Source organism: Alkalihalophilus marmarensis DSM 21297 (assembly GCF_000474275.2).
GTDB lineage: Bacteria > Bacillota > Bacilli > Bacillales > Bacillaceae_D > Alkalihalophilus > Alkalihalophilus marmarensis.
In genome coordinates, this window is record NZ_ATAE01000041.1 from 1 (window position 1) to 115,343 (window position 115,343).

Here is a 115,343-nt window from a genome sequence, read left to right on the forward strand (position 1 = left end):
ATGACAAGTACTGTTTGCTAAAGATGGTTATTTTTTATCGATGCTATACATAGTTAATTACTCTACAGTAGTAAACAGCACCTTAAACTTGTAATCTATCGACAAAATCTAACAATCTTCGGGTGGTGACAGGCACTATTCACCCAGGAGATCGTCTGACTAATCTAACAATCAAACGCTTAATCAATTTAGTTGAGTGGGGACTGGCACCAATATCTATTTCACTTATTAATTCTGCTTCATCAAACATTTTTTAGCTTTAGTTATTACAGAATTTGCAAAATTTAAAACTTCATCTTCTGTCCATGCTAGATTTTCCGTTCTAACTTTCACATACAGTAAACCGTTCTTCATTTCATATTTATTATGAACTACTTTATTTCTTGCAAGGCGAAGTGTTTCAAAGTCGTAACTACCTTTGAACCAGTCAATCATTTCTTCTTTTGAGTTAAATGGGTATAGTTTAGTTAATTTATCCATTCTATTTTTTATACATTTCTCAATGTATTCTTGTTTAGACTTCTTCTTGTTTTTATTGTTAATTAATACTAGATGAAAAAGCTCCCCATATACTTTTTGAGCAAAAACAAATATTGCAGGGATAACACTAGAACGATACTTAATAACTGCTTCCTGTTGGTCCTTCAATGAAAAAGTATCATACACCTCTACTTTAATTAAACCTTCATCAATTACCACACTAGGATTTTCATCTCTTGGTAGCGCTAACATTTTTTCTAAGAGCCATATATCAGTAGAGCACAACTCACAAAACTGCTTAAAATTTTTATTCATACACACACTCCTAATACCTAATTAAAAAGGAGACCCCAGCCTAAGCTAGAGCCTCCCTCATTCTAAGGTTTAGTGGTTTGCCTAACCAACGTTCTGCAAACCAACTAACCAACTTTATTATTATCCAAGTAACTGTAAAACAGCTTGTGGAGCTTGGTTTGCTTGTGCAAGCATTGCTTGAGAAGCTTGAGAAAGAATGTTATTCTTAGTCATTTCCATTACCTCACGAGCCATGTCAACGTCACGGATACGAGATTCAGCTGCTTGTAGGTTCTCAGCAGAATTATCTAAGTTTGAGATAGTGTGCTCTAATCGATTTTGGAATGCACCAAGATTAGATCTTTGAGCTGAAACTTGCTCAATAGCGTTATTAATAGTAGTAATTGCAGCACTTGCAGATTCTGCTGTAGTTAGGTCTAATGCATCTCCATCAGAGTTACGAACACCTAAAGCTTCAGCACGCATATCATCAATACCTACTAAAATATTTTGACCGCTATTAGCTCCAATTTGGAATGAAAGAGAATTAGAGGATACAGTTTGTGCCTCTTTAGCTGCTACAAAACTAATAGTTACACTCTCCCCAACCGCCATATCTGTAAGACCTGTAATCCCTACATCCTCACCTGAGACACCTGTTATATTAGCTGCTGCTTGAGTCAGATCATCTAAACCTGCACCAATATTAGCTGGATCATCTACTTTAAATTGTGGTTCCCCATCTTCATTATTAATTCGAGTAATTGTGATAGTTCCAGTTTTTGTATAATCTTCATCTGTAGCTAAGGTAACTGCTATATCACCTTTACTGTTGTTTTGAATAGTAACAGATCCTGCTTCCGCTGCTTTTAGACCTTCTTTATCGCCATTAAGTAGCTTTTGTGTATTGAATTCCGTAGTATTACCAATACGGTCAATTTCATTAGTTAATTGTTCTACTTCTTTCTGAATTTCATTACGATCTGCTTCAGTATTAGTATCGTTAGAAGCTTGAACAGCTAATTCACGCATACGTTGTAAGATAGAGTGTGTTTCTTGAAGTGCACCCTCTGCTGTTTGAATTAATGAAATACCATCTTGTGCGTTACGAGAAGCTTGATCTAAACCACGGATTTGTCCACGCATTTTCTCAGAGATCGCTAGACCGGCTGCGTCATCACCTGCACGGTTGATACGAAGACCAGAAGCTAGTTTCTCCATTGAGTTTTGTGCGCCTGATTGGTTTACACCCATCTGACGGTACGTGTTTAATGCTGGGATATTATTATTAATAATCATGTAAAATTCCTCCTTGAATGTATGTCCGCCCACGTCCTTGTGGTTGGATCGTAATTTTGAGCCGTAGGACTTTGTTATCGGCCGCTAACTAGGTCCTCGTGCTTACATCTTATATATCGGATAGATTACATGTAAGTTAAATAGTTTTTGCATTTATTTTTGCTTCTTTTTGACGGAGTTGTGTCTCTTGGTTGGTCTTGATGATGTGCTTGATAATGTCTACTTTCGTTTTGACATTAAACTTTTTCTTAATCAAGGCAATATTGTTATTCACAGTATGATAGGAAATGCATACACTTTCGGCAATCTGAGTTGTTGTTTTCCCCTTATATAAGTGAAAAATGATTGCTTTTTCTGTTGCGTTTAATTGATGGTAAGAGGTTAAATCCAGTGGCATTGAGTAATCTCGTTTATAGGTTTGATTGACCTGCATTAACAGCATTGATTGAAGAGGTAAGGCTACATACGGGTAATAATTTAATGAATTCATAAAATCTGTTTCTAAACTCATCTTATTTGTCGTGATCACACTTGCTTCATGAAAGCTTAAGATGTCTCTAACTAACTCTTTTTCTTCCTCTCTCAACACCCAGACAAATTGCTGATTATTATCTTCAAGGATCTCGATCCGCCTCAAATTTTTTAATACTTCACGTATTCGTTCTCTGTCGGCAAAAAAGTGAGCATGGATTTGATATTTTTCTGACTCTTGTGTCAATTTAACTTTTAAAATAGGAAAGACTGCGGGATCCGTCGTTAGGATCGTCACAGCCTTCCTTTTCGTGTTTTTTCTCACTTTCTTGCCCCCCTCCACTCACCTTTTTCTGTTAAATCTATTTCCTTTGGATCTGTAAATTTATTTATAAAAAGATTTGAGGTAGCCGTCGTTACAATATCTCCTTCTACTTCAATGTAAGGAAAAATCGGTGTTTCAATTGGAATAAACTTTATGACCCCTTGTCTTCCGTCACTTAACTCTACAAAGCTGCCTATAGATGATTGCATAATATGGTAGATAAACGTCATCGTCTTTTTAGGATCCAGTTTTCCAAAGGCATCGGTCTGCAGCTGGATTAATGCTTCGTAAAAAGATAACGCATGTCGATACGAACGATCGGAAGTCATCGCATGGAAACAATCAACAATGGCAATGATCTTGGCATACGGATGAATCTCCTCTGACTTTTTACCAGCTGGATATCCAGAACCGTCCTCTCTCTCATGGTGTTCTAATGCCACCCGCAGTGCATCTTCTTCAAACCCCTGTTCTCGCAACATCGTGTAACCGAACGTCGTATGGTGCTTCATAATGGCAAATTCATTTTGTGTAAGCTTATCTGTCTTATTTAATATCTCACTTGGTATTCGTGTTTTCCCTATATCGTGCAGTAAGCCGCAAAAAGCGATACGGTTCACTTTACTGTCACTATAACCCAGCCATGTCGCGAGCTTTGCAGCGAGCATGGAAACAGCAATGTTATGGCGGTACGTGTAGTCATCATGACTTTTCATACTAAGCATCAAGACTTGAATATCGATGTCATTCGCAAGCTTTGTTAAAGTCGGGATCACATCACTCTCTACAATCTTCAGCCTGCTCTGATCTTCTCCAAACCGGTCAAAATCACTTTTGAATTGATTGACCTGCTTATTCACATGATCATAGAAAGCTTGTCTCGGCTCTTGTAAAACGTCCATATAGGAAGAAATGGAGATATTAAAGCGAGACAAACGCCTTACTTCCTTATGAGTAAGCACGGATCCCTTCTTTAACAGTAATCCATGGTTGGGTGAATGAATGTCTTCTATTAATTTATAACCAATATATAAGTCGTTTCTCTCAAGCATCCCCATGCATCTCCTTGTCTAGTGAATAACACCATTAGAAAATCATGCTTGTATAGAACAGCGGTATGTATAGCCTATTATTTTTCCAAATATATACTCACAAAATAATAGTACATTATTACTATTTTGTCTATTATTTTTTATAAAAAAACGTTTGATCTATAATAGACCAAACGCTTTTCTAATCTCTTATTTTTTATTTTGCTTAACAAAGTGGGTAATAATTTCTACTTTCGACTTTACATTAAGCTTTCTCTTAATCTTTACGATATTATTATTAATTGTATGAACTGAGTTATACGTCTGTTCTGCGATCTGCTCGGCTGTTTTTCCTTGCAGCAGATAATAGATAATGTCTTTTTCGGTTTGGTTAAATTCTTTATAGGATGCTAGACTCAGGGTTAAATCTTCTATTTTTCTTGGCTTATTGTTTCGGTAAACAGTTTCTAGAATATCCTTTTGAAATGGCAGGTCCAAGCATGGGTAGTGCTTTATCGCTTGATTCATAGATTTTATGAGGCAGCTGCTTTCTTTTGCAATAATACTTGCTTGTCCGTATGACAAAATATCTTTTGCGAGCCTTTGGTCTTCCTCACCAATGATCCATATGTATTTACTTTGCTGACTGCTGTACTTCTTTGTTTCTTTTTGCTGAAGCTCTAAACACGCTCGGATCTCTTCATGATTATTCATTACATGAAAGGTTAGCTCGGCTTCTTGATACTTAATCAGACCTTTTATTATTTTCGATTGTAAGGAAGCATCAGTCATGATGAAGGTGATGGACTCTTTCTGTGTTGTGGTATGCATGTAAATCCTCCCTCTTTTGCTGACTTAATCTATATATTCGACAAATTAATTCGACATACCTGTCAGATTTTCGCATTATAAAGAATATATCATAAAAGAATCTTTAGCACCAGTAATAATTACCTACAAACAAAAACCTTCTCCATTTTTTGGAGAAAGTTGTTTGTCTAATTAAGCTTCATTTTTAATAAAGCCCTTCAGTCCTTCTAAGGAAACAGTTCGCACAGCTTCATTATTTTCTTTCTGAATCTCTAAATAAACTTCTTTGCGGTGAATCTCAATATTCCTCGGTGCTTCAATTCCAAGCTTAATTTGATCTCCGTCAACAGCAAGGATCTTAACTTCAATTTCATCTCCAATTTGAATCGCTTCTTTTAACTTCCGTGTCAGGACGAGCATTTACGCTTCTCCTTTCACTGGCTGCTTAAAGATTTGAGCTTTCGTGAGGTAGTCTGTGTTGCTTAGTAAAAGCTGCTTTCCTTTTTGTTTGGCAGCATTAATAATAACAGGCGCTTGCAAATTAGCCGTTGTCTCTTCAAACGGTTCTTTCACTGTCAGCATTACGAATGTCGCCACTTCTTCCTCTGATTGAATATCTAGCTGCTCAATTGTTGAGTCCGGGAGCTTCACCTGATAGCCCGGCACAAATTGAAATGGATTAATGACAATAAAGGCTACCTCTCGCGTCGTTGTTGATTGCAGCACATAAAATGGGGTCCCTTCTTCAAATGGAAGCAGAATAAAAGACTTTTCTTCTTCAAATGCCGGAATTCCCTTTTCAAAGCGGATCACTCGGCTCTCTTCTATTTCAATGGTCCCTGTATATTTAGTTTCAATCTTCAAATCTATCACACCTTTTGTCGATTTCTTCCTTTATGATAGCATGTCTTCTACCTATCTCGACTTTGTTTAACAAGATTCTTAAAAATAATTAAAAACTTTTTAGAAACTTGAAGGAATTTACAAAGTTATGTAGAAAATTACATTATACCTAGGTAAATAGTCCGTCATTTACCTAGGTACCTACCCCATACGACTGGTTGAACCGTTTGGGTAACCAAGCGGCAGCCTGCCTCACTTTCTTCAATATGCCTTCTCAAACGTTACGTATTTCCAATTTAAATGACTTATTAAGGATTCTTTATGAATAGGTGTAGTGTGTTCATTCCTTTATTTTGGTGTGTTTAAATGGAGGTATGTAAGGTTTGGCGGAGACATGCTGCGGAGCGCGAGGCAAGTCGTTCGTTACAGGTGTGGAGTTCTGTTCAAAAGCAGTGCCCCGAACAGCATTGACAGACCTGGCGAGAGACTGCAATCCTCTGCAGCTCTCTTGCGAACTGTCGTCCTATAAGCTTGAATCAATGGCAGCTCCAACGGCTTGAAAGGAGATGCTATTTTTTTGTTTTATATACGTTTCGGTCTGCCATTTCGGCATGTGGATGTCAGGCTCTCTACGGTTCACTTTAATATCAGTTTGATGATTAGGCACGCGGAAGCTAACCTGCGCTGGCTCAAAATGAATCTTCGTACTCGAGACAGATCTAGGCATATTCACTAATTGAAGCTGCCCTTGCGACTTTTCACTGTTCGCTTTAGCCAATCTAGACAATGCCCCATATCCATTCTCTATTTTCATCATTTGATCGCCTTGCTGACGCTTTTTAGCTATATGTTCCGCAACTTGATTAGTAGCACTCTGATAGAACTCATTAGCAAGCCTTAATGGCGTCTTTAAATTTGCCTCAGCAAAAGCTTGTGTTTGATCAATATGTAACTCAGAAGCCTTGGTGCTGATCTCAATGATTCCTGTATGAGTCTGTCTAATTTGCAGGTCAGCGTTGTGCTGCTTTATTTGAGGGTGCGGCCTGTTAGATTTCATACCGATATAAACATCGGTCGATTGAATCGCTATATGAGGAACTCTCAAAAAGTACACACCCTCTCTATCTTAACGCAAGAAGTCTATAAGCGACGGTTGAATAACACGTGCCCCTACTGCAAGTGCAGCACGGTGGACGCTTTCTTGAGTGGTCAGATCAATAATAACTCTCTCAAGGTCGACATCCTCGTTATCAGACATGATTCGTTTGGCAAACACATTTTGTTCCATGAGACGGTTTTCGATCATTTCGACGCGATTAATTCTAGCACCAAGCTCTGCACGTTCAGAGACAATATTATCGATATGACCAAACATATCGTCAATATATCCAGTAAGCTCAGTTCCATCAATGCTCGGATTTTCTAACGCTTTCTCAAGCCTGATAATGTCCCCGAATAACCCTGTACTAAACACACTAGACGCATTAATATTCACTGGGATCGTGACACCTTTCATCAGCTCAATTTCCACTGATTGAGTGTTAGCTGACACAGACGTTTTATGAGAAATGATCACATCTTCTTCACGCAGTGTTTTAGTTAACGGGCCAGGTTGTACATTATCTTCTGAACCCGGTGCAGGCTTTGGAGCAGGTTCTGAGAATACAGCATTGCCGTCTTTAGGGATAATTAATTGAAACGCCTTTTCGTTAAAGTCATCTTTATCAAACTCGTCCTCACCCGGCTTGGTAAGCTTATCCATCTGCCTTGTATCTAAGAAAATCAGCTCGTCATTGTCAGAAGTTCCTACATATTGAAAGGTTCGCCCCCCATATGTGAGGTTGAAATCATTAATATTATTTGCCGGTTCAATTTCACTTGGGTCGTTACTAAACAAAAGAGAACGCTCAAGATCCATTCCGTCCATATTAACAATCGGTGCCTTCGTTGTATTTGTTCCATTAAATATAAATTTAGTGCTATTTTTCGTATTGGCTAATGATTGAATATGTTCGCGAAGCTGTTTAATTTCTTTTGTAATATTCGCCCGTTGAGTTCCCTCGTACGTATCATTAGCAGCTTGTGTTGCAAGCTCTCGAATACGCTGTACGGCTTGCGTCGCCTCATCTAATGCGGAATCAGCCGCATCCATCCAGCTGTATACCTCTCTTAGATTACGCTGAAATTGCTCAACCTCGTTTACCTGCGACCGATAGCGCATACCTTTCATCGCAATAACCGGGTCTTGAGAGGCTTTTGTGATACGTTTTCCTGTAGATAATTGATCTTGCAGAGTCGCTAAACGATTATATCCTTGATTAATATGCTTCAACGAATTGGTTGAGAGCATCATTTGAGTTACGCGCATGAACGTCTACCTCCTATCGTCCGACGACGCCCATGCCGTTGATAATGCGGTCGAGCATCTCGTCTACCATTGTAATATTACGTGCCGCTGCATTGTAGGCATGCTGGAATTGAATCATCATCGTCATTTCTTCATCAAGAGAAACATTACTAACAGCCTGACGGTTAAATTCGACATTACTTCTCAAACCTTCAGAGCTTCCAAGCATTCGACCCGCTTCTTGAGTCTTCACGGCCATACCACCAATTACCCCTTGATAAAAGCTCATGATATTCGCTGTTTGTGACTTGCCATCTTCAAAGAAAGTAAGCAGCGTATTTTTCATGTTAGAAAGACGAAGCGCATTAGAGCCATCCCCTGCGAAGGCTTTGTCCATGCCGGAGATGAAACTAGCATCATCACCCAATATCTCTCTAAGTTCCTCATAGTTCGCTTCGCTTTTCGGATTCTTATTTATTAACTCTAGGTATCTAACACGCACATCATCTTTTAATGCTGCTGTATTCACACTTGCTGCCGCAATATTATCTGTACTTTCCTTAATATTATTTGCAACAGCTAGGGAGGCTGCTGGATTATTTGCGTTGAACTCAAAGAACTTTTCACCAAGCTTAACTTCACCATTTAAAGCAGGCAGCGTAAAACCAATGCTATGAATCTCGTTGACTTCCTTAGCAAACTGCTTCGCAAGCTCGTTCAGATTAGCAAGCATCTCTGGGTACAGGCCTTTATTCTCGTCGTAACCAAAGGCTTCTACTAATGCTTTTAGTTCACCTCGCGGGAGAACACTATAACCTATCTGAGCGGTTTTATCTTCATCACCGAGAGTCTCTTTTTCGACGTCATCAGGATGAACTAAATTAAACGTTGAGAACACTCCATTATCCATTTCCGCTTTCTCATGGAACAACAAAAGCGCATTTCCATCTGTTCCGTCTACAAGCTTAATAGGTTCACCATCATCATCAGTCACACCTTTTATAATGACTGTTACAGCCCCTTCTGCTACAGGGTTTGGTTTTCCTCCGCTTGGTTCACGCTTCACTTCAATGTCAATGATTTGCGATAACTGATCAAGAATCCGATCTTGCTCATCATAGAGATCATTCGGGACATATCCGTGAGGCTCTGCTGAACGAATTTGCTGATTGACGTCATTTAATTGACTCAATAAAGAGTTCATCCCTTTAATTGTAACGTCAATTTCCGCTTTGTAATCATCTTGAACAGTAGACAGAGAACTATGGAGATAGTTAAATGTGTTCGCGATCTCTTCTGCACGGCTTCTAGCCACAACTCTTGCTCCTGTATCTTCAGGATCCCCGCTCAAATCCTGCATCGCACCCCAAAACTGATCAATCAATGACGCCAACCCTTGCTCTGATGGCTCATTTAATATATCTTCCATTCGTGTAAGTGCCTCATACTTTGTTCCATAATAGCCAACCTTATTATTCTCATTTCTAAATTGCACATCAAGAAAATGCTCACGTACACGTTGAATAGACCCTGCTTTTACTCCGGTACCTAAATGCCCTGGCAGCATCGGACGATTCATTCCCACGTTTGGATAAGGCTCTGTCTGTGTGAAATTAACACGCTGGCGCGTATAGCCAGGTGTGTTCGCGTTGGCAATATTATGACCGGTTGTATGCAAAGCGTACTGCTGGGTCATCATCGCACGTCTTGCTGTTTCTAATCCGTGAAAAGTTGATTTCATTTCTGCTCCTCCACTTACTTAAGCTTTCGAATCAAAGGCAGAGCGGCTGTAAAGCTCTGTTTGTTCTTGTTTATCTGTTGGGTGTTGATAATGCACATCCTCTGATTGCGGCACCATGAGATCAAGGGAAAGGTTAACAAAACGCAAGGATTCTTCGATCAGCTCTTTGTTTTGCTCGTTCTGCTCCGAAAGCCTGCTTACTTCCTTTAGCAATGCTTGCTGCAGTCTCTCGATCATGAGACGGTCTTCACCCTCTGTATAGGTGAGCAATGTTTGAACCGTCGCGTCTTCTCTGCCCTCTCCCTTATGCCTCATTAACTCCCCGGCTGCCCTTGCCCGCTTGGCATCTGCCGCTTGTACAGCACGAATCAGCTTAGTTTCCTCACGAACAACCTGGCTGAGAGCATTCATGTCATTGGCTTTAATCGCACCCGGCTTCTGCAGTGCTTTCTTATTTAGTTCTTGATGAAGCTTTAACAGCTCCGCTAATGCTTGGATCACCAATTGTGCTGACATGATACTCACCTGTCCTCTTATTTATCGTTCCAGAACTCATACATTTTCTTCGCTACAGCTTCTGGATTCACTTTGTATTCCCCAGCTTCGATCTGCTTTTTAAGTGCCTCTACTTTTTCTTCGCGCGCTTTTTCAATCGGGTTCCCTTTTTGCATCTCTAATGCTTCTGTCGAAATTTCAAGCTTATCTAATTTCTTTTTTGCAGCTTGAAGTTTTTCCGATGCATCTACTTGTTTTCTATACGGATTTTGCTGGATGGATTGGTATGGATTAATCTTCATCGTTTTCCCTCCTTTTTTTAGCATCACTGACATAAAAACGTACCGATTCGCTCTTACAGCTTATATCGGCACGTGTCTTGTCTCTGTTAAGGATTATTTATCAAACCGGTCATCTAAAGAGTGGTATGTTTTATTTTTCGCATTTTCTTCAGCTTTTAAGTTTCCTTCTATCCGCTCTTTAAACTCTTTCTCTTTTGCAAGCTGATCTAAACCACCTGTGATGTTCCCTTTGCAACTTTCACAGATCCGGCCTTGTTGAATAAGCGTACCGCATGATTCACATGGGTAGCCCATGTTCGGAAAATGAGTGACGAGAATCCGGCCTTCTTTCACAAATTGATGAATCTGCTCAAGCGGCACCTCAGTCTTCTCATGTACCTCGCGGATGGAGGCCATGCGGTTTTGTTTCCGACGCATAAAGCGTGACACTTTATCGTAATTCTCCTCTTGTTCTTTATAGCATGTGTTGCAAATAGGACGGAGCGCCTTCACAAAGATTGTCCCGCACTTCGGGCAATTGGCTACATTTTTCATATCCGCCTCTCCTCTCTTACCGTTTCATTATAACGTATGCGGCGCATTCTTACCTAGCAAGCGTTAACGATTCAATATGCTCTGCACCGTGCTTCTTTAATACAAAGGCTGCCTGCCGCACTGTTGTTCCTGTAGTATATACATCGTCAAGTAACACGACTTTTTTTAGTGTTTTCAGTGAATCTATTCCACTCTGTATATAAAAAGGAGATTGGTTGACTTGAGAGATTCTCGCGTAGCGTTTTTTCTTGCTTTGCTGTTCACTTTCCCTCCTGCCGAGCATCACAATAGGAGCAAGCCACTCCTTTGTTATCAGCTCCACTTGATTAAAACCGCGAGCATGAAGGCGTTCGTTGCTCAAAGGCATGAGAACAGGCGAATAGTCTCTAAAGTTTTTAGCATAAAAGCTTTTTAGTTTCGTTGAAAAATAGCGGCTAACCTCAGCATCCCCTTGGAATTTATATTGAGCGAGCCACTCTTTCATCGTCTCATTATATGCGTAAAGTGAGGTGTTTTTCACAAGCAGATCTTTTGCTGTTTCGTGCTGCGTCCATTTTTCACAATCAAGACATATTGGCCTTGTGGAGGATCGCCACGTATCTCCTAGAACACGGCTGCACAGCTCGCATCGCTCTCCATTTAATAGTTCTAGCCCCTCTTCACATCTCTCACAAACCAACTCTTCCTCACTTCCTAAAAAGATCGCACCCCAACTCAACTTAGCCTGCGTTTTCTCGTGACAAATTAAACACCTCACCACCTAAACCTCCCTCTTGTTCATCCAGTTAATCTGCGCTCTTGCCCGCACCATTGCATCAGTCTTTCCGTAATGAAAAAAGGTGACATCACCCGTTGGCATCTTGGCACTCCTCCCCACACGGCCTGCAATTTGAACAAGCGCCGATTCTGTAAACACATGATCTTCCGCCCCAAGCACAGCCACATCCAAGTTGGCAATCGTAATCCCACGCTCAAGAATTGTTGTCGTTAGCAAAAGAGTATATTCTTCATTTCGAAATCTTTTTACTTTCTCATGCCGCTCTTTGTCCGCTGCATAGACCGCTTCATGTGTAATAGATTGTAAGACTAACACTCGAGAGATTTCCTTTAACACTTCAACTGAGGGGAGAAATAAGAGGGTAGGCTTTTTCGCTTCAAGCCGTTCTTGAAGCCACTTCATCACAACAGGAGGGAGTTTCTTTTTCTTAAGGCGTGTCCGCCAATTGCCGCACCAGGTGAAAGAAGGGACAGGCAGTGAAAAGCCATGGTAGCGCCTCGGTACATAAACGATTTCTAGGTTGGGTATATTTCTAATTTGACTGGCAGGGGTGGCTGTTAAATAGATAAGACTTGATTGAGGTTTTCTTACTTGTTGAATCGCATATTGGAGGCTCTTGTCGTAACTGAACGGAAATGCATCGACTTCATCTACAACGACCACATCAAAGCATTGGTAGTAACGCATTACTTGATGAGTGGTGGCGATCACAAGCTGGGCGTTTATGTGCTGGTCTTTACTGCCGCCGTAAAGACTTGCTATCGGTATAGAAGGAAAGACAGCACGAAACCGTGGGGATAGCTCTTTGACCACATCCACACGCGGCGTCGCAATCAATACTCTTTCACCTTTATTGATAGCTACTTCAATTCCTTTAAAAAGCATCTCTGTTTTACCTGCCCCGCACACGGCCCATAACAGCAAGGAACTCTTCTCTTCTACTGCTTTGATCACAGAATTTGAAGCCTTCTCTTGAGCCAGCGATAGTTCCCCTTTCCATTTTAAAGAGGATGAGTGATTGAGAAATGGAGTTTTATCAGAAGTTGCGAGGTGGATTAGAGGCTTACATTCTTGAACTTTACCAAGTTTAATGCAATGGCGGCAGTACAAGCAGTCCTTCTGACACGTGTAGCAAAAATGAGTGGCGAATAAACTGTGGTCACGGTTTCCGCACCGTACACAGCTGGGGATAGACTGTTGATAGAGGATGCTGGGAGATTCTATTAATGCACCAGTTTGGATAAGTAAATCTAGTTCATGTTTCGGAAAAGGAATTTCTGTTCTCAGCAGGCGCTTGCCTGTGATAAATGTGAGTAAGTCGGTGGACAAGTGGGATCACCTCGGGGGATTAGTTAACAATGGGGATAATTTAAAGAAGAAAAGCATGAAACAACGGGTGCTGCTTCATGCCAAGAACATGTTAGCGGGATAATTTAAACCAAGATACACCTAGACTGCCTTCGCCTAAATGCGTGCCGATCACCGGACCGAAATGGCTGATGTCTACATCGACATTTTCAAATTTCACTTGGATTTCTTTTGCAAGAGTTTCAGCTGACTCTAAGCGGTTGGCTTGGATCACTGTCACTTTGTACGCCCCGCCTTGTGTCACATCTTCTTCTAGCAGCTGACAAATACGTGCCACAGCTTTCTTCTCCGTACGGACTTTTTCAAACGGTACAATGCTTCCTTCTTCAAAATGAAGAATCGGCTTGATCTTTAATAGATTACCGACTACAAGCTGCGCTGCGTTCAAACGGCCGCCGCGGTGTAAGTGCTGGAGGCTGTCTACCATGAAATAGGCTTTAAGTGTTGTTTTAATTTCCTTTAGATGCGCTAGAATCGTTTTAGCATCCGCACCCTCAGCTGCCATCTTCGCTGCTTCAAGGACAAAATAGCCTTGAGGGGCACAGCTGATTTCAGAGTCAAATCCCTCTATCGAGATATCTTCAACCATACTAGCAGCACTCATCGCAGACTGGTATGTGCCACTAATTTTGCTAGATAAATGAATTGTGATAATTTCTTCATAGCCTTGATCTTTCAGTTTCTCAAATGTCTCGACAAAATGGCCGATTGCCGGCTGGGAAGTCGTAGGCAGTTTTTCTGTATTCTTTAACAGCTTATAAAATTCGCTCGTCGTAAGGTCGATTTCTTCTTGATAAGAATCTTCACCAATAACAACATTTAACGGTACCATCTCTATTGCATACTGATCTCGTATATCTGGCGCGAGATACGCGGTACTATCTGTTACAATCGCGACTTTATTCATATCTAATAGATCCTCACTTTACTTTCCCATCTTGGGAAGATTCAATTTTAAATAATTCATTTTGAATAATTCATATCAATTAAACTCGTATTCTCTTTTATTAAATGTACCGTTAATTCTACTAAGATACAAGAGGAGAGATAGTCGATTTATGTAGGGATATGGAATTGCGTCTGTTAAGGTGCTGATTGCGTTTGTTGAGCTGTGAATTGCGCCGGTGTCTGGCTTTATTGCGTCGCTTCAGCATATTATTGCGCGGGTTGTTCGTGATTGCGTCAGTTGAGAGCTGAATAGCGCCTATGTGCCGGGGGATTGCGTCCTTCCCAGCTGTTATTGCGTCAACTGAGCACTCAGTCCCATTGTTAGCAGTTCTTAAAGTCTTTCTCTCCCAACCAAAAACAAGAGATACCAATAAACGGTACCTCTTGTCCACCGTACGAATTAACGAACAATGACATATCCTTTTTTAATTGCTTCAACTACCGCTTGAGTACGGTCGTTTACGCTCATTTTTTGCAGGATGTTACTTACGTGGTTTTTAACCGTTTTTTCACTAATGTACAATGACTCACCGATCGCACGGTTGCTTTGGCCGTCTGTCATCAGTTGAAGTACTTCACACTCACGACGAGTTAAAATGTGAAGAGGCTTTCTGTATTCAACTTCACGGAAGCCGATTGACTCTTCGTATTTATCGTCCTCTGTAGCCAGACGACGGTATTCTTTAATTAAGTTATGTGTTACTTTCGGATGAATGTAAGATCCGCCTGAAGCAACAACTTTAACAGCTTCAATTAGTGCGCCTGCATCCATTTCTTTTAATAAGTAGCCTGATGCACCTGTTTTAAGCACATGAGTGACATACGTCTCGTCATCATGGATCGATAGGATTAACACTCTTACATTTGGATATGCTGCAACAAGCTCGCGCGTTGCCTCTACACCATTTACTTTCGGCATGTTGATATCCATTAAAATCACATCAGGACGATGCTCATCTACAAGCGCTCTTGCTTCAGAACCATCTTCTCCATCTGCTACAATTTCAAATTCCGGCTCCATTGCTAGGATTCGCTTTACACCTTCACGAAATAGCTGATGGTCATCAATTAGTACTATACGGATCTTTTTATTTTCGTTCATCCTTATCACCTCTCCGTTTACACGGTATTATCTTTGCCAATTAGTAGTTCAATTAATCCATTAAAATCTTGATTTTGTACATTATTAATCGTTATGTTAATGGTACTGCAATGGAAATGAGGGTGCCGATATCAATTTTCGATTGGATCTGCAGCTCTCCTTTGAGCATGTTGACCCTCTCCCTCATACCCATGAGGCCAAATGATCCCTCTTTTAATTTTGATGTATCAAATCCTACTCCATCGTCTTTAATGATCATTATAACCTTTGTAGGCTTAATTTCAATTTTAACTTGGATTTCAGTAGGGTTCGCATGCTTATAGGCATTTTGTACCCCTTCTTGAATTAATCGAAACAATGCTACTTCATATTCTTCTGGAATTCGTTGATCACGGCCCAAATGCTGAAACCTGACAGCAATGCCATTGTGTTCTTCAAAATTTGCTAAATACTTCTTTAATGTAGGAATTAATCCCAAATCATCTAACGCCATCGGTCTCAAATCGTAAATAATCCTTCTCACTTCCGCAAGTGAACTTTTTACCATTTTTCTAAGGTCACGAATCTCATTTAGCGCTTCTTCAATGCCGCGATCATGATAAATTCGTTCTATTAGCTCAGACCTAAGCAGAACATTCGCCATCATTTGAGCTGGTCCGTCATGAATTTCCCGGGAAAGCTTTTTCCGTTCTTCTTCTTGGGCCTCGATAATTTTAAGACCAAACTTCTGCTTTTCCCTCGCGTCTTCAATAACTTCGCCTACTTGCTTCAAATCACTGGATAAGAAGTTGTAGACAACAGCCATTTGACTGGCTAATTGCTCCGCTCTCTCAATCGTTTCATTTAAATTAATCAGCCTTCGTTCGATATGGTCACGACGCTCTCGAAGTTTAATTTCTTCTTGTTGCAGTACGGCTACCTGCACTTGAAAGTCATTTGCCTGTTCGTATGCCGATTTCACCTCTTCATGACTATAACGATCGAACGCTTTACTTACTTCCACTAAGCGATTTCTCGCAAATTTCGCATGTAAATGAGTACGATCTGTTCTTTCAATAACGCCGGCCACTTTCATCCTGACATCCTGAAGCTCTCTTTGAAGCGATTGATACTCCTGCCTTGATTTTTCACCAATGTCAAAGATCTGTTCCCGGCTTTGACCCACCGTATCTAATGTTTGATCAATTATCTTGTCTAACATATTTTTGTCAGTCAAGGCTCTCACCAACCCCCACCGCCTTATACTGGCGCTAACTGGTGCAGAAATTTAAAGCTTGTCCATTTGCTTCATGATAAAGTTTCCGCTATCCTTATCTTACAACAATAGGACGAAAAAATCGTTACTTATTCCTAACGTCCTTTTACTCATCTCGACTGCTTTACCGGATGACTACACTATAGTACCAAACCTTTATTACATAGCGATAACGCTGATTTGTAAAACTATGAAAAAAAGAGGAGGATTGGTGGTCTTGCTACCTATTTATTACACGATAAAAGACCGGGGAGAACATGAAATTGTCATTCAAAAGTCGCGCTTTATCTCCTACTTTTCTCGCGCGACGACCGAAGAAGAGGCTCAAACATTCATAGAAGAAATAAAGAAATTAAATCGAGATGCTACACATAATTGCTCCGCTTATTTAATTGGAGAAACTGACAATATCCAAAAAGCAAATGATGACGGCGAACCGAGCGGGACAGCCGGTGTTCCAATGCTTGAAGTGTTAAAAAAGCGCAAATTAAAAGATGTGGTTGTTGTCGTCACGCGTTATTTCGGCGGAATTAAACTTGGTGCAGGCGGCCTAATCCGTGCATACGGCGGTGCTGTCAGCGAGGGCTTGAACGAAGTTGGAGTGGTCGAGCGTAAGCTTATGTGTGTTATGCATACACAAGTTGATTACCACTGGCTCGGCAAGGTTGAAAATGAATTAAGACAATCAATCTATCAACTAAAGCAAATAGATTACCTTGATCAAGTCGATGTGCAGACCTATGTAGCAACTGATGAGATTGAGGCATTTGAAGAGTGGATGACTAATTTAACGAATGGCCAGGCGGAGATTAAGCGCGGTGAAGAAGTGTATTTGGAGACGGATGTTTGATTTGGTTCTGCCCCTCATTTTGCGCGAAGAGAGGGGCGCAATTAACCAAATAGTTGATACAATAATACGCTGAACCTGGTACAATTCCGGTGTGAACCGGCGCATAAAGAGGTAACTGACGCAATTTTGCCTTTCTTAGACGCATATCCAGTGTAGAGTGACGCGATTCCGCCTGAGAAGGGCGCAATAACTCCTTCTATCGACGCAATCGCGTTCAACTCACTCTCTGCACCTCACCTGAGTACCCTTCACATTGCTTCAATCATCAACCGCACTGCCCGCAGCATCTCCTCTTCACTCATACTCGCTAATCCATGCTTCTGAAGAGCCATCTGGTGGCTTGCTGGCACGTGGATAAATCCAGCAGGAATACTTAGATCGCGCTCTTTCAGATAGTGCAGCGTTTGATACATAATATTGTTGCAGACATAGGTCCCTGCTGTATTTGAAATGGCTGCCGGGATCCCTGCTTCTGTTAATCTATCGACAAATGTTCGAATCGGCAGCGTCGAGAAATACGCTGCTGGACCGCCTTCGATAATTTCCTCATCTTGTTTTTTCACTCCATTGTTATCCACTTCACCATCGTTGCAATTGATCGCCACACGCTCTGGCGTAATGCGGTTGCGACCTGCTGCTAGACCGAGCATCATCACCGCATCCGGATTGGTTTCTTCTATCTTTTCTTTTACTTTACCTGCTGCCTCACTAAACGTCACCGGCAGTACCGCAGCTTTTACTACATATTCTCCGATGACTTCCCCATCAATAGCTGCTGCGATTTTGCGGGTTGGATTGTCTTCATGATTTAAAAAGGGTTCAAATCCGGTTACTAGAATGGTTTTCATTTATCTTCTCTCCTAATTAAACAGATAAAAGAGGCAGAAACGAATGTCTCTCCCTCGCATAATTATTTTGTAATATAAGAAAATGAATCTTTGTATTGCTTCAGCTCAATATTCACATCAGCTGAAATAATGCCTTCTATTTTTGCTAGTTCCTTATTTACAAAGTGAACGAGATCATCATTATTTTTAAAGTAAGCTTGCATAATCAGGTCATGCTGTCCGGAGAACGCACCGACAAAGCGGACTTCCGAGAAGCGGTTCAGCTCACGGGCTATGCTCTCTTGGTAGCCGAGTTTGGTTGAGATGCCGATAATGACTTGAACGTTTAAGCCAATTTTATTTGGGTTCATATGGATAATGAATTCAAAAACATTATCTTTTAGCATCCGGTTAATTCTTGTGCGGACAGTTCCTTCACTTACATTTAATTCTTTTGCTATTTCGGTATAAGATTTTTTCCCGTCTTCTTGCAGAAAGCTTAAAATGGTGTAATCCATTTCATCGATCTTAGACATGTTCATCACTCATTTCATTTAAGTCTTACTCACGTTAATAAATGAGCAACAGGTTTAATAAAAGGACAGAGAATTGCTCTCTCTGTCCTTTTCGTTTTTATTTTTCAATTACTCGTGGGTCAAGCGCATCACGAAGGCCGTCCCCAATGAAGTTAAAGCATAATACGGTAATTAAGATTAACAGACCTGGGAATGTCGGGTACCACCAAGCGTTACGGAAAATCGTAATACTTTGAGAGTCCGTTAACATATTCCCCCACGATGCATTTGGCGGCTGAACTCCTAGGCCGAAGAAACTTAGTGCTGATTCGGCAAGGATGAAACTACCTACAGCAAGAGTCGCTGCAACAATAACCGGACCAAGTGCATTCGGTAAAATTTGCGTAAAGATAATACGTGCATTTGACATCCCGATTGTACGAGATGCGAGAACGAACTCACGCTTCTTCAACGTTAAGAACTCTCCTCGCACCACACGCGCCGTTGACGTCCAGCTTAGTAGCGCAAACACAAGAATAAGAATATTGATGCTTGGCTGCAGGATTGCAACAAGCGTAATTAATAAGAAAATATTCGGGAATGCAAGGATGACGTCTACTAAACGCATTAAGAACGCATCAATCAATCCGCCGAAATATCCAGCTACGGCACCAATAACCGAGCCAATCGCAACAGCACCAAGCATCGATGCAAAACCAACATATAATGAAACTTGTCCACCGTAAAGCATACGGCTGAATAAGTCACGCCCTAAATGATCAGTACCAAGCCAGAAATCAGAGCTAGGCGGAGCCAGACGATTTCTTAAGTCTTGAAAAGCCGGATCATGCGGTGCAATATAAGGTGCTAACAGACAGGCCAGCGTAATAATTGTAAGCGTAATTAAGCCAAATACAGCGAGCTTATTTTGAAAAAATTTCGCGATAATAATAGATAGGAGTGAGCGACGTTCTCCAATTAACTGCTTGTCCTCAACCGGAGGCTTCCCTTCAGGTGTGTTCGGTTGAAATACTTGTTGTGCATTAGATTCCATGAAGTCTCCCCTCCTTAATACTCAATCCGCGGATCAAGGACTGCATATAAAATATCCGCAATTAAGTTACCAATTACTGTTAGTAGTGCACCAAACATTGTGATCGCCATAATGACAGGATAATCACGCTGGAATGTCGCATCGATAAATAATTTACCGATTCCAGGCCAGCCAAATACTGATTCAACGATCGCAGAACCGCCGATCATAGTCGGAAGCATTAAACCAAACATTGTGATAACAGGAATTAATCCGTTACGAAGTCCGTGCTTATAAATAACGCGGCGCTCTCTGAAACCTTTTGCACGAGCGGTACGTATATAATCTTGATTAACGACTTCAAGCATACTTGAACGTGTATAACGAGTTAGGCCCGCCATATCAGCTGTTGCAAGAACGAGTGCCGGAAGCAGCAAGTGTTTAAGACGGTCGATAATACTGAAATCTGCTCCGATGGTGGCAACACCGCCAACCGGTGTCCAGCCGAGCTGAACAGAGAATACCATGATTAACATAATTCCTAGCCAAAAGTTCGGGGTGGCAAGCCCAATAAACGACCCAAAGGTCACTCCATAATCCGTTAAAGAATACTGCCTAGTAGCTGAAATAACCCCAAATGGTATCGCTATTATGGCTGCTAAAAACAGCGAGGACGCCATTAGTAGCAACGTATTTGGAAGACGCTCCAAAATCATTTCCGTTACAGGCATCTTACGTGAATAGGACGTTCCAAAATCACCTTGAGCAACGTTACCTAACCAACGTACATATTGCACAGGAATCGGATCATTTAACCCTAGTCGTTCAATTTGAGCCTCACGAACTTCTGGTGAAATTTCTGGATCAAGATTCATGATTGCAGGTTTACCTGGTGCAGCATACATAATTGCAAATGATATGATGGAAATACCAATTAGAATTGGGATCATCATGATCAGCCGTCTAATGATGTAACTAGTCATAATTTCATTCCTCACAATCCCTCAAGATAGTTTAATAGAGTAGGAAGGGGAGGGAAAATCCCCTTCCCCCACTACTTGAAGGCTTATTCTGTAACGTACCACTCGTTAACTTTGTACATGTTAACACGTGGGTGATGTGTGAAGCCTTCCACACGGTTGCTTAGAAGAACATGTTGCTCTGGGTAGTATAAGAACGTGTAAGGCTGGTCATTTGCGATCTCTTCATAGATTTCAGCGATGACAGCAGCACGCTCATCTTGGTCGATGATCTTTTTGTTTTGATCAGCAAGCTCATCAACACGGTCATTGCGGTAAGAAATGTTGTTTAATCCAGCTTCGATTTCACGAGAATGCCAGATTGCAGTTGGATCTGGATCTGTTGCAAGACCCCAAGCAAGTACTACAGCGTCAAAGTCGTAGTTAGGAGGGTTGATTTGATCTAAGAATGCGCCCCACTCCATTTGACGAGCTTCAACTTCAATACCGATTTCACCAAGCATTTGTTGAACAATTACACCAATGTCACGACGAACAACGTTACCATCGTTAGAAAGGATTTCAAAAGAGAAACGCTCTCCATCTTTTTCAAGAACGCCGTCAGCACCAGGCTCCCAGCCAGCTTCAGCTAAAAGCTCTTTTGCACCTTCAGGATCATAGTTGAACTCAGGAGCAGACTCAGGGTAAGCCCAGCTAAGCGGTGATGCAGGAACGTGTGCTACTTCACCTTTACCATCCATGATTTCATCAACGATAAGTTGACGATCAATTGCCATTGTTAAAGCTTGACGCACTTTAGGATCTTGGAATAACGGACGATCGTTGTTCCAGCCAATGTAGTCATAACGTAATGCTAGAGTTGAAGAAATACGACCGTGGTCATATGTTTCAGCTGTTGCATACTCAGTTGCAGGAAGAATCATGTAATCTGTGTCACCAGTTTCAAACATTAATAGCTCAGCATTAGAGTCAGAAGCTACACGGAACGTTAATTTATCAAGGTTTGGACGACCTTCAAAATAATCTTCGTGAGCAACTAGCTCAATGTATTGTCCATCTACATACTCAACGAATTCAAATGGACCTGCACCAATTGGAGCGTTACGGTTGTACTCCATGTACTCTTCAAGATCTGCTACAGGAACATCTTCTAAGATGTGCTTTGGAAGAATTCCGTAACCAGAACGAGTGTCAAAACTTGCATCTACTTCAGAAAGAATGAATTTAACAGTGTACTCATCTACTACTTCAACACTCTCAAGAGTATCAAAGTCACCAGCACGAGGGCCTGTGTAATCAGGGTTGATGAAGATGTCATGAGTGAACTTTACATCTTCAGCAGTAAGCTCTTCACCATCGTGGAAAAGAACGCCTTCGTTTAGAGTGTAAGTGTACTCTAATCCATCTTCAGAAATTTCAGGAAGATCAGCTGCTACATAAGGAATAAGATTTAACTCTTCATCTGTTTGAAGAAGGCTTGCATGTACTAAATCAATAACATCAGCACTTGCTGAATCTTGTGAGTAAAGCGGGTTGAATGTTACCGGCTCACCCGATGTGCTTAAAACGATACTTCCACCTTGTTGAGGCTCGCCGCTAGCAGCTTCCTCACCATCACCATCTTCGCCTTCACCTTCTGCTGGATCTTCAACATCTGGATCTTCATCTGTTGATGCAGGCTCATCTGAACCGCCGCATGCTGCAAGTACAAGCATAAGCGCCATGACCATGCCTAACAGCACTAACAAACTTTTCTTTGTCATCGTCTTTCCCCCTAAACCTTTTAGTAAGTATTTTTTCTTGCAGTCTTGCTAACATCCTACTGCCTTATTTTTAGCCTTAGTATGTAGGCAACACCTCCCTTAAAGATCAACTATTGTGAATATTCAAGAGAGAATCATCTCTCGTCTTACTTATTTAAATCTTACTTATATAAGTGGCAGGCTACGAAATGATCTTTTTTCACTTCTCTATAAGCCGGCGTCACTTGCTTACACTCATCCATTGCCATTGGGCAGCGTGTATGGAACACACATCCTGTCGGCGGGTTAGATGGACTTGGGATCTCCCCTGTTAAAATGATGCGTTCACGTTTTACCTCTGTCGGATGCGAACGCGGTACCGCTGATAAGAGCGCCTGTGTGTAAGGATGAAGCGGATCAGCATATAAATCCTTCTTACTCGCTACTTCCATCATTTTCCCAAGGTACATTACACCAATTCGATCAGAAATATGTTTAACAACCCCTAGATCGTGGGCAATAAATAAGTAAGTGAGTCCAAACTCATCTTGAAGATCTTTAAATAGATTCAAAACTTGAGATTGAACGGATACATCAAGTGCTGATACCGGCTCATCACCAATAATCAATTTAGGATTTAATGTTAATGCTCGTGCAATCCCGATACGCTGACGCTGACCGCCTGAAAATTCATGCGGGTAACGGTTTGCATAAGCCGGGTTAAGCCCAACTTTTTCCATCAATTCTTCTACATATTCTTGGCGCGCTTTTCCTTTATACATCCCGTGAACATTTAATGGTTCACGCAGGATCGTTTGCACCGTTTTACGCGGGTTAAGAGAGGAGAATGGATCCTGGAATACCATTTGGATATCCTTACGAAACGGATGCAGCTCTCTTTCTTTCATGTTGGAAATGTCTTTGCCGTCAAAAATGATCTGACCAGCTGTCGGCTCATATAAACGCATTAACGTTCTGCCCGTTGTGGACTTTCCGCAGCCAGACTCTCCTACAAGACCGAACGTTTCTCCTTTTCGAACGAAGAAGCTGATGTCATCTACTGCTTTGACATGACCGACGGTTCTTTGAAACATTCCTTTTTTGATTGGGAAATGTTTTTTCAGGCCATTTACTTCAAGCAATATGTCTTTCTCTTTAGCTGCGCCTGTATTTGGGCGATCAGTTAGTTGTGTGCTCATTGTTGCTCGCTCCTTCCTCAAACAAGAAACATCTCACCTTACGTCCCGGCTCTACTTCACGAAGCTCAGGCTGCTCACCTACACAGCGCGCCATCGCATGCGGACATCGTGTGACAAAGCGGCATCCAGTTGGGAAGTTGTCCGGTGTAGGTACGTTTCCGGCAATTGATGTAAGACGATCTTTTTCATCATCCACATGTGGTACAGATTCCATTAATCCTTTCGTGTAAGGATGAAGCGGCTTATCAAATAGCGGAACGACATTCGCTTCTTCAACCACCTGACCTGCATACATTACGACAACTCGGTCGGCAAGCTCAGCTACCACACCCAAATCATGAGTAATAAGAATAATAGATGAGTTGAACTTATCACTTAGTCCGCGCATTAAATCAAGAATCTGCGCTTGAACCGTTACATCAAGTGCTGTCGTTGGCTCATCGGCAATTAATAGTTTCGGATCACAGCTCATCGCCATCGCAATCATGACACGCTGCCTCATCCCGCCAGATAAACGGTGCGGATAATCACGAAGAATTTCATCTACGCGAGAGAATCCAACGAGCTGCAGCATTTCACGCGCACGCTCATAGGCTTGTTTCTTTGAGAGCTTCTTGTGGTAGATGAGCGTTTCCATCAACTGATCTCCAACTGTAAATACAGGGTTTAATGAGGTCATCGGCTCTTGGAATATCATTCCGATATCATTCCCGCGAACCTTGTACATTTTGTCTTCCCCTTGTTTGAGAAGATCCTCACCATTAAATACAATTTCCCCGCCAACGGTTTTCCCGCCCGGAGAAGGCACAAGCCGCATAAGAGATAAAGTGGTCATACTCTTACCGGACCCTGATTCTCCCACTATCGCTAATGTTTCCCCTTGGTTCACTTCAAAGGACACATCATCTACAACAGGAAGCTCTTTTCCTTTTTTAAAGAAATAGGTTTTTAGATTTCTAACCTCTAGCAATGGCTTGTTTTCCACCATAACATCTACACCTCTTTATCCTAGAAGACTACATTCCAATTATGAATTAACGAGAAAGAGCTTGAATCTATTTCCCAGGTAAGTAAGAACAAGAAAATTCAGAATTATCAAGAGAAATGAACACTCATTCATACCTGGCGTTAACTAAAACAATCGCTTGTCTGCCATTGTCTCAGCTGTCATTATCAATTTTTCTCATAGTTTTCTGCAAATTTAGTAAATTGGACTAACGTCATTATATGTCAATGTCACAAAGAAAGCAATATTCAATCTTTTTAAAATAATTTTTCTTTGTGATAAATTCTTACAGACTTCGTAATCAAAATGTAATGAAACATTGTCCTTATGCGTTTTATCAGGCTTCCAATTCGAATTGTGTAAATAAAAAAGCCATTCCTTACGAATTTATAAATAAGCTTATAGACCCATAATTGGGAGAATCAAGCATAATATTATATCAATATAATAGTAAGCGTTTACATTTAATGGATGTAGTTGTGTGATGTCGGACGAGTGTATACCTCATTAACATGTTTTGGATGCTGGGCAGGAGTGAGGCAATTGGTGATGGCGTCTGTGTTCTGGCCAAGGGCTTCTGCTGAGGCTAAAGCTGATTGCGTCGGTTGCAGCCTTTATTGCGTCCCTCCTCTCCCCTTATGCGCCGCTCTCTTCCATAATTGCGTCACTCCCACCCACTATTGCGCCTCTCTCCTCTTATTGCGTCAGTCTTCGCCGCTATTTGATCGATTTCCTGCTTATATGTAATATTTCCCCGCATGATTGCGCCGGTTGCTCCACACGCAATGGCTTTTGCACCCAAAATCTTCCGCAACCCGAAACAAAAATACCGAGTTTCTTCTATATTATAACGCGTTACATAAGTAAAGCTCCTCCGGCCTCATCGCCTAAAGGAGCTTTACTCTCTAATCTAGCTTTTCATTTTCGGATCGAGCGCATCACGCAGTCCGTCTCCGATCATATTAAATCCTAATACAACAAGCATGATCGAGAACCCTGGGAACAGCACCGTCCATGGGGCGGATTGGATGAACTGTCTTGAATCTGATAGCATCTTGCCCCACTCTGGCATCGGAGCTTGAGCTCCTAAGCCGAGGAATCCAAGTGCTGCGGCTTCAAGTATCGCTGTACCGAAGCCAAGTGTTGCTTGAACGATAATCGGCGCGAGACTATTTGGCAGGATATGATGGAAAATGATCCGGCCATTTTTCATCCCCTGCGCCTTGGCTGCCATAATAAATTCTTCTTCCCGTAAGCTGATGACCTTTGACCGGACGAGCCGTCCAAAAATAGGCACGTTGACAATCGCAATCGCAATCAACGCATTTTGAAGTGACGGCCCTAAGATCGCAACAATGGCAATCGCTAATAGAATGCTTGGGAAAGCGAGCATAATATCGAAAATACGCGAGATCAGCATGTCAATCCAGCGGCCGTAGTAGCCAGCGATTAAGCCAAGCGTCGTCCCGAAAATCAGAGCCCCTGTTACTGCAAAGAAACCAACTTGGAGTGAAAGCCTTGCACCGTACACAATCCTTGTAAAAATATCCCGTCCGAAGTCATCCGTTCCAAACCAATGCTCCATAGATGGCCCTTGCAGACGGTTAGCTGGATTTGTTTCTGAATAGGAACTGCTCGTCAAAAGCGGAGCAAAAATAGCGATTAATATAAAGCTTGTAATAATGATCAACCCGACAATCGCAAGCTTATTTTTCTTCAATTGCTTAAATGCTTCCCTCCAAGGAGAAACCACTGTATATTGATCCTCTGGAGGGGGCGAATTAGGCTCTGGTGTCATCAATGGCTTAGCATGTTCTGTTTTCATCCGAGTCCCTCCTTAATATTTAATCCGTGGATCAATGTAGGAATACAGCAGATCGACAAATAAATTAATTAAAACGAATATGGTCGCAACAACGAGAATTCCAGATTGAATGACCGGATAGTCACGGTAATTGATCGCCTCAAAAATATAACGCCCGATTCCCGGCCAGCTGAAAATGGTCTCTGTTAAGATCGCCCCGCCTAACAGGTTACCTGTTTGCAGACCAACGACCGTCAGTACAGGAATTAATGCATTTTTAAGCGCATGCTTGTAAATAACTACACCTTGTCCTGAACCTTTTGCATTGACTGTTCGAATATAATCCGAGCGAAGCACTTCAAGCATACTCGAACGGGTCATTCTTGCAATAATTGCCATCGGAATCGTGCCAAGTGCAATTCCCGGAAGAATTAAATGTTTGATCGACTCCCATGTCTTATCAAATTGCCCGCTAATGATCGTATCGAATACGTAGAGTCCGGTCGTTGAAATAATCGGATCACGCGGATTATCTCGTCCGAAAGCCGGGAGCCACCCAAGCTCTTGAGCAAATATCCACTGCTCCATCAACGCGAGCCAAAAGATCGGCATCGATACCCCGACGAGCGCAATGAACATACTCAAATAGTCAAACCAAGAATTTTGCTTCCACGCACTGACAATACCAGCGTTGACACCAATAATAATGGCAAAAATCATTGCAAAAATCGTCAACTCAATAGTGGCTGCTAAATATGGCCAAATTTCTTCTATAATCGGTTTATTCGTTCTAAGAGATGTTCCTAAATCACCTGTTGCCAAGTCTTTCATGTATAACCCGTATTGCACCCAGTACGGCTCATTTAATCCAAGACGCTCTTCAAGATCTGCAATCGCTTGAGGAGAGGCTTGTTCACCAAGAATCGTTTGTGCGGGGTTTCCAGGTATTAAGTGAATGATTGAAAACGTCACGATTGTCATCCCGATTAAAACAGGAATCAACAATAATAAACGTCGCATCGCATAAGCCAGCATGATGTCACCTCGCTACTATTTAATCCTAAAAAAAGGAGGAGTAGAGACGTCTCTACTCCCCTCTTGTGCTTAGTTCTCTAGTTCAACTTCATCTAATGTTTCACTTGTAGATGGGTGTGGTACATAGTTCTTCACGTTCGAGCTGCCCGCTAGTGTCGGGATTGAGTGAACAAGCGGAACCATTGGAGCATCTTCATGAATCAGCTCTTGTACTTGCTCGTAAAGCTCAGCACGCACATCAAAGTCCACTTCTGTTTTTGCTTGAACAAGCAGGTCATTCACTTCTTCATTGCTGTAGAATGAACGGTTACCACCAGGGATCGCATCACCGTGTAATAGGTTTGAGAAGAAGTAATCCGGGTCACCGTTTACACCAGACCAGCCAAGCATGAACACGTCATGTTTACCTTGCTCTGTTTCTTCAAGATACGTTGCCCACTCTTTTGTTACGATGTTTGCCGTAATGCCGACATCAGCTAAGTTAGCTTGGATCGCTTCAGCTGCACGCTGCGGATCTGGCATGTACGGACGAGCAACAGGCATTGTCCATAGATCAAATGTGAAGCCATCTTCAATTCCAGCTTCAGCTAAAAGCTCTTTTGCAAGCTCAGGATCATAGCTGTACTCATCAATTCCATCGTTGTAGCCAAGGTATCCTGGCGGGATTGTATTTTTCGCTGTTTCTGCTAGACCGCCGTAAAGAATCGCAATTAAGCCTTCTTTATCAATCGCGTGGTTAAAGGCACGACGAACAACCGGATCATTAAACGGTTCTTTTTCTACATGGAAACCTAAGTATCCGATATTATTTGTTGCACGTTCGAATACTTGCAGGCTGTCATCGCCCTCAATTTGAGCGACATCATCAGGGTTTAGACCATCCATAATATCAATTTGACCAGAACGTAACGCTGTCAGACGAGCCGAGTTATCAGGAATCACCTGGAAGATAACGCGGTCAAGCTTCGGCAGTCCTTCTTTCCAGTAGTCTTCGTTTTTTTCTAAAATAATTGAGTCATCACGAGACCAGCTGACAAATTTAAATGGACCTGTTCCTACAGGGTTTTCATTGATTGCACTTCCATGCTCTTCAAATGCTTGAGGAGACGTAATCGCAAAGTAGCTCATCCCCATGTTTTGCAGGAATGATCCTAACGGTTGGTTTAAAACAAACTCAATTTCATAATCACCAAGCACGTTGATTTCTTCAATCACGTGGCCCTCGTCACCTTTATAGCCGCCAAACTGCGTACCATACACGCTGTATGTGTAGCCTTCATCAAGGAATGCATACTCATGCTCTGGGTCAGCCCAGCGCTCAAAGTTCAGTTTTACAGCTTCTGCATTAAAGTCTGTTCCATCGTGGAATGTCACGCCTTCTTCAAGGTGGAACACAAAACGCAGACCAGAATCATCTACTTCCCAGTCATGAGCAAGACCAGGTCCGATTTCAAATGAATCGCGGTCAAACTCGATCAATGTCTCGTAAATGTTCTTTGTAACACGAGACGATTCACCATCTGTTACACTTGCATAATCTAAGCTGACAGAATCTCCACCACGGGCAAATACTAATGTTTGATCTCCCGAAGACTCACCATCTGTACCTTCTACTTCCTCTTCTGCCTCACCATCACCAGATTCTGGCGCCGACGTATCATCACTGCTGCATGCAGCAAGGAATAATACGAACGCAAGCAAGAGCACCATCAAAAACGACAATCGATGTTTCATGCATCATTTCCCCCTGTCTCTTCTTTGTTTTCTCTATCATTCATGCAGCACTGCTAGTTATAAAGGTGGCAGGCTACAAAATGATCATCTCCTACATCCTGCAGTGCAGGGCGTTCAGTTTTGCAAATGTCCATGCATTCCGGACACCGCGTGTGAAACGTGCAGCCGCTTGGCGGATTCGACGGGCTTGGTACATCGCCCTCTAAAATCATCCGGTCCGCCTTCGCATCAGGGTCCGGCACAGGAACGGCTGAGAGCAATGCCTTTGTATAAGGATGCTTCGGTTCCTCATAGAGTGCATCCTTCCCTGCCAGCTCCACCATCCGGCCAAGATACATCACCCCGACACGGTCACTTATATGCTTAACGACACTAAGGTCATGAGCAATAAACACATACGTTAACTTAAACTCATCCTTCAAATCTTCCATCAAATTAAGAATCTGCGACTGCACCGAAACATCAAGTGCTGATACCGGCTCATCACATATGACAAGCTTCGGGTTCACCGCCAGCGCTCTTGCAATCCCGATCCGCTGCCGCTGCCCTCCGCTGAATTGATGCGGATAGCGGTTCGCGTGATAGGAACTGAGTCCGACAACCTCAAGAAGCTCGGCAACTTTTTTACGCCGCTCTTCCTTTGTCCCAATCCCATGCACAAGAAGCGGCTCACTGATAATCCGCTCAATGTTATGACGTGGATTAAGCGATGCGTACGGGTCTTGGAAAATAATCTGCATGTCTCGTCGGAGCTTTCTCATCTCTTCATCCGAGAGCTTTGTGACATCACGCCCTTCAAATTTCACTTCACCTTCCGTCGGCTCAATCAATCGTAAAATCGATTTACCAGTAGTCGATTTGCCGCAGCCAGACTCGCCAACAATTCCTAAGATTTCGCCTTCATAGACAGTGAAGCTGACATCATCAACCGCTTTGACCTCGCCTACCTTTTTGCTAAGGAAGCCTCCGCGCACTTCAAAATATTTTTTCAATCCTTTTACTTCTAAAAGTGGTTTAGCCAACGTTCTCGCTCCCTTCTGTGTCGTAAAGAAAGCAGCGCACCTGATGCCCGGCAGAATCAGTTAATAGCTCAGGATCTTCTGAGATGCAGCGGCCGAATGCTGATTCACAACGAGCAGCAAAACGACAGCCTTGCCTGATGCTCCCAGGCTTTGGCACACTCCCCGGAATTGAGTACAGCCGCTGCTCTTTCTCGTGAATCTTCGGCAGGGATTTAATCAGGCCTTTTGTGTATGGGTGCTTCGGCTCTTTTAGAATTGCACGAACCGTCCCTTCCTCCACCACTTTTCCTGCATACATCACAATCACTCGGTCACAGATTTCGGCAACGACCCCCAGGTCATGGGTAATCATCATAATTGCTGTCCCTTGCTCCTTATTTAACTTCCTCATTAAATCAAGAATTTGCGCTTGGATCGTTACATCGAGGGCTGTTGTCGGTTCATCCGCAATCAGCACCTCCGGATCACAGCTCATCGCCATCGCAATCATGACACGCTGACGCATTCCGCCGGATAATTGATGCGGATACTCATCGACAATTTCATCGGCACGCGGAATCCCGACAATCTTCAGCATATCGACTGCTTTTGCTTTCGCTTCTTTTTTAGACAGCTTTTGATGGTTGCGGATCGCCTCCATCAATTGATTGCCGATTGTAAAGAGAGGATTTAATGATGTCATCGGTTCTTGGAAAATCATCGCGATCTCATTGCCGCGAATTTTTTTCATCCGACGTTTTGAAACGGCTGCGAGATTCTCTTCTTTAAACAGAATTTCACCGCCAACAATTTTACCTGGAGGATTAGGCACAAGGTTCATCACCGATAGGGATGTGACACTTTTCCCACAGCCCGACTCTCCCACTATGCCGACTACTTCCCCTTTATGTATTTTCATGCTCACATCATCCACAGCCGGAATTTCACCATTGTCTGTAAAAAAATGCGTCCGCACATTTTTAAGCTCAAGAACAACTTCAGACATTTAAATGCCTCCTTCACACGTCCGTATAGAAATGTCATTTGACTTTATCGTAGAAAGATATTTATCGATAACATTATGTACACACCAAAAACACATACAAGAATAATAGATTTGTTAATTTTCAGAATTTTACTGATATATTCTAAAATATATAATATTCTGAACATAATCAAGTACTTTTTTTCTAAATTAGGCTAATTTCGTTCGCTCATTTACGACAAAATACCTATATGATATGTGTTTCACACGCATACAAATAAACTCACTGACATAATTTATTCATTTAATATGAATACTTTCGTACAAATTTTTCTTTACGCCCTAGCGATTATTCGCTATGATATGATAGATATGGACAAATTATTTAAAGTGAGGTATTGCCATGGCGCAATCGAGAGTGAGACGACGTAAAAGTCGTGTAAAAAAAACATTAAAGATCTTTGTATTTATAGGTCTTTTCTCCTTCTTACTAGCTGGAGCAGCCGTTACCTATTTTGCTTTTCAATTAGCAAATGCAACGACATCATCTGAAGTAGAGCTAGAACGAGGGGAGAAATCAGAGCTTCGAACTGAACCTGTAAATCCAAGTAAAGATAATATATCGATTTTATTTTTAGGATTAGATGACCGTGAAGGAAATTTAGAGGGACGCACAGATGCAATGCTGCTTGCTACCTTCAATAAAGAGCTAGGATCCATCAAATTATTAAATATTCCTCGTGATTCACTTGTTGACATACCTGGCCGTAAAAACCGTGATAAAATTAATCACGCACACGCGTACGGCGGACTTGATACAACAATTGATACGGTTGAAAATTTATTTGATATTCCAGTTGATTATTATGTAACATTAAATTTCGTTGCCTTTGTTGAAATTGTTGATGCATTAGGCGGCGTAGAAGTTGAGGTTCCATTCACGTTTACAGAAATGGACAGCAATGATACGCACGGTGCCATTACATTAGAAGAAGGCACACAATTGTTAAACGGTGAAGAAGCTCTTGCTTTCTCGCGTATGAGAAAAAGTGATCCACGCGGAGACTTCGGCCGCGGCGAACGCCAGCAAGAAGTCATTAAAGCAGTTATTCGCAAAGGTGCATCTTTTTCTTCCATCTCAAGCTACAATGAAGTATTGCAAAGCATTGAAGATCATATCTCTACAAACTTAAGCTTTGGAAACATCGTCGCTCTTCACTCGTATGCAAGTGAGCTGAACAATATGGATTCGATTCATATTGAAGGGGACGACCGCCGCATTAATGGCGGGTACTACTTTGAACCGAGACAAGATTCTATTGATGAGTTATCAGCAACCTTTCGCGTTCACTTAGGTTTAGTTGAACCAGAAGAGCGTGATTATGACGAATTTGACTCTACGGAAGAAGAAACCGAATAATACAAGCGAAGGTTCATCCACCAATCTGGTGAGGTGAACCTTTTTTGATGTGGATTCGAGCAAATTATTAGGGAATTATAGCATATTCGTCGTTGATTTTAGCAAGCCCCAGCTTAATACAGCGAAAACAGCTTTTATTTTAGCAAACGCTTCAAATAAATGGAACTTCACACTATTTGGCGCAAAAAAAGCCTGAGTAATCATCTCGATCACTCAGACTGTAACGTTCATTATGAAATTCGTCTTGCACTATTTTTGTTCTGAATGCGACGAACTAAATTCATAACTGGACGGTACTCATCACTTACTAAGCCGACACGCTCTGCAATCAGCTCAATAACAACCAAGCTGATCGTAATAACTAGTAATGAGATCCATAGCGTTGACATTGTAAGAACAACGGCTGCTAAACCAAAGAATGCTGTCATCGCATAAATAACTAACACGGTTTGTTTATGAGATAAACCGATGCGAAGCAAACAGTGGTGTAAATGTGATTTATCTGGTGCTGATAATGGTTTCTTCTGCACCACACGACGTACGATCGCAAACAGTGTATCTGAAATTGGAACAGCTAAGATAATAACAGGAATCACAAGTGAGAATGCCGTAACATTTTTGAATCCTAATAATGAAATAACAGCAATCATATATCCTAAGAATAAGGCCCCTGTATCACCCATAAAGATTTTTGCTGGATTAAAGTTATGAACTAAAAATCCGAGCGTACTTCCTAAAAGAATCACACCAAGAGAGGCGACAAACATATTGCCGTCTAAAATCGCAAGACCTGAAATGGTAATTAAAACAATTGATGAAACACCAGCAGCTAAACCGTCTAAGCCATCAATTAAGTTAATCGCATTCGTGATCCCGATAATCCATAAAAGCGTGATTGGAATCGCTAACCATCCTAAGTGCAATTCCCCGCCGAAAGGCAAGTTAATAAAATCTAAGCGAACTCCGTAAAATATAACGACACCAGCTGCTAATAACTGGCCAAACAACTTCCATTTAGCGGACAGCTCAATCATATCATCTAAAAATCCGGTTAAAATGATAATAAAGCTTCCGATTAGAATCGGTATCATGTACGGACTAGCCGGCTGTAAGATGATAAAACCAATAAGAAATCCAATATATATTGCCAAACCACCTAACCTGGCCATCACTTTCTGATGGACTTTACGATGGTTCGGTTGATCTGTAGCGCCAATCTTAATCGCAAATTGTTTTACGACCGGTGTAATTAAAACCGCGACGATAAAACATATCAATAATGTCCAAGCGATCATGGTTGAACCTCCTTGTTTATACGTTCTCCAAATATCATGTTTTTATTTCATACTTCTGCCTTATATATTCTGTTTTGACAATATCTATAATACTCCTAATCTACTACCTAACGGATTATAGCACATTGTCCTAATCAAGAGAAGCGCTTTTGAAACAAAACAGTTTTCGTTACATAATTTCACAAACAAATGAGATGAAACGTTTGTATTTATTAAGTTCTAATTAAAAAGACCAAGACATCAATTCGTCTTGGTCCTTTATATACCCTTTATTTAATTGAATCAACCACTAACTTAGCGGTATGGCGCGCTTTTTCTTTTGCATGATCTGTATATTGTTTCATTTTTTCTAAGGCTGAACCTAAATCCTCGAGCTGCCTATTCATTGCTTCAACAAGCTCGATTGCTTCCCATTTTTCATTGACATGGGCCGCTACAGGCTGCTTGCAAAGCGAGGCAAATGAATCAATTTTAGGATCATAGGACAACGCAACAAACGGTGTATCTACCACTGCAGCAAAGATTAATGCATGAAGCCTCATTCCAACTAGAAGATCACAATCCTCAATCCATTGAATCTTCTCTTGGATCTCCCCGTCATGCGGCATGATGTCAGCATCATGCCGCATCAGCTCTGCCACATCCTTTGATGCGTTATGGTCATGTTCCCCATGCATTGGGATAAAACGGATCATATAACCGCGGTCTGCCACTTGATCGAGGCCTTTTGCAATCTCCTCTTTAAAAGGGTACTCACTTGGCCAGTCACGCACCGACACAGCAATCCGCTTGATCTCACCTTCCGCTTGTTCACTACCATTAGGACGCGTGATGCCAAGCACTGGATCTGGCACAAGCTTAATTTCCTTTGTGACACCAAACTGCTTAAGCAGCTCTTCTGACTCGTGATCTCGGACAGTGAGGAGCGAGCTCTTTGACACAGTGCTTTTAACAATCTTTTGATTAAATCCTTTTGAAACGGGCCCAATTCCTTGCGCATACACAAAGAATGGCTTTTTGTGCAGCTTCGCAAGCCACATAATTCCTGAGTAATAAACCACGCTTCGATTCCCTGTCTTATCTTGAAGGAGGCTCCCTCCCCCGCTGATCACTCCATCTGCGCGTTTTATGGCTGCGGAAACGTCTTTAAGCTTCCAGCGGTCCACCGCATCCACTTGATACGTCTCTGCGGTTTTCTCAGGCTGGTTAGACAGCACGGTTAGTTTGATGTCAGGCTGTTGTTCACGAAGCGCTGAGATAATCGAGAACAGAATTGCCTCATCTCCCACATTATCAAAGCCATAATAACCTGATAGTACTAGTCTCATCTATTCATCCACCTCTTTTCCACTCGAGGATACACATAGACTGTAATGACACGATAAATGTAGATATATAATAAGCCAAAACCAAGGCCGAATAACAAGCCGTACACACTGCGCAGTCCAGATACTAACAGAGGTGTATGCAAGTGCGTAAATGTCCCTACAATGGAAGCAAAACCAAGCATTCCAATTGTTATAAAGATCGGCGCAAGCTTATTTTTCACCATCATCATGTACAAGCCTAGAATAAACAGCGGGAACCCGATTAAGAATTCGGTTGTTCTCGGTCTGACGTAAAGAAGATTTTCAAGCCACTGCCTGAATTCAAGCTCATATGGGAGAGCTGTTGCAGCGTTGCCTGTACGTGTAACATAGAAAGCTAAAATGGCTCCTACAATCCCGATTACCATCAAGTGCCAGTAACGTACAGGTTCGTTAAGCGTCTTTCTAATAAAGGTGTAGAAAAGCAATAGTCCAACAATTGCCGCAGGTGCTGCTGACAACACTTTAACCCCTCTAAATTCATCCACTTTAACGAGGAATTCAGTGCCGTATAACATCCCGACAACAAGCCATGCACCTATTAATGCAATTCCTGCAGAGATCGCATAAGTAGCCAACAGATGCTTCCAATTTCTTATCGTTCTAAAATGAAGGCCTGCATAAGCTGCAGCCGCAATCGCTGTAAGAAGCGCTAATGCTTTCAAAGCAATATCGATGTTCAGCACGACGCCTGCCGCCATAAGAGCCAGTCCGCCAAGTGCTGCTGGCCATGCAAGAATCGGCCAAACCTGATAAGCTGTTAACGTGATAAGAGCTGCCGCACCAAGGGTGACGAATAAAGTCACAATTGTGGATTGTGAAAGAGAAGCGTATGGGCTTGCTCCGCCTTCATGACCATCACCCAACCTTTCAGTGAACGTATCTACCATCTCTAACGTATAATTAAATCCTTGCTGCGCCTCACCCGGATGGTGATACGTTTGCAAAGAAGTAGGGGAAAACCTTACTAGCGGATTTACAAATAGGATACGGATGTTACGCTCTTTATATCCTCGGATTCCCTTTTCGACTTCTTCCATAAACTTCGCTTCATTTCCTTTGCCAAGCTGCATGCTGAACAATCGAATAACATCGTCTTCTTTATTTCCTAGACGAAGCAGTGAATCCATCCCGCGTTGATCATTAAAATCAATCGTTATAATATCATAATTAAACTCATTTAAAGCACTCGTAAATGTTCGCAGCTGTTCAGGTTCACCTGACCCAACTACATCATTCCCAGAAAACAGCACTTTATCTGCTTGATACTCCACTGCCAGCCTTTCCATTTGCTTATAAATGAAGTGATTTTCATACTGGATAGTAGGAAATGAATTTGGGAGACGAGGAATAATATCCATACCGGCTTCATGGACAATGTCAATTGCATCAAAATCAAATGTTATCGGCATTGCCGCTAAACTTACTTCATAAGGAAAGAAAAGAATCCGATCTTCTCCATATTCATACTCCTCCACCTCGTATCGCGTTAGGAAGATCTCATCTTCATACATCAATTGATAATGATTGTTGTATGCTTCTTTAATCATATCAATATAAGGTGTTTCATCATCTAAAATTCGAATATATTGTCCATTATGCTCAGGCAGTTCATCTCTTGCCTCTGGGTGCTCATGGATAATTTCAGGACGGGTTTTTCTTTCAAATAATCCTTCTAACACTAAATCCCAAATGGTTAACGGCTCAAAGCTCATTGAACCTACACCGCTATCTATTAACTGCTCAAGTATTTCTTCTTCCGTCATCATTTCATCAAGCATTAACGGCCACTGCTCATATTGATCATAGGCCATCGTAATTTCATAACTTTTATTGCTTTGTTCAACGTTCACTCGATCAATAATTGACGGTATTGATACGAGCAACGCAATCACAATCAGCGCCCACGCTATTTTCTTAACCAACGGTAACACCCTTCCTTTTCCTTATTTACGTCTATTCAGTTTAGATAGAAGCGGGAGCGATGATGCGATATCATCGTCTATTGCTTTCGTTCCAATTAAAATGACAACATAGATAATGGCACCAACTGCTACTCCGGCCGCCACAAACAGCATCGCATTCAAACGAGTCCATAACTCCACCTGGAAATAATCGACTGAAAATAACAGGACTGCCCCCATCACTACACTCGCTAGGGCATACAACGCATGCGAACGGCGCACTACAGGGAATGGCAAAGTACGGTATAAGATGTACACATTTAACACGGTAATCGCCACATACACGATTAATGTTGATATCGCAGCCCCGATCATTCCGTACTGAGCAACTAAAATAATATTTAGAACAAATTTAGCAGCCGAGCACACAAGCACAATTATCGCAGCAGCAAATTCGCGGTTAGCCCCTTGCAGCATCCCTGTTGTTAAAACAGAGAATGAAGTGAATAATGCACTTACGGATAAAATAAAAATAACATCACTGCCGAGCACGTCTCCAAATAACGCATAGTTAATCGGGACAGTCAGCGCAGCAAGGCCCATCGCTGCTGGCCAGGCTGTTAAATGAGTAATTGTATTGCCGCGGTCGACAATCATTGAGGCTCTCTCTTTATCATTTGTCGCAAGCGCTTTTGTAATCGCAGGAATCAATGGTAAAATCAGGGCGCTCGCAAAGACGACAGCCATCTGTACCAAAGCTTGTCCGCGTCCAAATGTTGTTCCGTAAATATGGGCGACTTCTGATTGAGTATTTCCTAGAGCACTTAACTGCCTAGGAATCGTCAGTGAATCAACGACATTTAATAACGCCATCGTTAACGCTCCGAAACAAATCGGCAAGGCCACGATCAAGATTCGTTTTGCCCAATGTGAAAATGTTTCCTTGTTCATCTTGCTTGCCGTTTTAATCGGCTTGCGTCTCGCAAATATGACTTTTAAATATACGAGTGAGGCAAGGACCCCGACAACCGATCCAATCATAACACCTGCAGACACAACCTCAGGTGCAAATGCTTGAATTGTTAAGTAATAAGCTGCCACTATAATGACCAAGACTCGCACAAACTGCTCTAATACTTGAGAAACAGCAGTAGGCACCATATCCTCATACCCTTGGAAAAAACCGCGGTAGACAGCCATATAAGGTGCAAAGATAAGCGTCACTGATACAGCTAGGATTGAATACGTCATCAACGATCCGCCTAGGAATCCTGCGATCCATTCAGCCAGCACAAACATTAAGATGAAACTGACCACACCGAACACAACTCCTAAAATCGTTGCCGTCCGGTAGATGAAATACACATCGTCATCTCGGCCCTTCGCTCTCGCTTCAGAAATCAGCTTGGAGATCGCAAGCGGAATCCCAGCTACTGTGATAATTAAAATCGACATATACACAGGATAGACAACACTGAAAATACCAAGCACTTCATCCCCTGCAATGTTTTGCAGAGGAATCCGAAACACGCTTCCTAATAGTTTCGATAAAAAGGTCGCAATCGTAAGCAGAATCGCCCCTTTTAACAGGCTTGATTTACTCATTTTTTCGCCCTTCTCTTCTCACGCAGCACTTTGCCTGCAAAGATCGGCAGCGCAAGCATACGTCTCCATCTTGAAGGCTGTTTCACTAAGCGGTAAAACCATTCAAGGTGAACCTTCTGCCAGAATTCAGGAGCTCGCTGTACCTCACCTGCCAGCACATCAAAGCTTCCGCCAATTCCCATGAAAAGCCCCTTATCAAATTGGTCCATCCGCTCTGCAATCCATTTTTCCTGACGCGGAAAACCTAATGCAAGAAAGACCATGTCAGGCTTCTTCTCTTTTATTTCATCTTCAATGGTCGTCTCTGACCAATCAAAGAATCCGTGATGAGAACCCGCAATAACTACATTCGGGAACTGACGATTAATTTCTGCAATCGTCTTTCGCAGGACTTCATCTTTTGCGCCTAATAAATAGACAGAATATGACTTCTCATTAGCAAGTGCGAGCAGATCCATAAATGTATCAAAGCCCGTCACACGCTCTGGCAGCGGAGTACCAAGCATACCGGCTGCTTTCACGACACCGATTCCGTCTGCTGTAATATAGGTCGCACGATCAAGATAATCTCGATATGTCTTATCTTCATATGCATGAAGTACAATCTCAGGATTTGCCGTTACGACAAATGTTTTATCTTCCTTATTAAGATGCTCACCGAGGCGAGCTACAAATTGATCTTTAGTCGTGTTAATAAAAGGAACGCCAAGAACTTCAATAAATCGTTCTGACAAAATCAATCACCAACTTCTATATTTTTATGGAATATTGATGCTTGTACATAATACTCCTAGCAAATCATATCAAAAAACGACATAGGATGGAATTGTCTTTTCAAACGATTCACAAATCCCGCTAAATTTCCTTATTTTTCTACAACTTTCAATTATCTTCTACTCTATCAAACAATAAGCTCATCATGTTATACTAGGAAATGATGACAAATTAAGGAGAGAACGTTATGTTACGCTCAATAAAAAAGCTGATTGGTGACTCTCAGCAGCGAAAAATAAAGTCTTATGAAAAAATTGTTTCTAAAATTAATCAACTTGAACAGCAAATAGAATTATTATCAGATGATGAACTTCGTCAAAAAACAGCTTTCTTTAAAGAACAATTAGAAAATGGTGTTTCACTAGATGAGATTAAGGCTGAAGCATTTGCTGTAGTACGTGAGGCATCTAAGCGCGTCCTTGGCATGCGCCACTATGATTCACAATTAATCGGGGGGCTCGTTCTAAGCGAGGGAAATATCTCAGAAATGCCTACAGGGGAAGGGAAAACGCTTGTTGCCTCTCTTCCAAGTTATTTACGCGCTCTTGAAGGAAAAGGCGTTCACGTTATTACTGTAAATGAATATTTGGCAAGCCGTGACCGAGAAATCATTGGACCGGTCCATGAATTTCTCGGATTGAAAGTAGGATTAAATGTCCCGATGCTTTCCCCTGCAGAAAAAATGCAAGCTTACTTGGCCGACATTACATATGGAGTCGGGAATGAATTTGGGTTTGATTACCTCCGTGGAAATATGATTTACGACCTTAACCAGCGTGTGCAGCGTCCTTATCATTTCGCCATTATTGATGAGATTGATTCGGTTTTAATTGATGAAGCGAAAACACCGCTAATCATCGCAGCTAAAACGCAAGTCAGTGCTAACCTCTATCATATTTGTGCAAAAGTGGCTCGCAGCTTTAAAGAAGAGGAGGACTATATGTACGACCCTCTTCTTAAAGCAGCAAGCTTAACAGATAACGGCATTACGAAGATTGAACGTGCCTTTGGCGTTGATAATCTATACGACCTTGAGCACCATACGCTTTATCACTTTATGATACAAGCGTTGCGCGCACGAGTAATGTTTAAACTCGATGTAGACTACATTGTCAAAGATGGAGAAATCCAGCTTGTTGATATGTTTACAGGTCGTATTATGGAAGGCCGAACATTTAGTGAAGGACTGCATCAGGCCCTTGAAGCAAAAGAAGGGTTAGAGATTACTGAAGAAAACAAAACACAAGCTTCGATCACAATTCAAAACTACTTCCGTATGTACCCTAACCTTTGTGGCATGACAGGTACAGCTAAAACGGAAGAGCGCGAATTTAGAATTGTTTACGGCATGGATGTTATCCAAGTCCCCACCAATAAACCGCGCATCCGAGAAGATCGTGAAGACCTTGTATTTGCAACAAGTGATGATAAATATAAAGCAGTAGCAGCAGAAGTCGAAGAACGTCATAAAAAAGGACAGCCGGTTCTTATTGGCACCACTTCGATTATTCAGTCAGAAACAATGGCGCGCTACCTTGATGACAAAAAGATTCCATATGAACTTCTTAATGCAAAAAGTGTAGAAAAGGAAGTTCAGTTAATCTCTCTTGCTGGTCAAAAAAATCAAGTGACGATTGCTACAAACATGGCAGGTCGTGGGACGGATATTATGCTCGGAGAAGGTGTTCATGATCTTGGCGGACTTTATGTAATCGGCACTGAGCGCCATGAAAGCAAACGCATCGATAACCAATTAAGAGGGCGCTCCGGCCGTCAAGGTGACCCAGGCGAATCTCAATTCTTTATTTCGATTGAAGATGAACTCCTGCTTCGTTTTGGAGGGGAAATGATTGACGCCTTCAAAGAAGAAATGAAGACTACTGATAACGGACTTGTACAAAATGAAAATATCAATAAATTAGTCGATAAAATTCAAAAGATGTCTGAAGATCATAACTACTCTGCTCGTGAGTACACATTGAAGCTGGATGATATTATTAATGAACAGCGCGAAGTCATTTACAAGCTTCGTAATAAGCTTCTTGAGACTGATAACAACTTTGATACGATCAAAGAAATGATTGATACGACTTGGAAGGATTATGTCGATCATTATTGCGCAGACGAACTTCTTCCTGAAGAATGGAATCTCGAAGAATTAACACAGCGCATTCAATTAATTCTGCCAACCTTTAAAGGATTTACTCAACGACCTGAAGAGAAAAAAGAAGTTCAAGCATTCATTACTGCGACCTTTGAGCAATTCATGAATGAGGTAGAACCATTACATGCGCAGGAAAAAATCTGCATTCAAACCGATCGAATTTTACTATCAAACTTGGACACTCACTGGACACAGCATCTTGAAGAAATGAACCGCTTGAAAGAAGGGATCGGTCTACGCAGCTACGGGCAAGAGGATCCAATGCGTATATATACACGTGAAGGGTTCGAGCTTTTCACTATGATGTATAAAACGTTGCAGCGTAATTCAAGCATTCAGTATTCTCAAATGACTGCCAATTATTTATTTGCCACCACTAAGGAGGATTAATCTAGCATGCTACCTTTTTTCAATAGAAATAAAGACAACAAGCCGAAACTAGAAGGTAAAGAAAGTGCTGTTTCAACAGAAGAGTTATTAAACGAAAAAAGTGATGAAACGAATGAAGAATTAATTTCTACTGCATTATCTGTACACCCTGCATGGAATTTAGCGAAAGAAGATCAATATGCGTTCCAATTCCTTAACATGGAGCTTGATGATTTAAAGCCTAATCAACTCTCACTTTCAGGTATCAGCTTAATGCAGGTGGAGGAAACACAATACCGGGTATCTGCCTTCATTCGAAGCAGCCTAGATAAAGCCATTCAACTTAAAGAAGTGACCCTTGTACTTCTCGATGAAAAAGATCAAGTCTTAGGACGTAAAGCATTTGATCTTAGTGAAGTTGGCGAAATTCCTGCAAGAAGCAGCCGTCCATGGCATTTCTCCTTCACAACTAAGGATCTGTTTACTACAGACCTACCGGCTTCTGGCTGGAAGCTGGCGTTTCAACTAAATCCATCAGCCCGTAAACACTCATTAGAGTTAGCAGATTCGTGGAAAAAATCTCTAGCGAAAGAAAGCAAACAGAAGCTCGAAGAAATGATTGAAAACTTAGAGCCTCCCAAAAAAGGCGAAGTTAATTTCATGGGCCTTCAAGCGAAAAAGCAAGAAACTGGTGACCTCCACATCACTATGCTTATCCGTAACGGCAGTGAGAAAACAATCAACCTTGAGCAGATTCCTTTAAATGTTGAAGATGCAACAGGTGAAATTGTCGCGACAGGCGGATTTAAGCTAGAGGACTTTAAAGTGAGCGGAAACACAAGTAAGCCTTGGACGTTCATTTTCCCTAAATCAATGGTCAAAAAAGACACACTTGACCTTAGTAAGTGGAAAGCTTATCCACCAAATCAGAAATAATGAAGAAACTCCTCGCCGTAGCGGGGAGTTTTTGTTTTGGACCAGGGTGCTGGCGTGTTGATTGCGCCGATTCAACTCACTTATGCTCCTCTCTCAACTTTAATTGCGCGGCTCTCTCGCTTCATTGTGTCCGTTCGCCAGCTAATTGCGTCGCTCCGGCTTTTATGCGTCAGTTCAATCCTTTAATGCGTCGCCCGCTGCTGCTTATGCGTCAGTTGGAGCCATAATTGTGCCGGTTCACCTCCCCCGTACACTAGCACGCCACTCCACGGCACCAAAAAACCGCCGACTCCCATCGGCGGTTCACATCCTTACTTATAATAATCTACAACACCTTCTAAAATCGCTTCCGCAGATCGTTGACGGAACGAATCAGTCTTCAGCTTGGCTGCATCTTGAGAGTTAGAAATAAATGCAAGTTCTAGCAGCACACTCGGCATTCTAGCTTGCTTAATTACTTGGAAACCTGCTGTCTTCACACCGCGGTCACGTGTACCTAATTTATCAATCAGGTGACTGTGAATCGAATGAGCAAGCTTCTCGCTTCCGGCTGAGGCATAGGTCGCATCCCAGTACGTTTCTGTCCCATTGGCCGATGTGGCTGTAGCTGCATTAGCATGAATACTAATAAACAAATCAGCCTTCGCATCATTTGCTACCTTCACACGGTCAGATAAGGTCGGGTATACATCTGTGTCTCTCGTCATGATCACGTGGGCACCAGCAGCAAGCAAAAGCTTCTCTGCGCGCTGTGCGACATCTAGAGCGATTTCTTTTTCTTGTAGTCCATTTCCTACTGCACCGGGGTCACTTCCGCCATGGCCAGGATCAATGACGATCTTCTTTCCGGACAATGAACCACCTTGACGAACAGGGCTAACTGTGACGATCAGCTCAGCAGTTGTATGCGAGATCGAGGCTTGATAGCCATCTGCTACCCTGAATGACATCCCTTTTCCGGCTGATTGATTAACAGCCGAAATTTGGCTCATTCCGTTGACGGAAGATGTCACAAGCGGCATCTCAGCAGCGTTTGTTGTAATTGTTCGCAATGTCCCGCTCTCTTGGTGAGAAGTATTAACGACACCGCCGATTTTCGGCCATGATAAAGTCGTTACATCGCCTACTTTTGTAACCTTAGGTTGACCTAACAGACGTTTTTGAACACCATTTTGATACAGGTCTAAATAGTAAGAATGCACATAAGCATCTCTCCCATTAAAAGTGATCTTAGCCCAACGGTCATCAAAGCTCTTAACGTCTACTGTTTGTCCGCTTGTTAAGCGGCCTACGGATGAATGAGACGTATCTGGACCTGAACGGACATTTAGTGTATCAGCACGAGCCACTGTACCTTTCATCGTTGAAGATGGAGATTCTTCGCCCGCACCGCTGTCACTGTGTACCTCTCTTGTGATTCGCACTTCTTGAGCTTGTTGATTCCACTTCACATCCGCACCAAAGGTTTCAGCAAAAAAACGTAATGGTATTACAGTGCTCTGCTCAATTGCCCTTGGTGCAGGATTGACTAAAACACTACGGTTATTGATTAATGTTTCTGATTGACCTAACGTAAATAAAATCTCAGTCCCTTGGTCTTGTGCCCATACTTGCTGCTTCTGCTGATTCCATCTTACTTGAACCCCTAATGCCTCACTTATGACTCGAAATGGAAGCAGGATAGAATTATCAACTGTCGGAACATGAGAAATAGGTAATTGCAGTTTCTCATTATTTACATAAATACTAATATCATTGGAACTGCTAGATTGAGAGAAACTTATGTAATCTTGATGCACATAACCAGACAACGTTCTATAACGGATTTGGTGCCATTGGCCGTTTGTTGATACAACTGTAACCTTATCCCCTCTACTAAGTGAACCAACTTTTGGAGACAGCGCTGTAGGCTTTTCCCTAATATTTAACGTAGAAGCTGTCACAACCCCTTCTTTCGTAGAGGCTTCTACAGTATCAAGAGGGGTGAAGAGTGAAAATAGAATGAGCATTACTAAGAAAGCTATACTGCGTTTGGTCATAGGAATTTATACCCCCTTCATAGTTTAAAGAAAAGAGGCAACATGATCGTTACCTCTTTTATAAATTAACGTTTCATAATGGTAATTGGCTCAATATAGGTGCCGTGTACATAGCCATATTGATGATCTTTATGATCAGAAAAGATTTGGTACCAAGTTGTTCCTGCTTGGTTTCTTCCCGGTACGTAAGCGACATAGTGGCCTGCTTGCGGGAATTGGAACTGTGATACTGCGCTTGTTGACGCATCTGAGCGAACGTTTAAGCCCGCTGTTGTTGTTTTCGCAATCGTATAGTATCCATAATCTTTCTTGCCTAAGAAATTATCAGCGCGATACATATGACTAGCAATCTTCTGTCCCCAGAGAGGATCAGAGGCATAATTGACATTCATTCCATGCCCTTTAAGCCCTAGCACGGCACCGCGGTACTGATCACCGCCCGGCGTTAAGTAGCGGTTATTCATTGAATTTGCAACGTGATGAATCGATTCTTCAAAACTATTAAACGGCTTTGCATTCCCTAATGGATCACTATCATAAGCACCGTAACCAAAAAGATTTTTCCGTTGTTCCGCAATAACACTAAGTCCATAATTACTTTCATGAATCGCTTTTCCAAATAGGTAAAGGGCATTGATCCCGTACTTTTCTTGAGCTTCAATAAAGACGTGCCCAAGATTTAGAAGCGGGCTTTCTGTTGCAACATGTTTTCCATTTGGAGTCGTAATATTTAGAGACGCGATGTAGCGATTTAAATCCTCTGCCGTATAATTTGTTTTTGTACGGAGCGGGAGGAAGTTAAAATATTGATACGCCGTTCCAGCTTTTTGTCCTGAAGCATGGAAAAAGTCATATCCATTTAAGCTGTAGTATACTTGTCCATTTTGCATAAATGATGGTGCGTCACCATAAGGGCGTTCCCACTCATACTGACCTGTAGAATGATTAAATCCACGATAATGAAGCACACCATCTTTTACTGAATATTGTGCGCGGCCTTTTTGAAGCTCTGGAGGAAGCAGCCATGCCTCTGATTGGCGAATGTATCCTTCCCCGTCTGCATAGCGGACATGCACCCAATTTTCATCGGCATTAATGTATTGAAGCTCAGTTCCTTTTACTACATAAGTTAGCTGTCCTGTCTTAGCAGCATTCATAATTCTAACAATCTCTTGACCTGTCGGCGGGTTAGCTACAACGACCCCGCTTTTCATTTTCATTAAATTGGCCCCTTTATAAATGTACTCCACACCGGCTCTTTGGGCATCAGCGAACGTTAAGTACGATTGGCCGCTCATGACCAGGCTTCCGTTTGATACTCGGGCTGCTTGATACAAATCATGCAGACTTTCACCTGATTCTATCACTTGAAGCATTCTCACAATGAATGCCGCAGCTTGAGCACGTGTAGCATCTTGTTTTGGAGCAAATCGGAATTGACCGCCCCCAGCAGGCATCCCGCTAATAACCCCGTAATGCGTGTTATTAGCCACAGCCGGACGGAACATAGGAAGAATCTGTTCCGTATCAGTAAATGTTAGCGATGCTGCCTGTGTTGGGATCTTGTTTAATTCCAACGCTCGCGTAATCATCGCCGCCATTTGTTCGCGTGTAATGTTTTGTTCCGGTCTAAAGTGGGTACTACTAACACCAGATACAATTCCAGCACTAAATGCACTATTTACTCCTGCAGCCAATCGATGACCTTGAACATCTACAAAAGTCGAATGTCCAGATGGCAGCTTAAGAGCTCTTGATAAAAACGTAGCAAATTCGGCTCTCGTTACATTATTGTCGGGACCATATCTATTAGCCCCGTACCCTCCAAGTATGTTGAGTTCAATAGCCTTTCGCATTTCGTGTTCTAAGCTGTGACCTGTAATATCATCAACAGCTCTAGCCCCGACTGTTGAGAACGAACTTAAGATCAGCGTCAATGCAAGTAATACACTAATTAGCGATTTCATCTTGTTACTCCTCTCAAACTCTTAATTATCTCTCATTCATCACACGATCTAAAAATACCGCTAACTCAGCTCGTGACGTAGAAGAAGAAGGTGCAAACCCGACTCCTGGCGTTCCTACTGAAATGTCATTTGCTTTTAAGGCATCAATTTCCTTATAAGCCCAATGACTTTCAGGCACATCTTTAAATGGTTCAGATGAAGCCCCTTGTATATCAAATGCACGTTGCAATACGACTGCCATTTCAGCCCTTGTTAAAAGATCTTTCGGAGCGAATCGAGCTGTCGATTTCCCTGTCATAATTTCAGCATCATATACAGCTGCAATGGCTTCAGATGCATAAGAATTTGACGTAACATCAGTAAAAGCTATAGGTTGTGAACGCAATGGCAGATTAAGAGCTCTAGCAATCATCACTGCTGTTTGCTCTCGCGTAATCTTCTCACTTGGACGGAACGAACCATCCGTGAATCCGTTAATTACATTTTGATCGTTCAGCTTCATAATAGCCGGCTGTGCCCAGTGGCTGCTCGGCACATCACTAAATCTCTCAACTGTGTAAGAAGATTGATAGATTGCTTCAAGCTGATCAAAATAAACAGTTCCCATACTTTGCTTTGAAGCATTAGCTTGAGCAATATAGACTTGTTCTAATTGAATAGGAGCCGATAAATTTGCAGGAATTTCTGCTCTAACATATCTCCACCCACTCCAGTTAAACTGGTTCTCAGCGGTAAAGTTAATTGTATGACGCTGGCCTTTTCCATCAATTATATTTCCTCTTAACCAATGCTCTTCGCCATTTCCATAAGCCCACATTCCAATTTCAAGCGGTTTTCCTTTAAGAGCTTTAGGCGTTTTGGCTTTTACATATGCTGCTGCCGTTCCTGCTTCACCAGCAGTATAGTCATACGTAAGCTTCAAAGCACCGTTTCCAACTCTTCTAGGTGATGTAGAAGCAGCAATAGAAGCCGTTGCTCTTGCAGCTGCTGCAGACCAATCGTTTACGGAATCAAAAGAATCAATCACTAGGGATGCATCCTTCACTACAAACTCTTTCGGTGGTTCTGTTGTGACGATTTGCAGAGTGGTAGGAATCGATCTTAAATTCCCATCGGATGGACGATTGATCGTTGTCACTTGTTGAGCATATGGCAAACGCGCTACCATCGTAGTTGATCCGCCTCCATCTAAGTTGATCGCATCATGCGCACCGATTGATTTCATATAATTTGCAAGCTCCGGTAAAGTAGCACCGTCACTGTATCCTGGCTGTCTGCCATCGATGGTGACAAAATAAAGTTTCGATTGATCTTTTGAAACCCCTACAGCTGTACGCGGTGCGCGGTAAGCAGCAAAAGGGCTGCGATCGTTCATGCTGATTTGTACTTGTCCATTTCTAAGCAATGTTGGACCAGTCGCCAGCATAAACTCAGCGTCCTGCCACGCTTCATTTCTTGGAATCGTAAAGGTTACTTTATCTCCTGATTTAATTCCGGCTAAATCGCTAGGAAGATGCTGGCTTTGAATAGACAATACAAATCCATCTTTAGGAATGGTAGAGTTACCCGGTTCGTTAAACCTAGTAATCTTAGAAACAGTTCCCGTAAAGATATCTCCCAGTAAGAGCTTATCAATCTGATTTCCCGTATTTTCTACAACAATTTCATGCCCCCAGCGGTTCGTACCGGTGGTAGCTGCCCCTGCATTAGGAGTGTAAACAACCATAAAGCCTTCATCTCTCGTTCCATTTAACGTATCTGGTGTTAACGTCTTTCCGTTATAAGAAACGGTTGCACCTTGATACTCTGAGACCATAGGTTTGCCACTCTTATTAACCCCGAAAGCTGCTCGGTGATAGACAGGGCCATTCGGATCTTCTGAACGAGCACCGTAATGAATAATTTCGTTATTCTTTACAATCATATTCATCGGAATATACCCAGCATTAACAGCACCGGCTACATAGTGTCCTTCATATGTATTGGCTAACGCTTGCTGCAATGTTGTTTGTCTAGCGCCCAACGGATTAGGGTGATAGAGTTCTAAACTAAGAGAAGGTTGATTATAAGATATATCTAGCACTTGAACTGCTCGGTTGACCGTACCAGACAAGTACTTCTCTTGATTTAATGATACTCCCGCGGCTATCTCTTCTTTTTTTTCTGACTGCTTTGTACCAAAGCCGCTATAACTATATGCTTCAACCGGCATCACTAATGAGGCGGCCAAAGCAACTAGAACTATTTTACTAAGAAAACGTTTCAATAGCTTCACTCCATCATATTTTCTCAAAATATAACTCTTCTCTATATCTTTCGTCATATTCCATCTATGATTTTACAAGATTACCAGTCCATTTAAAAGATTTATTGGAAAACTTTGTGATCAATTGTATAAAACCATACTTTATGCTCATAATTTGTGTAATTTTGATTTCTTCTACTATAATTACAATCTGTTTTCATATATAGTAGAGATTATAAGATATTGTAAATATTTTCATGTTGGAGGTCTTTAAAATGAAGCAAAAAACACTGCCAGTACTCCTAGCAACATCTCTATTAGCCTCAACTCTATTTGTACCTACTACTTTTGCAGCAAACTCCTTAGACATTACTAACAATGAGAACTCTGAAGCAGAGCTTACTGTAGAACAGTCCGGTTTTAAAGACGTTCCAGCCACTCATTATGCCTATGATTCGATTCATTACCTTCACGGACTCGGTTATGTTTCAGGGAAAGGAAACAACCTATTTGCACCTAATGATCAGATTACCCGTGCCGAAGCTGCCGTAATGATTGCAAATGTGACTGGGTATAGCGCATCTAGTTCCTATACGTTAAAAGCAACTGACATCCCACTATCACACTACGCATATGAAGCGTTACGTGCTCTTGAGCAAAGACAAATTATGCAAGGCTACGACAAAAAAATGCGGCCTAATGACCTGATTACTAGAGCAGAGGTAAGTGTTCTTCTAAGCAAGAGCTTTAACTATGCGGAGCCGACACGCTTCCACCATTTTACGGATGTAAACCGCGATGCATGGTCGTATGAATATATCAATAAGCTTGCAGAAAACGGGATCACCTCACAGCAAGGGGCGAATTTCATGCCTATTAAGCAGACGACTCGTGCGGAATTTGCGACATTTGTAGCTCGTTCCCTTAACGACCGTTTTAAATAACACAAAGAAATCCCTCAAGCCAATAAGCTTGAGGGATTTTCCTTTTATTTCTTTTCAATATTGATATAGTACGGATGCAGGCTTGTGTCGCCGTTTGTATCTTGAACGACAATGCTGTACGTTCCTTTTGCTAAGTTTGCTCGTACATATTCACGATCGCCTTTGCCGTAATGATCTGCACTTGCTACCGTTTGTCCGGCAGCATCAATAATTTTTATCATTCCATCTAAATCAGAAGGAATGTCTAATGTTGCTGTATAATAGCCTGGCTCATTCACAATGAATGAGTGCGTTTGGTGTACCCTGCCGCTGTGATGTTCCACCGGCAGGAAGCCCGTAGTTCTCCAGCTGTTCACTCCAACTGCACGAAATGCTTGCGGTTGTGCACGTGTGTGATCAATTTCTGAGACTTGCAGACGATAAGGCGTCAAGAGCGTATCTTCTCCAGAGAAGAAAGAATCATTTGCTACCGCAATAAAGTAACCAGCTCCAGACTTAACACGGAACGAACCTCGCAGTTCAGCCTCATCAATATACATTGGCATAAACGGCATGATACGCTGCTCTTCATCCCCAGTGATTTCACCATCACCATTTGTATCTTCAATAACTAAGATCAACGGCAGAATATCTTCAAAAAGATTTTCCGGCAAGCCGCTCTTAACCGCCTGTGAAGCTGGCAGGTTTTCAAAATGGAAACCAGCAACGCTATCTTCTTTAGCGTTGTAATAGAATACATCTTGACGACCTGTCATAGAAAGATTGGCATTAATTGCGTAGTTTGGCAGCTTTGCAGCATTGGTCAGGTCATCATTTTTCCAGTAAGCATCCTCAATATTTTCACGAAGCATAGATAGTGAAAGCTCGTATGCTTCAAGCGATGGCTGACCGTAGCCTACGTTATTCCCCATTGCCACCAAGTACGTTTCACCTTCCTCGAGTCCTAGGTGAAGCACAGGTTCTCCGTCTAATTCTTCACCCGTAAAGAGGTTATAGCCGCCTGACTGAGTAAGGTACGTCAAATACGTCTCGCCTTCTTCTGTTTCATTCAGCTTAAACACTTCTAATAACGGCTTTAATGACTTCGCCTTGTTCCAATTTAATTGGTATAAGCCATTCATTTCAGGCGTAATCGTAAAGAAATCAAAGTCACCGTACATTTGGAAATAACCGTCTAGATTGCTGTTTACGTCAAGCTCTCTTGCTGTACCAACGATGCTCTCAAGCTCTTCTTCTTCAAGGTACAGATCAAATCCTAATTGGAAGTAATCAAGCACCTGCTTTTCAAAGCTTTGACGTGCTGACCTGTAATCCTCGAACTCTTCTTCTGTCCACTCTTCATCATATGGCGGCATATCGTAATAATTTGGATAGCCGTCTTCATCTTCAGGGAGAACTTTTGCCCGGATATTCATTTGGTAAGGAAGATGAGAGGAGTCTCCGTGCATTGGACCAAATTCAAACATATCAAAGAACATGAACATAAATGGATCTAAATCAAATGCTGAACGCGTTGTTACTTCTACGACATATTCCATACCAGGAATCGTCTCAAACGTAAGCTGTGTATCTACTCCAACACCATAGGATTGATCCTGATACATTGGGTATGGACCGTATTCGTCATAATAAACATCTTCCATATCCATATACTCTTCTAACTCTTCACGCTCGCCGTAGAACATATCAAATTCTTCAGCAAAATAAACATTGATCGCCGTATCAATTCCAGGTACTCCAGGAATTGTGATCTCTACTACTTCACCTTCATCTGATGTGAAGCGGAAATAATCTTGATCTCCCTCAGAACCAGCTAAATAAAGCGGCCCAGCGACATCTTTTGCTGTAGTAAACGGGAAACGATTAATCTCAATTGGTGAATCTACAGTTAGACCATCTTCTAAGTACTCATCCGCACGCTCTACCTCTAGTGTGAACGTGTGCGTTGAGTCATTACGATAATGTTCATTTGTGTCATAAACAGCAGCAACAATTGTTCCATCCATCAGCGCCTCATGAAGAACTGCTTCTATTTCTCCTTCACGCACTTTATCGATTACAATTGGAGCTTCATCGCTTCCTTCATACGTCAGTTCAATTGCTAAATCATATAAAGCAGAACCTTCTAATTTAAACTGAAGCAGCTCGCCTTCGCGGACATCAATGCGGTACAGATACTTATCAGTCATGTTTTTAAACGAACCTTCAGCTTTTGCTTTGTCATTTGTAAAAGACAACGTCGATGTTGACTCACCACCAGCACTTGGCAGTTTTGAAACGTCAAATGATAATGCTCCTTTTGGATTGACCATACCAAAACCAAACTCTGTATCATACCCTTTTGCGCCAAGATCTGTTGCTGTCTGCTGCAGGATATACATTACCTCATACGACGTGAGGTCAGGATGCTTTGATTTCAACATCGCAGCAACCCCTGCAACAATCGGAGAAGCCATAGATGTACCTGACATCTCTTCAAATGTAGAGTGCTTATCCACATCAAACATCGGTGCATATACCTGGTTTCCTGGTGCTACCACATCAAGAGCAGGGCCATAGCTTGAGAACCATGCAAGCTCATTTGCTTGATCGGTCGCCCCGACATTAATAACCCCCGCATACGCCCCGGGATAGCTTTTAATGGTAGAGCCATTATTTCCTGCAGCCGCTACTAATACAATTCCTGCTTCAACAGCGACATCAATCGCATCTTGGATAATGGATGACGGCATCGTCGAACCAATACTCATATTAATGACGTCAACATCCTTTTCAACTGCATGAAGAATCCCTTCCGCAATTGTGAAGTCTGTTGTAAAAAAGCTGCGGTTAAATACATCAATGGAATAAATATCTGCGTCTGGATAAACTCCATAACCGCCAACTTCATTTCCTTTTTCACCCGCAATAATTCCAGCAACATGCGTGCCGTGTGAATCAATCTGCGGACGCTTCAATGGGTCAAGGACATTGTATTCACCAACAAGAGCATGTTTTAACTCAGGGTGATTACGATCTAAGCCGCTGTCGATTACCCCGACCGTTACCGCATGATCACCTGTCAGCTTAAGTGCTTCCTCGATCCCAAGTTCATTTAAATGATACATAGATGAAGCTTTCGGGTCAGTGACAGCCAGCTGTTGAAAAGGAACACTCGCCTGCACGCTGACCACTGAATCAAGGGCTGCGTATTTCTTCGCCACCTGCTCAAGCTTCATTCCGCCGCGGACCTTTACAACATCATATCCCAGCGTCGGAATACGCTTTTGAAGAGTCGCTCCCGTCTTTTGGTGATCGGCATTAGAAATCGCCTCCGAATACTTAATGACTAACGTATCCTCACTCGGTCTTAACTCTTCATTCTTTACTCGATTCGAGGAAACAAGTTCATCTGATTCTATTCCTAAATCACCTAGTAATTTCTCAAGTCTTTCTTGATTCGAGTCACCTGTCGTTATAGCCGCTGAGACTGGCTGTGCGATTAAGGAGCTCACTAATAAGACAATCATAAATAGTAGAAACGTTTTGTTGCTGCGTCTGAACATGTTTACCCTCCTACAGTGTACTAGTTTAAATAGTCTATCTACCCTAGTTTACAGGAAAATAGTAGAAATATATAGAATTATTTTCAAGTAGTAGAACAAAAAGAAAAGCTGTGTAGAAGATTGGTATAACCTTCTACACAGCTTTCGTTCTTAATATAAATATTCTTCTTCAAAATCAAATGAAAAATCTTCTACATAATAGATTTTCCAGCTTGAACCGATTTTCTTCATGTAGAATGTCGGCTCATAATCCACTGTTTCTACCACGTTACGTCTTTTATCTGGATCGTAGTATTCAAACGTCATCGTTGCCCCTGTTCCTTTAACTTGAGCAAAGCGGGTATGGTTGCTCTTCACACTGAAAGTCAGCTGACCTGTAATATTCATATCAGCTAAATAACCATATTCATAGATTTCTGTCGCAAACGCTTTTTGGAATCCTGTATAGTACGTGTTGATATGGTTTGTAAGCTGTGCTTTAGTTGCATTATCTAAAGAGAACAAGCTTGTTTGGTACGAATTCGCAAGTGAAAGAAGAGTATTTGCACTTGTAAGATTTTTCGTTTCACGGTTTAATGCACGGTGCAGAAGCACTCCTGCCTCACCGCGTGTAGCAGCACGGCCCATACCAAAAGTTGTTTGACTTACACCGCTCACAAGTCCAATCGAGCTTGCTTTTTTGATATCTGCTGCAGCCCAGTGGCCAGCCGGAACATCTGTGAAGTTCTTTGCTGTACCGCCTGTAAAGCTGATAGTATCCGAGAAAGCACGTACAATCATAGATGCGATTTGTTCGCGAGTTACATTTTGGTTTGGACCAAATTTGCCACCGCCAAGACCAGCAATAATTCCGTGATCACTAGCAATCGCAATCTCATTACGCAGGGCATGGTTCGCTGGTACATCTGTAAAAGGGTAGCTTGTGCTTGCACTTTTTCTAGTTAACTGCAGGGAACGAACGATAATCGCTGCAAACTCAGCACGCGTAATCGTACGATTTGGTCTAAATTCATAATCACCTTGGCTCGTTTTATAGCCGCCAAATATATCAGCGTTCACTAAATCATCTAGCTGTTCGGCACCCCAGTGATCCCACACATCAAATAAAAAGTAGCTGTCAAAGTCACGAGTCTGTGCAGAAGCAGACATAGGCATGATCGCAGTGAATGCCAGTAATACAGCTAATAAAAGCATATATACTTTTTTCAATTCTTTCATCCTTCTTCCTTTTTGTATAATCATTTCTAACGTAGTTTACTCCCTTAAGGCAGACTTTGTATACAGGAGGAAAGATGTGGTTTTTTACTAAAATTCTACTGACTAGAGACACTTTACAAATTGGTAAAAAAACCTTAAACTATTTGATCAAAAAAAGCAGAATCCCTTACTGGGCCTCTGCTTCGAGCGACTGACGTACCTCTTCAATATGCTCTTCGAATGTTTCTTCTGTTACCCACTCTCCAAAATCAGCTTCTTCAATCTCTTCATCTTGAAGACGTGCTGCTATCACATCTCCAACTTCGGCATAAAAATGATGAGCATCATAAAAACGGTCCAAATTCGTCGTCACTTCATTTATCGTCATAAAGTTATATACTCCGCCAAATACGTCGATGATCTCACCTATCCAATGCGTGTAATCTGGAAGCAGTTCTTGTTCATACAGTAGACGAAGCAGCGGCTCTGTTACCGGTGTTACATAAACGATAAAGGCAGTATCCGGATTTTCATCGACCATTTGCTGCAATTGATCCTTGTATCCAGTATGGTATTGATAACTAGGAGCATAATGAATTCCCTTGTATCGTCTTAAGTCACCTTCAACCAGCTCGTCCTTATCTTCTTGACTGATCTGCTGAAACTCAGCCTTGTGATGCCTGTCATAACGCCTCACAAATTGTTCGGTATCCATTAATGATGACCATGCATTCTTATAAGCATTTTCAAATGTATCCATCGATATTAATGTCTTATAAAGGTAAAGAGGATCTTCCACCGTCTCAAAATACTCGCTTGGAAATGACGTCTGCTTCCTTGTTTCATTTGTTGTAAAGAAATCAAGCCCCAGCACAATCAACTCTGGTTCATGCCCATGCGTTTTAGCAAATTGAATGTACTCATTGAACTCCTCAATAGACACGGCAGGAACCGAATAATTAAACATCCTCACGCCTTCAAACTGATGCTGATCCACAACAGTCGAGCGGCTGCTTCCAAGCAGGAGGGCATTGTACTCTTGAGCGGTATAGGCAAGGTGAAGCGATTTTTGCTCCCGCTCATTTATACTGTCTTGCCTCTCATTAAATGGGTTGGCATGATCAAACGCCCATAATGGATCCACCATATAATTAAATCCTCCAACAAGCATCACGAGCACTACACATATTGCTGCAAGCTTTATGAGCCAAGCCTTATAGACACCCATCCATAACCACCACACTTAGAAATTGAAATATAAAAACTCACTCACTTCAGATAAGCTTAAAATACTGTAAATTAATGCTGCTGCACAAATCAACACATGATAAAAATTCGGCTTAAAAGCTTCCATTCTCTCAATTGAATTTCGCCATGTTAATACGACGATAAATGCCATAGCTGTTAAGCCAAGCCCCCAATAAAAGCCTGCCTCAGCCATTTGGAATTCCGCCGCAAACGTCAACCAAGCCATCTGTTCCGCTGCCCATTCTGGAAGCGCAAATCCTGAGAGCCCTGCCATTCCTTTTAATACTTTCAACGCATCCTCAAAGCTCTCTGCTCTAAAGAACACCCAGGCAAAATTAACAAATTGAAAGGTAAGAAACCAAGCTAACACCTTATTCATTTTAAACCCGAGCTGCTGCCACAGGCGATTGATGATCATCGCCACACCGTGAAGCACTCCCCATAGCACAAACGTCCAGCCAGCCCCATGCCAAATTCCGCTCACAAAAAAGACAATGAACAAATTTACGTACGTTCTTACTTTACCCAACCTATTTCCACCAAGCGGGATATAAAGGTAATGGGTAAGAAAACGCCCAAGGGTCATATGCCACCTTCTCCAAAACTCTTGAATACTAAGAGACTTATAAGGAGATAAGAAGTTTACAGGCAAGCTGATATTAAATAGGAGTGCAAGGCCAATCGCCATATCAGCATAGCCGCTAAAATCAAAATACAATTGAAATGTGTACGAATAAGATACGAGCCACGCTTCTAGAAAGGTTAACGACTCACGTACATCAAAACCGTTTGTCGCTGTTTTAGCAAACGTATCTGCAATCGCCACTTTTTTAAACAGTCCAATTGAGAAAATAAAAATCCCCATTGCCATATGCTTTGGATTGATCCGTCGATTTTGGACGTCTTCAAATTGAGGCATCATCTCTTTATGATGAACAATCGGGCCCGCGATTAACTGAGGAAAAAACGTTACAAACAGCGCATAATCAAGCAAGCGGTAATCCTTTGTCTCGCCCCGGTAAGCATCAACCAAAAAGGCAATCTGCTGAAACGTAAAAAAGCTGATCGCAAGAGGAAGTGTTAACTCCAGTAAGGCCCAATTCGCATCCAGCAGCGTATTGACCGTTCCGATAAAGAAATCCGAGTATTTGAAATAGCCAAGTAAAGCTACATTTCCAATGATCCCTAGTGTAACAAGAGCTTTTCGTATTTCGGGTTTGCGATCAGATACAAGAGCACGTCCAATTAAAAAGTTCATCGCCATAGAGGCTAAAATCAAGGGCAAATATAAAACATTCCACCAACTATAAAAAAAGAGTGAACTAACCACGAGCCACCCTTTGCTAAATGGAATCCATCCACATCGGTTAAAAAGAAAATAGAAGAGGAAGACGATTGGCAGAAACACAAATAAAAATTCATATGAATTAAATAACAACCGAATCCCCCACCTTACGATACTTTCTATTTTCCAAAATTCAACAATCTCCGAAAATAATTATACCAATATTTTTATCATTTCGACAATTAAAGAAAAATAAAACCTCTCTTCAGTAGGAAGAGAGGTTTTATCACCCTATTTATTTCTTCCGATGCTCCACCACACCTGCTAATGCATAAAGAGCAATCATTGAAGCAAAGTGGCTGGATACATTCGTTGGGTCCTGCTGCGGATAAACTTCAACAAAGTCCATCCCGACAATGCCGCGTTTTGTAAATTCATAAATTAACGTAAGCAGCTCATATGACGTGAGCCCGTTCCCGTCAACCGGTCCGCCTGGATTAAAGGCAAAGTCTAGAACGTCACTGCAAACGGAAAGATAGACAACATCCACGCTTTCGCTTGCTTGATCATACAAGTCCGCCGCAAGCTTGCGAATATCCTTTGCTTCACGGATATCATTGATTGTAATCGTCTTCGCACCGGCCTCGCGTGCAAACTTGCCGCTCTCCGGCTTGTTGCGCGGCCCATGAATTCCTGCATGAATCAGGCTTTCATTTCTCACACCATCAAGCTCATAAAGTCTCGCAAATGGCGTCGAACGGGCATATTTATCACCCTCATGATGCGGCATATTATCATAGTGAGCATCTAAGTGAAGAATGCCGACTTTCTTACCCGTGCGCTCCGTTAAGGCTTTAACAATCGGGTAAGTGATGCCGTGATCTCCGCCAAGTGCAAGCGGGAATTTACCGGAATCCCACATATCACCTGCAAACGACTCAATACGGTTCATCGTCTCAATTACATCGGCAGGAACGACATCTACATCTCCCATATCCGCAAGCTTCAGGTGCTCGAATACATCGATATGATCAAGCTCAGGCAAGTATCCGCTGTATCGTCCTGAGCATAAGCGCATCACTTTCGGCCCTAACTCACAGCCTGTGTAATCGCCCCATGTCACGGCCCCTTCCCAAGGGACACCGTAGATTAATACATCCGCCTCATCCGTTGATTCAGTCGTTCCGTTAATCGCTCCTAAAAATGGAGGTGTATTTCCGTAAATGTTCTCTGTCATCCTTATCCGCTCCTCTACTCAATAGTCACCCTCTTTATATACCCGGTTTTTGTGGGAAATAATCATTATTCTTCTTCGTCGATCATTATGCCCTCTACATGCTTCCTTCCCATTTGATGCTTCTTTTTACGGTATTCCTTTGATTTGAAGATAATGTCGAAATCATAATCTTCCGGATAAAGTTCACTTGCCGAAACGTGCAGGGTCAGCCTCTTATGGTTAACTGTCTTCTTCTCTCCTTTCACTTGAACAATATAATTTCCTGATTCATCCGGCCCTTTATAGACAATCCCTAATTCATTCGTTGGGGACAGAAGAACCGTGTCGCCTTGATCATAGCTCACTACAGCCTCTTGATCCCTTTTCTTATTTAGTGGCTTTTTCCTCGCATACTTGTTGATGATCATTTGTTTTTCGTAGCTTTTTTGCTTTGTATCTATGGTGTGATGCAGTGTTTTGTTGTAAGTCGATTGATTCGCACGCTGCACTAATTCTGGATGCATCCCTAATTTCAAAGCGATTTCAAATGCCTGACTTCTTCCTGTTTCCCCAAGCAGCAGCTTATAGGTTGGCTTTAATGTCTCAAGATCAAACTCCATCGAGCCATTGATAAACCCGTCTCGCGCGTCAGCTAAGCGCTTCAACTCACTGTAATGCGTCGTCGCCAGCAATGTGGCTCCTTTTTCATAGAGATGTTCCATGATTACTTGAGCGAGGTTCATTCCCTCATTAGGATCTGTTCCGGAACCGAGTTCATCAAGTAACACCAATGTATGCTCGTTCGTTTCTTCAAGGATCCCAATGATGTTTTTCAACCTGGAGCTAAAGGTACTTAAGTTCTCATCAATACTCTGCCCATCGCCCATATCTACAAAAATGTGATGAAAAAGATGAAGATTGCTTCCTTCCTTTGCTGGGATCATCAGTCCGGTAGCTGCCATCATCGATAAAAGACCCACCGTTTTTAACGTCACTGTTTTTCCGCCTGTATTAGGCCCTGTGATGACTAACCCACGGTCATTGCCATCTAGCTGAATCGTGAGCGGGACCGCGCCGCTTCCTAACATCGGGTGTCTTGCCTCGCGCAAATCAATCCGATACTCCTCGTTCACTTGTGGAATAGTGCCATCCAGTTCAAGGCCATATTTCGCCTTCGCAAACAAAACATCATACTGATGCATGGCATCGATTGCAATTTGAATCCCTTGCTCTTTTTCCATAATCATTCCTGTCAGGGTGTACAATACTTGCTGAACTTCGTGATCTTCTGCTATTTGTAAGCCATCCACCAGTTCTTGAATCGTCCCTAGCTCACTCGGTTCTATAAATACGGTTGCTCCTGAAGCAGACGTATCGATGACTGCCCCATTTACTTTTGAGCGATATTCACGTTTAATCGGCAAGGTATAATGGCCATTTTTTTCAATCATCATTTTCTCTTGTAAATAGGTTTGATACTTTTTACTGCCAGCTAGCTTTTCCGCTCTTGCTTTGAGATCCTCTTTTGCCTGCCTTAACTGCTTGCGAACACCAGCAAGATCAGCAGTTGCATGATCATCGATCTGACCATGCTTTAAGCAGCGCGCGATCTCCTGTTCAAGCTCGCCTAAATCATCAATCGACCACGCATACGTTGTAATAAGCGGAGCTGTAAATTCTTTGTCCTGCATAAACCGTTTTAATTTACGACAATGATCTAAAAAGGACAGCACAACCGTCAACTGATCAGGACGCAGGAACAGCCCTTTATTGATCTGCTCTAAGTAACCGCTCATCTCATCAAGAGAATGAATCGGCACACTTGATGAGATTTTGAGGATTTGAACCGCTTCTTGGATTTCCTCTAATAAATGTTCGATTCTTTTTTTATTGGTTAAAGGCCGGCTCGCCATAATCTTAGCCTTCGCTCTTTCTGTAATGGCTTTGTCTGCTACATTATTTAAAATTCGGTGGTAATCAAGTTGTTCCATTGCTTTATCATTCATGGATGCTGCCTCCTAATAGATAATCGAAAACAAAAAAGCCGCCTCAAGCATATGCTTAAGACGGCAAGAGGACCCTTCACTAAAAGTGAACTTTTTGCAGGTAAAACGACTGTTGAATGATGGCAGTCTTCTCCCGCAAAACAAGCTATGACCACAGCCACAGCTTTTAGGTTTCCCTATTATTCCGCTAGATGCTTGTTCTTAACGAAGTCATTGAAAGGCATCACAAATAAACCAGCACTTTGCTGATTTTTAACCATTTCAAGACCATATCCAGTTACGGATTAGTTAAGAACAACCACACTCATAAAAATTCTCCTTTATTGTGAAGGGCATTTGTTTTCCTCTCTATCGTATGCCCTCACATAAAAATTGTCAATTTCTTATAAACAAATAGATGATAAACCCTACAACTGGGAAAAACAGTGTCGCTACTAATACAAGTAAGCTGTATTCTTTGCTGTTGCCTTTACGCATTGAATCGCGGTAACACCAGATGCTTGTGATAACGTTTAAAATAAAGCCGCCGAATATCAGTAAGAAAACGGTCAGCATAAAAATGGCTTCCATGTTGGTCCCTCCGTTCTTATAGGATAGTTTACGTTAGTTGGTGGGAGAAGTTTCGCAGTTGCGGGAATTGGGTGTTAGTGTGGAGCGAGTGGTGGATGTTTAAGATTATATCACCAAAAAAGACTACGATCACCTAAGTGATGGTCGCAGTCTTTTGGATTTGGTATAAAAAGTTCACTTTAAACGTAATTGAGCTTACTAGTAGCTATTCGATAAATAGTCAGCTGCTCTCTCAGACACTTTAAAGCTCAATCCAAACCCCTTTAAATTCAACTCAATATAGGGAACATTTTCATAAATCGTAATCGTCCCTACCTCAATTAGGTTGACATCATCAGCCGATTGACCAAGCTTTACCGTTTCGTTACTGTACAATTTATAGATTAAACCCTTAGAAGCGCCAGAAGGGATACTCCCCATTTCCCACTTATCCAGCTCGAGCGAATCTACAAACTGAGTGATCTCTTCCTCGCCTGAAATTGTTGCAATTGTATTAGAGTCTTTCACCACTTCGATTTTCTCTGCCCCTTGTAAGTCGGAATTCCAATCTTGGCTGCTTCCACCACTACACCCTAGTAACAAAATTAAGGACGTACCCATCATGATTAAAAGTAGAGACATTTTTAGTTTCATTGTAATCCTCCTAATAAAGTCAATTTTAAATTGTTAACTTTCTAAAAGTTCGTCTAGGAAAGCCCCCCTTCATATACTCACACTTCGAACTAACACAAATAAGGTTCTTTAACTTACTAAGAATTGTGTTTTTTGCTGTTCTACAAATTCTTTATACAATTCATTACTAGCTAATAACTCAGCGTGTGAACCACTTCCTGTTATAAATCCCTTTTCCAAAATAATCAGTTGATCAGCGTTTTTCACAGTTGATAAGCGATGAGCAATGATCAATGTCGTTCTGTTTATCATAAGTTTTTCTAATGCATCTTGAACCAGCTTTTCAGAAGCACTATCTAAATGAGCAGTAGCTTCATCTAATAATAGAATTTCCGGGTCACGTATTAACGCCCTAGCTATAGCTAACCTTTGTCTTTGTCCTCCTGATAATTTAACACCTCTTTCTCCCACTTCGGTGTCTATTCCATTAGGAAGGGCATCAATAAACTCTTTTAAATTTGCATTGGATATAGCTTTATCAACCTCTCTAAGGTCATAATCTTCTAAGCCATATACCAAGTTTGATAGAATTGTTCCTGACATTACTGGAGTTTCTTGAAACACATAGGCAATTTTCTTTCTCCATTCCATTAGAGGAAGTGTTTCTACATCTATACCTCTATAAGTGATTGAGCCAGCAGTAGGGGTATAAAATCTTTCTATGAGGGAAAAAACAGTTGTCTTCCCAGCACCACTTGGTCCAATAATGGCAGTACTTTGACCTATCTTCGCCTTAAACGTCAAATTTGTAAGAATAGGTGATTCTTCATTGTATGAAAAGCTAACATTTTCAAAGCTTATATTATGACCCTCTTGATTAGATACAAGGTAACTTTCTTTTTTATCATGTTCTTCTACGTTTGTTTGAAGAATTTGGAGAATGCGCTCTAGCGCACCAATCGCTTTCTGATATTGAGCAAAAAATCCTGCTAATTGAGAGAACGGAGTAGAAATTTGAAACAAATAAAAGACGATTGCTACTAACGCACCTGCAGTTAATGTACCGGTAGCAACTCGTAAACTGCCATACCCAAAAATTAAAATAAGCATAAGTAATAAAAGGCTCATTGTAATAGGTTGAATGACGGCGTTGATCATTCCTTCTTTTATTCCAAAGCCAAATAGTTTTTCCATCCTTTGTTGTCCTGTAGCCTGTTCCTCTCTCTCAGCTGTAGAAGATTTGACTAGCCGAATATCCTGTAGCACTCTCCCCATGTCTCCTTGAAAGGAAGCTGTTTCGTCTTGGAGTGACTTAGAAACTCTATACATACTTTTTCCTAAAGGCATAATAATTAAAAAAACAACTGGAACAACTATAAGCATTACCACCGTTATTGCCCAATCTATGTACATTAATAAGATTACTGAACCAACTATGGAGATGATCCCTGAAATAAAAGGAATTAATTGACCAGTTATAAACCCTTTAATAATTAGAGTATCGTTAGTCATCCGACTCATTACTTCTCCTGAGTTTCGTTTATCAAAGAAAGAAACAGGAAGAAAAATGATCTTATCCCAAAGTAATCTTCTTAAAGACAGTACTGCGTTTTCCCCTATATATGTCATTGTATAGATTGATATAGCTGACATAATAAATTGTGCTAAGAAAATAGAAATTAGCAATACTAAAGAAGCTACATCTAGATTATCAATATGAAAGGTATCAATGAAATTCATAGTTATTAAAGGAATAACCAATGAAAGTACGCTTTGAATGACCACAAACATTATCGCTAAAAACAGAACAAATCTCTTTAAATTTAGTTGGTAAATAAATTGAATAAATGCAAATCCCGTAAGCTTACCCGTTTTTTCAACTTTCAATCCGTACAACCTCCCTATGGAACTTAAAGAATCCTCCACGTTTAAATCAACCTGGCAATTTATACCTAAATACTAGTTCAATAATATTAAATAGTCAAATAAATTATCTAATTTATATAACCAATTTATATAAATTATTAAAATAATATAAAAATATGACAAAAAACGTTTGTGTTTTTTCGAAATCAATGGTAAATTTTTGTTTATATTACATTATCAAGTCTAAATTTTCCTTTTTATCACCTTTTTAGGACTAAGACTTAATACACGCTGCATTTAAAAGGATTAATTCGATTGGAGGTCTTTTATATTGATCGTAAGCGACTTTTATGATTCAAAAAGTAATCTATTAAGTTTAGGGAAAATAGCCTTTAAAGTGGGGAAAAAACAATCCTTTGGAAGCGCATGTTTAGTAAAGGCCCCATCCAATTCAATCATGATAGCTACTGCGGCCCACTGTATATATGATTGGGAAACTAAAAATAGTTTTAAAGATCTCCACTTTATTCCTGCTTTTGAACCGGAAGTTAGAATACCCGTTCAGAAATGCTTTGTACCTAAAATGTGGGGAGAGCATAGTGCAGTTGAATTTGATACCGCCTTTTTAGAATTAGACGTACCTGCAGAAAAATTTGACCTCTATGAACGATATTCTATTACTCCAGTCTTTAATATTGATAAAGAATTGGATTACTTGGTCTACGGCTATTTTCCGGATTTATTTTTACGACCAACGAAAAAACAGTATATGAGCCGTGGTAAGGCTTCTCAAGATATCTTTAAAGACTCCACCTTGCAAGGAGTAAAAAGTAAAGTCAAAAGTGGCATGTCTGGAGGTCCGTGGTTGACTGTGTATAACAATCAATTGCACATTAACTCTGTATCAAGTCTAAGCTTTAAGAAAGTAAAGAATATTATATGGGGTCCTTATTGGGGAGAGACCATCCAGAACACTTACTTTTCCCAGATAAACCCAACATGTGATGAAACGATTATAGTTGACCTTTACTAGATCCGTTTCGTTTGAAAGGGGGTGAATGAATAAGATGAAAAGAGTTTTAAACTTACAAAAAATGAGTCAAAGGGAATTTATCGGACGCCATTCTAACATAAGTATTATTTGTAAAGAAATGAGTACCATTAGTCTATTCTTATGTCTTCCAGATGATCTGCAAAAATAATTAAACTCGAGGAGGAAATACAATGTCCTATAATGATCAAATGAATGGTGTTTTGAAACTACAAGGTGTGGCTGTCAGAGCAAAAACTTCTCAAAATGTAGATGCGAATTCAATTTTTTCTACTATTAGCATAGCTGCTTGTCCAATAACACCTATCGCACCAGTAAGTTCTATTAGTGCATTTGTCTGTTAGTTCATTCCTGGAGAGAGTTACCTCTCTCCAAGTTTAATCATTTTGAGGAGGGCTTATATGGATTTTAGATATTTACGATATGTCGTACCAGAACAGAAATACTATTTACCGCCAAATGAAACGGGAAAGAAAGATGAACTTCTTACTCTTGACACTCCTTCGGGCTGGGGTTTAGAAAGAAACGATCATTGGACTACTTACTTTTGTAAGGAAACTAAGCTTCCATTGCAAGGCTGGAAAATACATATAAGCTCTACCATTAAACATGCAAAAGAGACTCTCCAGATTATTTCTACCTTTATGTTTGAACATAAAATCGCCTTTAAGCATGTATCCGATTTAAGAGAGCTTGTCATGAAGAACTCTAAATATGGTGAAAGAACTGGATCTGGGAAGTTTATTACCATTTATCCGACAAATGAAAATCAATTTGTAACTCTTTTAGATACTCTTAATGATCTCATTGGACACCTACCAAACGGTCCTTATATTTTAAGCGACAAAAGATGGAAAAACGGCAATGTATTTTTTAGATATGGAGCTTTTGCAGAAATGTATACCACAGTATCAGGAGAAAAAGTGTTGGCAATACAGGATGACACAGGAGCTCTTATACCAGACACTCGAGGAACCTCTTATGCTGTGCCACCCTTTATTACTGAACCAACTGAAATAAAAGAAATGACCTTAGAACAGGATATGGCCTATGAAACAAGCTATTCTGAACTATCCAATTATGATATAACATCTGCTCTTCACTTTAGTAACGGCGGCGGTGTTTATCTAGGTACTGATATACGTTCAGAAAAAAAAGTTGTCATTAAAGAAGGGCGGCCTGGTGCTGGTCTAGATGGTGCTGGAAGAGATGCCGTCGCACGCTTAAAGCATGAAGCAAAAATGTTAGAAAACCTGCAAGCGATCTCATCGGTCGTAAATTTAAGAACTATATTCCAAGAGTGGGAGCATACCTTTGTGGTTCAAGATTATATAGAAGGAACTACACTCAATTCATGGCTAGCTGTAAATTATCCATTTAGCGAGGAACAAGACGCTAAACGTTTTTCTGAAAATGCAATTAATTTATTGAAGCAAATAATAGCTGCTATTAAAGATATTCACTCAAAAGGAATTGGTATGGGAGACCTTCAGCCAAATAATGTTATGGTAACTCCTGAAAATAAAATAATATTAATAGACTTTGAAGCTGCTAGTGACATCACTGATAAGAAACATCCCGGCTTAGCTACTCCAGGTTTTGTAGGTCATCCAGATTCCACAAGGGAGCAAGCAGATTGGTTTGCCCTCTTACGTATAGCAAGACAAGCTTTCATCCCTATTGGACCAGTCCAGGATTTAGCTGAGAGCATCCTACAAAAGCATGATGATTTCATTTTAGATGTTTTCGGCAAGGAGGCTTACGAGTTAATTAAGGATATTGAAAGTGAATGCCTGCTTCGTGAAGCCAAGCCCGTCCCAAGTATCCTAAGTTCACCTAGCCAAACCTTATCATTAGAAAACATACCTGAAATAATTGAGAAATTACGAAATGGGATCATCCATGACTTAGGTAATGATTCAAGGTTATTACCAGGTGATATCAGGCAATATGAATTAACTGGGGGCTTATATAATGCTTATACTGGCGGGACAGGTGTTTTACTAGCCCTCTCTCATACTGGGGACGTTCCAAGCATAGCTCTTAGATGGGCAAAGGAATATTTAAATGAAGAAACTCTGTCAGAACTAGACGATGGTCTTCTATCTGGTAGAGCAGGAATCGCAGGAGTCCTATATCAGATAGGATTTAGAGAGAAGGCAAATAAGATTTTTAATGAAATAACAATCGATAGGAATTCTAGGGACATCACTCTCTACTCTGGTCTTGCAGGTGTTGGTCTATCATTATTGTCCGCTTCAAACTTGACGGAGGATAAACATTTGTACTCTAAAAGTGTACAGGCTGCGGAAAAGTTAGTTGAACTTTTAAAAGAAGATATACAGATTATGAAGGATGATTGGGATACGATTACGAAAGGCTTGATTCATGGTTGGTCGGGAGTTTCCCTATTTTTCAGTACCTTATACCACTTTAATGGTGAAAATAAATGGTTGGAGTATGCATTATTAGCTTTACAAAAAGATCTAGATCAATGTGAATTTGAAGAAGGGGCTCAATTCTATCAGGTGAAGGATGATGCTAGGTATGTCCCATATTTAGCCGGTGGTAGCGGCGGGGTAGGCTTAGCCATGATCCAATACAAAAATGTTTCTGGAAGTATTGAATTATGGCAAAAGGAGCTCCACGGTATTGGAGTCGCAGCAAATTCAAAAACTTTCTTTGGTCCTGGATTATTTAGAGGTTTGACAGGATTAATTTCAGCGGCAGATGCTGTTGATCGAAACCTTAAGCTTCCAAGCGAAAAGGGTTATTTAGAGCGTACTTTTAGCACCATCAATTTATATTTGCTAGAACAAGAAGACCGGTACTATATTCCTGGGGACTACAATTATAGATTATCAGGCGATTTATTCTCTGGTGCTGCTGGAGTTTTATTAGCACTCAATGATATAAATCGCAGCATGTTTTCTTGGCTGCCTCTTGCCGAGTATGAAACGATCGGTCTACACAAGGAAAGGAAATCAAGCTCTTCCCTCCTAATTAATTCCTGAAGGATATAGGCTGATTTCATAAATGAAAGGAGGTGATATATATGAAACAGGTGCTTTCTCTCCAGAACATGAAAAGTAACAAGGATATCGAGTTACATGCTAGATCTTACCTAAGCATTAACTGCAAAGGCTTCAGCAGCATTAGTACATTCATTTGCTAGATGCTCTATAGTAGCTTTCAAGTGCATAAAGGAGGTGACTTTATGAAACAGGTGCTTTCTCTTCAAAATATGAAAAGCAACAAGGATATCGAGTTACATGCTAGATCTTACCTAAGCATTAACTGCAAAGGCTTTAGCAGCATTAGTACATTCATTTGCTAGATGCTCTATAGTAGCTTTCAAGTACATAAAGGAGGTGATTTCATGAAACAGGTGCTTTCTCTTCAGAACATGAAAAGTAACAAGGATATCGAGTTACATGCTAGATCTTACCTAAGCATTAATTGCAAAGGCTTTAGCAGCATTAGTACATTCATTTGCTGATTATTTTCCGGTACTTTACAGGAAGGTGGTATAACCCTTGAAAAATGTATTATCTTTACAAGACCTTGAAAACAAAGAAGAAATTGTCCTTCATAGAATTCTAGGTTCATCGTATAGCCTTAATTGCAAAGTGTTAAGCTCAATAAGCATATTTATCTGTTAAATGTTAAAGAGGTGCAAGCATGCACCTCTTTTTTATTCCCAATTAATTAATATACTTATATAAAATAACACTTTGAATAAATATATAATATAATGAATTTATCATTTTACAAACGAGACCATAATTAAACTAATAGAAAAATATAATAAAGAAAGGCTGAGACACAAATGAATGTTAGATTCTTCGTAGTCAGCATGTTATCAATTTTATCAATTGCATTACTAGCAAGCAGCATTGCTTATTTATCATACATGGGTCCATTAGAACAAAATAGTCACGCTCGTCATTTTGTTATCGAACTTTATAATAAAGATCCAAAAGTACAGCGAGATTCTGTTAATGGGACCCTGAAAATCCCGCCAAATCAATTTGCTACCGACACTTTACGTTTTCTTCATCACTATTTGCATATTCCAATAGGTGCCCTCGCTTTATCGGTAACCCTTAATATCATTTGTTTATTCATAGCTAGGGATAATAAGAATTTATCAGGAAGCCTATTTATGTGTGCCGCAGCTGCCTCCTCATTCACTCTTATACCTCCGATCTTACAGGTGCTATCAGGAATATTACTTTTAAGAGAGCGGAAATTGATCGCTAAGAAGTAATAGTAATACAAGGCAATGCTCACTTATTTGCTATTAGTTATCATACTTATATCGAAGTATAATATATTGAACTTTTCTTTTTAACCATGTAAATTATATCTATTTTTATAAGTCATTTTACACAGTAGTCTGAGAAGATCTTGGTACTGATTAACCTATTCTAAACCAAGAAGTATTTACAATAGAAAATAAGTGCTAGAATCGAGTATATACTAAACGAAATGTTTTCATTTAACAGAGCAATTTAAAGGGGGGACGTTTTATGGACATTAAAATCGGAGACATTATTAAGAAGAGAAGAGTTGAACTTGGACTTACACAAAAAGATTTAGCTTCCGGTATTTGTACTCAAGCTCAAATCAGTAATATAGAGAAAGGCTCTTTGAATCCATCGTGTTCTGTACTCTATGCGTTTAGCCAAAAATTATTTGTGGATATGAATTATTTTTTCGATTTAAATTCTAATAAGCCAAGTCAACACTTCACTAAAATCGAGCACTTGATTAATCAATTAAAGACAGAGAGAAATTACGATTCGATAAAGTACATTGTCGATAATGAATTAACGTTAAATAGTAACAAATATTCCTCTTATGAAAAACGTTATCTATTATGGCATCAAGGTATTTCCATTTATTATTTATCAGGTAGTATAGATGAGAGTATACAGAGACTTAATGAATTAGTCATAATAAACCCTTCTACCCCACTGGATACTTTGCTTAATATTAACATCAAAACGAGTATTGCCATTATAAAGCAAGAGGGAAAATATTATACTGAAGCTTATAACCTCTTTTTAGAAGCTTCAGAAGAGTTATTAAATGTAACTGAATTAGATCATACATATCAAGTTCAATTGAAGATTTTATTCGGATTATCACAAACACTCAGTTACTTAGGAAAATATAATGAATCTAAGACTTATAGTTTAAAAGCAATATCTCTATGTGTGGAAAAGGATACTCTATATTTATTAGCAGATTGTTACTATCAAGTAGGATACAACCTGATAAAACTCGATGATTTGGAAAAAGGACAAGACTATATAAAAACAGCCATTTCATTATATGAAGTTCAAGGCAACACTAAGATGATAACTATTGTAAATGAACAGTTGGAAAAATTAACACTACACCCATAGTTACATGTTTTATTTTCATTTGAAATAAATATTAATTGAGTATTAGAGGTTGAAAGCTATCTAGCTTCCAACCTCTTTTTTTTGAATTAAATATAAATTTCCTATAAAATTATTCGCATAAATATATATTATATTTATTTATATGTTAAAATTATATTCAAATGATATATTAACTCAAAATAAAATAATCAAGATGAAAAGAGGTAGTATTTATGAGAAAGTCAGTGTTCAAAGGATTTTTAGTAGGGATAGTTGCTCTAAGTACTATAGCATTTGGGAGTACGGGTTACGCCCATACGTCTGAGCTGCTGAATATCCCTGGGCATCACTCTATCGAAGGTGTAACACCTCTCAACATTCCCGGGCATCACTCTATCGAAGATGTAACATCTCTCAACATTCCCGGACACCATTCTATCGAAAGTGTAACACCTCTTAACATTCCCGGGCACCATTCTATCGAAAGTGTAACACCTCTTAACATTCCCGGGCACCATTCTGTCGAAGGACCTTAATTACTTAGTTATTATAATTCTTATCTCTCCCTAAGATTATTTTTTAAAACAGACTACGATCATGGAGGTGTTGATTGTAGTCTGTTATTTTGAAATTTAGACGTACAATCCATCATCGCTCCTAAAACTTCGCTGAACGTACCGCACCCCCTGGGATATGTGCCGATTGCATTGATATTCCACTACTCTCATCTCATGCTTTTAATCCCCTAGTCAAAACTTAAGGAGGCACTGACTCAGTCAATGCCTCGAGCCTCAAACCAATTATTCATATCTCAAAGACTCTATTGGATTCAGTCTCGCCGCTTTGTTGGCTGGAAGTAAGCCGAATACAATGCCCAATATCATCGAGAATAAGAGTGCTCCAATGATTACCGGCCATGATAGAAGTGATGGCCAGCCTGCAAAGAAGGAAATCATAGTAGAGACCCCCCCGCCTAAAAGGATGCCGATGATCCCTCCAATTAACGTTAGAATGATTGACTCAATCAGAAATTGGAGGAGAATTTGCTGGCGGGTGGCACCAAGCGACTTACGAATTCCGATCTCACGCGTTCTCTCAGTTACAGATACTAGCATAATATTCATGACTCCGATTCCGCCGACAAACAGGGAAATCCCTGCTATTCCGCCAATGATCAACGTCATAATACGGGTGATCTGCCCAATCCCTTCTGCAATCTCTTCCATGTTCATTACTTGATAGGCCTCTTCTGTATTCTTTCTCGCATTCAACATTTGTACAGCTTCTTCTCCTGCAGCCTGCAGTTCTTCAAGCGACTCCGCTTGAATCGTCACTTGATTGAATTCACTCTTACTATAGACCGTCCGCCACGTCTCCCAAGGCATATAGACTTCCTGCATACCAAAGGCAAACAATCCACTCGGTGCTTCAAGTACGCCGATAACCTCCACCGGCTGATTGGCAACACGTATGACTTCACCTACGGCCGACTGCTCTGGAAACAGCTCTTCATTTAAAGAATCAGAGATTAAGGCTACTCGACGGCCACCGAGAAAATCCGCTGGCTGCAACGAAAACCCTTCTGCCACATTAAGCTGGTGAACATCCAAATACGTTTCGCTGATACCATTAACTGAAGCATCACTTGTTTCTTCTTGGTAACGGACCCTGCTATGCTCATAGCTTGTCGCGACCACACTTTCAATACCTTCTACTGTCTCAATTTCGCGGATATCTTCTAAGGTAAATGCAGGTTCATTCAAGATATTTGGATTTGTCTGCATCTCCTCATCCGATGGCATATAGAAGATTTCGGATGTATTCCCTTCACCTGCTATCGAGGTCTTTAACATTTCCTCTCCGCCCTGGCCGATCGCCACAACGATAATGACCGCTGCTACTCCAATAATGATCCCAAGCATCGTGAGCACAGAGCGCATTTTATGAGCTTTTATCGAGTTGATCGCCATTAATATATTTTCTTTTACACTCATAATGGCTACCCCCTCTCGCGGCCCATATGCGACGTTAACTCGCCGTCCCGCACATAGATGGTTTTTTTTGTGTACTCAGAAATTTCCGGCTCATGGGTGACAAGCGCAATTGTTGTCCCGGCTTCGTTTAGCTCTGTCAATAAATCCATAATCGTTTCACTCGTCTTTGTATCCAGAGCTCCTGTTGGCTCATCGGCTAAAATGATCGTCGGTTCATTAACAAGAGATCTCGCAATGGCGACACGCTGCTTTTGCCCGCCAGAAAGGGAATTAGGGAGATAATCCATCCGATCCTTTAGCCCTACCAGACTAAGTGCCTCCTCAGCCCGTTCTTCCCGCTCTTTTTTGGAGAGGCCAGCATAAATCATCGGCAGCTCTACATTTTTCTTCGCGGTTAATCTTGGCAGGAGGTGGAACTGTTGAAACACGAAGCCGATTTGTTGATTACGGACCTTTGCAAGTCCTTGTTCATCATAATTCGAGATGTCTTCTCCATTTAAAAAGTAGTGCCCGGTGCTGGGAGGATCGAGGCAGCCAATAATATTCATCAGCGTTGATTTTCCAGAGCCCGACGGCCCCATAATTGCGAGAAAATCTCCTCGTTCAATATCAAGGTCAATCCCTTTTAAGATCGTCGTATCCTCTGTCCCCACACGATAGCTTTTCGTAATTCCTTCCAGCTTAATCAAGGACAATCACTTCCGATCCATCCCCAAGCCCTTCTGGAATGTCACTGATGATTTGATCAGACTCACTAAGACCAGATCTAATTTCATAACGGCCATCAGAGGTCATCCCAAGCTCCACTTCCTGTTCCACTGCTGCCCCCTCTACAATGGTGTACACGTATGCCGTATCATCAATCTGTCTCACCGCTGAAATCGGCACTGTTAAGGCTTCTCTCTCATCTGACACGACATTTAAAATCACCTGATAACCCGGACGTAGAGAGCTCGTGTCGCCCTCTTCTACTTTTACGGTAAATGGATACTTAATTCCCGTCCCATCTAGTTCATTTTGCGAAGGAAGAAAATCAATCTGATCAATCACACCTGTCCACGTTTGGTCAAGAATGGCATCTGACGTAATGTCTACCTTCTGACCTTCCTTTATTTCAAGAGAATCATATTCAGATAGATCTCCGCTAGCCATAAACGACTCTGTCGAAGCGATCGTCACCGCAGCTTCCGTCCCCTCATCAATCTTAAGGACAACACCCGCAATCGGACTTTCTTCTGTTAAATTTTTTGTGCGATTTTCAAGCTGTTCTTTTTGCTTTAACAGCTGTCTAAGATCAAGGTTTGCTGCGCGCTTCTCATAGTCAAGCTGCTCACGCTCAGAACGAAAATGATCTCTAGCCTCCTCTCGGCCGACATCATCTGCAAGCTTATTTTGTTCATCTGAAAGACGGTCTTCTTGCTTTCCAACTTGATTAATTCGTAAGTAACCTGCTTCAATTTGAATAGCGAGCTGTTCTAATTCAAACTCAAGATCTTCACTTGTGTATTCGATCAATGGAGTTCCAGCGTCAACTGTGTCTCCTTCTTCCACAAGCAACGTATAGTCTTCTTCTATTCGTATTCGAATATGTTCTATTTCTGCTAATTCCATCTCACCCGGCACCATGATTTCATGCTTAACCGTTTGGTTCTCAGGTGTAGCCGCCTCTACTTCGAACGAGTCACTCCCCTGTGACTGCACGACAGCAATTGCTGTAAAAAGAATCACCGACAGGACAATAGCCGACCCAATCCATACTTTCTTTTTCATCAATTTCACCTACACTCCAGCCGCAAAAAACCCGATTAATGCAGCACCTACCGTAATGATCAGTGTCACAACCCAAGCAGTAACGGGTTTCATCGAAGCAACAATACGCAGACCCATGGCCATCAAAATAATGCTCCAAATCGAAAACACTTCAAACAAGCTGACAAGCGAGTACATTGGATCATATGGATCAAAAAACACGGTCAATCCCGTGATCATCTGAGCAGGATTTAGATTAAGAGCTAACGTCAAAATACTATTTAGTACTAATCCAATTCCTCCAATGAACATAATAAATACATTTAATGAAAATAACTGCTTAAACGTCGCATCACCCGCAGTCAGCTTCACCACAATCCACATGATAAAAGCACCGATCACCCCGCCAATCACAGGCATTAAGAGTGACGTGACAAATGTAGACACACGAATAGCCGTTTCTGCCCCTTCAAAAATAGCCATATCTTCTGCTGAGAGATCCCCCATCATCAGCTGAAAATCAGTCAAAAAGGAAAATAACGCAGCCCACACGGCATACACTGCTGTCACGATGAAAAGTGGAACAAGAACCTTTGGATTCTCACGCATACGGCCGAGCTGTTCCTTTGGTTCTGTAATAAATTTAAAAATCGATGGCTTTTCGCCCTTTGGCACCTCTGGTTTGTTTTTTAATGCAGTTTCAGACATGCTGCACTCCCCCTATATCATTAGTCAGTTTATAATCACCTCTACCATTTACGCATATATTGGAAATTACTTTCAACAAAAGTCCCAATATTTTATAAATTCTTTATAAATGAGTGATTAGATAGTCCAATTTAAGGAGTAAACCAGTGAGGCTCGGGGTCTGATTGCGCAGGTTGCCGCTATTATTGCGTCGGTGCCGAATTTAATCGCGCCTCTTTGGCCGTGATATGCGCGGGTTCACAGTCTAATTGCGTCACTCTCCTCTTATTGCATCAGTTCACTCTACTTATGCGCCGGTACAGCGGTGGTTTGTACTCACTTTGACAGTAATTGCGCCACTTCTACCTGCTACCACTTAAATAAAAAAAGCTGACCCTCCAAAAAGGATCAGCCTCATACAATTATTGAGCAAAAGCTGCTTCCACCGCATCGTATGCATTCACATACCCAGCTCCGACTTCCCATGACTCGTACCCTGGCATCGGTGTCACGGTCTCTTGTAAAATCTCTTTCACCTCACTTGGAGTAAGCGAAGGATTTGCTTCTAGCAGCAGGGCAGCAATACCTGCTACATGCGGTGTTGCCATCGAGGTGCCGCTCATCGTTGTGTAGAACGGTAAATACCTTGCTTCAATCAATTGAATATCTTTTGGCGCAGAAATGACCGATAAAGGTGAAAGTACTCGTGTTGAGATGATATCGACACCTGGTGCTACTACAGTCGGTTCATCCTTCCATGTCCACTGCTCACCATCCATTTCAAACGTTCCCCCTTGATCAGAGCCTCTGGATGAAAAGTCAGCAAGGCTGCCATCCTTCTCACCAGCACCAACCGAGATGACCCAAGGTGCTTTTGCATATGGGTTATGTGTATCTTCTCCAGGCCCTTCATTTCCAGCTGCAAATAGTACCGTAATCCCTGCATCATAGGCTTTCTTGCTTGCTACATTAATTGGATGATGAGGATCAAAATCTCCTGAGCCGCCCCATGAGTTTGTGATGATTTGAATATTATATTTATCTTGGTGCTCAAGGGCATAATCAAATCCACCAATCCCATCAAGCACGAGCAGCACAGCGCCTGAGCCGTATCCGATTAGATCAGCCCCAGGTGCCGCCCCTGCATATTTACCGCCAGACATCACCCCCGTACCGCCAACTGTCCCAGCGACATGAGTCCCGTGCCCTGAATTCGTATCTGTGTTAATGATATTCTCAATATAAGAAATCGGGATAATACCTGTGCTTGATAAATAAGAAGTCCCTAACACATTTTGCACGAGATTCTTTTTAAACGTATGATCACCATGTGTACCATCCACGCCGCTATCGTTAACTAGAACACCGACACCTTCTCCCGTAACAGGAAGACCTCCGTTTTGCTCAGTAAAACTCTCATCTGCTCGGACTTTTTTTACACCTGTTATTTCATTAGCATCCGCGTTAAAATACTCAAGCCGCTCATTTAAATAAATAGACTGTACATCTTCATTTTCTGCTAATCTTTCTACTTGCCCTTTCGTAACAAGAGCACCGACTATCGGCAAATTGTTAAGCGACACTGCCGAAGTGATATTAAGTCGTTCAAGTAAAGATAAATGAGCAGCAGTTGGCTTGTCCTCACCTTCAAATGTCACAATAACCTCAGCTAATGAATGACGATCAAGAGCACCCCACACGTTTTCATCGACAACAGCAGACGTTGCCTCCGCTGATTGACCAGCAAATATAAATCCTTGCCCCAGCAAGAATACGATGAGCATGATACCTAAAAGCCTCTTCATAACAACACTCCTTTTTATTTTTAGAATAGTAAGAAAACTCACTATTCTAGCTTCCCACAAGAAGATCGATTTCCACTATTAGACAAATGTATGATTTTTTAGTTAATATTTATCAATCGTTAACACTAAAGTTAGATGAAGATGACATTTTGGCGGTAGGTAGTTTTTATAAAGAGACCATTCGAGTGTTGCTGGAGCGTTTGTTGCGGCAGGGATTGCGCCGTTTGACGTGGTTATTGCCTGAGTGCGGGAGCTAATCGCGCTTCTTTGGCAGCGATATGCGTGGGTTCAAAGCCTAATTGCATCACTCTCCTCTTATGCGTTTGTTCACCCCTCTTATGCGTCGGTTCATCAGCGGATTGTATTCACCTCGGCGATAATTGCGCCAATGCTCTCCCCCACCGCACTAGGCCAATGCTCAGCACACAGCCGTACAACACCACACAAAAACCCGCGCCCAAAAGGCGCGGGTTTCTCTTACATTGCTCTCCGCTCACGTCTAGCGCGGATTCGCTGGCGTGCATTTGACTGCAGCAAGTACAGTGCAGGCACGATAAACAGTGTGAGTAGTGTGGAGAAGATCAATCCTGAGACAATCGCTATACCGAGCGGCTTAAATAATGTGCTGTTGCCTAGGGCAATCGGCAATAAGCCGGCAATCGATGTGAGCGAGGTTAAGACGATCGGGCGGAAGCGCTGCTCCGCTGCCATCATGACAGCTTCGCGAACATCCATTCCATCTTTTCTTCGCTGTTCAATAAACTCAATCAAGACAATTCCATTTCGGACGACAATCCCGGCAAGACTGACGGCTCCCATCATCGACATAAAACCGAGTCCGGTCTGGGTGAGGAATAAGCCGATCAATGCTCCGGCAATTGCTAAATACACCGTACTTAGAATCAGAATTGGCAATGTCAGCGAGTAGAATTGAATTGCAATGACAATTAAGATCAAGAACACAACGACGATGAAAATTTGACCGATATCAATAAACACATCTGTACGGGCAGAAGTTTCTCCGCCGATCGATAACGAGTATGCAGCGTTGTCTGCAGTGACTGCATCGAGGTCTGCACGGGCATCGGCTAAGATCTCATCACTTGAACGATCACTTGGATAGGCACGTACTGTAATGGTTGGCACCGTGTTCGCATGCGGGATGCGAGGTTCAGTCGTCTCTTCATCCACTGTTACCAATTCGCTGAGAGCAAGTCGTTCACCAGTGATGCCTTCTACCGTAATCTCTTCTAGCACATCCACTGATAACGGTCCTGCATACGCATAGACCATGCGCATATCAATCAGCTCACCTGGCTGCTGGAGCTGACCAAGCGGCATTCCTTCACCGACTAAACGCAGTGCTGTTGCAAGATCATCGCTTGCGACTCCGTTCTCTTCAAGCGCGTCGCGGTCTGGTGTGACCTGGATCGTTTCCACATCCTCACCGACGTCATCATCGACGCTTGCGACTCCTTCTGTGGAAGCAAGGATTTCTTTTACTTCATCAGCCATTTCACGGAGCGTGTCAAACTCTTCTCCGCTCACTTCAATCGCAATCGGTGCGCCGACTGGCGGACCGGATTCAATCATCGATACATTAATATTAGAGACTTCAGGGAATGCGTCTGGCATCGTTTCGTTCCACTCGTTCATCGTCTCGCGCGTCGAGAATTGCTCGCGGTCAATGAACACAAGGAAGTTTGCTGCATTTTCACCAGCTGCCCCACCTCCCCCTGCTCCAAACAGGCGCGGGATATCTGTTCCGACATAGGTAGAAACCGAGCGGACATGCTCGACATCATACAGCCAATCTTCGATTTCTCTTGCTTGCTCTTCGGTAGCTGAGAGTCCTGTCCCCTCAGGCAAGGTAACCTCCACAAACACTTCTTCACGGTCTGTGTCTGGGAAGAATTCAAGCGGAATAAACGGAATCAGCGCATACGCTGCTGTTCCGAGCAGGAACCCGGTAATGACTACTAAGAGCGGGCGCTTTGTAACGCCTCTCATCATTCGTTTTCCGTAGAAGCCCGCGGCCTTATCAAATGTACCCCCTAAAAATCCGGCCGGCTTCCTCTCGCTTCTTGTAATAGGCGAAGCCGTTTTTTCACGAATGGTTCGGTAAATCGGTATTAAGAATAATGCCACGAGAGTTGAGGCGATCATTGTCGCGATTAACACGGCTGGCAGCGGACGGATAAATCCACCGGCGCCTCCTGGCAGAAGCAGGAGCGGCATGAATGTGAACACAACGGTTAAGGTTGATGTCAGAACAGATACCGCTACTTCCTTCGTTCCGTTAATTGCGGCTTCCATCGGCTTATCACCCATACGTAAGCGGCGTTCGATGTTCTCATTTACGACAATCCCGTCATCGACCAATATCCCCAACGCAATAATGAAAGCAATCAATGAGATTTGGTTTAAGTCGACGCCGATAAATGGCAGAACGATCGCCCCTAAGCTTAAGGAGACTGGAATCGCTAGAGCTACACTTAGCGCTGTTGAGACATTAAGCCCGAGTGAACAAACAATTAATACGGAGACAACGGCAATTGCAAATGAAATCGCAAGGTCACGGAACAGTTCATTTACAAGGTCTGCCTGGGTGTACAATAACGTCATTTCTACACCGTCTGGCAGCTCTGCTTCCATCCGTTCTACAAAGCTGTCAAGTTCCGTTTGAGCGCTTGTTACACTTGCTCCAGATTTCAAGTAAAACGTAAGCGAGATTGCTTCTTCCCCTTCAAACGCGACTTGCTCTGTAACTGGCTTGAACGTTTCATTGATTGTCGCGACATCACCAAATTGGATCACTTCCCCTTCAGCATTTGCGCCTACAGGAAGCGTTTCAAGGTCAGAGAGATTCGTAAATGTTTCTAATTCAACGCGGTAATTATAGTCATCAGTCTTCCACTCACCTGGTGGAACGGCACTGATTTCACCGTTTAAGACACCAATAAGCTGGTCGGTTGAAATATTCTCATCCGCGAGCGCCTCTGGGTCTACTTCTATTAAAATTTCTTTTTCAAGTGTCCCTTGCGTCTGCATAGAGACGATATCCGGAAGCTCATTTAACCTAGTATTCCAGCGGTCAAGCATCGCATCGACTGCTGGTACAAGATCAGGGTCATCGAATGTCAGCTGATAGGTTGCGAGTCCTTGGGTGGAAAGCTCGTTATTGAACATCGGCGCATTCGCATCCTCAGGAAACTCTGCAGAGGCATCGTTCACGCGCTGACGGACTTCGTTCCACACTTGATCGACATCAAGGCCTTCTTCAAGCTCTACTGTGACAAAGGAGAGACCAGGACTTGAGACAGATGTGAGTGAGGCGATCTCCTGCATTTGCGAGAGGTTCTCCTCAAGCAGGTCGGTCACATTTTGTTCCACCTGTTCACTAGATGCCCCTGGGTACACCGTCATTACTTGGGCAATTGGCGGGTTGAATTCTGGGATTTCACGCTGAGGCAGCTGCAGGAAGCTCAGCACCCCGACTAGTGTAAACATTAGAAAGAAAAGAATAGTAATTTTGCGTTTTCGTATCAGCCAAGAGATCATCGGCTTTTCTCCTCTCACATTTCAAAGATCGTTATATTTTTGGACGAACATTGTACATTTGTTATACAAGATTGATTATATACGTCCTAGAGAGGAAATACAATTTATATCTCTTTACAGTAGAAAGTAAGGCTCAAGACCTAATCAATATGATTTTTTAATTCTTCAAGCGAATTAACTTTTTGTGCAACTAGCTTGTAATTATGGTGATCATCACTTTGTTCGAATGCCAATAACGCTTTATTGTAGTACCTCACGATTTTTTCTGAATAAGAAGCATCCATAGCAAGGTAACATTCAGCTTTTTGATAATATAAATACCCTAACAAAAATAAAGTTTTTTCTTTCTTACACACCTTAATCCCTTCTTCACATAAATGAAGAGCTTTCTTATACGCTTGTAATTTTATGGCTGTTCTTGAGGCGTTATAATAAACATTTATTAACGTCGTTTTATCCTTTTGCAGAGGGATTTTTCTAATATTATTTATAATTTGAGTGAATAAATCATCAGCCTTTGTCCATTCTTTCATCTCACCTAAAATAATTGCTTTGCTTGTTAAAATATCTAGCTCTTGTAACGAATAATTTTTCACACTCGTATTGGAGTAGGTTAAAGCTTCATCGAGCAAAACCAATGCTTCTTGTTTCTTATCAAACAGATAGTTTAAACAAATAGCTTCTCTCCAGATAATAAATCTCCTCAAGTGAGGTTTATTTATAAAACTTGGATTTTTCTTTTCTAATTTAATCATTTTATACGCTTCCTGATATTGTTTAGAGCGAATTAATTCGGTTAATTGGTCACATACTTCGTTAACATAGCTGATATTTGGGAGATCTTCTTCTGAGAAGAAATATTCTATAGAAACCCCTAATCTTTCACTCAATTGAAAAAGTAATTGTGCAGAAGGATAAATGTCATCATTCTTCTCTATTTTACTTATCATGGCTTGCGTACATATTCCTTTGGCAAGCTCTCCTTGGGTTAATTGAAAATACTTACGCAACTCCTTAAGCTTTTGTCCGATTTTATAATCCAACCTTCACCCCTCCAAAATATAAATATAATTATTTCCACTTCCAATTTCGAGATGATTGTTATTAAAAATCTAAAAAATGTAGGTATAATGGGTTAGGATCCATTTCGCACATCATTTATTTATAGTTCATTATAACTTTAAATGTTTCTTAATTATAGTCAATCACTTGGAGGTATTCTCATGAAAAAAGTTCTTTTATTAGGGATTTTGGTTGTTTGCTTGTCGTTTGGTATGAATGTTTCAGCAGATACTGCTATTGAGGAAGTTGGGACATTTGATTTAGGACCTCATCATAACTAACTGCCATATGAAAAGGACGCTTGCTATATTAAGGATAGCAAGCGTTTTTTTATGCACTAACAACCGTTACTGAAGCAATCGTATACTCAGGATATGCTCCTGTAGTAATCCAACATTGTTTATTATCTAAATAATCACTTCCTTGAATAGAGATGTGGTAAGAGTGCCCCCGCGCTTCCACTACTACTTTTGGTAAATCAACTGAAGTGAGATAATCGGATGAGGCTTTCAGAAATGCTTCTTTTATTGAAGCAATTATAGATGAATCTACTTCTTCGTCGACAGAAGTTTTTACAATATCCCACTCACCTATTATGAAATCGTTTTCTTTAGGTGGAATGTTTGCTCGTTCAATTATATTTACACCCAACCCCAATATCTTCATATGGAAAGGAACCCCCTCATCAATGTGATCAATTTAAACCAAGACTAAAGACTCTATTTCATTTTAATCTATAAGGCAGTTCATCGATCTTCGCCCTAAAACAAATAAGTCCCGATTTAAGAATCATTTCCTAACCATATTAGCTTTTATTAAGAAAGGATATAAAAGTCTTTATATTCACACTGAAAAACCCTTCCATTTTGGAAGGGTTTGAGAAGTAATTTGTTAAGGATTCAAAAAATTAATCGTGTAGTACGGAGTCTCACCATTCCATGCAACCCCTACACCCGCTTGCTTAAATATTGTACCTAATGTATTCGACCTGTGACCAGACGAATTCCAAAGTGCTTCGTGTGCATAAATCGCATCACTATGTGAGAAAGCAAGGTTTTCTCCTGCTTGTGTATACTTTATTCCAGCACGGTCCAGGCGGTCAAAAGGGGATTCATTTGCTTGATTTAAGTGGTTAAAGTATTTATTTTCTGCCATATCCTCACTGTGTGCACGCGCGACATCTGATACAGATTCGTTCCAGTTAAGCGCCCTCTCTCCTTCACGAACGCGGACGGCATTGGTCAGCAGAAATAATTGACGTTCATAATCGCTGATTTTAGAAGCTGGGTCCGTGCCGACATAGCCTGCCTTCTCAAGCTCTGCTTCTTTCTTTACAATCTGTATGGCGGTTGCTTGATCATTGCGTTGTTTGTCGTAAAAGACAGTGACATACGCGCCTTTGTGATCAAAAACATCTTGATTTGCGCCGCCTGCCCTGTACGTTTTATCTCCCTTTCTAATCATAGAAAGAGGAGACCCTAATATACTTCGAACTTGCTCCTTCGTATAGTTAGGCACTTTGTTATCGCTCCCAATCAATGAAAAATCATTGGTATAAAGCGCTGTAACACTGCCGTTCTCCAAACCAACCTGCATATATTGCTTAAAGCCTTCATGGTACACATTCCAGCTAAACGAATAACTGCTTGCCACCTGCTCAACAGGGGTACCAAGAATCTGCTCGACTGTTTCAGTACTGTCAGCTAATTGTATTCCGCCTACCTTTAATTCAAACTCTTGGGCAGAAGGAGTGAGTGCTTCATGTGACTCAATGTATATGGTATTAGCAGACTGATCCCACCTGACACTCGCTCCAAGTGACTCTGATACAAAGCGAAGCGGCACATATGTACGCTGCTGATAAGCATATGGGGCAATAGTTAAGGTAGTTTCTGAGCCATTTAAAAGAGCTGTATGTGAGCCGATTGAGACAGTAATGACATCATTTCCTTTAGCTGCCGTTACGCTTTTAGACGATTGATCCCATTTAACGTCTGCACCCAATTCTTCATAAATAACTCTCATTGGGATCATCGCTGTTTCATCTTTTATTTGAACGGGGGCACTCATATCTACCTGATAGTCATTCATCATAACGTTTATAGGTTCATAGGCTTCAAACCTCGGAATACTGATAAAGAGAATGACTCCCATTAAAAGGACAGCTATTACCATGTTTCTCATACTCGCACACAACTCCTTTCGCTCAATTATTTACACTATATGTATTCATCTTGTTATTTCATTATTTCCCACAATTAAAGTTTATTAAACGTAAAACCTATGAAACTCTCAAAGAACGTCAAAAAAATAAATTGACGAATTTTTCCACTAGATATACTCTACTATTATAGTAAAGCGCTAAGAAGGGTGTGGTAACAATGTCCAAAAGGGCTATTTTTTTGTCTGTCTTATTTAGTTTGATATTCCTAGTTAGTATTCCTCTCTCAGAAGAAGTAAAGGCCTCGTCTATTGTTAATCCTAAACAAACGTACAGCTTTGAAATGATGGAAAGAGACATTATTCGCCTAGCTCAGCAATATCCGCATTTAATCGAATATAAAGTGATCGGCGAAAGTGAATACGGAAGACCCATTTATGCAGTCAAGCTTGGCCGCGGCTTATCTACCTCCTACATAAACGGATCCAACCATGCAAGAGAATGGATTTCTACAAATCTAACGATGTATATGATTGATCAGTATGCACAAGCCTACCAAGGTAGCCGTACACTTGGCCCTTATAACGTAAAGGGTATTTTAGATCAGCACAGCTTTTGGTTTGTACCGATGATCAATCCAGACGGTGTAACGCTTCAGCAACGCGGGTTGTCAGCCTTCCCATCAACTGCTCACAGCGCATTAATCACAATGAATAACGGGAGCCTTTCCTTTCAGCGCTGGAAAGCGAATGCTCGCGGAATTGATTTAAACAGACAATTCAATGCAAACTGGAACAACTTAGCTAATGATCCAGGACGACCGAGCTGGTCTAATCATAGAGGGAGCTCGCCTCATTCTGCCAAGGAAGTGAGAGCCGTACTCGCCCTTACTCAAGAAATTGATCCTGAGATGGCAGTCTCTTATCACAGCAGCGGGCAGATTCTTTTTTGGAACTTCCACCAAACAGGTGCCCAGTTATCACGTGATAGGCAGCATGCTCAAGCGATCAGCAATATGACCGGCTATCCTATGATGGGTGTCCCTTCACGCACAGGGGGCGGCGGTTATACTGATTGGTTTATTCAAGAATACAAGCGTCCGGCTTTCACACCTGAACTCGGGACCTATGTAGGGAATACTCATGTCCCAGTCTCTCAATTTGATCGCATTTGGAGTCAAAACAGGCTCGTTGGTTTATATGTTGGTCTGCATAGCCACAGAGCCTTTGAATCGCGCTTAAAAGCTAGCAGAGTGTTTGTTAATATTGAAGTGAACGGTAATTACCTCGGTAAATCAACCGGAGCGTTCTCATCTCGCGGACGTACGATGATTCCTGTTCGCAGTATTTTTGAAGAGCTTGGGGCTACTGTCAGATGGGATGCACAGAAGAGATCTGTATTTGTTACTACAGCTGATACTACGATTGAGCTCCCGTTAAATAAACAAGAGGCATTCGTAAATAATCAGCCAGTCGCACTCGATGCTCCTGCGTTAGCACTTGATGGAACAACCTTTGTTCCTTTGCGCTTTATCAGTGAAGCAATCGGTGCTCAGGTTGAATGGAATCAAAGCTCGATGCTTGTGCGTATCACCCACTCACCTCAACAAATCAACTCTCTTGATGCTGAAACAGAGGACGAAACAGCCGATGAAGAGGAGCCGATTGAGGAAGTGTTAAATGAAGAAGCATCAAGTGATGAACTAGTAGAACCTTCTGGTAAAGAAACAGATAATCTCGAAGACCATGACTCTTCTAACACCGAGGATGATCAAGACAACACAGAAATAGAGGAAGACACGGCCACTAAAGAAGTAGACGAATTAGATGAATAATATAGAAAAAACACCTGCGGATGACTTCCCTTCCGCAGGATTTTTTTGTAAAAAATCCGTTATTATTCGACTAATTTCTAGAAAATTATGGTATGATCTAGTAGTTTAATAATGAAAAAGTGAGGTTTACTAAATGAATAGATTAAAACAAGCAGGTTTTCTTTTTCTTATCGTCTTGCTTCTTAGTACTCCTATGCAGGCGTATGCCTTTAATCCGGCTTCAGCAGGCAGCATAAAGATAATCGAACAGCCTTACTTCATCCAGCACCAAGATCAAGCGATGCTGGCTGACGGCCAAGCGATAACGTATCAAGGGATGGACTACCTTCCGTTAAGAGATATTGCTTCCCTCTTCAATCTCGGGATCTCTCACCAAGGAAACGGTATATATCTTGAACAAACGGGGGCAGGTACAATTTCCATCCAGCCGTCTACAAATAGGCAGCTGCCAAAACAGACGATTCCTGCAAGCGACCTTGTTACGTTTAATATTCCGATAGGGGCCCATGCAGGGGTCGTCCTTGAAGATGGACAACAGACCCCTAGCTTCGCAAAAAACGCGAACGCACCCCTTTATCCTGCAAGCACCGTTAAAGTGATGACAGCGCTCCTTGCTCTTGAGCATGGGAATTTAAATGATGTAGTTGTGGTCGGACCTGGTGCTGCCGCTGTGCCAAGTGACAGTTCTACGGCAGGGGTCAGACCTGGAGACATCATGACGTTAGAACAGCTTTTATATGCGCTCATGCTACCATCGGGAAATGATGCAGCCGTAGCGATCGCAGAGCATATTGGCGGGAGCCACTGGCAATTTATTCAGATGATGAATCAGCGTGCCAGGCAGCTAGGAGCAGTTAATACAACGTTTTCTAATGCCCATGGCTATCCACACCCTAATCAAAAAACGACTGTAAATGATTTAGCAAAGATAGGGCAAGAAGCAGCAAAGCATCCCTTCTTCTTAAAGCTTGTCAGCACACCGAATTATGCAACCACCTACCGCAACCGCCAAGGGATGCCTGTTCATAAGGCTTGGAGAAATACAAATGCCATGACACAGCCTTCTTCTGGATTTATGCATCCTAGCATACTGGGTGGAAAAACGGGTTACACAAACGCCGCTCGCCACAACCTTATTTCTTTTGGACAAGGAAACGGCTATGACTACACGATTGTCTTATTAAGAGGAGAACGCGAACAGCGATACCGTGATACAAGGAGTCTCATCGATCAAATGAAGTTCTCACGTCAATTATTTGACTCTGCCCACAAAAAGACTATTGTGGTATCCCCTGTATCAGAGCCGCTTTATTTAAACCAGCAGCAAATTTCGGGTATAGAGAACATGTTTATTTATAACAACTCAATCTACATCCCAGCCACAAGCATTCCCAAACTTTCTGCTATGGCAGGAGGAGCGAGGTTAACGACGACACAGCAAATGCAAGTAAAAGTAAACCAAGATGTTGTCACGTTTGACCGCACAGAACCTGTGATTCTATCAGGCAGACTCCTTGTTCCTGTGCGTTCTATTTTCGAAGAACTAGGACTCGAACTTGAGTGGAATGCCGCCACTCAAACAGTAACTGGCAAGAATGCAACGACAACGATTACTATGAAAATGAATGATACGCACGCAACCGTAAATGGTATCCCGCATACACTCGATGTTCCAGCCACGGCAGTGAACGGCCGCACAATTGTACCGGTCCGTTTTATTACTGAAGCGACGGGCGCCACGGTTGATTGGGGCCGCGGACGTGTCCTTATGCTGAATTAATCTAAAAAACACGATGAAGAGGTCCTTCATCGTGTTTTTTTGTGATATTTCGTGATTTCCTTCAAATTCTGTTGTAAAACGTCCAATAACGTAGATCCTGTGGTATGGTATAGTATACGTTGATTAAGAAAATGGAAGTGAGTGACTTATGGGCATACAAAAGAAAGCACCAATTTTTGAATTAAACGTAGTTCGAGGTCTTGCTATTCTTGCGGTTCTCATTGTTCATGCTACATCGGTAACCGTCGGAACCCTGGATCCATCGAGCACCTCATTTTTTGCTTATAATGCAGCCAATACCTTTTTTAGAATTGGTACAACAACGTTTATTTTATTAAGCAGTTTTGTTTTATTTTACAGTTATTATCATCGTGAATTAACCGGGAAGCTGGTTAGAAATTTTTATAAACGCAGACTTCTCTATATTTTAGTTCCATACTTTGTTTTTTCTCTTATTTATATTGCTGTAACATCACAGTATTTCCAAAACTACGGCGGCTTCAATGAGTTTTTATCTGACTTTGGAAATAAGTTAATGATGGGCAGCGCGTACCCTCATTTATATTTTGTGTTTATCAGCATTCAATTTTATTTACTGTTCCCGATCTTTCTGTGGCTCTTAAAACGCTATCCTGGGCTTGTGAAACATATCATTTGGATTGGTTTTGTTATTCAGTTTTCATATTCTTTATACAACCATTTTGTGATTAAGTATCCGAATGTCGGAAGCATCTCCCTCTCGTATATGTCTCATTATTTAACGGGTGCGTTTATCGGGATTTACTATGAATCGATTAAGGCATGGTTTGCCAAAGCGAAATCAACCTTCAGCAGACAGCGGATCGTTATTGCTGGTATTTTCGTTACATGGGCGCTTGCTGTTGCCGGTCATATTTATCTTTATTACTCGCTCCGTGCTTACGGCGTTGCATTTGACTCTAAGATCTTCCATCTATTCTGGAGTCTGCACACGTTCTTCAGTGCCTTAGTGTTAATTTTCATCGGCCACTGGATTTATAAGCACGGAAAGCCTTGGCTGATTAATACATTGACTCAGCTAGGTATTTATTCATTTGGTATTTACTTGATTCACCCGCTCTTCCTCTTGTTTTATAGAAGGTTTGTCTATTTTGGAAACGAGATGATTCAATATCATTTATGGATCTTAAGCTGCTTCTTAGTGGCTCTTCTTGGATCCCTGCTCATTGTCTACCCTGTGCTAAATTGGGTCAAAGGCGGATGGCTATTATTTGGAGCTAGACCTAAAGGTGTACAAGCTAAACCACGTGAAAAAAGTCATTAAAAAAATCCCGCATTGATGGGTGATCACCCATTAATGCGGGATTTCCTTTTAGTACGCTGTAACATGACCTTCTTTGTTATCGATCCTCGCGATAAAGTAGCCCCAATCTGGCGAGATTATCTCATACACGTACTGTTCAAAGGTTCCATGCTCCTCTGTATGGTGGTAATAAATATCACTGCCTGGATAATGCTCCTCCAGTATTTTCTCACTTTCAATTTTAGTCAATTCAAAGCTTCTCTCCTCAGCCATCTCATAAGCAGAGTGGTCAATTTTGTATACACCTTCATCTGCTTTTAACGTAAACGTCCAATGCTTTGCCTGAAAGATACTATTTGGCAGTGAAATAGTTGTTACCTGTACTGTATTACGCCCTGACACACTTGCCTCTGATCTTAAATCAAAAGCATGATACCCATAGTACAGCTGACCGTTCCTCTCTTCGCACTTCTCTTGGTAGTTTCTGTACAGGTGGCCAAATGAGTAAGTTGCTGAAGCATAAGGACTAAGCAGCGGTCTTACCTCTGAATAAGGTCTGCACGGATCATTATGAAACACCGCACTGAAAAACACTCGGGAAAGCTCTCTTATATTATGCTCTGTCTGGTTGATGATAGATTGTTCAATGATTTGGTCTGCATCTACCGTAAGATCTGAGTTTAGCACCCTTGCTAATGATACCGAGAACTCAGCCCGCGTCATCGTCTGTTCTGGTAAAAACTGTGCGCGGGTATTTCCGGCCATGACCCCGTTATAGGCAATCGCTCTAATCTCTTCATGCCCCCAATGTCTAGGATCTACATCTGGAAACGGAAAAAGATTTTCCCCTGTTAAATCATAAGCTCGCGCTAACACAGCAGCCATCTCCACTCTTGTAGTTGCCCTTTCCGGTTCAAACCGGCCGGAATATGTTCCGTTTATCGAAAAGACCCCTTTATCTGTTAACACACCAATCGCCTTATACCCAAACGTGTCAGGGTGAACGTCATTAAAAGGCGGAGGCGGTGCTGATGCTCCTTCAAGATCCATTGCTCTCATCAACATGACTGCCACTTGAGCTCTTGTCACAGGCGCATTCGGTGAAAAGTTCCCATTGCCCGTCCCTTGAATGACTCCTTCCTTAAAAAGGTACTCAATTTCTTCTTTCCCCCAATGAGTGGGAGATACATCTGTGAACGATTCCGCTTTAACAGTAAGCGGCCCTACTATAACGAATAGTAGAGTGATCATTACGCTTTTTACGATATTCAAGATCATTCCTCCTACAAAATAGTCACATTCTACCACTCGCAATTATTAGTTAATCTAGTAATTTTTTCAACCTATTAAGTCTAATTACACATTAAAGACTATTTTTATCCTAGAACTAAAGATTCATTTATATCCATTTTATAGAATTACCTACAACCCTTCTACAAAAATAGACTTATTTTGTTAAAATCTCAAAAAATATGTATCTTGTCCGAACATCTTGTGCTACCGTTATTAGTGTATGTGCTACATTATTTTGACTTTATGCATAGAAATAGTACTCCTATCTCTGTACATAAGGATCACTAATCAAGGGGGAATCACTTTGACTCATTCGAAAACACGTGCAAGCCGCTTAATGATGCTAACGCTTTCATTACTGCTTGCTCTATCAACTGCCCTTCCTTTTATCGGGACAAAAACGGTTGCAGCTGAGAGTAATACTCATAAGCTGGCAATCATGGGTACATCAGATATCCATGCCCACATGATGCCTTATGATTACATGGCAGATGCAGTAAATGAATCAATTGGTTTATCGAAAGTGTACAGTGTAGTAGAAGAAATGAGAGCAAAATACCCGAACTCAATCTTAGTAGATAATGGAGATATCGTTCAGGGTAGTATTTTAGGGGATCTTGAAGCAACTGTAGATCCACAAGACAACAATATTATTATTGATGTCATGAACTATATGGAATATGATGCAGCAGCAGTTGGAAACCACGAGTATAACTTTGGCCTGGATTTCCTAGATGATATTGATGCACAATCTGATTTCCCATGGTTAAGTGCGAATACGTATAACAAGAATGATGATACACACCGTTATGAGCCATATACAATGGTCGAGCAAACGATTGACGGCAATGACATTACGATCGGTATCATCGGATTTGTTCCTCCACAAGTTATGACTTGGGACCGCGTGCACCTTGATGGAAACGTTTATGTAAATGAGATTGTAGAAACAGCAGAAACATACATTCCTCAAATGAAAGAAGAAGGTGCGGATGTGATTGTTGTCGCATCTCACTCTGGATTTGATACAAACGAAACTGCTAGTGAAAATGCTTCATATCAGCTTAGCCAAGTTGAAGGTATCGATGCATTAATCACTGGGCACCAACATTATGTATTCCCAAATGACAAAGACCGTTATGCAAATCTTCCTGGTGCTGACCTTGAAAATGGAACATTAAACGGTACTCCAACAGTTATGCCTGGAGCTTGGGGTTCACACCTTGGTTTAATTGAGCTTGATCTGTCGTTTGATAACGGCGAATGGACAGTGGAAAACGGGACGGCAACAGCTGTAGCTACTGCTGACTATGAGTCTTCAAAAGCAATCGAAGACATCGTTATGGAGCGTCATGAACAAACAATTGAGTATGTAAACAGTCCAGTAGGTTCTACTGACAGAGAATTAAACACATTCTTTGCTCGTATTTTTGTTAATGAGGTTGTTCAATTAGTAAATGATGCTCAGCTTGAGTTTGCTGAAGATCATTTTGCTGGTACTGAATTTGCAGACCTTCCGCTCTTATCTGCAGCAGCGCCATTCCGTGCAGGACGCGGCGGACTAGATTATTACACAGATGTTCGTGAAAATATCGCGATTAAAGATGTAGCTGATATTTACATTTACCCGAACACAGTACATGTTGTAAAAGTCGACGGTAATGACCTTGAGGCTTGGTTAGAAGAATCAGCTCGTGCGTTCTTTCAAATTGACCCTTCTAAAACAGAAGCACAAGAATTAACAGATCTTGACTTCCGTGAGTACAACTTCGATACAATCGAAGGCGTTGAATACATGATTGATGTAACAAAACCTGAGGGCGAGCGTATCATTGATTTAACATACAACGGCGAGCCTGTTGATCCAAATCAAGAATATCTAGTGATTACTAACAACTACCGTGCTGGCGGCGGCGGTGACCACGTTGATGGTGCTGAGATCGTTTATGCTGGTACAGAAGAAAACCGTGAGATCATCATTGATTATATCCGTGAGCGCGGTGAGATCTCTGTTGAAGTAACAAACAACTGGTCGATTGCTCCATTTGAAGCAGAAGGCCCAATTACGATCCGCACAGCAGCTGAAGCACCTGCTTATGCAGAGCGTGCTGAAGTTGAAGGCGTAACATTCTTAGAAACAAATGCTCAAGGCTGGTCAGTATTTGAATTCCACCCAGCAGCACCTGAAGAAACAGAACCTCCAGCTGAGCCTGTATTTACTGATTTTGATCAATCAGATCGCGGCTACACTGAAGTCATGGCTCTTTATGAAGCTGGGATTATTTCTGGATATCCTAACAAAACATTTGCACCTACGAACTCCATCACACGTGCTGAAGCTGCCATTATTTTAGCTCGTGCGAAGGGATTAGATATTGACAATGCGGCTTCTGCAAACTACACAGACGTTCGCGCTGGAGCTTTCACAACTCCATACATTAATGCCGCTACAGAAGCTGGCATTTTCAGTGGAGCTGGAAACAGCATGTTCTACCCTGAGCGTACGATTACTCGCGGTGAAACTGCTGCTATCCTTGTACGTGCATACGGTTTAACTGGTACAACAGATCCTGGTGCGACAGATATTGAACATTCTATTTTCGTAAATGACATTAAAACACTTTACGCAAATGAAATCACGCAAGGTACAAGCCCGACAACATTCGGTACACACCTAAATGTAACACGCCGTGATTTTGCAGTATTAGTGTACAACACAATGATGAAAAATTAATTTCATGGAAAGAAGCCGCTCTAGCGACATCAGCTAGGCGGCTCTTTTTATTGAGAATTTCCATAAGTAGTAAAAAAGACACTCTAAAAATACATATAAACCCGATAATATGGTATGTTTATTAAAAAATAACTAAAATCTTCTATAAAAATGGGACAATCATAACTATTATTATAACAAACATGGTAAAATAATACCGGGGTATGCTCCTTTGTTATAGATCCCATACAAGGTGGACTAGGTTGAGCCATCTAGAGGCTGTCAGGAATGATTGTTGAAATTGTTTCATATGGCGGCCTCTTCCCTATTCTAGTCTTTCCCTTTTACCCCGTCCCCAGATCTTCTCGATGCATAATTTCTTCCCACTGAATAATACATCACACCAGCGCGCTTCGCATCTTCAAGCGAATAACAATTCCTGCCGTCAAATACAACCGCGTGCTCCATCAAATAGTGATATACTTCAATCGGAGTTTCCTTGATTTCATTCCATTCGGTCATAATCAAACAACCATCCGCCTTTTCAATCGCCTCTTCAACTGAGTAGGCATAACAGATTCTCTCAGCCAGCACTTCCTTTGCATTTGGAATAGCTGCGGGGTCATATGCAACGACGTCTGCCCCGCACTCAATTAATGCTTCAATCAGTTTAAGAGAAGGGGCTTCACGAATGTCATCAGTGTTTGGTTTAAAGGAAAGCCCTAACACGGCAATTCTTAACCCTCTCATATTTGTGTAATGATCCTTCATCCACTTTAAAATGCGATGTCTCTGAAAATCATTGATATCAATAACTGCCTTCATTAATTGAAAATCATGCTCTACTTCCTTCGCTATCTGAACAAGGGCTTTTGTATCTTTCGGAAAACATGATCCACCGTATCCTGCACCTGCTTTTAGAAAGGAATGACCAATTCGTGTGTCCATTCCCATTCCCCAAGCCACATCATCCACATTTGCACCTAGTTGATCACATAGAGCGGCCATCTCATTAATAAAGCTTATTTTTGTTGCAAGAAACGCATTTGAGGCATATTTGATTAGCTCTGCACTGCGGCGGTCGGTGTGAAATACAGGCCTTGCTAAAGGGGCATACACTTCCTGGAGGAGCTCGCCCGTTGCCTTATTTTCTGACCCGATGACGATCCGTTCTGCTTGAAAAGTATCATACAGAGCCTGCCCCTCCCTCAAAAATTCAGGATTAGAGACGACCGAAATTGGATAGAGGGCATGTTCATTGATCAATTGTTCTATCAGATCATTTGTCCCTACAGGCACCGTACTTTTAATCACAATAGTTGCCGGTCCGCTTAAATATTCAGCAACCGTCATGCACGCCTCTCTTAAATAACTAAGATCTGCTGAACCATCCGCAAGCTCAGGCGTTCCAACGGCAATAAACACAAGTTCTGCCCCGTCTATAGCCACCGCAGGATCTGTAGTGAATTCAAGTCTCTCCGTTCTCAAGTGATGAGCAAGATATCCTTCAAGACCTGCCTCATAAATAGGAGAAATCCCAGAGCACATCAGCTCAACTTTCTCAACATCCTTATCTAAACAGACTACATGATGACCGATCTCTGCTAGCGCTACACCCGTCACAAGCCCGACATAACCCGTTCCAACCACGGTAATCTTTTTCATTTTGGAAGGCCCTCCCGAATAATCGATTCCATATAGGCTAGTAACTCCTCACGTAACTCTTCACGCTCTAACGCAAAATCAATCGTTGCTTTTAAATAACCAGCTTTATCCCCTACATCATAACGCTTGCCGCTGAACTCATAGGCGAGAACGGTCTGTTTCTGATTTAGCTGCTTTATTGCATCTGTCAGCTGGATCTCCCCGCCAGCACCAGGCGTAACCCGCTCTAAAATCGGGAAAATTTCAGGACGTAAAATGTAGCGGCCTTGAATCGCATAACGCGAAGGCGCTTCTTCCACCGTTGGCTTCTCTATTAAATCATGAAGAGCCATCAGCCTTGGTTCTAGGGCTGTCCCAGTCGGCTCAATAATCCCGTATTTCGTTACCTCTTCATAAGCCACCTTCTGCACCCCGACAATTGAGCAAGGATGCCGCTCGTAAATGTCCATTAATTGACTAAGACACGGAGGTTCGCCGCGGACGACATCATCCCCTAGCAAGACCGCAAATGGTTCCTCTCCAATAAAGCGGCTCGCACACAGGATCGCATGCCCCAGCCCAAGTGGTTCTTTTTGACGTATGTAATGGATGTTTGCAAGATTCGAAATGGAACTCATTTCTTCCAGCACATCCCACTTTTCCCGCTTCGCTAATGTTTCTTCTAATTCATAGGACTTATCAAAGTGATCTTCAATCGCCCGCTTCCCTCGGCCGCTTACAATGATAATATCCTCAATTCCTGATGCGACTGCCTCTTCGACAATAAATTGGATAGTCGGTTTATCAACAATGGGAAGCATTTCTTTTGGCTGCGCTTTTGTCGCTGGCAAAAATCGAGTACCTAGCCCTGCTGCTGGAATAATAGCTTTACGAACATTCATTGGCACGCCCCCTGATCAAAATAAGTTAGTGAAACAAGTCCTTACCCTTTGATTATAGCAATTTAGCCAAGTGACATTCATTGAGATTTTGTAAAGGGGGTCAGACATCTATCTTCGTATAAAGAAAGGAGCAGACCTTGTGAGGTCAGCTCCTTTTTATGTACGAGTTTTGGCGAGTTGAACTGGCGCAATTATCAGCTGACTGAATACAATTAACTCTACCATTGACGCATATCCGGTTTGAATAAACTCTATTAGATGAGAGTGACGCAATTGTTCTCCCAACAGACGCAATTCTGCCAAACAGAAGCGCAATTAGCTTCTGAACCGATGCTTAAACGGCTTGAAATCATACAAATCCCTTCCGCACAGCCTGCACATCAGTCCATCACCTAATTTCTAATTCCACCAATCTTCCTGCCTCTTCATAATAGCGTTCCGTTTTTTCCTCCAGTAACGCTAAGATTTCCACCCATTCATCATCATAGAAGGAAGGCTCCTGACCATTAGTTCCGAACCTCACAAATGGATTATGGTACCACTGCGTTTCATCAAATTCGGCAAGCGGAGGTACGTCCATCACTTCTTCAATCGCCTCATACCATGCTTCATATAACCCTAAATACCACCTATATTCCTCAATCTGTTCCTCTGACAGTGCAAGTGTCTGCTCCCTTGGCAGATAATCTTCTTCAAACATCACATGACCTCTTGGACCATCACCCCTGATCGGCTCCTCTGCTTCATTTACAAGCCAGCGCACTTGCTCATCAAAGTAGTAAAGAGCATCATCAGCAGCAGAAACCGTTAGACCCCGGCGCCATTCTGGATCACCGCGATTTAACCAGCTAGCAAAATGATTATAATCTTGTACAGAACCAACAAGATGCTTTAATTGTGTAATCATCCACCATAATTCTTCATAACTGATTTCTTCCTGCTCAATTACCTCACTCAAGGCGAGATAACTTACTGATGGAGTCGCAAGCCCAGCCCCAAGCTCATTCTTCAGCTTATGATCTAGTACGTGGCCATAACTCCTTTTCTCCATTTGCTGATAAATGAGCAAACTGCCAAGCAGTAACACTATTGCTGTTAATCCCATTATCACGAGCTTCATCTTTTTTAATCTACCTTCCATCTAGCCTATCCCCCGCCTTCTCTCTTCTGTAGTCAGTCTACTACGCACAAGTAGAAACAACAACCACTATTTCAAAATAATGGATTAGTAGAATCTCTGACATATTTCTATACTTTCTCTACTTATTTCTATATAATTTTACATGTATCCGCTTTCTACTAAGTGGAAAATAGATTTCTAGGAGGAATATGATGAACGGAAAATGGTTGAAAAGCATGCTGGCGACTCTATTAATCTTAGCTTCTTGCTTCTCATTCAGCGGACTTGCTTTTGCTGATGATTCTGACTCAGTGACGCTTGACATTGTGCATACAAATGACATGCACGCGAAGATTGCTAACTTCGGTAAAATTAGCGCGTACATAGACGAGAAGCGCGCTGAGTCTAGTAATTTCTTATACTTAGATGCAGGTGATATTTTCAGCGGCAATCCTGTTGTTGACCTGCAAGACGGCGAGCCGATCGTAGCCCTTTTAAATGAGATGGGCCTTGATGCGATGGCTATCGGCAACCATGAATTTGATTACGGTCAAGAGGCGTTCCAAAAACGTGCTGATCAAGCAACCTTCCCTTGGTTAAGTGCCAACACAGAAGTCGTTGATGAAACAATTGCAATTGAGCAGCCTGAGCCATATGAAATTTTTGAATTAGAAGATGTTACAGTAGGTGTTCTAGGTTTAACACAAACACCTCCAGCAACAGCTCCTGCAGGGATTGTCGGACTTGATTTCCATGATCCAATTGCAACAGCTCTGCAATATGAATACGTTGCAAATGAAGTTGACGTATTTGTCGCTTTAACACATATCGGCTACAGCGAAGATCAGCGTTTAGCTGAGGAAGTTGACTTTTTCGATGTGATTATCGGAGGCCACTCTCATACGACACTTCAAGAGCCGGTTGTCGTGAATGGTACAACGATTGCCCAAACAGGCGGCGATGCAAATAACATCGGCAGCCTTGAAATTACGTATAACAAAGATACAGACGAAGTAACGGTAACTGGCGGACTGCAAAAAGTTTCAGAGCTTGAAGCAGTGAACGCTGATGTGGACGCGATGGTAAAAGCGTACGAAGAAGAAGCAGAAGAGCTTCTTGGTGAAGTGATCGGTCATACAACAACTGGTTTAACGCGTGATGGTCGTTACGAAGGTGATGCCCCGCTAGGTAACTTCTGGATGGATTCAATCCTGCACAGCGTTCCTAGTGCCGACATCTCTTTAACTAACGGCGGCGGTATCCGTGCAAGCATTGAGCCAGGTGATATTACAGCTGGTGATATTTACACAGTTGAGCCGTTTGGCAACATTATTTCAATCAAAGAAATGACAGGTGCTGCCCTTCAAGATGTGATTGAGTACTCTTATACGTGGCGCAACCAAGTAGACTTGCAGACAGCAGGCCTTCACTATACGATTTATGTAGACAAAAATGATGAATTTGCTTATGCAGAACTATTCTTAGACGGTGAGCCTATTGACCCCGCGGCAACATACACTGTAGCTCTAAATAACTTCATCGCAACAGGCGGTGACGGATATAACTTTGAAGGGGAAATGATCCAAGAGGACGCTGGATATGTAACAAACGCAATGATCGCTTACGCTCGTCACTTAATGGAAACAGAAGGCGTGATTGATTATGAGGTGGAAGGACGTATTCAAGTCAAAAAGCTTGAAGAAGGTCTAGATCCTGTAGATCCAGTGGACCCGGTTGATCCGGTTGATCCGGTTGATCCGATTGACCCTGTAGATCCGGTTGACCCTGCTGAACCAGTAACATTTACAGATGTACCACAAAGCCACTGGGCATATGAGTATATTACAGATCTTGCTGCGAAAGAGGTTGTATTTGGATACGGTGATGGCACATTCAAACCGAATACCAACATTACTCGTGCTCACTTTGCATCATTACTAGTTCGCACATTCAACTTAGAAGTAAGTGATGATGTTGAAAATCCTTTCACAGATCTTAGTGACAACCAAACAAATGATGTTCTTGCTGCATATGAGGCTGGTATTGTTAGCGGTACGTCAGCTACAACATTCGCTCCTGATGCAGACATTACGCGCGAGCAGATGGTTACGATGTTAATGCGTGTGTATGAAATGGAAAGAGAACTGACGATTGATACAACGACAGAAGTCAGCTTCAAAGATTCAGATCAGATCTCTCCATTTGCTGCTCATTATGTGGAAGAAGCAAAAACTCTAGGCATTATTAGAGGAAAAGAAGGTCAGATTTTCGACCCTAAGGCAACAGCGAGCCGTGCTGAAGCTGTAACTGTTCTTTACTATTATATTGACTTAGATTAATAGTTTATAACACGGACTCCTGCTATGGCAGGGGTCCATTTTTATTTATAGGCAGTTAGACTTAAATCCTCTTGATTCGTTAGTAGATTTTTCAATATTGTAGATAGTTTTCCAAGCTTCCTGTAGTATACGAGTTGGAGGGGATCTTATGAAACGATATGTACTAATAACTTTAATGACACTATTAATTTTGAGTGTGGTGCCACTATCACCGCAAGCAAACTCACCGTCATTCTCTGATATCTCAACTTCTTATGCCAAAGAGGAAATTGAGGCGTTAGCCAAGTCCGGTGTTATTGACGGCTATACAGATGGCACGTTTCGCCCAACAGCGGACATCACCCGTGCTGAATTTGCTAAATTGCTTGCTATGGCACTGAACCTGCCGCAAAACACAGAGGCTGCTGCTGCGTTTAACGATGTGCCAATTTGGGCAGAACCCTACATCGGAGCGCTAGTTGATGCTGGAGTGACAAAAGGTGTCGCTGCCAATACCTTTGGTTCTACTACACCGATTACTAGGCAGGATATGATGGTCATGATTGTGAGAGGCTTAGGCTATGATGATTATGCTACCTTTTTAAGTTTTACACCTGCTTTTAAAGATTTTAATCAAATTTCTAATTATGCCTATGACCAAATAGGTTTAGCTGCAAATATTCAGCTTGCTAGAGGGACTCATCAAGGCTACTTCCTTCCTAAACAAGCTGCCCATCGACAAGATGCCGCCCGCTGGATCTATGAGGTAGTTTTTGAGCAAACGACGTACGATCGCCACTTAGCAGAATCTGCTATACCTAGAGTATATGGAAGCGGAAATGTGGTAGATGTCATTTGGCACGATGATGATACGGTGGAAATACAATTATTTGAACAACCAACCCGTGTGGTGGAACTCGATGAGCTACTGTCTGAGCTTCACGGGACATTGCAGTACTTCTATTTATCAAGACAATACGGCCACGATTGGATTGAATACTCTAATGAAGAAAAGAGGGAATATGTAGGGAAGATGGTCGCGTTTTGGGAAGCAGATTACAGCTTCTTCCGTGTAACAAATGAGGACCAAGATCTTGTGCCTGCCTTAGTGACTCATCTTAACTCTTTTTTTAATGAAGATAATCTTTACTATTCAATCGGTGAAAAACTTGAGAATTATGCGTTAGAGAACGGATATATTGAGCGAACAGAATAAGAGTATTTAATGGAAGCTGCCCTGAAGCAGGGCAGCTTTTTTTGTGGATTTGAATCCTTGAGGAGTGACGCAATTATTGGATGAAGCTATACAATTCCTCTGAACATTGACGCTTATCTCATTTGAATAGACGCAATAACAAGGGATAGGCGCAATTCAGCCCGCAACCGACGCAATAGTCAAAGCAATGCGCGTAATCCTTCCTATGACCGACGCATATACGCTTTGAACTGACGCAATCACACCACAGCACTCACTACTCTCCCCAAACAAAAAAAGGCAACGATCTCCACAGATCGTCACCTTTTCCTTCTATTATATTAGTGGATACGCTTTGCGCCTAAGTAACGTGCGCTCCAGTAGCTGTTGCTCATACTTGTTACCGTTACCCCAGTAGATGAACCACTGTGGATGAACTGGTTGTTTCCAATGTAGATTCCGTTGTGAGATGGGCCGCTGTTCACTGTTGCGAAGAAGACAATGTCTCCTACACTTGGTGCTGCAACAGTGGTGCCTGAGTTCCATTGCTGTAAGGCTGTACGTGGTACAGATATGCCTACATCACTGAATACACGTTGGATAAACCCACTGCAATCAAAACCAGCTGTTGTTGTACCGCCGTAGCGATAAGGTGTGCCGATGTAGCGGTTTGCACTTGAGATAATACTTGAACCGATTGAGCTGTTGCTTGAAGACGCGCTCACTGTCTCAGATGCAGTACTTGCTGCTGCTGCGTTTGATCCGTGTAGCCTTGATAAAGTTTGCGGGCCTGCTACACCATCTACTTGAAGATTGTTCACCGCTTGGAAACGACGTACTGACTCAGTCGTTACTGTGCCATAATAGCCTGTTGAGTTTGAGTTAAAGTAACCTAGCTGACGAAGGCGGTCTTGTAATCTAGTAACTTCTGCACTGCGTGTTCCTTGACGTAAAGTAGTAGAAGTTGCCGCTTGTGTCGTTGAACCTGATACTGCTACTTGTCCTAAAGCTGAGAATGTCTGTGGACCAGCGATCCCATCTACGCTTAACCCTCTCGCACTTTGGAAGCTGCGAACCGCACGCTCTGTTAATGGACCGAATACCCCGTCTACTGCTGAGCTGAAGTGTCCGTGATTACGAAGCTGCTGCTGAAGGTTTGTTACAGCTGCCCCTCTTGATCCTGTGCGCAGTGTAGCTGAACTTGTGTTTGAGCTAGATGCTGCCACCACTGTGCTCCCGTTTGCTTTAAGTGCAGCAAATGTTTGAGGGCCTGCAATCCCGTCTACTTTTAATCCATTAGATGCTTGGAATTTACGAACAGCATCCTGAGTAATAGAACCGTAGTAACCTGTTGCACGGTCGAATGTGAAATAGCCTTTAGATTTCAGTGCTTCTTGAAGCTCTGTTACGTCCGTGTGATTCATGCCCACACGTAATGTTTGATCTCCGAGTGCTGCATCTGCCATTTGCGGGGCAGCAAAAAATAATCCTGCAGCCACTACCGATGTCACTAATACTTTTTTCATCTTTCCCGTTCCTCCTAAATATGTAGATCGTTATATTTACTTTCGTTTACAGTTATTTTTACATACTCATTGCACATCTCTATAGATTAATAGAGTCTATTTGAGATTCGGCTTTCTTATAGTACCAAAAAACTTCGTGATTCGACGGAATGTTACACAACTGTAATGAAAGATAGGACTAGAATCACAGGAAATCGGGTAAATGGATATGTTGACCAGTTCTTTAAAATACCGCCCAGTTCTCTAGCAAATTTCTACCATTTCATTGCTAAAACGACAAGATAACGGTATAATTTACACTGCATTTAATCTATTAAAACGTAAGGGGAAGTTGTCTTGCTATTTAACTCCTATGTCTTTATATTCGCGTTTTTGCCTATAACTGTCTTGATTTACTATCTGCTAAACTATGCAAAACAGACGAATACAGCAAAGCTCTGGCTCGTTGGGTCGTCCTTGTTCTTCTATAGTTGGTGGAACATTATTTATCTGCCGCTTATCCTTGCGTCGATGATCTTCAACTACTTGGTTGGAACGAAGCTCGGTAAAATGGAGAAATCCAGGTCGAGTAAAAGATTATTAACATTCGGGATCATAGCCAACGTAGCCTTGCTTGGCTATTTTAAGTATGCCGACTTTTTTATCCAAAACGTCAATCTCGTATCTGGTGCTAACTTCTCAATGTTGAATCTAGCCCTTCCATTAGCAATCAGCTTCTTTACATTCCAGCAGATTGCTTATTTAGTGGATGCCTACCGCGGGGAAACGAAAGAATATAATTTCCTAAATTATTCACTCTTCGTATCCTTCTTCCCACAGTTAATTGCAGGGCCGATTGTTCACCATAAAGAAATGATGCCTCAATTTGAGAAAGTATCAAATCTTTTACCGAACGGCCGTAACATTTCGATGGGCCTTTTTATTTTTTCTATGGGATTATTCAAGAAAGTAGTCATTGCCGATACGTTTGCGATCCATGCATCAAGAGGGTTTAATGAGCTTCAGGTGCTGACCTTTACAGAAGGCTGGATTACTTCATTAGCGTACACATTCCAGCTGTATTTTGATTTCAGTGGATATACGGATATGGCGATTGGGGCAGCACTTTTATTAAATATCAGTCTCCCTGTAAACTTTAACTCTCCTTATAAGTCTCTTAACATTCAAGACTTCTGGAGACGCTGGCATATGACACTTGGGCGTTTCTTAACGCATTACTTATATATTCCGCTTGGCGGGAATCGTAAGGGAATTCCGCGCACGTATGTCAATTTATTTATCGTATTCTTCATCAGCGGTCTTTGGCATGGAGCCGGTTGGACCTTTGTGTTGTGGGGCTGCTTACACGGCGCCGCAATGATGATAAACCGTTTCTGGCAGCAGCTTGGCCTTAAAATGCATTGGCTCTTAGCATGGTTCCTTACCTTTAACTTTGTTAACATTGCCTGGGTATTCTTTAGAGCTGAATCATGGCAGGATGCTACAAAAGTTTTGGCTGCGATGTTTGGCCTGAACGGATTTGAGCTGCCGGGTATTATGTATCGCTTCGTGAGCTGGCTTGAGCCGATCGGCGTCACATTTACACAAGAAACATCAATGGAATTCATCTATTGGCCACTTTTATACATTGTCATCGGCTTTATTATTGCGCTAGCCTTTAAGAATACAGTTGAATTGCTTAAGACATTCAAACCGACAACGTGGACGGCGTTAGGGATTGCGCTTCTATTCGTTTATGCCTTATTAAATATGAACCGCATCTCAGAATTCTTGTATTTCAACTTCTAATAATTAACTTACTAATGACACGTAGAAACCAATTTATAATTGAGGAGACTCAATAGATAACGAGGGATCACTATGTACCGTACTTTTTTAATAAAGTTCTTCGTCTTTGCCTTGGCTATCGCAACGTTATTCGGTTCGTTCGTATTTGTTGTCGATCCATTGCAATTTTATAGACAAGCAAGCTTCTATCCGCCTATGTATTCAGGCGAGCAGCGTTTCCAAAATGCCGGGCTTGCTAAAAACTTTGAATATGACCGGATTATCCTTGGAACATCGATGACGGAAAACTTTGTCCCAAGCTATGTAGATGAAGTCATGGGCGGAAAAACAATGAAGCTTTCGAAGTCAGGATCTACTGCCCATGAGCACTACCTAGCAGCTAACCTAGCCTTTGACACAGGTCAAGTAGATGAGGTGATCTGGGGGATGGATTATGCCTCCTTCAGAACGGGTGCCGAGGGGGTCAGAGAAGACCAAGGCGGCTTTCCTGCTTATTTGTATGATCAGAACCTGCTGACAGACTTTAAATACCTGCTTAACTTCTCTGTCATTCAAGATGCGAGAGATATTATGCTAGAAGAGTTTGGACTAAAAGAAGAGCGCCACATCCGAAACTTGGACATGCTCAATAACTGGGATTACTTCAGCACGTATGGAAACGAGCATGTGTGGAATCACTATGAAGCCTCTCTTCCAGCCGAGAGAACAACTGCTTTAAACGAGCCAGAACTTGAAATAGCTTATGAGGCATTCGATGCCAACCTGCTGAAAATGATTGAAGAAAATCCTGATACGACGTTCTACCTTTTCTATCCGCCGTACTCGATTTTGCGTCAGCATTTGTGGTATGAAGAAAACCGCAACCGATATGACAATCAGCAAGCATTTAAAGAGTATGTATTTGAGAAGGTCGGACATCTTGATCATGTTGAAATCTATGACTTTCAAGCAATTGAAGATATTGTTTTAGACCTAGACTCATTTAAAGATCTCTCTCACCACACGCAAGAGATTAATGATTATATGATTGAATCTTTCGCTACAGGAGAGCATCAAATGACAGAAGACAATTATGTAGAAATGATCCATTCACTCACGGATATTCTAGAAGAGCTGGACATTGAAACGTTGCCGCGGGATGAATAGAGGATTTTATGCGCTGGCTGGAAGGCTGTAATTGTATAATTTGAAGCCATTTATGCCTCAGTTACGGCGTGAATTGCGCGGGTAACTCTCGTTTATGTGCGGGTTCATGTACTTATTGCGCCGGTTGACCTTAATTGCGGCGTTCTAGCCGCTAATTGCGCCGCTCCGGCCCTGATATGCGCGCATTCAAGCACTTATTGCGTCACTCTACACCCGCACGTCTCGCACGCCACCACAGCCGCACAAGAACCCCAAAAAGGAGCTGTCCACTCGGACAGCTCCTTTTTTCTTTATTGCATCGGGATAAATAAGAAATTAATCGGCATATTGCTTCCGGCAGCAGGAGTGAAAGTGATCGTAACCGATTCCTCACGTGCTCCTGTACGATGGAGGATGCCAGCCTCTGTCGGTCCTGATAAAATGCTGTTGTTGCTTGCTTGGACGACGTTGCCGTTCACTAAGAACGCCCCGCCGTAATGACCGCCTCGCGGGTTAACGATGATCGCTGTATGAGGCGCCACTTTATCAAGCTTCACTTCGTAGCTCACACCGAAGTTGCCTAGGTTACGCTCTACAGAATTAGTCATCGCATCAATTCCTTGAATATAATGGTCCTTCACTCCATCTGTCAAAACCATTCGATTACGCTCGTAGCCAACAGGCTCGCTCACATGAAGCGTACGATTTCCTTTTTCAAATGTTCCTCGAATATGAATGCCGTCACGCGCCGCATCAACACGCTTTAAATACGTGTAGTGCTGCATAAGGTCATGATCTTGATCTAGAACAATCACTTCATACTCAACAGGAATGTTTGACTCCGTATCAACATAAGCGGTAATTGTTTGTCCTTTCGGAACGGCTCTGCTGTTTAAGATAGGTGCTACAATTTGCATCTGTCCTGCCGGGATATCGAGCACTGCTTTATGCTTTGGATCACTTACGTCACGTAAATAATTCGTCACCGCGCTCTTCCCTGTCTGTTCTACATAAATATGCGGGCCTGCCATGCCAAAATGGTTCACTTTCACTTGAGCCGGCTGTCTTTGATTGTTTCTAGCAACTAAATACAAGTTAACCGGTTTATCCTTTGCATTTTGCTTATGAATCATAAAGCGCACAGGGCCTTCAAGTTCATCTTTATAGAAAAATCCTTCGCGGGTAATTTGCTCTGGACTGTTTGCACGAACATACGTATAGTCATGTTCTGCAATCGTATAAGGCACCTCTTTATAAGATAGTACAGCTGCGCGGTCAATCGGCATCTTCCCTCCGATTGGACCTTGTGTTAACATATATTGCTCTTTCGTTTGAAACACATCGTTCGTTACTGTGATCGTTTTCTCCGATCGATCTGTTTGTCCTTGTCTATTTTCTACCTCAAGCGAAATTGTGTAGGTGCCCGGCTCAAAAAACACCGGCTCATTATTTTCCCACGTGCGCTTAATAATCTCCACGCCTCGATTCAAACTGCGATCGCCGTATGAGATCGGCTCTCCAATTCTATATACCTCTTTTTCGGTATGAATGACTGCTTGCGGCTTTATCACAATTGGTGCAGCGGGCGGTGTTACGGTTTGGCTTGGAAAGGTTAGACGAATTAATCGATTAGATTGTACTGTCAACGTCCCCCTCGTATGCTCTGCAAGTGTTCTGATAGGGATCATTAGTGATTGATTTTGCAGTCTAGTCTGACCGTTGTTACGATGTTCAAATGTTTGATTGTTGTATTGATACGTTCTAGAGTTTGCTAGAAATCTAAATTGATGTTCTCCGCGTGTGAGGACGTACTCTCTCGTTTGCGGAACATATGTGATCGAATAGCCTAAATGATTAGAAATCGCTCTAACTGATATATAAGTGACCCCGTTATGCACCATATTCGGCACTGGTGAGGTTAAGCGTTGATTCTGTTCATTAAAAATAACTGTTGAATTTAGTTCAAATGTAAATTGATTCCCTGCATTCGCTGCACCACTTGCAGGAAATGCTAAATGGCCAGCTAACACAGCAGCGGCAACAAGCATGCCTAGTCCTTTTTTCATTAAATTGCACCTCAAACTTCTATTTTTTATGACTTATCTATTAGTACTATCGTCCATTCTACTAATATTTTGAAGGTTATACAAGGTTTTCATTGAATAATAGAGACAAAAAAGACCCCCTTTAAAAGGAAGTCTTTTGGATTAGTTTCTTATAATATGTTCAATCATCTGACCAATCACGTGAACGTCTTTATTCGCATGATTACTAAGCAAAATGATTGTATAATTTAAGCCTTCATGTCTCTTAATGTGGCTTGTGTAACCTACTGTATTTCCTGATAACTGAGTCACACGCCCGACACTTGTCGGGTACACCTGCCAGCCGTAGCCCCAATTTGATTCGTGCTGACGCAACATCACTTCTTTGATCGATCTTGAGTGGAGAGTATCTTGATACAATGCGCGGTCAAGCTTGTACAAGTCCTCAACAGACGCATAGACACTACCTGAGCCGCCGCGAGCGGCGAAATCACGGTTAACCGGTACAACTCGTCCATCCACTAGGCTGTACCCGTGAGCTCTCACACTGCGGTCCACTGTATTAATATCAAATCCAGATGAATTCATTCCGAGTGGTTTGAAAATCTGGTCATTTAAATAAGCACTATAGCTCTTCCCGGACACTTGTTCAATAATATCACCTAACAGCATATATCCTACGTTGGAATAGCGCTGGCTTGTGCCTGGTGTATAAATCAATTTGATATCCTTATACTGACCTTCTTTTTCCCACGGCAGTCCGGCTGTATGAGTTAATAGCTGGTGAATACTGATTTGATTTGCATAAGGCAGCTCAGGGAAATAATCACTTAATCGATCAGTAAATTGCAGCTTCCCTTCTTCATGCAGCTTCATAATAGCTGAGCCTGTAAACCCTTTTGTTAATGAAGCTATTGCAAATGGTGTATTAGGCTGGTTAGCTCTTCCTGCCTGGTCTGCCAAACCATAACCAGATGAGGTGATCACACTGTTTCGTTTCGCAACGAGTGCCGAACCGTTAAAGCGATTTGCGGCATTTAAGCGCTGTAAGAAATCATCTGCCATACGCCCTCTTGTCTCATCTGTAATACCGCGACTCATTAATAAAATTTCATTTGAGAAACTTAACCACAGCACGCGATAATCAAATACTTCTGAAACCTCACGAAGAGAGAGCATCGTCCGGCCGTTAATGGCACGAGGTGTATTGATAAATTCACGTCTCTGGTTATTAAACATGTAGTGCGTATCATTAAATGAGAACGAAAAATTTCTGCCCCCGCCAGAGCACGATGCGGTTTTCGTTTGCTGGTTCCAGCCAAGTTGATAATTAAGCGCACCGCACAGACCTCTCAGCTCTATGTAGGTGACCCCTCGGATTGCAACAGGGTCTTCATCAAAGCTTAATTTCTGCTCATCTAAGAAAACCGGCATGATCGTATTAGCATGGGCCTTGTCATCCCACAATACAAACACACTAAACAACATAATGAAAAATACTAGCAGCTGTTTCAAAATGTATTCCTCTTCTTTCTATATCGTTTTTATCTAAAGACTCAAATCACAATACTAAAAACTTACCATATATAGTTAAGAAACGGTAGTCATTTCAATTGAAACCAACCAAAAGTATCACTAAAAAAGAATATTCAGAATATTAAAGAACCAAAGCCTCGTAAGCTTTGGTTCTTTAATCTGTAATTTAAAGCTGTTCTAACAAATATTCTTCGACTGACATTTTTGTTTTCGATGCGGCGAAAGATTGTGTCAATTGTTGAGTTAATGGCTGTGTAAACTGAAGATCTCTAATAGAAGAGGATTTGATCCCGCTCACTTCCTCTTTGTCTTGGGCTTCTTCTTTCTCTCGGTCCTCCAGCTTGCTTAACAGACCTTTATTGACTTCGTTTGCCACCTCAATCATTTCTTTTGAACCGTGCGTGTTAATCGCATCGACCACTTTATCAAGTGCTTCAGGTGTCTCCTCGAAATATGGATTTTCATACCACATATTCGCAGCGAACTTCCCTTGTGAGGCGACTAGCGGGTGGTTGTATTTTGAATCGTACCACTCGCTTGAAGGCGGCTCTACGTTGTATTGCTGCCCCAAACTGCTGTTATTAGCAAACGCCACAATATGCGGCATTGCACCTGGAGCTTTCTTCAATTCTTCAACAGATTGATCCAGAGCCGCCTGCCATTTTGCCGCTTCTTCATGATCATTGTCTGCTAAAGCCGCTTTCACAGCGTCTGCTCTAGAGTCAACCAACCTTGCCCAATATTGCTTGTTTTTTGTTGGAACACCGTCAATCGTGTCATACCAAGCGGGGTGCTGCTTCGCTTGAAATGAATCATAGAGCTTCCAGTCACCAGTTGTTACTGCATCTAAGATTAATTGATTCCGTGATTGATTCACATCATGGAGAGGATTGATTGCTCTTGCTTCTGCGTTGCTTAATGCCTCTTTCCAAGCACCAGCATTTCCGACAGTTTTGTTTTGTAAAGGTTTAGAGCCTTCTTGAGAAGCACTAATCGAGCCTATTATCATATGAAAACCTCCTATCTTGTAAAGGGGGTCTATCTTTAACGCCCAATAGTACTAGTATAATATATCTATTCGTCTTTTTTCAACAATTGTCCCTATCTTTTTCCAACAAAAAGAAGCCCCTATATTTAGAGGCTCCTAGTAATGGTTCTTAGTTTAATTGATCTTTTAATAAAGCTAAGCGATAATCCGCTTCAGCTTTGCAGCAGTAATCCACATCATTGGTGTCTAGTTCAGCTATTAAACGATCAATCTCTTTCATTTGATCTTCACTAGGCTCTGTCTCGATCACCTTTTGAATCACTTCATTTACTTTGTTCGTTAATTCTTCTTGAAATTCAGGCTTATGTAAAAGAGTTTGGTCGATTTCTTTCATCCATGTTGAGTTTTCTTCAGAATACTCTTTCCAAAAAGCAATGAACTGTTCGCTTTCGTACTTATCATCGTTCCAATCAATGCTTTCCATATACGTAATAAATGCTTTCTTAATTGAAAGTGTAATACTTAATTTAGTACCTCTTGATAAATCTTTGTACATTTGAATAACCTCACATACCTTTATTTTCAGACGCCCTACATTCACATGTCATAATCTAGCATTATCACTATTATACGCTATCTTGTCTTAATAGGAGGGAAAATCAATAAATTGGTTATAATTTACTAACTATCATCCAAATTTTAATCTATCATAAACTTATACTATGATAATAGAAAGAATAAACATTTGCAAACTTCTTTCCCTTTTAACCTAATTCTCAAATTATTACTTTTTTCCTCATAATCAAGGAGGACTTTTGTCTACGTTCTAGAAGTGATTAGAGGTATGCCTATTTTTTCTAATTTTTAAAGGAGTGATTTGATGAAAAAAGGATTCGTATTGGTCATGATTGCCGCTTGCTTACTTATGCTGCTCTCACCCATTCAAGCAGCTGCCAGCTCAAATCTGAACGTTACAATGGACGGAGAAAAGTTGGATGTTGCCGCAAAAGCTAAAGAAGGACGCACATTAGTACCTGTTAGAGGAGTATTTGAAAAGCTGGGATTACATGTGAATTGGGATCATCAAAAAAAGACCGCCTATATCTCAAATGATGAAAGTAAAGTCTCCCTCACACTTGGAAACAAAGTAGCTGTAGTAAATGGAAAGAATGTACATATCGATGTGCCAGTTACAGCAGAAGAGAACCGACTGTACATCCCGCTTCGTTTTGTAGCCGAGCAGTTCCATTTTACAGTAGACTGGAATGCATCAACAAAAACAGTTCAACTCACATCAACCTCCACTGAATCCGACATTGATGTAGAAGAGTTTCTTCAATCAGTCATTGGAGCTGATCTAACTAGTTATTCAACTGACATGTCTCTTTGGCAGTCAATGAAGCTAGACGGTGAAGAGTTAATCATGGATATGGAAATGAAGATGGATATGGTCTTAGATCCGATCGGCTTCTATCAATATACTGCCATGATTTTAGAAGAGCTTGATGGCGAAAAAATGGAATCTGAAGCATACTTCTCAAAAGAGGGATATTATGTATCTGAGATGGGGCAATGGATCAAGTATGACGACGAGTTAGTAGAAGATATTCTAAATCTCAGTCAAATGCAGATGGATCCTATGTATCAATATGAGCTGCTGCTTGCTTACGCTGAAAATGTGAAGGTTATTGAAAAAGACGATACGTATATGATGTCCTTCTCGATTTCCGGTGATGGATTCCACCAACTAATCCTTGAGTTAATTGGCGGCATCGACCTTGGCCTTCCAGAAGAGGAACTGGAGATGATCGGTTTATTATTCGAGAACTTTGACATCACGACAAGCACAACATTTGATAAAAGCACCTTCTACCCATTATCTCAAACAATGGAATCAAACTTAGCTGTCACCTTCGAAGGTGACACGATGGAGCTAGAACAAAAAGTAGAAGCGACCTACTCGAATTTTAATCAAATCAAAGAAATTAAGATTCCACAAGAAGTGATTGATTCTGCCATTCCATTTAATGAGTATATCGGAGAATGGGAGTTGGAGGATGTAGAGTTTGATGAAGTGAGTTAAGTAGTCCATAATCCTTTAACCTAAAACAGACCTCGGCATAATACCGAGGTCTGTTTCTTATGAGGCCGCTTAATTTAGGAAGGTAAGAGTATCTGCTGTATTCCCTTTCCCTATTATGGTTACACGTTTTTCATTGCCTTTCTTATTTTCATCCATTGTTTGGAGTAACAAACTATGATCCGCTTCATATGAGGAAAGTTCTTCTTCACTCAGCCCTATCCCCTTATCAAAGTATTGTTTTAATGTGGCTATGCTATTTATTTTTACATTTTTATTAACAAGCAACAAATATCTAGCAGCCTTATTTATTTCTTCTAGAGTGTACGACGAATTTTCAAATAGATTGAATGATTTCAGAACTTGTATCATTGGATCAGGTGTGGCTGCCGTATTTGCTTTGTCTATATCCTCATGAAAATGATTAATGAAAGGCTTCAGTGCTCCCAATAGTTCAGAAACCGTATAGTATGTCTCTAATTTCCCCCTATACTCATAAAAGAATCGATTAATAACGAATAACCGATCTTCTGGCCTCAAATTAATATACTCATTATATTCTAAAGATAATATAGCTTCGTTTAATTGTTCTGCGGTTTCAGCTTCTTGAGCCAAACAGAAAGCAACAATCTCTGTAATCTCTTCTTTAATAGCCTGATCTGACATGGTTTTCATCGACAAGTTAGAAATCATCTCTAATGCTCTAGAATTATCTTCAAGTGAGTTTACGACTTCTATTTCAAGTGATTTTAAAGCAGTCTCAGACCATACCTTTTCTCTACGCAGCAAGCTGAACAATTTAGCTTGGTATCCAGCAGTATTCTTTTGAAGCTGCCTTACCTTTTTTAATTGAGTATTTTTTTGATCAGAAGGTGCTTGAGCACTCAACATTTGCTTCACATAACGTTTCTTTTCTAGCATTTCTTTATATTTTATTACTGAAAAAGGTTCTGCGCTAAGTTCACCAACCATTAGTTCTAACTCATTTACATGTTGCTCTATTTTGTGATAATCTTCGGCAATATTAAATCTGGACTTCAATTCTTTTATTTGATCAATCATTATTGCTTGATCTTCAAATGGGTATCTGCTGATTAACGTATCTAGTTCCTTCAATTTATTATTCCGGTTCATTGTTTCATATTTATCTGCATCTTGAATAAATCGAGCTAATTCCACTTTTAAATCAAGAGCTCTCCTTAACTCTGTTGTGTAACCAAGCAACTCCTCACGCCAATGTACAAAGGGTAATTCATGTATACCGTCTTCTATTTTCCTTAAATCATCAATAGTAGAATTAGTATTAAATACTTCGATTTTCTCTATTATGTTAATGAGTTGGTTCTTGTAGTAAGTCACACTATATGAAGTCATTTCTTGTTTGAAATCAATACTTCTCTTTAAGTTGTCCTCACTTGCTACGCTAGAGCCTTTTTCAATTAATTCCTTATCAAAACTTATTGGTGCTGCTTTTAACTGACCATCCTTTGTAAAAAAGAATGGTTTAAAGACTTTAATGGTCATTTTTCTTGACCTCCTTAACAATACTCGCCATCTTAATATCTTTATTATAACAAAACTTCCAATTCAAACTTCCCGAGTTGCTAATTTCCACATTTTACTCATAATAAAGGTATTAAAATTAAATAAGCGGAGTGAGTAGTTTCAACTCGCTCCGCCTATTGTTACTACTTAAAAATTAGAATTAATTATTTGATGGAAAAGCTCCAACTACTTCAGCAAATGTAGCGAAGTTATTAGATCTATTTTCATCAGCACGTTTAGCTTCTAGTTCTTCATATACAGCAGTAGCTGTAGCAATAGAAACAGTTTCTCCATCTAATGCATCAATATCCTCAACTTCGAATACTTCTAAAAGAAGATCTACAGAGTTTTGTAGTGCTGTTCTAGTTTGAGTAATTGATGTAGCAGAGTTAATTGCTGCTAGTGAATTAGTGTAAGCTGTAACTGCTTCATTAAGAGCTGTGTGTACTTCCTCAACACTTGTGAATGTTGTTTCACTCTCTAGGCCACGGAATAACATTGCTACTTCTGAGCGGTTATTAGTACGTAAGTTGATGTAGCTTTCATTAGCGTACTCTTCAACAAATGCGTTAACTCCAGCAATAGCACCTTCTCTAGTAGTTAGAGCTTGGTTTAATGCATTCAGGTCTTTGATTACTTCTAATGCATCATCAATTTGTTTAATTGATGTGAATTTAGTAGAACCATGAACTTCAAAGAATAGATCTAATTCATCAGCATCTGCAGATAAATCAATTGCTGTGAATGCAGTCCCAAGAGCAGTTGTATCAACCGCGTCATTAACAGCTGTAATTAACCCCTCAGAAGCATCAGCAATAGTTGCAGCTACAGCATTCAAACGATTTACGAAAGCTGTCTTATCTTCACTGTTTCTTAAAGCATCAACTAGTGTAGTAATTTCTTCGTGAAGATCACTAGCGTTTTTAATTGTAGTGATGTTCAACTCACCGTCAACATCATCCTCTAAACCATCAAGTAACCCGTCAATTACTTCAGTAATATCTTCGAATACTTCATCAAGTTCTACTTCTAAAGCATCTTGACCGAAACCAGCTGGCATAGCCGCTACTGCGTCAACACCTTTGTAGTATGCAGCGATTACAGCTAGGCTATTTTCTTCAGATGGAAGAGCTTCAAAGTCAGCGATTGCATCTTCAATCTCAGTATAAACTTCTAGTAATCCTTCGAAGTATTCTACTGCAGCATCGATATCGCTAAGCTCTAACTCACCAGCGTTTAGAAGGTACTCAGCATAGATGAATCCTGCAACTTCACCTGAAACTTGTCCAACTGGAACAAAAGCTCTGTTAGTTTCAGCACCATCAGTAAAGCGTTCGAAAGAATCATCACGGAACTCATCAAGAGCTACTAATGCATCATCAAGATCATTTAAAGCTGCTGTACGAGCACGGTTTGAGAATGCTGCTGCATAATCGCTTAATGCTTCAGAAACATCAGCTAGCGCTTCTTCTAAATCTTCAGCGAATGCTGCATTTACATAGTTTACTAGGTTTGTTTGAATTTGTGCTCTTGTGTTAATGAATACACCTTCGTTAACAATTGCATTGTGATATGCTGCTGCGTACTCAGCTTTAACGTTTGATACGTTAAGAACTGGAGCTTGTAATCTTTCAATTACGTTAGCTGCAGTAGCAGATTTCACTGCTGCGATTGCTGCGTTTAGAGCTGCAGTAGAGAAGTCTACTTCAACTTCAACTCCACCAAGAGTCAATGTACCTTTTTTACCGTCAAGGTCAGCTACAACGACAGTGAACGTATCATCATCGTTTGCTTCTACAGATACAACTTCCCAAGCTTCGCCTTCAAACGTAGCTTCGATTGTGTAAGTAGTTTCTGCATCTGCGCTTGAAGAAACTTCAGCTTCTTCAACATCTTCAGCTGTTACTACAAATGTAGAAGTGCTTACTGGTGTTACTGCTGCTGCTTCTACTTCTACTGGAGGAACTACCTCTTCAGCTTCAATTGTGAATTCAGCAGTAGCTGATTCTTCACCAGCTGTAACTGTTACTGTGTGGTCACCAGCTGGAAGGTCTGCAAATGTAGCTTCGATAGCATCATCTTCCACTTCTACTTCTTGCTCTAATGAAGCAACAAGCTCTTCTAATGTCACATCTAAGCTGTCAGCGTGTGCTTGAAGCTCTTCTGCTGTTAGGTTCTCATCAGGAGTGATTGTAACCGTTGCTTCTTCAGCACCAGTCACGTCAGCAGTTACCGTTACAGAAGTACCGTCTACAGTTGCTTCAACGTTTTCTACTGATACTTCAATGATGTCGTCATCTCCACCACCGTACTTAAGCATTGCATTATATACAAACACAGCTGCTTGTGCACGGTCTACAGTTCCTTGTGGAGAGAACGTTGTAGCAGTTGTTCCTCTAACAACACCTACAGAGTAAAGCGTGTTTACATATCCTTCGTACCAAGAACCTGCAACAACGTCAGTGAAAGGAATTTCAACTGTTTCGTCTTGTTCGAAGCCAAATCCTTCAACGACCATTCTTGCAACTGATGCACGATCAATTGAGTTAGTTGGGTTGAAGTTTCCGAATTGGTCTCCGCCTACGATTCCTTCGTTGTAAAGAGCTTCTACTGCCGCAGCATAGTAAGCTTCAGTACGCACATCAGGGAATACTTTTTCAGGAGTTGCGCTTAACTCAAGGTTAAGAGCGCCAGCTAGGATCACTGCGAATTGTCCGCGATCAACGTTCATGTGTGGAGCGTATGTTCCACCTGGTAAGCCGTTGATAACACCTTGTGCAGCTAATGCGTTAACAGCCTCTGCATAATAAGAACCTTCTACTACATCCGGGAAACTCGCTTGAGCTCCTGCTGCAGGTGCAGCTACTGTTACAACGGCAGCTGTTGTCACTGCTGTTGCTAAAAATTTACGATAAGACTTTGGTTTGTAAGCCATAAGTATAATTCCTCCTTCAAATTTGCGTACATTTTGAAAATGTACATATTGCTACTACTTCCTTTTGAGCTAAAACTACCTTATGTAGAACCTTGATCTGTGTTGCTAGACTGTAAGATAGTAATAAAAGGTAGATAATGAGTCTTTTGACCAATGCATTCCGATAGAAAGAACTCAAAATTTGTAGTAATTTATGGATAACAACTTGCAGGATTAGTATATTAATTGGCTAGTATTGTGTCAACTCCTAACAATTCCCATTTAATAAGGTTCATATATCACCCAAAAGTATGTAATTTACTCCAATTTCGTCAAAAATCGACGAGAAAACCACTAAAATTAACCTAATTTGTCCATTATATAGATACAATGTCACAATGCACCTACTCCTCTCTTAATCATTTATACCAACAAAAACAGATATACCCATTTAATAGTTATAAAGACCACAAGTATAGTAATTATCAAACAATTCTCTTGCTAACTTTTCCCGAAAAGATCATCACCCAGCTAATTTATTTAG

Annotated in this window: 91 protein-coding genes; 24 read left to right on the forward strand and 67 right to left on the reverse strand. The window is 41.5% G+C overall.

The features are described from left to right. Positions 1–228 precede the first annotated feature (228 nt). The 18 genes from A33I_RS14905 to A33I_RS14990 all read right to left on the reverse strand — a co-directional run bounded on the left by A33I_RS14905 (position 229) and on the right by A33I_RS14990 (position 16,384). Complete coding sequence (locus A33I_RS14905; RefSeq protein ID WP_022629138.1) at positions 229–795, reverse strand: hypothetical protein; 567 nt, start codon at positions 793–795, stop codon at positions 229–231. Positions 796–915: 120 nt separating this feature from the next. Then, complete coding sequence (gene flgL / locus A33I_RS14910) at positions 916–2,073, reverse strand: flagellar hook-associated protein FlgL (protein ID WP_022629139.1); 1,158 nt, start codon at positions 2,071–2,073, stop codon at positions 916–918. A gap of 136 nt (positions 2,074–2,209) precedes the next feature. Continuing rightward, positions 2,210–2,869, reverse strand: a complete 660-nt coding sequence (locus A33I_RS14915; protein WP_022629140.1) for a helix-turn-helix transcriptional regulator — start codon at positions 2,867–2,869, stop codon at positions 2,210–2,212. Then, complete coding sequence (locus A33I_RS14920; protein WP_022629141.1) at positions 2,866–3,921, reverse strand: HD-GYP domain-containing protein; 1,056 nt, start codon at positions 3,919–3,921, stop codon at positions 2,866–2,868. The genes A33I_RS14915 and A33I_RS14920 overlap by 4 nt, the downstream gene beginning before the upstream one ends. Before the next feature lie 189 nt (positions 3,922–4,110). Continuing rightward, positions 4,111–4,731 (reverse strand): LuxR C-terminal-related transcriptional regulator, encoded by a 621-nt coding sequence (locus tag A33I_RS14925; protein ID WP_022629142.1) that lies wholly within the window; start codon positions 4,729–4,731, stop codon positions 4,111–4,113. 171 nt (positions 4,732–4,902) lie between these two features. Continuing rightward, positions 4,903–5,130, reverse strand: a complete 228-nt coding sequence (csrA, locus tag A33I_RS14930; RefSeq protein ID WP_022629143.1) for a carbon storage regulator CsrA — start codon at positions 5,128–5,130, stop codon at positions 4,903–4,905. Further along, positions 5,131–5,574, reverse strand: a complete 444-nt coding sequence (gene fliW / locus A33I_RS14935; protein ID WP_022629144.1) for a flagellar assembly protein FliW — start codon at positions 5,572–5,574, stop codon at positions 5,131–5,133. It lies immediately after the preceding gene. A gap of 502 nt (positions 5,575–6,076) precedes the next feature. Then, positions 6,077–6,658 (reverse strand): DUF6470 family protein, encoded by a 582-nt coding sequence (locus A33I_RS14940; protein ID WP_022629145.1) that lies wholly within the window; start codon positions 6,656–6,658, stop codon positions 6,077–6,079. Positions 6,659–6,679: 21 nt separating this feature from the next. Beyond that, a complete protein-coding gene (gene flgL / locus A33I_RS14945) occupies positions 6,680–7,921 on the reverse strand; it encodes a flagellar hook-associated protein FlgL (RefSeq protein WP_022629146.1) in 1,242 nt (413 codons plus the stop codon). A gap of 13 nt (positions 7,922–7,934) precedes the next feature. Continuing rightward, positions 7,935–9,641, reverse strand: a complete 1,707-nt coding sequence (flgK, locus tag A33I_RS14950) for a flagellar hook-associated protein FlgK (protein ID WP_022629147.1) — start codon at positions 9,639–9,641, stop codon at positions 7,935–7,937. Positions 9,642–9,659: 18 nt separating this feature from the next. Next, entirely contained in the window at positions 9,660–10,157 is a 498-nt protein-coding gene (locus A33I_RS14955; protein WP_022629148.1) for a flagellar protein FlgN, read from the reverse strand. Positions 10,158–10,174: 17 nt separating this feature from the next. Next, positions 10,175–10,438, reverse strand: coding sequence for a flagellar biosynthesis anti-sigma factor FlgM (flgM, locus tag A33I_RS14960; protein WP_022629149.1), 264 nt, complete (start codon positions 10,436–10,438; stop codon positions 10,175–10,177). 93 nt (positions 10,439–10,531) lie between these two features. Further along, positions 10,532–10,972 (reverse strand): TIGR03826 family flagellar region protein, encoded by a 441-nt coding sequence (locus tag A33I_RS14965; protein WP_022629150.1) that lies wholly within the window; start codon positions 10,970–10,972, stop codon positions 10,532–10,534. Between the two features lie 49 nt (positions 10,973–11,021). Then, positions 11,022–11,732: a ComF family protein gene (locus tag A33I_RS14970; protein WP_022629151.1), complete on the reverse strand. Its 711-nt coding sequence runs from the start codon at positions 11,730–11,732 to the stop codon at positions 11,022–11,024. After that, a complete protein-coding gene (locus tag A33I_RS14975) occupies positions 11,733–13,079 on the reverse strand; it encodes an ATP-dependent helicase ComFA (protein WP_338012140.1) in 1,347 nt (448 codons plus the stop codon). A gap of 91 nt (positions 13,080–13,170) precedes the next feature. Beyond that, positions 13,171–14,025, reverse strand: a complete 855-nt coding sequence (locus tag A33I_RS14980) for a DegV family protein (protein ID WP_022629154.1) — start codon at positions 14,023–14,025, stop codon at positions 13,171–13,173. 441 nt (positions 14,026–14,466) lie between these two features. Then, positions 14,467–15,168 carry a response regulator gene (locus A33I_RS14985; protein ID WP_022629155.1) on the reverse strand — a complete coding sequence of 234 codons (702 nt, stop codon included), beginning with the start codon at positions 15,166–15,168 and terminating at the stop codon, positions 14,467–14,469. Between the two features lie 91 nt (positions 15,169–15,259). Next, complete coding sequence (locus A33I_RS14990) at positions 15,260–16,384, reverse strand: sensor histidine kinase (RefSeq protein ID WP_031311706.1); 1,125 nt, start codon at positions 16,382–16,384, stop codon at positions 15,260–15,262. Between the two features lie 256 nt (positions 16,385–16,640). Between A33I_RS14990 and A33I_RS14995 the strand changes: the two genes are divergently transcribed. Then, a complete protein-coding gene (locus A33I_RS14995; RefSeq protein ID WP_031311707.1) occupies positions 16,641–17,273 on the forward strand; it encodes a YigZ family protein in 633 nt (210 codons plus the stop codon). 248 nt (positions 17,274–17,521) lie between these two features. Here A33I_RS14995 and pcp read toward each other — a convergent pair whose 3' ends face one another. The 12 genes from pcp to A33I_RS15055 form a co-directional block, all read right to left on the reverse strand. Next, positions 17,522–18,121: a pyroglutamyl-peptidase I gene (gene pcp / locus A33I_RS15000; protein ID WP_022629158.1), complete on the reverse strand. Its 600-nt coding sequence runs from the start codon at positions 18,119–18,121 to the stop codon at positions 17,522–17,524. A 62-nt stretch (positions 18,122–18,183) separates the two neighbouring features. Next, positions 18,184–18,636 carry an Lrp/AsnC family transcriptional regulator gene (locus A33I_RS15005; protein ID WP_012960478.1) on the reverse strand — a complete coding sequence of 151 codons (453 nt, stop codon included), beginning with the start codon at positions 18,634–18,636 and terminating at the stop codon, positions 18,184–18,186. Between the two features lie 97 nt (positions 18,637–18,733). Further along, on the reverse strand, positions 18,734–19,669 hold the full coding sequence (opp4C, locus tag A33I_RS15010; RefSeq protein WP_022629159.1) for an oligopeptide ABC transporter permease: 936 nt from the start codon (positions 19,667–19,669) through the stop codon (positions 18,734–18,736). Positions 19,670–19,683: 14 nt separating this feature from the next. Continuing rightward, positions 19,684–20,631, reverse strand: coding sequence for an ABC transporter permease (locus tag A33I_RS15015; protein WP_022629160.1), 948 nt, complete (start codon positions 20,629–20,631; stop codon positions 19,684–19,686). A gap of 83 nt (positions 20,632–20,714) precedes the next feature. After that, entirely contained in the window at positions 20,715–22,391 is a 1,677-nt protein-coding gene (locus A33I_RS15020; RefSeq protein ID WP_022629161.1) for a peptide-binding protein, read from the reverse strand. A gap of 161 nt (positions 22,392–22,552) precedes the next feature. Then, entirely contained in the window at positions 22,553–23,569 is a 1,017-nt protein-coding gene (locus A33I_RS15025; RefSeq protein ID WP_022629162.1) for an ABC transporter ATP-binding protein, read from the reverse strand. Then, positions 23,550–24,557: an ABC transporter ATP-binding protein gene (locus tag A33I_RS15030; protein ID WP_022629163.1), complete on the reverse strand. Its 1,008-nt coding sequence runs from the start codon at positions 24,555–24,557 to the stop codon at positions 23,550–23,552. Before A33I_RS15030 ends, A33I_RS15025 begins: the two co-directional genes overlap by 20 nt. A gap of 928 nt (positions 24,558–25,485) precedes the next feature. Beyond that, positions 25,486–26,400, reverse strand: coding sequence for a nickel transporter permease (nikC, locus tag A33I_RS15035; protein WP_022629165.1), 915 nt, complete (start codon positions 26,398–26,400; stop codon positions 25,486–25,488). A 12-nt stretch (positions 26,401–26,412) separates the two neighbouring features. After that, entirely contained in the window at positions 26,413–27,414 is a 1,002-nt protein-coding gene (locus A33I_RS15040) for an ABC transporter permease (protein ID WP_022629166.1), read from the reverse strand. Between the two features lie 69 nt (positions 27,415–27,483). Next, on the reverse strand, positions 27,484–29,148 hold the full coding sequence (locus A33I_RS15045; RefSeq protein ID WP_022629167.1) for an ABC transporter substrate-binding protein: 1,665 nt from the start codon (positions 29,146–29,148) through the stop codon (positions 27,484–27,486). Positions 29,149–29,201: 53 nt separating this feature from the next. Further along, positions 29,202–30,170, reverse strand: coding sequence for an ABC transporter ATP-binding protein (locus A33I_RS15050; RefSeq protein WP_022629168.1), 969 nt, complete (start codon positions 30,168–30,170; stop codon positions 29,202–29,204). Next, a complete protein-coding gene (locus A33I_RS15055; protein WP_022629169.1) occupies positions 30,163–31,155 on the reverse strand; it encodes an ABC transporter ATP-binding protein in 993 nt (330 codons plus the stop codon). Before A33I_RS15055 ends, A33I_RS15050 begins: the two co-directional genes overlap by 8 nt. A 382-nt stretch (positions 31,156–31,537) precedes the next feature. On the opposite strand from A33I_RS15055, the gene A33I_RS15060 reads away from it, so the two are divergent. Then, a complete protein-coding gene (locus A33I_RS15060) occupies positions 31,538–32,554 on the forward strand; it encodes an LCP family protein (RefSeq protein WP_022629170.1) in 1,017 nt (338 codons plus the stop codon). A 230-nt stretch (positions 32,555–32,784) separates the two neighbouring features. On the opposite strand, the gene A33I_RS15065 is transcribed toward A33I_RS15060, so the two are convergent. The 5 genes from A33I_RS15065 to A33I_RS15085 form a co-directional block, all read right to left on the reverse strand. Further along, positions 32,785–33,849, reverse strand: coding sequence for a glycosyltransferase family 4 protein (locus A33I_RS15065; RefSeq protein WP_022629172.1), 1,065 nt, complete (start codon positions 33,847–33,849; stop codon positions 32,785–32,787). A gap of 269 nt (positions 33,850–34,118) precedes the next feature. Continuing rightward, the gene (gene csaB, locus A33I_RS15070; RefSeq protein WP_022629173.1) at positions 34,119–35,177 is read right to left on the reverse strand and encodes a polysaccharide pyruvyl transferase CsaB; all 1,059 of its coding nucleotides are present in this window, start codon (positions 35,175–35,177) and stop codon (positions 34,119–34,121) included. Continuing rightward, positions 35,174–37,141: a DUF5693 family protein gene (locus tag A33I_RS15075; RefSeq protein WP_022629174.1), complete on the reverse strand. Its 1,968-nt coding sequence runs from the start codon at positions 37,139–37,141 to the stop codon at positions 35,174–35,176. Before A33I_RS15075 ends, csaB begins: the two co-directional genes overlap by 4 nt. A 21-nt stretch (positions 37,142–37,162) precedes the next feature. Then, the gene (locus A33I_RS15080; RefSeq protein WP_022629175.1) at positions 37,163–38,725 is read right to left on the reverse strand and encodes a putative polysaccharide biosynthesis protein; all 1,563 of its coding nucleotides are present in this window, start codon (positions 38,723–38,725) and stop codon (positions 37,163–37,165) included. Next, complete coding sequence (locus A33I_RS15085) at positions 38,722–39,459, reverse strand: WecB/TagA/CpsF family glycosyltransferase (RefSeq protein WP_022629176.1); 738 nt, start codon at positions 39,457–39,459, stop codon at positions 38,722–38,724. Before A33I_RS15085 ends, A33I_RS15080 begins: the two co-directional genes overlap by 4 nt. A 227-nt stretch (positions 39,460–39,686) precedes the next feature. Between A33I_RS15085 and secA2 the strand changes: the two genes are divergently transcribed. Continuing rightward, a complete protein-coding gene (secA2, locus tag A33I_RS15090; RefSeq protein ID WP_022629177.1) occupies positions 39,687–42,053 on the forward strand; it encodes an accessory Sec system translocase SecA2 in 2,367 nt (788 codons plus the stop codon). A 6-nt stretch (positions 42,054–42,059) separates the two neighbouring features. Further along, a complete protein-coding gene (locus A33I_RS15095; protein ID WP_022629178.1) occupies positions 42,060–42,968 on the forward strand; it encodes an accessory Sec system S-layer assembly protein in 909 nt (302 codons plus the stop codon). 311 nt (positions 42,969–43,279) lie between these two features. On the opposite strand, the gene A33I_RS15100 is transcribed toward A33I_RS15095, so the two are convergent. The 3 genes from A33I_RS15100 to A33I_RS15110 all read right to left on the reverse strand — a co-directional run bounded on the left by A33I_RS15100 (position 43,280) and on the right by A33I_RS15110 (position 49,240). Further along, on the reverse strand, positions 43,280–45,007 hold the full coding sequence (locus A33I_RS15100) for an N-acetylmuramoyl-L-alanine amidase (RefSeq protein ID WP_022629180.1): 1,728 nt from the start codon (positions 45,005–45,007) through the stop codon (positions 43,280–43,282). A gap of 65 nt (positions 45,008–45,072) precedes the next feature. Beyond that, positions 45,073–46,974 carry an S-layer homology domain-containing protein gene (locus tag A33I_RS15105; RefSeq protein WP_022629181.1) on the reverse strand — a complete coding sequence of 634 codons (1,902 nt, stop codon included), beginning with the start codon at positions 46,972–46,974 and terminating at the stop codon, positions 45,073–45,075. 25 nt (positions 46,975–46,999) lie between these two features. Next, positions 47,000–49,240, reverse strand: coding sequence for an S-layer homology domain-containing protein (locus A33I_RS15110; protein ID WP_161808688.1), 2,241 nt, complete (start codon positions 49,238–49,240; stop codon positions 47,000–47,002). Between the two features lie 254 nt (positions 49,241–49,494). Between A33I_RS15110 and A33I_RS15115 the strand changes: the two genes are divergently transcribed. Beyond that, positions 49,495–50,163, forward strand: coding sequence for an S-layer homology domain-containing protein (locus A33I_RS15115; RefSeq protein ID WP_022629183.1), 669 nt, complete (start codon positions 49,495–49,497; stop codon positions 50,161–50,163). A 44-nt stretch (positions 50,164–50,207) separates the two neighbouring features. Here the strand turns inward: A33I_RS15115 and A33I_RS15120 are convergent, their stop codons facing one another. The 9 genes from A33I_RS15120 to A33I_RS15160 all read right to left on the reverse strand — a co-directional run bounded on the left by A33I_RS15120 (position 50,208) and on the right by A33I_RS15160 (position 63,729). Continuing rightward, positions 50,208–53,708 carry a S8 family peptidase gene (locus A33I_RS15120; protein ID WP_022629184.1) on the reverse strand — a complete coding sequence of 1,167 codons (3,501 nt, stop codon included), beginning with the start codon at positions 53,706–53,708 and terminating at the stop codon, positions 50,208–50,210. 150 nt (positions 53,709–53,858) lie between these two features. After that, positions 53,859–54,917 (reverse strand): S-layer homology domain-containing protein, encoded by a 1,059-nt coding sequence (locus tag A33I_RS15125; RefSeq protein WP_161808689.1) that lies wholly within the window; start codon positions 54,915–54,917, stop codon positions 53,859–53,861. 175 nt (positions 54,918–55,092) lie between these two features. Next, positions 55,093–56,133: a hypothetical protein gene (locus A33I_RS15130; RefSeq protein ID WP_022629186.1), complete on the reverse strand. Its 1,041-nt coding sequence runs from the start codon at positions 56,131–56,133 to the stop codon at positions 55,093–55,095. Positions 56,134–56,148: 15 nt separating this feature from the next. Beyond that, a complete protein-coding gene (locus A33I_RS15135; RefSeq protein ID WP_022629187.1) occupies positions 56,149–57,591 on the reverse strand; it encodes an MBOAT family O-acyltransferase in 1,443 nt (480 codons plus the stop codon). A gap of 142 nt (positions 57,592–57,733) precedes the next feature. Continuing rightward, positions 57,734–58,675: an agmatinase family protein gene (locus A33I_RS15140; RefSeq protein WP_022629188.1), complete on the reverse strand. Its 942-nt coding sequence runs from the start codon at positions 58,673–58,675 to the stop codon at positions 57,734–57,736. 65 nt (positions 58,676–58,740) lie between these two features. Then, a complete protein-coding gene (locus tag A33I_RS15145) occupies positions 58,741–60,660 on the reverse strand; it encodes an endonuclease MutS2 (protein ID WP_022629189.1) in 1,920 nt (639 codons plus the stop codon). A gap of 375 nt (positions 60,661–61,035) precedes the next feature. Then, positions 61,036–61,215: a PLDc N-terminal domain-containing protein gene (locus tag A33I_RS15150; RefSeq protein ID WP_411809989.1), complete on the reverse strand. Its 180-nt coding sequence runs from the start codon at positions 61,213–61,215 to the stop codon at positions 61,036–61,038. Between the two features lie 213 nt (positions 61,216–61,428). Then, positions 61,429–61,863, reverse strand: a complete 435-nt coding sequence (locus A33I_RS15155) for a hypothetical protein (RefSeq protein WP_022629191.1) — start codon at positions 61,861–61,863, stop codon at positions 61,429–61,431. A 108-nt stretch (positions 61,864–61,971) separates the two neighbouring features. After that, on the reverse strand, positions 61,972–63,729 hold the full coding sequence (locus A33I_RS15160) for an ABC transporter ATP-binding protein (RefSeq protein ID WP_022629192.1): 1,758 nt from the start codon (positions 63,727–63,729) through the stop codon (positions 61,972–61,974). A 310-nt stretch (positions 63,730–64,039) separates the two neighbouring features. Between A33I_RS15160 and A33I_RS15165 the strand changes: the two genes are divergently transcribed. The 10 genes from A33I_RS15165 to A33I_RS15175 all read left to right on the forward strand — a co-directional run bounded on the left by A33I_RS15165 (position 64,040) and on the right by A33I_RS15175 (position 70,173). Further along, a complete protein-coding gene (locus A33I_RS15165) occupies positions 64,040–64,741 on the forward strand; it encodes a trypsin-like serine peptidase (protein ID WP_022629193.1) in 702 nt (233 codons plus the stop codon). 34 nt (positions 64,742–64,775) lie between these two features. After that, positions 64,776–64,910, forward strand: coding sequence for a class III lanthipeptide (locus A33I_RS21515; protein WP_420796762.1), 135 nt, complete (start codon positions 64,776–64,778; stop codon positions 64,908–64,910). Positions 64,911–64,932: 22 nt separating this feature from the next. After that, positions 64,933–65,103, forward strand: coding sequence for a hypothetical protein (locus A33I_RS20910; protein WP_022629195.1), 171 nt, complete (start codon positions 64,933–64,935; stop codon positions 65,101–65,103). 57 nt (positions 65,104–65,160) lie between these two features. Further along, complete coding sequence (lanKC, locus tag A33I_RS15170) at positions 65,161–67,773, forward strand: class III lanthionine synthetase LanKC (protein ID WP_022629196.1); 2,613 nt, start codon at positions 65,161–65,163, stop codon at positions 67,771–67,773. 41 nt (positions 67,774–67,814) lie between these two features. After that, positions 67,815–67,934 carry a class III lanthipeptide gene (locus A33I_RS21520; protein ID WP_022629197.1) on the forward strand — a complete coding sequence of 40 codons (120 nt, stop codon included), beginning with the start codon at positions 67,815–67,817 and terminating at the stop codon, positions 67,932–67,934. 42 nt (positions 67,935–67,976) lie between these two features. Continuing rightward, complete coding sequence (locus A33I_RS21525) at positions 67,977–68,096, forward strand: class III lanthipeptide (RefSeq protein WP_022629197.1); 120 nt, start codon at positions 67,977–67,979, stop codon at positions 68,094–68,096. Positions 68,097–68,138: 42 nt separating this feature from the next. Continuing rightward, on the forward strand, positions 68,139–68,258 hold the full coding sequence (locus A33I_RS21530) for a class III lanthipeptide (protein WP_022629197.1): 120 nt from the start codon (positions 68,139–68,141) through the stop codon (positions 68,256–68,258). 37 nt (positions 68,259–68,295) lie between these two features. After that, the gene (locus A33I_RS21535) at positions 68,296–68,421 is read left to right on the forward strand and encodes a class III lanthipeptide (RefSeq protein ID WP_201783217.1); all 126 of its coding nucleotides are present in this window, start codon (positions 68,296–68,298) and stop codon (positions 68,419–68,421) included. Between the two features lie 167 nt (positions 68,422–68,588). Then, positions 68,589–69,029 carry a DUF4064 domain-containing protein gene (locus A33I_RS20325; protein WP_083477663.1) on the forward strand — a complete coding sequence of 147 codons (441 nt, stop codon included), beginning with the start codon at positions 68,589–68,591 and terminating at the stop codon, positions 69,027–69,029. A 262-nt stretch (positions 69,030–69,291) separates the two neighbouring features. Then, the gene (locus A33I_RS15175; RefSeq protein WP_022629199.1) at positions 69,292–70,173 is read left to right on the forward strand and encodes a helix-turn-helix domain-containing protein; all 882 of its coding nucleotides are present in this window, start codon (positions 69,292–69,294) and stop codon (positions 70,171–70,173) included. Between the two features lie 779 nt (positions 70,174–70,952). On the opposite strand, the gene A33I_RS15185 is transcribed toward A33I_RS15175, so the two are convergent. The 9 genes from A33I_RS15185 to A33I_RS15225 all read right to left on the reverse strand — a co-directional run bounded on the left by A33I_RS15185 (position 70,953) and on the right by A33I_RS15225 (position 83,194). Further along, a complete protein-coding gene (locus tag A33I_RS15185; protein ID WP_022629201.1) occupies positions 70,953–72,146 on the reverse strand; it encodes an ABC transporter permease in 1,194 nt (397 codons plus the stop codon). 5 nt (positions 72,147–72,151) lie between these two features. Continuing rightward, positions 72,152–72,835 (reverse strand): ABC transporter ATP-binding protein, encoded by a 684-nt coding sequence (locus A33I_RS15190; protein ID WP_022629202.1) that lies wholly within the window; start codon positions 72,833–72,835, stop codon positions 72,152–72,154. Next, positions 72,828–73,916, reverse strand: a complete 1,089-nt coding sequence (locus A33I_RS15195) for an efflux RND transporter periplasmic adaptor subunit (RefSeq protein WP_022629203.1) — start codon at positions 73,914–73,916, stop codon at positions 72,828–72,830. Before A33I_RS15195 ends, A33I_RS15190 begins: the two co-directional genes overlap by 8 nt. Positions 73,917–73,925: 9 nt before the next feature. After that, complete coding sequence (gene yknW, locus A33I_RS15200) at positions 73,926–74,603, reverse strand: YknW family membrane protein (protein ID WP_022629204.1); 678 nt, start codon at positions 74,601–74,603, stop codon at positions 73,926–73,928. 401 nt (positions 74,604–75,004) lie between these two features. Then, positions 75,005–76,387: a S8 family serine peptidase gene (locus A33I_RS15205; RefSeq protein WP_022629205.1), complete on the reverse strand. Its 1,383-nt coding sequence runs from the start codon at positions 76,385–76,387 to the stop codon at positions 75,005–75,007. Between the two features lie 477 nt (positions 76,388–76,864). Further along, the gene (locus A33I_RS15210) at positions 76,865–79,948 is read right to left on the reverse strand and encodes an efflux RND transporter permease subunit (protein WP_022629206.1); all 3,084 of its coding nucleotides are present in this window, start codon (positions 79,946–79,948) and stop codon (positions 76,865–76,867) included. 140 nt (positions 79,949–80,088) lie between these two features. Continuing rightward, positions 80,089–80,991 (reverse strand): helix-turn-helix domain-containing protein, encoded by a 903-nt coding sequence (locus A33I_RS15215; protein WP_022629207.1) that lies wholly within the window; start codon positions 80,989–80,991, stop codon positions 80,089–80,091. A gap of 349 nt (positions 80,992–81,340) precedes the next feature. After that, positions 81,341–81,676, reverse strand: coding sequence for a hypothetical protein (locus A33I_RS15220; protein ID WP_022629209.1), 336 nt, complete (start codon positions 81,674–81,676; stop codon positions 81,341–81,343). 225 nt (positions 81,677–81,901) lie between these two features. Then, positions 81,902–83,194 carry a stalk domain-containing protein gene (locus A33I_RS15225; RefSeq protein ID WP_022629210.1) on the reverse strand — a complete coding sequence of 431 codons (1,293 nt, stop codon included), beginning with the start codon at positions 83,192–83,194 and terminating at the stop codon, positions 81,902–81,904. 197 nt (positions 83,195–83,391) lie between these two features. On the opposite strand from A33I_RS15225, the gene A33I_RS20330 reads away from it, so the two are divergent. From A33I_RS20330 to A33I_RS15240, 3 genes are all read left to right on the forward strand, one after another. Beyond that, on the forward strand, positions 83,392–85,005 hold the full coding sequence (locus A33I_RS20330; RefSeq protein WP_022629211.1) for a M14 family zinc carboxypeptidase: 1,614 nt from the start codon (positions 83,392–83,394) through the stop codon (positions 85,003–85,005). A 133-nt stretch (positions 85,006–85,138) separates the two neighbouring features. After that, positions 85,139–86,785: a stalk domain-containing protein gene (locus A33I_RS15235; RefSeq protein WP_022629212.1), complete on the forward strand. Its 1,647-nt coding sequence runs from the start codon at positions 85,139–85,141 to the stop codon at positions 86,783–86,785. Positions 86,786–86,933: 148 nt separating this feature from the next. Then, positions 86,934–88,088 (forward strand): acyltransferase, encoded by a 1,155-nt coding sequence (locus A33I_RS15240; protein ID WP_022629213.1) that lies wholly within the window; start codon positions 86,934–86,936, stop codon positions 88,086–88,088. A gap of 48 nt (positions 88,089–88,136) precedes the next feature. Here the strand turns inward: A33I_RS15240 and A33I_RS15245 are convergent, their stop codons facing one another. After that, positions 88,137–89,339: an S-layer homology domain-containing protein gene (locus A33I_RS15245; RefSeq protein WP_022629214.1), complete on the reverse strand. Its 1,203-nt coding sequence runs from the start codon at positions 89,337–89,339 to the stop codon at positions 88,137–88,139. Between the two features lie 325 nt (positions 89,340–89,664). Between A33I_RS15245 and A33I_RS15250 the strand changes: the two genes are divergently transcribed. Then, entirely contained in the window at positions 89,665–92,094 is a 2,430-nt protein-coding gene (locus A33I_RS15250; RefSeq protein WP_022629215.1) for a bifunctional 2',3'-cyclic-nucleotide 2'-phosphodiesterase/3'-nucleotidase, read from the forward strand. Between the two features lie 309 nt (positions 92,095–92,403). Here the strand turns inward: A33I_RS15250 and A33I_RS15255 are convergent, their stop codons facing one another. The 3 genes from A33I_RS15255 to A33I_RS15265 form a co-directional block, all read right to left on the reverse strand. Beyond that, on the reverse strand, positions 92,404–93,738 hold the full coding sequence (locus tag A33I_RS15255; RefSeq protein ID WP_022629216.1) for a UDP-glucose dehydrogenase family protein: 1,335 nt from the start codon (positions 93,736–93,738) through the stop codon (positions 92,404–92,406). Further along, a complete protein-coding gene (galU, locus tag A33I_RS15260) occupies positions 93,735–94,619 on the reverse strand; it encodes a UTP--glucose-1-phosphate uridylyltransferase GalU (RefSeq protein WP_022629217.1) in 885 nt (294 codons plus the stop codon). Before galU ends, A33I_RS15255 begins: the two co-directional genes overlap by 4 nt. Positions 94,620–95,007: 388 nt before the next feature. Further along, positions 95,008–95,760 carry a hypothetical protein gene (locus A33I_RS15265; protein ID WP_022629218.1) on the reverse strand — a complete coding sequence of 251 codons (753 nt, stop codon included), beginning with the start codon at positions 95,758–95,760 and terminating at the stop codon, positions 95,008–95,010. A gap of 191 nt (positions 95,761–95,951) precedes the next feature. Here A33I_RS15265 and A33I_RS15270 point away from each other — a divergent pair, with 191 nt between their 5' ends. Together A33I_RS15270 and A33I_RS15275 are read left to right on the forward strand one after the other, a co-directional pair. After that, entirely contained in the window at positions 95,952–98,078 is a 2,127-nt protein-coding gene (locus tag A33I_RS15270) for a 5'-nucleotidase C-terminal domain-containing protein (RefSeq protein ID WP_022629219.1), read from the forward strand. A gap of 148 nt (positions 98,079–98,226) precedes the next feature. Continuing rightward, positions 98,227–99,273: an S-layer homology domain-containing protein gene (locus A33I_RS15275; protein WP_022629220.1), complete on the forward strand. Its 1,047-nt coding sequence runs from the start codon at positions 98,227–98,229 to the stop codon at positions 99,271–99,273. A 320-nt stretch (positions 99,274–99,593) separates the two neighbouring features. On the opposite strand, the gene A33I_RS15280 is transcribed toward A33I_RS15275, so the two are convergent. Beyond that, positions 99,594–100,778 carry a C40 family peptidase gene (locus A33I_RS15280; protein ID WP_022629221.1) on the reverse strand — a complete coding sequence of 395 codons (1,185 nt, stop codon included), beginning with the start codon at positions 100,776–100,778 and terminating at the stop codon, positions 99,594–99,596. A gap of 336 nt (positions 100,779–101,114) precedes the next feature. On the opposite strand from A33I_RS15280, the gene A33I_RS15285 reads away from it, so the two are divergent. Together A33I_RS15285 and A33I_RS15290 are read left to right on the forward strand one after the other, a co-directional pair. Beyond that, positions 101,115–102,566, forward strand: coding sequence for an MBOAT family O-acyltransferase (locus A33I_RS15285; protein WP_022629222.1), 1,452 nt, complete (start codon positions 101,115–101,117; stop codon positions 102,564–102,566). A gap of 72 nt (positions 102,567–102,638) precedes the next feature. Beyond that, a complete protein-coding gene (locus tag A33I_RS15290; RefSeq protein ID WP_022629223.1) occupies positions 102,639–103,712 on the forward strand; it encodes a hypothetical protein in 1,074 nt (357 codons plus the stop codon). A gap of 290 nt (positions 103,713–104,002) precedes the next feature. Here A33I_RS15290 and A33I_RS15295 read toward each other — a convergent pair whose 3' ends face one another. The 4 genes from A33I_RS15295 to A33I_RS15310 all read right to left on the reverse strand — a co-directional run bounded on the left by A33I_RS15295 (position 104,003) and on the right by A33I_RS15310 (position 108,816). After that, positions 104,003–105,757: a stalk domain-containing protein gene (locus A33I_RS15295; protein ID WP_022629224.1), complete on the reverse strand. Its 1,755-nt coding sequence runs from the start codon at positions 105,755–105,757 to the stop codon at positions 104,003–104,005. Positions 105,758–105,898: 141 nt separating this feature from the next. Continuing rightward, positions 105,899–107,251, reverse strand: coding sequence for a serine hydrolase domain-containing protein (locus tag A33I_RS15300; RefSeq protein ID WP_022629225.1), 1,353 nt, complete (start codon positions 107,249–107,251; stop codon positions 105,899–105,901). A 187-nt stretch (positions 107,252–107,438) separates the two neighbouring features. Next, on the reverse strand, positions 107,439–108,281 hold the full coding sequence (locus A33I_RS15305; protein ID WP_022629226.1) for a hypothetical protein: 843 nt from the start codon (positions 108,279–108,281) through the stop codon (positions 107,439–107,441). A 148-nt stretch (positions 108,282–108,429) separates the two neighbouring features. After that, a complete protein-coding gene (locus tag A33I_RS15310) occupies positions 108,430–108,816 on the reverse strand; it encodes a hypothetical protein (protein WP_022629227.1) in 387 nt (128 codons plus the stop codon). A gap of 324 nt (positions 108,817–109,140) precedes the next feature. Between A33I_RS15310 and A33I_RS15315 the strand changes: the two genes are divergently transcribed. Then, a complete protein-coding gene (locus A33I_RS15315) occupies positions 109,141–110,343 on the forward strand; it encodes a copper amine oxidase N-terminal domain-containing protein (RefSeq protein ID WP_022629228.1) in 1,203 nt (400 codons plus the stop codon). Positions 110,344–110,412: 69 nt separating this feature from the next. Here the strand turns inward: A33I_RS15315 and A33I_RS15320 are convergent, their stop codons facing one another. Continuing rightward, positions 110,413–111,864 (reverse strand): hypothetical protein, encoded by a 1,452-nt coding sequence (locus tag A33I_RS15320; RefSeq protein ID WP_022629229.1) that lies wholly within the window; start codon positions 111,862–111,864, stop codon positions 110,413–110,415. Positions 111,865–112,045: 181 nt separating this feature from the next. Beyond that, positions 112,046–114,820 (reverse strand): S-layer homology domain-containing protein, encoded by a 2,775-nt coding sequence (locus tag A33I_RS15325; protein WP_022629230.1) that lies wholly within the window; start codon positions 114,818–114,820, stop codon positions 112,046–112,048. Positions 114,821–115,343: the final 523 nt, after the last annotated feature.

Excerpts from the sequence above, each read along its gene's own strand:
- A33I_RS15270 (WP_022629219.1), top strand. The coding sequence starts at position 95,952 with ATGAACGGAAAATGGTTGAAAAGCATGCTGGCGACTCTATTAATCTTA.
- A33I_RS15065 (WP_022629172.1), bottom strand. The coding sequence starts at position 33,849 with ATGATCGCTTGGACATTATTGATATGTTTTATCGTCGCGGTTTTAATT.
- flgL (WP_022629146.1), bottom strand. The coding sequence starts at position 7,921 with ATGCGCGTAACTCAAATGATGCTCTCAACCAATTCGTTGAAGCATATT.
- secA2 (WP_022629177.1), top strand. The coding sequence starts at position 39,687 with ATGTTACGCTCAATAAAAAAGCTGATTGGTGACTCTCAGCAGCGAAAA.
- A33I_RS14905 (WP_022629138.1), bottom strand. The coding sequence starts at position 795 with ATGAATAAAAATTTTAAGCAGTTTTGTGAGTTGTGCTCTACTGATATA.
- flgK (WP_022629147.1), bottom strand. The coding sequence starts at position 9,641 with ATGAAATCAACTTTTCACGGATTAGAAACAGCAAGACGTGCGATGATG.
- A33I_RS15155 (WP_022629191.1), bottom strand. The coding sequence starts at position 61,863 with ATGAAACTAAAAATGTCTCTACTTTTAATCATGATGGGTACGTCCTTA.
- A33I_RS15280 (WP_022629221.1), bottom strand. The coding sequence starts at position 100,778 with ATGAAAAAAGTATTAGTGACATCGGTAGTGGCTGCAGGATTATTTTTT.
- A33I_RS21525 (WP_022629197.1), top strand. The coding sequence starts at position 67,977 with ATGAAACAGGTGCTTTCTCTTCAAAATATGAAAAGCAACAAGGATATC.
- A33I_RS15225 (WP_022629210.1), bottom strand. The coding sequence starts at position 83,194 with ATGAGAAACATGGTAATAGCTGTCCTTTTAATGGGAGTCATTCTCTTT.
- A33I_RS15185 (WP_022629201.1), bottom strand. The coding sequence starts at position 72,146 with ATGAGTGTAAAAGAAAATATATTAATGGCGATCAACTCGATAAAAGCT.
- yknW (WP_022629204.1), bottom strand. The coding sequence starts at position 74,603 with ATGTCTGAAACTGCATTAAAAAACAAACCAGAGGTGCCAAAGGGCGAA.
- A33I_RS15140 (WP_022629188.1), bottom strand. The coding sequence starts at position 58,675 with ATGACAGAGAACATTTACGGAAATACACCTCCATTTTTAGGAGCGATT.
- A33I_RS15020 (WP_022629161.1), bottom strand. The coding sequence starts at position 22,391 with ATGACAAAGAAAAGTTTGTTAGTGCTGTTAGGCATGGTCATGGCGCTT.
- csrA (WP_022629143.1), bottom strand. The coding sequence starts at position 5,130 with ATGCTCGTCCTGACACGGAAGTTAAAAGAAGCGATTCAAATTGGAGAT.
- A33I_RS15195 (WP_022629203.1), bottom strand. The coding sequence starts at position 73,916 with ATGAAAAAGAAAGTATGGATTGGGTCGGCTATTGTCCTGTCGGTGATT.
- A33I_RS21530 (WP_022629197.1), top strand. The coding sequence starts at position 68,139 with ATGAAACAGGTGCTTTCTCTTCAGAACATGAAAAGTAACAAGGATATC.
- opp4C (WP_022629159.1), bottom strand. The coding sequence starts at position 19,669 with ATGGAATCTAATGCACAACAAGTATTTCAACCGAACACACCTGAAGGG.
- A33I_RS15205 (WP_022629205.1), bottom strand. The coding sequence starts at position 76,387 with ATGAAGAGGCTTTTAGGTATCATGCTCATCGTATTCTTGCTGGGGCAA.
- A33I_RS15015 (WP_022629160.1), bottom strand. The coding sequence starts at position 20,631 with ATGACTAGTTACATCATTAGACGGCTGATCATGATGATCCCAATTCTA.
- A33I_RS15120 (WP_022629184.1), bottom strand. The coding sequence starts at position 53,708 with ATGTTCAGACGCAGCAACAAAACGTTTCTACTATTTATGATTGTCTTA.
- A33I_RS15030 (WP_022629163.1), bottom strand. The coding sequence starts at position 24,557 with ATGGTGGAAAACAAGCCATTGCTAGAGGTTAGAAATCTAAAAACCTAT.
- A33I_RS15025 (WP_022629162.1), bottom strand. The coding sequence starts at position 23,569 with ATGAGCACACAACTAACTGATCGCCCAAATACAGGCGCAGCTAAAGAG.
- A33I_RS15080 (WP_022629175.1), bottom strand. The coding sequence starts at position 38,725 with ATGAGTAAATCAAGCCTGTTAAAAGGGGCGATTCTGCTTACGATTGCG.
- A33I_RS14965 (WP_022629150.1), bottom strand. The coding sequence starts at position 10,972 with ATGAAAAATGTAGCCAATTGCCCGAAGTGCGGGACAATCTTTGTGAAG.
- A33I_RS15095 (WP_022629178.1), top strand. The coding sequence starts at position 42,060 with ATGCTACCTTTTTTCAATAGAAATAAAGACAACAAGCCGAAACTAGAA.
- A33I_RS15310 (WP_022629227.1), bottom strand. The coding sequence starts at position 108,816 with ATGTACAAAGATTTATCAAGAGGTACTAAATTAAGTATTACACTTTCA.
- nikC (WP_022629165.1), bottom strand. The coding sequence starts at position 26,400 with ATGAAAACAGAACATGCTAAGCCATTGATGACACCAGAGCCTAATTCG.
- A33I_RS15325 (WP_022629230.1), bottom strand. The coding sequence starts at position 114,820 with ATGGCTTACAAACCAAAGTCTTATCGTAAATTTTTAGCAACAGCAGTG.
- A33I_RS14955 (WP_022629148.1), bottom strand. The coding sequence starts at position 10,157 with ATGTCAGCACAATTGGTGATCCAAGCATTAGCGGAGCTGTTAAAGCTT.
- A33I_RS15240 (WP_022629213.1), top strand. The coding sequence starts at position 86,934 with ATGGGCATACAAAAGAAAGCACCAATTTTTGAATTAAACGTAGTTCGA.
- A33I_RS15115 (WP_022629183.1), top strand. The coding sequence starts at position 49,495 with ATGAAGCAAAAAACACTGCCAGTACTCCTAGCAACATCTCTATTAGCC.
- A33I_RS15235 (WP_022629212.1), top strand. The coding sequence starts at position 85,139 with ATGAATAGATTAAAACAAGCAGGTTTTCTTTTTCTTATCGTCTTGCTT.
- A33I_RS20330 (WP_022629211.1), top strand. The coding sequence starts at position 83,392 with ATGTCCAAAAGGGCTATTTTTTTGTCTGTCTTATTTAGTTTGATATTC.
- A33I_RS15255 (WP_022629216.1), bottom strand. The coding sequence starts at position 93,738 with ATGAAAAAGATTACCGTGGTTGGAACGGGTTATGTCGGGCTTGTGACG.
- A33I_RS15295 (WP_022629224.1), bottom strand. The coding sequence starts at position 105,757 with ATGAAAAAAGGACTAGGCATGCTTGTTGCCGCTGCTGTGTTAGCTGGC.
- A33I_RS15005 (WP_012960478.1), bottom strand. The coding sequence starts at position 18,636 with ATGTCTAAGATCGATGAAATGGATTACACCATTTTAAGCTTTCTGCAA.
- A33I_RS15130 (WP_022629186.1), bottom strand. The coding sequence starts at position 56,133 with ATGGGTGTCTATAAGGCTTGGCTCATAAAGCTTGCAGCAATATGTGTA.
- A33I_RS20910 (WP_022629195.1), top strand. The coding sequence starts at position 64,933 with ATGTCCTATAATGATCAAATGAATGGTGTTTTGAAACTACAAGGTGTG.
- pcp (WP_022629158.1), bottom strand. The coding sequence starts at position 18,121 with ATGAAAACCATTCTAGTAACCGGATTTGAACCCTTTTTAAATCATGAA.
- A33I_RS20325 (WP_083477663.1), top strand. The coding sequence starts at position 68,589 with ATGAATGTTAGATTCTTCGTAGTCAGCATGTTATCAATTTTATCAATT.
- A33I_RS14925 (WP_022629142.1), bottom strand. The coding sequence starts at position 4,731 with ATGCATACCACAACACAGAAAGAGTCCATCACCTTCATCATGACTGAT.
- A33I_RS21520 (WP_022629197.1), top strand. The coding sequence starts at position 67,815 with ATGAAACAGGTGCTTTCTCTCCAGAACATGAAAAGTAACAAGGATATC.
- A33I_RS14980 (WP_022629154.1), bottom strand. The coding sequence starts at position 14,025 with ATGAATAAAGTCGCGATTGTAACAGATAGTACCGCGTATCTCGCGCCA.
- A33I_RS15220 (WP_022629209.1), bottom strand. The coding sequence starts at position 81,676 with ATGAAGATATTGGGGTTGGGTGTAAATATAATTGAACGAGCAAACATT.
- A33I_RS15150 (WP_411809989.1), bottom strand. The coding sequence starts at position 61,215 with ATGCTGACCGTTTTCTTACTGATATTCGGCGGCTTTATTTTAAACGTT.
- flgM (WP_022629149.1), bottom strand. The coding sequence starts at position 10,438 with ATGAAGATTAATCCATACCAATCCATCCAGCAAAATCCGTATAGAAAA.
- galU (WP_022629217.1), bottom strand. The coding sequence starts at position 94,619 with ATGAATGTTCGTAAAGCTATTATTCCAGCAGCAGGGCTAGGTACTCGA.
- A33I_RS15265 (WP_022629218.1), bottom strand. The coding sequence starts at position 95,760 with ATGGAAGGTAGATTAAAAAAGATGAAGCTCGTGATAATGGGATTAACA.
- A33I_RS15145 (WP_022629189.1), bottom strand. The coding sequence starts at position 60,660 with ATGAATGATAAAGCAATGGAACAACTTGATTACCACCGAATTTTAAAT.
- A33I_RS15315 (WP_022629228.1), top strand. The coding sequence starts at position 109,141 with ATGAAAAAAGGATTCGTATTGGTCATGATTGCCGCTTGCTTACTTATG.
- A33I_RS15320 (WP_022629229.1), bottom strand. The coding sequence starts at position 111,864 with ATGACCATTAAAGTCTTTAAACCATTCTTTTTTACAAAGGATGGTCAG.
- A33I_RS15040 (WP_022629166.1), bottom strand. The coding sequence starts at position 27,414 with ATGCTGGCTTATGCGATGCGACGTTTATTATTGTTGATTCCTGTTTTA.
- A33I_RS21515 (WP_420796762.1), top strand. The coding sequence starts at position 64,776 with ATGAAAAGAGTTTTAAACTTACAAAAAATGAGTCAAAGGGAATTTATC.
- A33I_RS15055 (WP_022629169.1), bottom strand. The coding sequence starts at position 31,155 with ATGTCTGAAGTTGTTCTTGAGCTTAAAAATGTGCGGACGCATTTTTTT.
- A33I_RS15105 (WP_022629181.1), bottom strand. The coding sequence starts at position 46,974 with ATGAAATCGCTAATTAGTGTATTACTTGCATTGACGCTGATCTTAAGT.
- A33I_RS14920 (WP_022629141.1), bottom strand. The coding sequence starts at position 3,921 with ATGCTTGAGAGAAACGACTTATATATTGGTTATAAATTAATAGAAGAC.
- A33I_RS15175 (WP_022629199.1), top strand. The coding sequence starts at position 69,292 with ATGGACATTAAAATCGGAGACATTATTAAGAAGAGAAGAGTTGAACTT.
- A33I_RS14985 (WP_022629155.1), bottom strand. The coding sequence starts at position 15,168 with ATGAACGAAAATAAAAAGATCCGTATAGTACTAATTGATGACCATCAG.
- A33I_RS15210 (WP_022629206.1), bottom strand. The coding sequence starts at position 79,948 with ATGATCTCTTGGCTGATACGAAAACGCAAAATTACTATTCTTTTCTTT.
- A33I_RS15275 (WP_022629220.1), top strand. The coding sequence starts at position 98,227 with ATGAAACGATATGTACTAATAACTTTAATGACACTATTAATTTTGAGT.
- A33I_RS15060 (WP_022629170.1), top strand. The coding sequence starts at position 31,538 with ATGGCGCAATCGAGAGTGAGACGACGTAAAAGTCGTGTAAAAAAAACA.
- lanKC (WP_022629196.1), top strand. The coding sequence starts at position 65,161 with ATGGATTTTAGATATTTACGATATGTCGTACCAGAACAGAAATACTAT.
- A33I_RS15045 (WP_022629167.1), bottom strand. The coding sequence starts at position 29,148 with ATGAAACATCGATTGTCGTTTTTGATGGTGCTCTTGCTTGCGTTCGTA.
- csaB (WP_022629173.1), bottom strand. The coding sequence starts at position 35,177 with ATGAGACTAGTACTATCAGGTTATTATGGCTTTGATAATGTGGGAGAT.
- A33I_RS15305 (WP_022629226.1), bottom strand. The coding sequence starts at position 108,281 with ATGATAATAGGCTCGATTAGTGCTTCTCAAGAAGGCTCTAAACCTTTA.
- A33I_RS15290 (WP_022629223.1), top strand. The coding sequence starts at position 102,639 with ATGTACCGTACTTTTTTAATAAAGTTCTTCGTCTTTGCCTTGGCTATC.
- flgL (WP_022629139.1), bottom strand. The coding sequence starts at position 2,073 with ATGATTATTAATAATAATATCCCAGCATTAAACACGTACCGTCAGATG.
- A33I_RS15100 (WP_022629180.1), bottom strand. The coding sequence starts at position 45,007 with ATGACCAAACGCAGTATAGCTTTCTTAGTAATGCTCATTCTATTTTCA.